117 protein-coding genes, 3 tRNA genes and 1 other RNA gene (1 of these 121 only partly in view) are annotated in these 111648 nt (G+C 76.7%); 57 read left to right on the plus strand and 64 right to left on the minus strand.

The features are described 5' to 3' along the window. Nucleotides 1–407, plus strand: a 407-nt coding sequence (locus ACI79X_RS09805; protein ID WP_457025213.1) for an HNH endonuclease signature motif containing protein, incomplete at its 5' end; no start/stop codon positions are given. Nucleotides 408–463: 56 nt separating this feature from the next. Here the strand turns inward: ACI79X_RS09805 and ACI79X_RS09810 are convergent. The 6 genes from ACI79X_RS09810 to ACI79X_RS09835 are packed head-to-tail and all read right to left on the minus strand — an operon-like array spanning nt 464 to nt 6061. Further along, a complete protein-coding gene (locus ACI79X_RS09810; protein WP_457025214.1) occupies nt 464–706 on the minus strand; it encodes a hypothetical protein in 243 nt (80 codons plus the stop codon). Further along, nucleotides 700–1068: a flavodoxin family protein gene (locus ACI79X_RS09815; protein WP_457025215.1), complete on the minus strand. Its 369-nt coding sequence runs from the start codon at nt 1066–1068 to the stop codon at nt 700–702. The genes ACI79X_RS09810 and ACI79X_RS09815 overlap by 7 nt, the downstream gene beginning before the upstream one ends. 1 nt (nt 1069) lies before the next feature. Then, nucleotides 1070–2653, minus strand: coding sequence for a GTPase (locus tag ACI79X_RS09820; RefSeq protein WP_457025216.1), 1584 nt, complete (start codon nt 2651–2653; stop codon nt 1070–1072). Then, nucleotides 2650–4359 (minus strand): ABC transporter, encoded by a 1710-nt coding sequence (locus tag ACI79X_RS09825; protein ID WP_457025217.1) that lies wholly within the window; start codon nt 4357–4359, stop codon nt 2650–2652. Before ACI79X_RS09825 ends, ACI79X_RS09820 begins: the two co-directional genes overlap by 4 nt. Before the next feature lie 29 nt (nt 4360–4388). Continuing rightward, nucleotides 4389–5051, minus strand: a complete 663-nt coding sequence (locus ACI79X_RS09830; RefSeq protein WP_457025218.1) for an HAD hydrolase-like protein — start codon at nt 5049–5051, stop codon at nt 4389–4391. A gap of 29 nt (nt 5052–5080) precedes the next feature. Further along, nucleotides 5081–6061 carry a helix-turn-helix transcriptional regulator gene (locus ACI79X_RS09835; RefSeq protein ID WP_457025219.1) on the minus strand — a complete coding sequence of 327 codons (981 nt, stop codon included), beginning with the start codon at nt 6059–6061 and terminating at the stop codon, nt 5081–5083. Nucleotides 6062–6164: 103 nt separating this feature from the next. Here ACI79X_RS09835 and ACI79X_RS09840 point away from each other — a divergent pair, with 103 nt between their 5' ends. Continuing rightward, nucleotides 6165–6632, plus strand: a complete 468-nt coding sequence (locus ACI79X_RS09840; RefSeq protein WP_457025220.1) for a VOC family protein — start codon at nt 6165–6167, stop codon at nt 6630–6632. A 45-nt stretch (nt 6633–6677) separates the two neighbouring features. On the opposite strand, the gene ACI79X_RS09845 is transcribed toward ACI79X_RS09840, so the two are convergent. From ACI79X_RS09845 to ACI79X_RS09860, 4 genes are read right to left on the minus strand one after another with little or no spacing between them, the layout of a single operon-like run. Continuing rightward, entirely contained in the window at nt 6678–7037 is a 360-nt protein-coding gene (locus ACI79X_RS09845; protein WP_457025221.1) for a VOC family protein, read from the minus strand. A gap of 35 nt (nt 7038–7072) precedes the next feature. After that, nucleotides 7073–7711, minus strand: a complete 639-nt coding sequence (locus ACI79X_RS09850) for a LysE family translocator (RefSeq protein WP_457025222.1) — start codon at nt 7709–7711, stop codon at nt 7073–7075. A 42-nt stretch (nt 7712–7753) separates the two neighbouring features. After that, the gene (locus tag ACI79X_RS09855) at nt 7754–8236 is read right to left on the minus strand and encodes an FBP domain-containing protein (protein WP_457025349.1); all 483 of its coding nucleotides are present in this window, start codon (nt 8234–8236) and stop codon (nt 7754–7756) included. Next, the gene (locus ACI79X_RS09860) at nt 8233–9009 is read right to left on the minus strand and encodes a cobalt-precorrin-6A reductase (protein ID WP_457025223.1); all 777 of its coding nucleotides are present in this window, start codon (nt 9007–9009) and stop codon (nt 8233–8235) included. The genes ACI79X_RS09855 and ACI79X_RS09860 overlap by 4 nt, the downstream gene beginning before the upstream one ends. A 26-nt stretch (nt 9010–9035) precedes the next feature. Here ACI79X_RS09860 and ACI79X_RS09865 point away from each other — a divergent pair, with 26 nt between their 5' ends. Next, nucleotides 9036–10124: a cobalt-precorrin-5B (C(1))-methyltransferase gene (locus ACI79X_RS09865; protein ID WP_457025224.1), complete on the plus strand. Its 1089-nt coding sequence runs from the start codon at nt 9036–9038 to the stop codon at nt 10122–10124. 47 nt (nt 10125–10171) lie between these two features. Here ACI79X_RS09865 and cobM read toward each other — a convergent pair whose 3' ends face one another. Genes cobM through def form a run of 3 tightly spaced genes read right to left on the minus strand, consistent with a single transcriptional unit; the run spans nt 10172 to nt 12718 of the window. Then, nucleotides 10172–10912: a precorrin-4 C(11)-methyltransferase gene (cobM, locus tag ACI79X_RS09870; RefSeq protein ID WP_457025225.1), complete on the minus strand. Its 741-nt coding sequence runs from the start codon at nt 10910–10912 to the stop codon at nt 10172–10174. Between the two features lie 28 nt (nt 10913–10940). Continuing rightward, nucleotides 10941–12164 carry a precorrin-6y C5,15-methyltransferase (decarboxylating) subunit CbiE gene (gene cbiE, locus ACI79X_RS09875; RefSeq protein WP_457025226.1) on the minus strand — a complete coding sequence of 408 codons (1224 nt, stop codon included), beginning with the start codon at nt 12162–12164 and terminating at the stop codon, nt 10941–10943. Continuing rightward, on the minus strand, nt 12161–12718 hold the full coding sequence (def, locus tag ACI79X_RS09880) for a peptide deformylase (protein ID WP_457025227.1): 558 nt from the start codon (nt 12716–12718) through the stop codon (nt 12161–12163). Before def ends, cbiE begins: the two co-directional genes overlap by 4 nt. Before the next feature lie 40 nt (nt 12719–12758). Here def and ACI79X_RS09885 point away from each other — a divergent pair, with 40 nt between their 5' ends. The 7 genes from ACI79X_RS09885 to ACI79X_RS09915 all read left to right on the plus strand — a co-directional run bounded on the left by ACI79X_RS09885 (nt 12759) and on the right by ACI79X_RS09915 (nt 19787). Beyond that, nucleotides 12759–13706 carry a cobalamin biosynthesis protein gene (locus ACI79X_RS09885; RefSeq protein WP_457025228.1) on the plus strand — a complete coding sequence of 316 codons (948 nt, stop codon included), beginning with the start codon at nt 12759–12761 and terminating at the stop codon, nt 13704–13706. A 262-nt stretch (nt 13707–13968) separates the two neighbouring features. Next, complete coding sequence (gene yczR, locus ACI79X_RS09890) at nt 13969–15420, plus strand: MocR-like transcription factor YczR (RefSeq protein ID WP_457025229.1); 1452 nt, start codon at nt 13969–13971, stop codon at nt 15418–15420. A gap of 170 nt (nt 15421–15590) precedes the next feature. Next, on the plus strand, nt 15591–16349 hold the full coding sequence (locus ACI79X_RS09895) for a PAS and ANTAR domain-containing protein (RefSeq protein ID WP_457025230.1): 759 nt from the start codon (nt 15591–15593) through the stop codon (nt 16347–16349). Between the two features lie 125 nt (nt 16350–16474). Then, nucleotides 16475–17134 carry a lysophospholipid acyltransferase family protein gene (locus ACI79X_RS09900; protein ID WP_457025231.1) on the plus strand — a complete coding sequence of 220 codons (660 nt, stop codon included), beginning with the start codon at nt 16475–16477 and terminating at the stop codon, nt 17132–17134. Then, nucleotides 17131–18639: a cobyric acid synthase gene (locus ACI79X_RS09905; RefSeq protein WP_457025232.1), complete on the plus strand. Its 1509-nt coding sequence runs from the start codon at nt 17131–17133 to the stop codon at nt 18637–18639. The genes ACI79X_RS09900 and ACI79X_RS09905 overlap by 4 nt, the downstream gene beginning before the upstream one ends. A 32-nt stretch (nt 18640–18671) precedes the next feature. Then, on the plus strand, nt 18672–19268 hold the full coding sequence (locus ACI79X_RS09910) for an MSMEG_1061 family FMN-dependent PPOX-type flavoprotein (RefSeq protein WP_457025233.1): 597 nt from the start codon (nt 18672–18674) through the stop codon (nt 19266–19268). Nucleotides 19269–19361: 93 nt separating this feature from the next. Further along, nucleotides 19362–19787, plus strand: a complete 426-nt coding sequence (locus ACI79X_RS09915; RefSeq protein WP_457025234.1) for a VOC family protein — start codon at nt 19362–19364, stop codon at nt 19785–19787. A gap of 2 nt (nt 19788–19789) precedes the next feature. On the opposite strand, the gene ACI79X_RS09920 is transcribed toward ACI79X_RS09915, so the two are convergent. Beyond that, nucleotides 19790–19984, minus strand: a complete 195-nt coding sequence (locus ACI79X_RS09920; protein ID WP_457025235.1) for a hypothetical protein — start codon at nt 19982–19984, stop codon at nt 19790–19792. Nucleotides 19985–20142: 158 nt separating this feature from the next. On the opposite strand from ACI79X_RS09920, the gene ACI79X_RS09925 reads away from it, so the two are divergent. Beyond that, entirely contained in the window at nt 20143–20691 is a 549-nt protein-coding gene (locus tag ACI79X_RS09925) for a type II toxin-antitoxin system PemK/MazF family toxin (protein ID WP_457025236.1), read from the plus strand. Nucleotides 20692–20695: 4 nt separating this feature from the next. On the opposite strand, the gene ACI79X_RS09930 is transcribed toward ACI79X_RS09925, so the two are convergent. From ACI79X_RS09930 to ACI79X_RS09950, 5 genes are all read right to left on the minus strand, one after another. Then, complete coding sequence (locus ACI79X_RS09930; RefSeq protein WP_457025237.1) at nt 20696–21484, minus strand: maleylpyruvate isomerase family mycothiol-dependent enzyme; 789 nt, start codon at nt 21482–21484, stop codon at nt 20696–20698. A 157-nt stretch (nt 21485–21641) separates the two neighbouring features. Continuing rightward, nucleotides 21642–21926: a hypothetical protein gene (locus tag ACI79X_RS09935; protein ID WP_457025238.1), complete on the minus strand. Its 285-nt coding sequence runs from the start codon at nt 21924–21926 to the stop codon at nt 21642–21644. A 59-nt stretch (nt 21927–21985) separates the two neighbouring features. Beyond that, nucleotides 21986–23047 carry an AbrB family transcriptional regulator gene (locus ACI79X_RS09940; protein WP_457025239.1) on the minus strand — a complete coding sequence of 354 codons (1062 nt, stop codon included), beginning with the start codon at nt 23045–23047 and terminating at the stop codon, nt 21986–21988. Continuing rightward, nucleotides 23044–23337, minus strand: coding sequence for a transcriptional regulator (locus ACI79X_RS09945; protein ID WP_073418230.1), 294 nt, complete (start codon nt 23335–23337; stop codon nt 23044–23046). Before ACI79X_RS09945 ends, ACI79X_RS09940 begins: the two co-directional genes overlap by 4 nt. After that, nucleotides 23334–23786 (minus strand): hypothetical protein, encoded by a 453-nt coding sequence (locus ACI79X_RS09950; RefSeq protein WP_457025240.1) that lies wholly within the window; start codon nt 23784–23786, stop codon nt 23334–23336. Before ACI79X_RS09950 ends, ACI79X_RS09945 begins: the two co-directional genes overlap by 4 nt. 250 nt (nt 23787–24036) lie before the next feature. On the opposite strand from ACI79X_RS09950, the gene ACI79X_RS09955 reads away from it, so the two are divergent. The 13 genes from ACI79X_RS09955 to ACI79X_RS10015 are packed head-to-tail and all read left to right on the plus strand — an operon-like array spanning nt 24037 to nt 36177. Further along, nucleotides 24037–26070, plus strand: coding sequence for a putative cobaltochelatase (locus ACI79X_RS09955; RefSeq protein WP_457025241.1), 2034 nt, complete (start codon nt 24037–24039; stop codon nt 26068–26070). Further along, nucleotides 26070–26684, plus strand: a complete 615-nt coding sequence (gene cobO, locus ACI79X_RS09960; RefSeq protein ID WP_457025242.1) for a cob(I)yrinic acid a,c-diamide adenosyltransferase — start codon at nt 26070–26072, stop codon at nt 26682–26684. The genes ACI79X_RS09955 and cobO overlap by 1 nt, the downstream gene beginning before the upstream one ends. Then, complete coding sequence (locus tag ACI79X_RS09965) at nt 26681–28081, plus strand: cobyrinate a,c-diamide synthase (RefSeq protein ID WP_457025243.1); 1401 nt, start codon at nt 26681–26683, stop codon at nt 28079–28081. The genes cobO and ACI79X_RS09965 overlap by 4 nt, the downstream gene beginning before the upstream one ends. Next, nucleotides 28068–28757 (plus strand): energy-coupling factor ABC transporter permease, encoded by a 690-nt coding sequence (locus ACI79X_RS09970; protein WP_457025244.1) that lies wholly within the window; start codon nt 28068–28070, stop codon nt 28755–28757. Before ACI79X_RS09965 ends, ACI79X_RS09970 begins: the two co-directional genes overlap by 14 nt. Further along, nucleotides 28754–29065, plus strand: a complete 312-nt coding sequence (locus ACI79X_RS09975) for an energy-coupling factor ABC transporter substrate-binding protein (protein WP_457025245.1) — start codon at nt 28754–28756, stop codon at nt 29063–29065. The genes ACI79X_RS09970 and ACI79X_RS09975 overlap by 4 nt, the downstream gene beginning before the upstream one ends. Then, nucleotides 29062–29799, plus strand: coding sequence for a cobalt ECF transporter T component CbiQ (gene cbiQ / locus ACI79X_RS09980; protein WP_457025246.1), 738 nt, complete (start codon nt 29062–29064; stop codon nt 29797–29799). The genes ACI79X_RS09975 and cbiQ overlap by 4 nt, the downstream gene beginning before the upstream one ends. Next, a complete protein-coding gene (locus ACI79X_RS09985) occupies nt 29796–30650 on the plus strand; it encodes an energy-coupling factor ABC transporter ATP-binding protein (protein ID WP_457025247.1) in 855 nt (284 codons plus the stop codon). Before cbiQ ends, ACI79X_RS09985 begins: the two co-directional genes overlap by 4 nt. Continuing rightward, nucleotides 30641–32083, plus strand: a complete 1443-nt coding sequence (gene cobC / locus ACI79X_RS09990) for an Rv2231c family pyridoxal phosphate-dependent protein CobC (RefSeq protein WP_457025248.1) — start codon at nt 30641–30643, stop codon at nt 32081–32083. Before ACI79X_RS09985 ends, cobC begins: the two co-directional genes overlap by 10 nt. 47 nt (nt 32084–32130) lie before the next feature. Beyond that, nucleotides 32131–33342: a uroporphyrinogen-III C-methyltransferase gene (gene cobA, locus ACI79X_RS09995; RefSeq protein ID WP_457025350.1), complete on the plus strand. Its 1212-nt coding sequence runs from the start codon at nt 32131–32133 to the stop codon at nt 33340–33342. Next, the gene (locus ACI79X_RS10000) at nt 33339–34046 is read left to right on the plus strand and encodes an SGNH/GDSL hydrolase family protein (RefSeq protein WP_457025249.1); all 708 of its coding nucleotides are present in this window, start codon (nt 33339–33341) and stop codon (nt 34044–34046) included. Before cobA ends, ACI79X_RS10000 begins: the two co-directional genes overlap by 4 nt. 60 nt (nt 34047–34106) lie before the next feature. After that, nucleotides 34107–35039, plus strand: a complete 933-nt coding sequence (locus ACI79X_RS10005) for an ABC transporter ATP-binding protein (RefSeq protein ID WP_457025250.1) — start codon at nt 34107–34109, stop codon at nt 35037–35039. Beyond that, nucleotides 35036–35890, plus strand: a complete 855-nt coding sequence (locus tag ACI79X_RS10010) for an ABC transporter permease (protein ID WP_457025251.1) — start codon at nt 35036–35038, stop codon at nt 35888–35890. Before ACI79X_RS10005 ends, ACI79X_RS10010 begins: the two co-directional genes overlap by 4 nt. Continuing rightward, a complete protein-coding gene (locus ACI79X_RS10015; protein ID WP_457025252.1) occupies nt 35887–36177 on the plus strand; it encodes a helix-turn-helix transcriptional regulator in 291 nt (96 codons plus the stop codon). The genes ACI79X_RS10010 and ACI79X_RS10015 overlap by 4 nt, the downstream gene beginning before the upstream one ends. A gap of 3 nt (nt 36178–36180) precedes the next feature. Here the strand turns inward: ACI79X_RS10015 and ACI79X_RS10020 are convergent, their stop codons facing one another. The 4 genes from ACI79X_RS10020 to soxR all read right to left on the minus strand — a co-directional run bounded on the left by ACI79X_RS10020 (nt 36181) and on the right by soxR (nt 39323). After that, on the minus strand, nt 36181–36858 hold the full coding sequence (locus tag ACI79X_RS10020; protein ID WP_457025253.1) for a class F sortase: 678 nt from the start codon (nt 36856–36858) through the stop codon (nt 36181–36183). Further along, complete coding sequence (locus tag ACI79X_RS10025; RefSeq protein ID WP_457025254.1) at nt 36839–37792, minus strand: hypothetical protein; 954 nt, start codon at nt 37790–37792, stop codon at nt 36839–36841. Before ACI79X_RS10025 ends, ACI79X_RS10020 begins: the two co-directional genes overlap by 20 nt. A 132-nt stretch (nt 37793–37924) precedes the next feature. After that, on the minus strand, nt 37925–38767 hold the full coding sequence (ygiD, locus tag ACI79X_RS10030; protein WP_457025255.1) for a 4,5-DOPA-extradiol-dioxygenase: 843 nt from the start codon (nt 38765–38767) through the stop codon (nt 37925–37927). 49 nt (nt 38768–38816) lie between these two features. Continuing rightward, nucleotides 38817–39323 carry a redox-sensitive transcriptional activator SoxR gene (gene soxR / locus ACI79X_RS10035; RefSeq protein ID WP_457025256.1) on the minus strand — a complete coding sequence of 169 codons (507 nt, stop codon included), beginning with the start codon at nt 39321–39323 and terminating at the stop codon, nt 38817–38819. Between the two features lie 46 nt (nt 39324–39369). Between soxR and ACI79X_RS10040 the strand changes: the two genes are divergently transcribed. The 3 genes from ACI79X_RS10040 (at nt 39370) to hflX (ending at nt 42394) form a co-directional block, all read left to right on the plus strand. Then, nucleotides 39370–40065 carry an SDR family NAD(P)-dependent oxidoreductase gene (locus ACI79X_RS10040; protein ID WP_457025257.1) on the plus strand — a complete coding sequence of 232 codons (696 nt, stop codon included), beginning with the start codon at nt 39370–39372 and terminating at the stop codon, nt 40063–40065. A gap of 68 nt (nt 40066–40133) precedes the next feature. Continuing rightward, a complete protein-coding gene (locus tag ACI79X_RS10045) occupies nt 40134–41138 on the plus strand; it encodes an S-adenosylmethionine:tRNA ribosyltransferase-isomerase (protein ID WP_457025258.1) in 1005 nt (334 codons plus the stop codon). 95 nt (nt 41139–41233) lie between these two features. Then, the gene (gene hflX / locus ACI79X_RS10050; protein WP_457025259.1) at nt 41234–42394 is read left to right on the plus strand and encodes a GTPase HflX; all 1161 of its coding nucleotides are present in this window, start codon (nt 41234–41236) and stop codon (nt 42392–42394) included. A gap of 1 nt (nt 42395) precedes the next feature. On the opposite strand, the gene ACI79X_RS10055 is transcribed toward hflX, so the two are convergent. Further along, entirely contained in the window at nt 42396–43100 is a 705-nt protein-coding gene (locus tag ACI79X_RS10055; protein WP_457025260.1) for a (2Fe-2S)-binding protein, read from the minus strand. 134 nt (nt 43101–43234) lie between these two features. Here ACI79X_RS10055 and acs point away from each other — a divergent pair, with 134 nt between their 5' ends. From acs to ACI79X_RS10070, 3 genes are all read left to right on the plus strand, one after another. Next, nucleotides 43235–45187 carry an acetate--CoA ligase gene (gene acs, locus ACI79X_RS10060; protein WP_457025261.1) on the plus strand — a complete coding sequence of 651 codons (1953 nt, stop codon included), beginning with the start codon at nt 43235–43237 and terminating at the stop codon, nt 45185–45187. Nucleotides 45188–45320: 133 nt separating this feature from the next. Then, nucleotides 45321–45830, plus strand: a complete 510-nt coding sequence (locus ACI79X_RS10065; RefSeq protein WP_457025262.1) for a phage holin family protein — start codon at nt 45321–45323, stop codon at nt 45828–45830. A 152-nt stretch (nt 45831–45982) separates the two neighbouring features. Then, on the plus strand, nt 45983–46777 hold the full coding sequence (locus tag ACI79X_RS10070) for an alpha/beta fold hydrolase (protein WP_457025351.1): 795 nt from the start codon (nt 45983–45985) through the stop codon (nt 46775–46777). On the opposite strand, the gene ACI79X_RS10075 is transcribed toward ACI79X_RS10070, so the two are convergent. Genes ACI79X_RS10075 through nth form a run of 5 tightly spaced genes read right to left on the minus strand, consistent with a single transcriptional unit; the run spans nt 46778 to nt 50566 of the window. Further along, a complete protein-coding gene (locus ACI79X_RS10075; RefSeq protein ID WP_457025263.1) occupies nt 46778–47959 on the minus strand; it encodes a MarP family serine protease in 1182 nt (393 codons plus the stop codon). Between the two features lie 3 nt (nt 47960–47962). Next, nucleotides 47963–48427, minus strand: coding sequence for a cupredoxin domain-containing protein (locus ACI79X_RS10080; RefSeq protein ID WP_457025264.1), 465 nt, complete (start codon nt 48425–48427; stop codon nt 47963–47965). Beyond that, entirely contained in the window at nt 48424–49194 is a 771-nt protein-coding gene (locus ACI79X_RS10085) for an NUDIX hydrolase (protein ID WP_457025265.1), read from the minus strand. Before ACI79X_RS10085 ends, ACI79X_RS10080 begins: the two co-directional genes overlap by 4 nt. Then, complete coding sequence (locus ACI79X_RS10090) at nt 49191–49775, minus strand: TlpA family protein disulfide reductase (protein WP_457025266.1); 585 nt, start codon at nt 49773–49775, stop codon at nt 49191–49193. Before ACI79X_RS10090 ends, ACI79X_RS10085 begins: the two co-directional genes overlap by 4 nt. Continuing rightward, a complete protein-coding gene (gene nth, locus ACI79X_RS10095) occupies nt 49772–50566 on the minus strand; it encodes an endonuclease III (RefSeq protein ID WP_457025267.1) in 795 nt (264 codons plus the stop codon). Before nth ends, ACI79X_RS10090 begins: the two co-directional genes overlap by 4 nt. Before the next feature lie 93 nt (nt 50567–50659). Here nth and ACI79X_RS10100 point away from each other — a divergent pair, with 93 nt between their 5' ends. Together ACI79X_RS10100 and ACI79X_RS10105 are read left to right on the plus strand one after the other, a co-directional pair. Further along, nucleotides 50660–50899, plus strand: a complete 240-nt coding sequence (locus ACI79X_RS10100) for a hypothetical protein (protein WP_457025268.1) — start codon at nt 50660–50662, stop codon at nt 50897–50899. A 173-nt stretch (nt 50900–51072) separates the two neighbouring features. Beyond that, nucleotides 51073–51747 carry a Crp/Fnr family transcriptional regulator gene (locus ACI79X_RS10105; RefSeq protein WP_073418184.1) on the plus strand — a complete coding sequence of 225 codons (675 nt, stop codon included), beginning with the start codon at nt 51073–51075 and terminating at the stop codon, nt 51745–51747. A gap of 112 nt (nt 51748–51859) precedes the next feature. On the opposite strand, the gene ACI79X_RS10110 is transcribed toward ACI79X_RS10105, so the two are convergent. The 3 genes from ACI79X_RS10110 to ACI79X_RS10120 are packed head-to-tail and all read right to left on the minus strand — an operon-like array spanning nt 51860 to nt 53308. Further along, nucleotides 51860–52651 carry an NUDIX hydrolase gene (locus ACI79X_RS10110; protein ID WP_457025269.1) on the minus strand — a complete coding sequence of 264 codons (792 nt, stop codon included), beginning with the start codon at nt 52649–52651 and terminating at the stop codon, nt 51860–51862. Next, nucleotides 52648–53124 carry a RidA family protein gene (locus ACI79X_RS10115; RefSeq protein WP_457025270.1) on the minus strand — a complete coding sequence of 159 codons (477 nt, stop codon included), beginning with the start codon at nt 53122–53124 and terminating at the stop codon, nt 52648–52650. Before ACI79X_RS10115 ends, ACI79X_RS10110 begins: the two co-directional genes overlap by 4 nt. Nucleotides 53125–53134: 10 nt before the next feature. Next, nucleotides 53135–53308: a hypothetical protein gene (locus tag ACI79X_RS10120; protein WP_139252784.1), complete on the minus strand. Its 174-nt coding sequence runs from the start codon at nt 53306–53308 to the stop codon at nt 53135–53137. A 104-nt stretch (nt 53309–53412) separates the two neighbouring features. On the opposite strand from ACI79X_RS10120, the gene ACI79X_RS10125 reads away from it, so the two are divergent. The 3 genes from ACI79X_RS10125 to ACI79X_RS10135 are packed head-to-tail and all read left to right on the plus strand — an operon-like array spanning nt 53413 to nt 57982. Beyond that, a complete protein-coding gene (locus ACI79X_RS10125) occupies nt 53413–54402 on the plus strand; it encodes an ArsA-related P-loop ATPase (RefSeq protein WP_457025271.1) in 990 nt (329 codons plus the stop codon). Next, the gene (locus tag ACI79X_RS10130) at nt 54399–55625 is read left to right on the plus strand and encodes an ArsA family ATPase (RefSeq protein ID WP_457025272.1); all 1227 of its coding nucleotides are present in this window, start codon (nt 54399–54401) and stop codon (nt 55623–55625) included. Before ACI79X_RS10125 ends, ACI79X_RS10130 begins: the two co-directional genes overlap by 4 nt. Nucleotides 55626–55666: 41 nt before the next feature. Further along, nucleotides 55667–57982 carry a transglycosylase domain-containing protein gene (locus ACI79X_RS10135; RefSeq protein WP_457025273.1) on the plus strand — a complete coding sequence of 772 codons (2316 nt, stop codon included), beginning with the start codon at nt 55667–55669 and terminating at the stop codon, nt 57980–57982. A 22-nt stretch (nt 57983–58004) separates the two neighbouring features. Here ACI79X_RS10135 and ACI79X_RS10140 read toward each other — a convergent pair whose 3' ends face one another. Further along, nucleotides 58005–58457 carry a GatB/YqeY domain-containing protein gene (locus tag ACI79X_RS10140; protein WP_457025274.1) on the minus strand — a complete coding sequence of 151 codons (453 nt, stop codon included), beginning with the start codon at nt 58455–58457 and terminating at the stop codon, nt 58005–58007. Nucleotides 58458–58527: 70 nt separating this feature from the next. On the opposite strand from ACI79X_RS10140, the gene ACI79X_RS10145 reads away from it, so the two are divergent. The 5 genes from ACI79X_RS10145 (at nt 58528) to ACI79X_RS10165 (ending at nt 63991) form a co-directional block, all read left to right on the plus strand. Beyond that, nucleotides 58528–59439 (plus strand): metallophosphoesterase, encoded by a 912-nt coding sequence (locus ACI79X_RS10145; RefSeq protein WP_457025275.1) that lies wholly within the window; start codon nt 58528–58530, stop codon nt 59437–59439. Nucleotides 59440–59531: 92 nt separating this feature from the next. Further along, nucleotides 59532–59605 (plus strand) — tRNA-Pro (locus ACI79X_RS10150). A 105-nt stretch (nt 59606–59710) separates the two neighbouring features. Then, nucleotides 59711–61060 carry a hemolysin family protein gene (locus ACI79X_RS10155; protein ID WP_457025276.1) on the plus strand — a complete coding sequence of 450 codons (1350 nt, stop codon included), beginning with the start codon at nt 59711–59713 and terminating at the stop codon, nt 61058–61060. Then, nucleotides 61057–62190, plus strand: a complete 1134-nt coding sequence (locus tag ACI79X_RS10160; protein ID WP_457025277.1) for a hemolysin family protein — start codon at nt 61057–61059, stop codon at nt 62188–62190. The genes ACI79X_RS10155 and ACI79X_RS10160 overlap by 4 nt, the downstream gene beginning before the upstream one ends. A gap of 4 nt (nt 62191–62194) precedes the next feature. Next, on the plus strand, nt 62195–63991 hold the full coding sequence (locus tag ACI79X_RS10165; protein ID WP_457025278.1) for a prolyl oligopeptidase family serine peptidase: 1797 nt from the start codon (nt 62195–62197) through the stop codon (nt 63989–63991). Here ACI79X_RS10165 and ACI79X_RS10170 read toward each other — a convergent pair. From ACI79X_RS10170 to ACI79X_RS10180, 3 genes are read right to left on the minus strand one after another with little or no spacing between them, the layout of a single operon-like run. Further along, nucleotides 63924–65210: a glycosyltransferase 87 family protein gene (locus ACI79X_RS10170; protein WP_457025279.1), complete on the minus strand. Its 1287-nt coding sequence runs from the start codon at nt 65208–65210 to the stop codon at nt 63924–63926. The genes ACI79X_RS10165 and ACI79X_RS10170 overlap by 68 nt on opposite strands. 7 nt (nt 65211–65217) lie before the next feature. Further along, nucleotides 65218–66291 (minus strand): aspartate-semialdehyde dehydrogenase, encoded by a 1074-nt coding sequence (locus ACI79X_RS10175; RefSeq protein WP_457025280.1) that lies wholly within the window; start codon nt 66289–66291, stop codon nt 65218–65220. Further along, on the minus strand, nt 66288–67556 hold the full coding sequence (locus ACI79X_RS10180; RefSeq protein WP_336030345.1) for an aspartate kinase: 1269 nt from the start codon (nt 67554–67556) through the stop codon (nt 66288–66290). The genes ACI79X_RS10175 and ACI79X_RS10180 overlap by 4 nt, the downstream gene beginning before the upstream one ends. 93 nt (nt 67557–67649) lie before the next feature. On the opposite strand from ACI79X_RS10180, the gene ACI79X_RS10185 reads away from it, so the two are divergent. The 3 genes from ACI79X_RS10185 to leuA all read left to right on the plus strand — a co-directional run bounded on the left by ACI79X_RS10185 (nt 67650) and on the right by leuA (nt 72083). Next, complete coding sequence (locus ACI79X_RS10185; RefSeq protein ID WP_457025281.1) at nt 67650–69242, plus strand: phospholipase D family protein; 1593 nt, start codon at nt 67650–67652, stop codon at nt 69240–69242. A 297-nt stretch (nt 69243–69539) separates the two neighbouring features. Next, nucleotides 69540–70181: a helix-turn-helix domain-containing protein gene (locus ACI79X_RS10190; RefSeq protein WP_457025282.1), complete on the plus strand. Its 642-nt coding sequence runs from the start codon at nt 69540–69542 to the stop codon at nt 70179–70181. Nucleotides 70182–70346: 165 nt separating this feature from the next. Beyond that, nucleotides 70347–72083, plus strand: coding sequence for a 2-isopropylmalate synthase (gene leuA / locus ACI79X_RS10195; RefSeq protein WP_457025283.1), 1737 nt, complete (start codon nt 70347–70349; stop codon nt 72081–72083). Between the two features lie 28 nt (nt 72084–72111). Here leuA and mnhG read toward each other — a convergent pair whose 3' ends face one another. The 8 genes from mnhG to ACI79X_RS10235 all read right to left on the minus strand — a co-directional run bounded on the left by mnhG (nt 72112) and on the right by ACI79X_RS10235 (nt 80454). Then, a complete protein-coding gene (mnhG, locus tag ACI79X_RS10200) occupies nt 72112–72519 on the minus strand; it encodes a monovalent cation/H(+) antiporter subunit G (RefSeq protein WP_457025284.1) in 408 nt (135 codons plus the stop codon). After that, a complete protein-coding gene (locus tag ACI79X_RS10205; protein ID WP_457025285.1) occupies nt 72516–72845 on the minus strand; it encodes a monovalent cation/H+ antiporter complex subunit F in 330 nt (109 codons plus the stop codon). The genes mnhG and ACI79X_RS10205 overlap by 4 nt, the downstream gene beginning before the upstream one ends. Further along, entirely contained in the window at nt 72842–73417 is a 576-nt protein-coding gene (locus tag ACI79X_RS10210) for a Na+/H+ antiporter subunit E (RefSeq protein ID WP_457025286.1), read from the minus strand. Before ACI79X_RS10210 ends, ACI79X_RS10205 begins: the two co-directional genes overlap by 4 nt. Continuing rightward, nucleotides 73414–75114: a Na+/H+ antiporter subunit D gene (locus ACI79X_RS10215; RefSeq protein ID WP_457025287.1), complete on the minus strand. Its 1701-nt coding sequence runs from the start codon at nt 75112–75114 to the stop codon at nt 73414–73416. The genes ACI79X_RS10210 and ACI79X_RS10215 overlap by 4 nt, the downstream gene beginning before the upstream one ends. Continuing rightward, a complete protein-coding gene (locus ACI79X_RS10220) occupies nt 75111–75632 on the minus strand; it encodes a Na(+)/H(+) antiporter subunit C (RefSeq protein ID WP_457025288.1) in 522 nt (173 codons plus the stop codon). The genes ACI79X_RS10215 and ACI79X_RS10220 overlap by 4 nt, the downstream gene beginning before the upstream one ends. Next, nucleotides 75629–78505 carry a Na+/H+ antiporter subunit A gene (locus ACI79X_RS10225; RefSeq protein WP_457025289.1) on the minus strand — a complete coding sequence of 959 codons (2877 nt, stop codon included), beginning with the start codon at nt 78503–78505 and terminating at the stop codon, nt 75629–75631. The genes ACI79X_RS10220 and ACI79X_RS10225 overlap by 4 nt, the downstream gene beginning before the upstream one ends. 117 nt (nt 78506–78622) lie before the next feature. After that, entirely contained in the window at nt 78623–79279 is a 657-nt protein-coding gene (locus ACI79X_RS10230; protein WP_457025352.1) for a response regulator, read from the minus strand. Next, nucleotides 79279–80454 carry a sensor histidine kinase gene (locus tag ACI79X_RS10235; protein WP_457025290.1) on the minus strand — a complete coding sequence of 392 codons (1176 nt, stop codon included), beginning with the start codon at nt 80452–80454 and terminating at the stop codon, nt 79279–79281. The genes ACI79X_RS10230 and ACI79X_RS10235 overlap by 1 nt, the downstream gene beginning before the upstream one ends. Nucleotides 80455–80640: 186 nt before the next feature. On the opposite strand from ACI79X_RS10235, the gene ACI79X_RS10240 reads away from it, so the two are divergent. Continuing rightward, entirely contained in the window at nt 80641–81342 is a 702-nt protein-coding gene (locus ACI79X_RS10240; protein ID WP_457025291.1) for a hypothetical protein, read from the plus strand. An 83-nt stretch (nt 81343–81425) separates the two neighbouring features. Here the strand turns inward: ACI79X_RS10240 and ACI79X_RS10245 are convergent, their stop codons facing one another. Further along, nucleotides 81426–83246: an ABC-F family ATP-binding cassette domain-containing protein gene (locus ACI79X_RS10245; protein WP_457025292.1), complete on the minus strand. Its 1821-nt coding sequence runs from the start codon at nt 83244–83246 to the stop codon at nt 81426–81428. A 162-nt stretch (nt 83247–83408) separates the two neighbouring features. On the opposite strand from ACI79X_RS10245, the gene ACI79X_RS10250 reads away from it, so the two are divergent. The 5 genes from ACI79X_RS10250 to ACI79X_RS10270 all read left to right on the plus strand — a co-directional run bounded on the left by ACI79X_RS10250 (nt 83409) and on the right by ACI79X_RS10270 (nt 88251). Next, nucleotides 83409–84164, plus strand: coding sequence for a hypothetical protein (locus ACI79X_RS10250; RefSeq protein WP_457025293.1), 756 nt, complete (start codon nt 83409–83411; stop codon nt 84162–84164). Nucleotides 84165–84221: 57 nt separating this feature from the next. Beyond that, nucleotides 84222–85757, plus strand: a complete 1536-nt coding sequence (locus ACI79X_RS10255; RefSeq protein WP_457025294.1) for a Mur ligase family protein — start codon at nt 84222–84224, stop codon at nt 85755–85757. Between the two features lie 83 nt (nt 85758–85840). Further along, a complete protein-coding gene (locus ACI79X_RS10260) occupies nt 85841–86848 on the plus strand; it encodes a pirin family protein (RefSeq protein ID WP_457025295.1) in 1008 nt (335 codons plus the stop codon). A 9-nt stretch (nt 86849–86857) separates the two neighbouring features. Next, a complete protein-coding gene (locus ACI79X_RS10265) occupies nt 86858–87829 on the plus strand; it encodes a pirin family protein (RefSeq protein ID WP_457025296.1) in 972 nt (323 codons plus the stop codon). After that, the gene (locus ACI79X_RS10270; protein ID WP_073418128.1) at nt 87826–88251 is read left to right on the plus strand and encodes a PPOX class F420-dependent oxidoreductase; all 426 of its coding nucleotides are present in this window, start codon (nt 87826–87828) and stop codon (nt 88249–88251) included. Before ACI79X_RS10265 ends, ACI79X_RS10270 begins: the two co-directional genes overlap by 4 nt. Before the next feature lie 45 nt (nt 88252–88296). Here ACI79X_RS10270 and ACI79X_RS10275 read toward each other — a convergent pair whose 3' ends face one another. Beyond that, nucleotides 88297–89058 (minus strand): VOC family protein, encoded by a 762-nt coding sequence (locus ACI79X_RS10275; protein WP_457025297.1) that lies wholly within the window; start codon nt 89056–89058, stop codon nt 88297–88299. Between the two features lie 68 nt (nt 89059–89126). After that, on the minus strand, nt 89127–91235 hold the full coding sequence (locus ACI79X_RS10280) for a TPM domain-containing protein (RefSeq protein WP_457025298.1): 2109 nt from the start codon (nt 91233–91235) through the stop codon (nt 89127–89129). A gap of 98 nt (nt 91236–91333) precedes the next feature. On the opposite strand from ACI79X_RS10280, the gene ACI79X_RS10285 reads away from it, so the two are divergent. Further along, complete coding sequence (locus ACI79X_RS10285) at nt 91334–91690, plus strand: Rieske (2Fe-2S) protein (protein WP_457025299.1); 357 nt, start codon at nt 91334–91336, stop codon at nt 91688–91690. 63 nt (nt 91691–91753) lie between these two features. Here the strand turns inward: ACI79X_RS10285 and ACI79X_RS10290 are convergent, their stop codons facing one another. The 10 genes from ACI79X_RS10290 to ffs form a co-directional block, all read right to left on the minus strand. Beyond that, complete coding sequence (locus ACI79X_RS10290; protein ID WP_457025300.1) at nt 91754–92893, minus strand: ABC transporter ATP-binding protein; 1140 nt, start codon at nt 92891–92893, stop codon at nt 91754–91756. After that, entirely contained in the window at nt 92890–93969 is a 1080-nt protein-coding gene (locus ACI79X_RS10295; protein WP_457025301.1) for an ABC transporter ATP-binding protein, read from the minus strand. The genes ACI79X_RS10290 and ACI79X_RS10295 overlap by 4 nt, the downstream gene beginning before the upstream one ends. Beyond that, entirely contained in the window at nt 93966–94907 is a 942-nt protein-coding gene (locus ACI79X_RS10300; protein WP_457025302.1) for an ABC transporter permease, read from the minus strand. Before ACI79X_RS10300 ends, ACI79X_RS10295 begins: the two co-directional genes overlap by 4 nt. Then, a complete protein-coding gene (locus tag ACI79X_RS10305) occupies nt 94904–95908 on the minus strand; it encodes an ABC transporter permease (RefSeq protein ID WP_457025303.1) in 1005 nt (334 codons plus the stop codon). Before ACI79X_RS10305 ends, ACI79X_RS10300 begins: the two co-directional genes overlap by 4 nt. A gap of 129 nt (nt 95909–96037) precedes the next feature. Next, nucleotides 96038–97741, minus strand: a complete 1704-nt coding sequence (locus ACI79X_RS10310; RefSeq protein ID WP_457025304.1) for an ABC transporter substrate-binding protein — start codon at nt 97739–97741, stop codon at nt 96038–96040. A gap of 194 nt (nt 97742–97935) precedes the next feature. Next, nucleotides 97936–98535, minus strand: a complete 600-nt coding sequence (gene recR, locus ACI79X_RS10315) for a recombination mediator RecR (RefSeq protein ID WP_073418111.1) — start codon at nt 98533–98535, stop codon at nt 97936–97938. 65 nt (nt 98536–98600) lie between these two features. Next, on the minus strand, nt 98601–98942 hold the full coding sequence (locus tag ACI79X_RS10320; RefSeq protein WP_336030383.1) for a YbaB/EbfC family nucleoid-associated protein: 342 nt from the start codon (nt 98940–98942) through the stop codon (nt 98601–98603). Between the two features lie 56 nt (nt 98943–98998). Continuing rightward, nucleotides 98999–101386: a DNA polymerase III subunit gamma and tau gene (locus tag ACI79X_RS10325; protein WP_457025305.1), complete on the minus strand. Its 2388-nt coding sequence runs from the start codon at nt 101384–101386 to the stop codon at nt 98999–99001. 57 nt (nt 101387–101443) lie between these two features. Next, entirely contained in the window at nt 101444–102115 is a 672-nt protein-coding gene (locus tag ACI79X_RS10330; RefSeq protein ID WP_457025306.1) for a YceI family protein, read from the minus strand. A 93-nt stretch (nt 102116–102208) separates the two neighbouring features. Beyond that, nucleotides 102209–102304, minus strand: an RNA gene (gene ffs, locus ACI79X_RS10335) — signal recognition particle sRNA small type. A 190-nt stretch (nt 102305–102494) separates the two neighbouring features. Between ffs and ACI79X_RS10340 the strand changes: the two genes are divergently transcribed. Beyond that, the gene (locus tag ACI79X_RS10340) at nt 102495–103427 is read left to right on the plus strand and encodes a DMT family transporter (protein ID WP_457025307.1); all 933 of its coding nucleotides are present in this window, start codon (nt 102495–102497) and stop codon (nt 103425–103427) included. 57 nt (nt 103428–103484) lie between these two features. On the opposite strand, the gene ACI79X_RS10345 is transcribed toward ACI79X_RS10340, so the two are convergent. Beyond that, nucleotides 103485–103569, minus strand: a tRNA-Ser gene (locus tag ACI79X_RS10345). A 140-nt stretch (nt 103570–103709) separates the two neighbouring features. Between ACI79X_RS10345 and ACI79X_RS10350 the strand changes: the two genes are divergently transcribed. Together ACI79X_RS10350 and ACI79X_RS10355 are read left to right on the plus strand one after the other, a co-directional pair. Then, nucleotides 103710–104057, plus strand: a complete 348-nt coding sequence (locus ACI79X_RS10350; RefSeq protein WP_457025308.1) for a hypothetical protein — start codon at nt 103710–103712, stop codon at nt 104055–104057. A 43-nt stretch (nt 104058–104100) separates the two neighbouring features. Beyond that, nucleotides 104101–105825, plus strand: a complete 1725-nt coding sequence (locus ACI79X_RS10355; RefSeq protein WP_457025309.1) for a protein kinase domain-containing protein — start codon at nt 104101–104103, stop codon at nt 105823–105825. Between the two features lie 58 nt (nt 105826–105883). Here ACI79X_RS10355 and ACI79X_RS10360 read toward each other — a convergent pair. The 5 genes from ACI79X_RS10360 to ACI79X_RS10380 form a co-directional block, all read right to left on the minus strand. After that, nucleotides 105884–105971, minus strand: a tRNA-Ser gene (locus tag ACI79X_RS10360). Between the two features lie 10 nt (nt 105972–105981). Then, nucleotides 105982–106476, minus strand: coding sequence for a nucleoside deaminase (locus tag ACI79X_RS10365; protein WP_457025310.1), 495 nt, complete (start codon nt 106474–106476; stop codon nt 105982–105984). Beyond that, entirely contained in the window at nt 106473–107111 is a 639-nt protein-coding gene (locus ACI79X_RS10370) for an HAD-IA family hydrolase (protein WP_457025311.1), read from the minus strand. The genes ACI79X_RS10365 and ACI79X_RS10370 overlap by 4 nt, the downstream gene beginning before the upstream one ends. Further along, complete coding sequence (locus ACI79X_RS10375; RefSeq protein WP_457025312.1) at nt 107108–107638, minus strand: tRNA adenosine deaminase-associated protein; 531 nt, start codon at nt 107636–107638, stop codon at nt 107108–107110. Before ACI79X_RS10375 ends, ACI79X_RS10370 begins: the two co-directional genes overlap by 4 nt. Further along, nucleotides 107635–108297: an O-methyltransferase gene (locus ACI79X_RS10380; protein WP_457025313.1), complete on the minus strand. Its 663-nt coding sequence runs from the start codon at nt 108295–108297 to the stop codon at nt 107635–107637. The genes ACI79X_RS10375 and ACI79X_RS10380 overlap by 4 nt, the downstream gene beginning before the upstream one ends. A 40-nt stretch (nt 108298–108337) precedes the next feature. On the opposite strand from ACI79X_RS10380, the gene ACI79X_RS10385 reads away from it, so the two are divergent. From ACI79X_RS10385 to ACI79X_RS10395, 3 genes are read left to right on the plus strand one after another with little or no spacing between them, the layout of a single operon-like run. Further along, a complete protein-coding gene (locus ACI79X_RS10385; RefSeq protein ID WP_457025314.1) occupies nt 108338–108796 on the plus strand; it encodes a PaaI family thioesterase in 459 nt (152 codons plus the stop codon). Continuing rightward, nucleotides 108793–109716, plus strand: coding sequence for a prephenate dehydrogenase (locus ACI79X_RS10390; RefSeq protein WP_457025315.1), 924 nt, complete (start codon nt 108793–108795; stop codon nt 109714–109716). The genes ACI79X_RS10385 and ACI79X_RS10390 overlap by 4 nt, the downstream gene beginning before the upstream one ends. Before the next feature lie 39 nt (nt 109717–109755). Next, the gene (locus ACI79X_RS10395) at nt 109756–109989 is read left to right on the plus strand and encodes a DUF2630 family protein (RefSeq protein WP_457025316.1); all 234 of its coding nucleotides are present in this window, start codon (nt 109756–109758) and stop codon (nt 109987–109989) included. Nucleotides 109990–110018: 29 nt separating this feature from the next. Here the strand turns inward: ACI79X_RS10395 and ACI79X_RS10400 are convergent, their stop codons facing one another. Beyond that, nucleotides 110019–111257: a PucR family transcriptional regulator gene (locus tag ACI79X_RS10400; RefSeq protein ID WP_457025317.1), complete on the minus strand. Its 1239-nt coding sequence runs from the start codon at nt 111255–111257 to the stop codon at nt 110019–110021. 176 nt (nt 111258–111433) lie between these two features. On the opposite strand from ACI79X_RS10400, the gene ACI79X_RS10405 reads away from it, so the two are divergent. Continuing rightward, nucleotides 111434–111648, plus strand: the beginning of a protein-coding gene (locus ACI79X_RS10405; RefSeq protein WP_457025318.1) for an ABC transporter ATP-binding protein. Its footprint extends 667 nt past the window's final position; only the first 215 of its 882 coding nucleotides appear in the window; the start codon lies at nt 111434–111436; the stop codon falls past the right edge of the window.

Genomic DNA, 111648 nt, shown 5'->3' on the forward strand with positions numbered 1-111648 from the left:
GCGGCTGCGGCTGCCCGGTCCTCGACCGCCCCGAGGCCACCGACGGCTACGCACCCAGCCGACCGCAGCAGCGGTTCGTGCGCACCCGCGACCGCACCTGCCGCTTCCCCACCTGCGGCCAACGCGTGGGCTGGGCCGACGCCGACCACGTCATCCCCCACGCCTCCGGCGGCGCCACCGACTGCGCCAACCTGTGCTGCCTGTGCCGCAGCCACCACCGCCTCAAGACCTTCGCCCCCGGCTGGCGGTTCTCCATGACCCGCGAGGGAGTGCTCACCGTGACCACCCCGTCGGGCATCACCCGCACCACCCGCCCACCGGGCATGCGACCACCACCGCCAACTGACCCGGAATCGCCACCGCCACCGCCGGCCACTCAGCCAGCGGACGATCCACCGCCGTTCTGACTCGCCGGGTGGGCAGGCGCCGACCCGCCGACTCTGGCGGGCCGACGCCGGCCCGATCAGCGCCCGGGGTAGGGCTGCGTCCTCAGCGCCCGCGCCAGGTGGGCGGCCTTCTCCGCCAGCGTCCTCGTCGTCGACGCGACCGCCTCGGGGGTCTCCTGGAGGTCGTTGTGGTCGCGGCTGCCCATCGCCTCGTCGTTCCCGTAGACGGCGCCCGGGGCCGGGATCGTGAAGCCGATGTCGTCGAGGCCCTGGAACAGGTCCGCGGTGATCTTGTGGGCGCCGTCCTCGTCGCCTACCACGCACACCACCGCGACCTGCCGGTGACCAGCGGCCGGCCCGAGTCGTCGGTCTCCGACAGCTCGCCGTCCAGGCGCTCGAGCACCCGCTGCGCGACGCTGCTCATGTGGCCGACCCAGGTCGGCGTCGGGACCACCAGGACGTCGGCGGCCATCATCCGCTCGCGGATCGCGGGCCACGCGTCGCCCTCCCCCATGTCCACCTCCACGCCGGGCTCGACGTCGTGGTCGACGACGCGGACGACCTGGGAGGTGAAGCCGTGCTCCCCCAGCGCGTCGAGGACCTGGCGGGCCATGAGCTCGCTGGACGACGGCGCGGGGGACGGCTCGAGGCTGCGGATCAGGGATCCCGGCAGGTGCCACACATCAGGATCGTGCGCGACCGACCGCGGCGCAGAAGCGCTCGTGCTCCGCGCGCGTCTCCGCCAGCGGCGCCAGCACCTCCTCGTCGGCCACCTCGGCCACCCGGGCGGTCAGCCGGCGCCGCGCCGTCCGCGCCCGGCGTCTGGCTCCCGCGGCCACCAGCGGCCGGGCGACGAGGGCCAGCAGGAGCCCGGCCAGCAGGCCGAGCACCAGCAGCAGCGTGGGCAGTGGGATGCCCTGCACCCGCGGCAGCGGGACGACGTCGTCGAGCTGCAGCAGCCCCAGTGCGACGAGGCCGACGAGCCACAGCGCGCCGGCCAGCGCGACGAGCGCGAGCAGCCACTGCAGCCCGCCCACCGCGCGCTGCCACAGCGGCACCCGGTCGGAGCCGAGGTCGGCGCCGGCGACGGCGCGGTCGAGCCGGTCGGGCAGCCGCTCGCCGGTGTCGTCGGCGGTGCGGCGCAGCTCGTCGCGCCAGGCCGCGGGCAGCCCGCGCCCGGCGTCGTCGCGGGCCTGCCGGAGCGCGGCGTCCATGCCGGCCCGCTGCACCGCGCCGGCCTGCGGCAGCGACGTCCGGGTCCGCTCGTCGCCGAGGTGCAGCCGGTCGAGGGGGTCGGCGCGCAGCTTGCGCGTCCACCGCAGCAGCGGCCAGCCGGTGTGCGCGGTCCCGCTGCGCCGGGCCGAGCGCTCGACGGCGGCCACCACGGCAGGCACCCCCGCGGCGTCGGCGAGCGCGCCGGTCAGCTCCTCGCGCGCCGCCCGCCCGGGCCCGCGGTCGCGCCCCGCGTCGGGGGTGCAGTGCGCCGCCAGGGCGCCGGCCGCCGCCCGCGCGTCGGCGGTGAGCCGGTCGGTGGCCGCCCTCCGCGCCGACACCCGGCGGGCGAGCTCCGTGCGCAGCTGCGGCAGGCCCAGGCCGCTCCGCGCCGCGGTGGGCAGCACCGGCACGCCCGTCAGGCCCTCCTCGTCCAGCAGCCGGCGCAGGTCGGCGAGGCACGCGGCCGCGGCGGCCTCGTCGAGCCGGTCCACCTGGTTGAGCACCACGAGCAGCACGCCGGAGTGCCCGGCCAGCGGGGCGAGGTAGCGGGTGTGCACGGCGTCGTCGGCGTACTTCTGCGGGTCGAGCACCCACACCAGGACGTCGACGAGCTGCACCAGCCGGTCGACCTCGAGCCGGTTCTCCAGCCGCACGCTGTCGTGGTCGGGCAGGTCGAGCAGCACCAGGCCGTCCAGCGCCGGGTCCGGGTCGGCGACGCGGTGCCGCCGCGGCACCTCCAGCCAGTCGAGCAGCCGGTCGGCGCCGTGGTCACCCCACACGGTCGCGTGCGCCACCCCGGTGGTCGGCCGCCGCACGCCGGGCGTGCTCACCTCCGCCCCGGACAGCGCGTTGAACAGCGTGGACTTGCCGCTGCCGGTGGCCCCGGCCAGCGCGACGACGGTGGCGTCGCCGAGCGCCTCGCGGGCCCCGGCCTTGGCCAGCAGGGACCGCGCGGTCGCGACCTCGGGGACCTCCAGCCGCCCCTCGGCGACCTCGACCGCCTCCCGCAGCGCGGCCAGCCGGTCGGGCAGCGCCAGCTCCCGGGCCCTCACGCCGTCCTCCGCGCGGCGGCCAGCGCGGCGACGGCGGCGCGCAGCCGCTCGGCCGCGTCCGGCGCGTCCGACACCGGCGCCAGCAGCTCGTCGAAGCGGTCCTGCTCGCCGCGCAGCAGCCGGTCGGCGCGGGCGTCGAGGTCGGCGCGGGCGCGGGCGGCCAGCTCCCGCACCGCGGCGTCGCCGAACACCGCCTCGAGCACCCGCTGCCCCACCGCGGTCGTCCCGCCGGCGATGGCCAGCTCGGCGCCCGACAGCCCCGCCGTCGAGGCGAAGACGGCGACCATCACCACCGCGCCGGCGCCGTTGATCCCCCACGACAGCAGCCGCGCCTGCGAGCGCTTGCCCGCGCCCTGCTCGCGGACCAGCTCCAGCACGTACCCCTGCCAGTCGCGCACCTCGTCGGCGGCCGCGGGCGCGAGGTCGGGCGAGGCCGACCCGAGCGTCTCCTCCCGGCCGGCCACCAGCGCGCCACCGCCGGGCAGCGAGCGCCACGCGGTGACCGTGCGCTCCGCGGCCCGGTCGGCCTCCGAGCGCAGCAGCGTCTCCACCCCGGACTCCAGCGCGCCCGACAGCGAGTCCGCCGTCGACGGCCGCCCGGTGAGCGCGGCGCCGAGCCGGTCGCGCAGCCGGCCCACCCGGTTCTGCAGCGAGCGCATCCACTCGCCGGTGCCCACGAAGTCCTGCCAGCGGGCGAGCACCTCACCGCGCAGCAGGCTGCCGTTGCCCACGCCCTCCCCCACGGCGTCGCGGGCCCCGTCGTAGGCGGCGTCGGCGGCGTCGGCCAGCGCCGCGGCGGCCCCGGCCTGCTCGTCGACGCCGGCCGCGACCGCGGCCACCCGCCCGTCGAGGCTCTCCAGCGCGCCGGCCAGCGTCTGCCGGACGACGGCGGCGCGCTGCTCCTGGTCGGCGGCCAGCCCGCGCAGCCAGTCGCGCAGCGGCGCCACCTGGTCCTCGGGCAGGAACCCGTCGCGCAGCGGCCGCTCCTCCACCACGAACAGCCGCGCCGTCCCCAGCCCGCCGCGCTGCAGCATCCCGGCGAGGTCGGCGGCCACCTCGGTCACCGCCTCCGGCGGCGTGCGGTCCAGGACGACGGCCAGCGCGGTGCCCCGCTCCTGCGCCGTGCGCAGCAGGTCCCAGGGGACGGCGTCGGCGTAGCGGGCCGCCGTCGTCACGAACACCCACAGGTCGGCCGCCGACAGCAGCTGGCCGGCGAGGTCGCGGTTGGCCTCGACCACGGAGTCGACGTCGGGGGCGTCGATGAGCGCGAGCCCCGCCGGCAGCGCGTCGCTCGGGACCAGCCGGATCCCGCCGGCGACGTCCCGGGTGCTGTCGCCGTCCCCGGTGGTGCGCGGCAGCCCGGGGAGCACGCGGTCACCGGAGAACGCCGCGACGTCGGCCGGCGCGCAGACCAGCACGGGGGCACGGGTGGTCGGGCGGAGCACGCCGGGGGTGGTCACCCGGGCGCCGAGCACGCTGTTGACCAGCGTGGACTTGCCCGCGCCCGTGGACCCGCCGACGACGGCGAGCAGCGGCGCGTCGAGGTCGCGCAGCCGCGGCAGCAGGTAGTCGTCGACCTGGTCGACCACCGCCCGCGCCGTCCGCGCCGTCGGCTCCCGGCCCGGCGTGGCCAGCTCCAGGGGCGCGGCGGCGACGGCGTCGCGCACCTCCTGCAGCGCGTCGGTCAGCAGTCCGGGTCCGGTCACCCCCGCTAGGTAGCCCGGCGGGCCGCGCGCTACCCGTCGAGGGCGGCCAGCGCGGCCGGGACGTCCCCCGGCACGGCGACGACGGCGGCCGCGCCCGCGGCGGTCAGCTCGGCCGGGCCGCCCGGTCCCCAGCCGGCGCCGACGCACGGCAGCCCGTGCGCGGCCGCGCCGAGGACGTCGTGCTCGCGGTCGCCGACCAGCGCCACGGGGCGCGCGTCGGGGTGGGCGGCCAGTGCGGCGGCGACCACCTGGTCCTTGTGCCGGACCGCGCCGTCGAGGGTCGCCCCGTGCACGCTGCCGAACGCGCGCAGCAGCCCGACGTGGGAGAGCACCCGGACGGCGAAGGGCTGCGGCTTGCTGGTGGCCACGGCGAGCACCGCGCCCCCCGCCCGCAGGTCGCGCAGCAGGCCCGGGACCCCGTCGTACACGGCGACGTCGAGCAGCGCGCCGGCCGCGTAGTGCGCCCGGTAGGCCGACACGGCGCGGTCGACATCGGCGCCGCGCAGGCCGAACACCGTGGCGAAGCCGTCCTGCAGCGGCGGGCCGACCATCGCGCGCAGCTGCCCCGGCGTCGGCTCCGGCAGCCCGAGCTCGCGGGCGGCGACCCGGACCGACGCCCAGATGCCGGGCGTGGAGTCGACGAGCGTGCCGTCGAGGTCGAACAGGACGAGCGGCGTCGCGATCGGGTGCACGGCGGGATGGTCCCCCGGGCCGGCGCGCCTCACCCCTCCGGGAGGCCGGCGGCGCGGGCCGCGCGGGTGGCCAGCGCGGCGAAGGCGTCGCGCAGCTCCGGCGGGCCGACCACCTCGACGTCGGCGTCGAACCGCGCGAGCGACGCCGCGAGGCCCGCCCACGACCACGAGCCCAGCCGCACCCGGCAGCGGTCCTCCCCCGCCGGCTCGACGGTGCCGTCGCCCACGAACGGGACGACGTCGGCGGCCGGGAGACCGAGCAGCACCTCGCCGCGGCACGGCCACGCGTCGGGCCCCGCGGAGCCCCGGAACCGGGCCGACAGCCACGCGCCGGCGTCACCGCCCGGGATGTCCCGGGGCACGAAGCGCGGCCCGTTCGGGGTGCGGAGGCGGATGCGGTCGGCGCGGAACGCCCGCCAGTCGCCGCGGCCCGGGTCCCAGGCGACGAGGTACCAGCGGCCGGCCCGCGCGACCAGGGCGTGCGGCTGCACCCGCCGGGGCGGGCGCAGCTCGTCGTCGGGGGTCCCGTGGTCGAAGCGCAGCTCCTCCCGGGCACGGACGGCGGCGCTGATCGCCAGCAGCACCCGCGGGTCGGCCGGCGCGTCGGGACGGGCGACCGCCGTGACGTCGAAGCCCTCGACCCGGCTGCGCAGCCGCGCGGGCAGCACCTGACCGAGCGTGGCCAGCGCCCGGACCGCCGCCTCCCCGACGCCGGCCCCGCTGACGACGGCGGCCCGCAGCGCCACGGCCAGCGCGACCGCCTGCTCGTCGTCGAACAACAGCGGCGGCAGCCGCGCCCCGGCGTCGAGCCGGTAACCCCCGTCGGGCCCGCGGACCGCCCGCACCGGGTAGCCGAGCTCCCGCAGCCGGTCGACGTCGCGGCGCAGGGTCCGCTCGCTGACCCGCAGCCGCTCGCGCAGCACCGGTCCCGGCCAGTCGCGGCGCGCCTGCAGCAGGGACAGCAGGGCGAGCAGGCGCCCGGAGGCGGCGGGCGCGGAGGTCGTCGGCACGCCGTCCATCCTGCCGGGAGAACCGGCCGTTCCCTGACCTGTACCGCCGACAGGGTGGTCCTCGTCGCCGGAGAGGCCGGCGACACCGAGACCAGGAGCACCCGTGACCGTGCAGACCGTCGCCCACCTCAACTTCTCCGGCCAGGCCCGCGCGGCGCTGGACCTCTACGCCTCCGTGTTCGGCGGCCGGGTCGTCGCCGTCACCTACGGCGACGCCGGCATGCCGCGGGACCTCCCCGGCGCCGACCGCGTCGTCTTCGGCCAGGTCGTGGGCGCGGACGGCTTCTCCGTCATGGCCTACGACGTCCCCGGCCGGCAGGCGCCCGCGACGGAGCAGGCGGCTCCCCGCGCGACGCGGGAGAACGGCACGACGCTGACCGACCAGCCCTTCTTCCTCTCCGTGCGCGGCGAGACGGTCGAGGAGGTGCAGGCGCTGTGGGACCGGCTGGTCGTGGGCGCCGCGGTGGTCGAGCCCTACGGCCCGTCGGCGTGGGCGCCGGCGTCGGGCATGCTGACCGACCGGTTCGGCGTCACGTGGATCCTCGACGTGGCCGCTCCCCACGCGGGCTGACCGTCCCGGGCGGCCGGCCCGCCGGCCGGCCGCCCAGGACGCCGCTCAGGACCCGGCCCACACGCCGAGCACGTTGCCCGAGGGGTCGGCGAAGGTGAACCGCCGACCGCCGGGGAAGGCGTAGGGGCCCTCCACCACCCGGCCGCCGGCGCGGGTGACCGCCTCGGCCGAGGCGTCGAGGTCGGCGGAGAACAGGAGCACCAGCGGGCCGCCGGGGGCAGTCCCGTCGGCGAGCCGCAGGCCGCCGACCTCGGTGTCGCCCTCACCGCGGATTCCGGAGTAGGACGGGCCGTAGGAGGTGAACCGCCAGCCGAACGCCTCGCCGTAGAAGCGCTCGGCGGCGGCCAGGTCGGTCACGGGCAGCTCGACGTAGTCGATGGCGTGGTGCCGCTGGGTGCCGGTCATGGCGGCAGGGTGCCCGCCGGTGCCGACAGGACCGGTCAGCGGCTCGTGACGGCGACGCGCAGCCCCAGCCCGACCAGGACGGTGCCGCTCACGCCCTCGAGCCAGGTGCGCACCCGCGGCCGCCGGAACCACGCCCCGGCCCGCGCCACCCCCGCCGCCAGCGACAGGTACAGGACCGTCTCCAGCGCCACCTGCACCAGCGCGAGCAGCGCCGTCGTGGCGAACAGCGGCCGGTCCGCGGGCACGAACTGCGGGTAGAAGGCGACCATGAAGACGGCGGCCTTCGGGTTGGCCAGCTGCACGACCACGCCCTCGCCGAACGCCGCCCGGCCGCCGCGGCGCGGCCCGGACACGGCGGCGGCCCCGGTCCGGCCCGCCCGGTGCTCCCGCCAGGCCGCGCGCAGCGCCTGCACCCCCAGCCAGACCAGGACGACGGCGCCGACCCCCTTGAGCAGCCAGAACGCGGCCTCGGAGGCGGCCACGAGGCCCGCGACCCCGGCCGCGGCCAGCAGCGCCCAGGCGTAGAGGCCCACCTCGAGGCCGAGGACGGTCGGGACGGCGGAGCGGAACCCGCCGACCGCGGCCCGGCGCAGGATCAGCGCCACCGCCGGCCCCGGGGACGCGGCGACCAGCAGGACGGCCAGCAGGAACGCCGGCTCCGCGACCACCTCCACGCCCCGGATGGTGGCACCGTCCGCGGGCTCCGCTCGACCCGTTTACCGGAGCACGGCGGCGAGGAACTCCTCCACCCGCTGGCGCAGCTCGGCGGCGAGCTCCTCGCCCACCTCGACCGGGTCGCGCTCGCGCAGCCACGGCGGGATGTCGGTGCGGACGCGGGAGGCGCAGCCGAGGTCGGCGCAGACGTAGGTGCCCACCGTGTTGCCGTTGCGGCCGGCCTCCCCCGCGCGGCGGGCGGTGAACAGCGAGACGGCGTCGCCGGGCTGCGTCGAGCGGCACAGCAGGCACATGACCGTGCGGCGGGCCGACATCCGCGACTCCGCGGCGCGCAGCGCGATGCCCACCGGCCGGCCCTCCCGCTGGACGACGAGGTAGCCGCGCAGCGGCGCCTTCGGGTCGCGCCAGCCCAGCACGTCGAGGGTGTCCCACGGCAGGTCGCCGAGGTCGCGCGGCAGCGTGGCGGAGTTCGCCTCGCCCTTCGAGCAGTTGACGAAGGAGCGCCGCACCTGCTGCTCGGTCATCGGTTCCACGAGGAGCCAGTGTCCGTTCCGGCACCGTGCGGTCTCAACGCATTTACCCACGCGACCGCCTCCTCGACGGTCGTCACGACCTCGACGCCCGGGGGCAGCGGCGGGCGGCGGACCAGCACCACGGGCAGCCCCAGCCGCCGTGCCGCGGCCAGCTTGGCCTCGGTCATCGACCCGCCGGAGTCCTTGGTCACGACGACGTCGACGCCGTGCTCCCGCATCAGTGCCAGCTCCTCGTCCTCGGTGAACGGGCCGCGCGCGAGCAGCAGCACCGCGCCGGCCGGCAGCGGCTCGTCGGGCGGGTCGACGGCGCGCACCAGCACCCCGCCGGGCAGCGCCGCGAACGCGCCCACGCCCTGCCGCCCGGTGGTGAGGAACACGGTGCCGGCGTCGCGGACCGCCGCGGCGGCGTCGGCCAGGGAGTCGACGTACGTCCACCGGTCCCCCGGCCCCGGCGTCCAGCCCGGGCGCTGCAGCCGCAGCAGCGGGGTTCCGGAGCGGGCCGCGGCCGCCGCGGCGGAGGCGGTGATCCGGGCGGCGAAGGGGTGGGTGGCGTCGACGACGGCGCGCGGCCGGTGCGCGGCCAGCCAGTCGGCCAGCCCGTCGGCGCCGCCGAACCCGCCCACCCGCACGTCGCCCTCGGGCAGCACGGGGTCGGCCACCCGCCCGGCGAGGCTGGACAGGACGTCGGCACCGCCCGCCACCAGGGCCGCGGCGAGCCGCCGGGCCTCCCCGGTGCCGCCGAGGACGAGCACCTGCCCGCTCATGCCGGAGCGCCGGGGATCATGGGCCGGTGAGCAGGGACGGCGCCTCCGGGCTGCGGCACGGCTGGACCACCGGCGCGTGCGCGACGGCAGCCACCACCGCGGCCTACACCGCGCTGCTCACCGGCGAGTTCCCCGACCCGGTGACCATCGACCTGCCGGGCGACCGGCACCCGTCCTTCGCTCTGGCCACGGAGCGGCTGGCCGACGGCGCCGCGGAGGCCGCGGTCGTCAAGGACGCCGGCGACGACCCCGACGTCACCCACGGCGCGCTGGTGGGCGCGCGGGTGACGCACGGCGAGCCCGGCAGCGGCGTGGTCTTCCGCGCCGGCGAGGGCGTGGGCACGGTGACCAAGCCCGGCCTGCCGCTCGCGGTCGGGGAGCCCGCGATCAACCCGATGCCGCGGCAGTTCATGCGCGATCACGTCGCGGCGGTGGCGGCACGGCACGGCGGCAGCGGCGACGTCGTCGTCGAGGTGTCCATCGAGGACGGCGCGGAGCTCGCGCGGAGGACGTGGAACCCGCGGCTGGGCATCCTCGGCGGGCTGTCGGTGCTCGGCACGACCGGCGTCGTCGTCCCGTACTCCTGCTCGTCGTGGATCGACTCGATCCGCCGCGGCATCGACGTCGCCCGGGCCGCCGGGCACGAGCACGTGGCCGGGTGCACCGGCTCCACCAGCGAGCGGACGGTCCAGGAGCTCCACGGCCTGCCCGAGGACGCCCTGCTCGACATGGGCGACTTCGCCGGCGCCGTGCTCAAGTACCTGCGCCGCCACCCGGTGCCGCGGCTCACCGTGGCCGGTGGCATCGGCAAGCTGGCCAAGCTCGCCGACGGCCACCTCGACCTGCACTCCGGCCGCTCGCAGGTCTCCTTCGACTCCCTGGCCGCGCGGGTGGCCTCCGCGGGCGGCTCGGAGGAACTGGTCGCGGGCGTGCGCGGGGCGAACACGGCGCTCGACGCGCTGCGGCAGTGCCAGGCCGCCGGGCTGCCGCTGGGCGACCTGGTGGCCGCCGGCGCCCGGGAGACGGCGCTGGGGGTGCTGCGCGGCGCACCCGTCGCGGTCGACGTCGTGGTGATCGACCGCGCGGGTGCGGTGGTCGGATCGGCCCCGCTGTAGGGGCCCGCCGCGAGCCTGCGAGTGGTGGGGGCAGGGGGGTCCTCCATCTAGCGGCATCGCGTCGTCGAGTAGAGGTGGCTGTCGGGGAACTGCTCCGCGGTGAGCACCGGGCCGACGACGACGATCGCCGTCCGCCGGACGCCCGCGGCCTCGACCTGCGCGGCGATGTCGGCGAGCGTGCCCCGCAGCACCAGCTCGTCGTCGCGGCTGGCCCGGGCGACGACGGCGACCGGGCCGTCGTCGCCGTAGTGCTCGGCCAGCTGCGGCGCGAGCTCGGCCATCCGCTGCACGGCCAGGTGCAGCACGAGCGTGGCGCCGGTGGCGGCGTAGGCGGCGAGCTCCTCCCCCGGCGGCATCGGCGTGGAGCGCGCCGACGTCCGGGTGAGCACGACGGTCTGCCCGACGCCGGGCACGGTCAGCTCCCGCTTGAGGGCGGCGGCCGCGGCGGCGAAGGCGGGCACGCCGGGGACGACGTCGTAGGGGACGCCGGCGGCGTCCAGCCGGCGCATCTGCTCGGCCATGGCGCTGTAGACGCTGGGGTCGCCGGAGTGCAGCCGGGCGACGTCGTGGCCGGCCTCGTGCGCGGCCACCAGCGCGGCGGTGATCCGGTCCAGGTCGAGGTCGGCGGTGTCGACCAGCCTCGCGCCGGGCGGGGCGGTGTCGAGCAGCTCGCGGGGCACCAGCGCGCCGGCGTAGAGGCAGACCGGGGCGGCGGCGATGATCCGCGCCGCCCGGAGCGTGACCAGGTCCGCCGCTCCGGGCCCCGCCCCGATGAAGTACACGGTCATGGAAGGGCCTCTGTAGCGCTATCGGCGCTCACCAGCGGGTCACCGACCAGATCGTCACGGGCATCGCGGGCTTCCAGCCGGTGAACGAGCCCACCGGCTCGGCGCGCGAGACCTCCACCCGCACCAGGTCGCCGCCCACCTTCGCGTGCCACTGCGCGAGCACCGCCTCGCTCTCCACCGTGACGGCGTTGGCCACCATGCGGCCCCCCGGCGGCAGCGCGTCCCAGCAGGTCTCCACGAGCAGCGGCGTGGTGAGCCCGCCGCCGATGAACACCGCGTCGGGCGCGCCGAGCCGGGTGAGCACCTCCGGCGCGTGCCCGTGCACGACCCGCAGGTAGGGGACGCCGAGGCGGGCGGCGTTGCGCGCGATCCGCTCGGCGCGCTCCTGGGAGGCCTCGACGGCGACCGCGCGGCACGTGGGGTGCGCGCGCATCCACTCGATGCCGATCGACCCGGACCCGGCGCCGACGTCCCAGAGCAGCTGGCCGGGCACCGCGGCCAGCCGCGACAGCGTCACCGCGCGCACCTCGGCCCGGGTGAGCTGCCCGTCGGACTCGTAGGCGCCGTCGGGCAGCCCGGGCGTGGTGGGCAGCGGCATGGTGCCGCGGTCGGCCCGGCACTCGACGGCGGTGACGACGAGTGCCGGCGCCGGCTGCGACCAGGTGGCCGCGGTGCCGGTGCGCACCTCCTCGTCGGGGCCGCCGAGCCCACCGAGCACGGTGACCAGGCTCTGCCCGTAGCCGCGGCCGGCGAGCAGCGCGGCCACCTGGGCGGGCGTCTCGCCGTCGGAGCCGAGGACCAGCAGCCGCCGGCCGGGCTGCACGTGCGGGTGCAGCAGCTCCAGCGGCCGCCCGACCAGGCTGACCACCTCGGTGTCCTCCACCGCCCAGCCCAGCCGGGCGCAGGCCAGCGACACCGACGACGGCGCCGGCAGCACCCGCACCCGGTCGGCGCCCAGCAGCCGGGTGAGCGTGGTGCCGATGCCCGACAGCATCGGGTCGCCGCTGGCCAGCACGACGACGGCCCGGCCGGCGTGCTCCTCGACCAGGCCCGGCAGCGCCTCGGTGAGCGGCGAGGGCCACGGCACCCGCTCGGCGGCCACCTCCTCCGGGACCAGGTCCAGCTGCCGGGCGCTGCCGAGCAGCACCTCGGCGCGCTCCACCTCGGCGCGGGAGGTGGGGGCCAGCCCGTCCCAGCCGTCGGCGCCGATGCCGACGACGACGACCGGCGCGGTGGGCACGGTCTCGCTCACGCCGGCAGCTCCCCCTCGGGCCCGGCCGCCTCGGCCAGCAGCCGCTCGCGCAGGTCCTCGGGCAGCCGGTCGACGTAGACGACGCCGTCGAGGTGGTCGACCTCGTGCTGCAGGCACCGCGCGGCCATGCCGGTGGCCTCGATGGTGACCGGCTTGCCCTTCACGTCGACGCCGTCGACCCGGGCGCGGAAGGCGCGGGCGAGCTCGGCGTAGGGGCCGGGCACCGACAGGCAGCCCTCCTCGGTGACCTCCTCGGCCGGCTCGCCGTCGGCCGGGGGCAGGACCGTGAGCTCCGGGTTGACCACGTACCCGACGACGTCCTCGCCGGCGGCGTCCGGGCAGTCGATGACGAAGACCCGCGCGTCGACGCCGATCTGGTTGGCGGCGAGCCCCACGCCGTCGGCCTCGCGCATCGAGGCGAACATGTCGAGCACGAGCCGGCGCAGCCTCTCGTCGAACTCGGTGACGGGCGCGGTCGGGCGGTGCAGCACCTCGTTGCTGCCGTAGGTGACGATCGGCCGGGCGACGCCGTCGTAACGGCCGGGCAGGCGCATGGCCGCGATCCTAGGAAGCGGCCTGGGCAGGATGGTCGCCGTGCCGCTCCGGAGAGACGTCCCCACCGCCACCGGCCTGGCACTCGGCGCGGCCGCCGACCTGCTGCTGGCCGACCCCGCGCGGCGGCACCCGGTGGCCGGGTTCGGCTCGCTCGCCGCGGCGCTGGAGCGGCGGGTGTGGCGCGACGCGCGGCCGGCGGGTACCGGGTACGCGCTGGTGCTGGTGGCCGGCGCGGCGGGGCTCGGCGCGGCGGCGGACCGGGCCACGGCCGGGCGGCCGGTGCTGCGCACCGCGGCGGTCGCCGCCGCCACCTGGACGGTGCTGGGCGGCACCTCGCTCGGCCGCGCGGCGGCGGCGATGGCCGGCGCCCTGGAGGCCGGCGACCTGCCCGCGGCCCGGGCGCTGCTGCCCACGCTGGCCGGCCGTGACCCGTCGGCCCTCGGCGCGGGGGAACTCGCGCGGGCGACCGTGGAGTCGGTCGCGGAGAACACCTCCGACGCCGCCGTCGCCCCGCTGGTGTGGGGCGCGCTCGCGGGCCTGCCCGGGCTGCTCGGCTACCGGGCGGTCAACACCCTCGACGCGATGGTCGGCCACCGCTCGCCCCGGTACGCCCGGTTCGGCTGGGCGGCCGCCCGGGCCGACGACGTCGCCAACTGGCTGCCGGCCCGGCTCACCGCCGCGCTCACCGTGGCCGTGGCCCCGCTCGCCGGGGGATCGCCGCGGGAGGCGCTGCGGACGTGGCGCCGCGACGGCGCCGCCCACCCCAGCCCGAACGCCGGCCGCTGCGAGGCCGCGGCAGCCGGCGCCCTGGGACTGCGGCTGGGCGGGCGCAACGTCTACGGCAGCCGGGTCGAGGACCGGCCGGTGCTCGGCGACGGCCGCGCGCCGGAGAGCAGCGACGTCGGCCGCGCGGTGCGCCTGTCGCGGGCGGTCTGGCTCGCCGCCGCCGCCCTCGCGGTGGCCAGCAGGGCCGCCCGGCGCGGCTGAGGCCGGGTCAGCGGCCCGCGCCCGTGCAGGGCGCCGCGCGCCGCGGACGGCACCGGGAAGCCGGCCGGGTCGAGGCGCGGGTGGCTGCGCGGCGGGTCGGCCGGGCCGCGGCCGCCGCGCACGGCGACGACGAGCGTGGTCACCGACAGCGCGCCGATCGCCAGCAGGAACGACAGCAGGAGGACTGCACTCGAGGTCATGGCGTAGACGGTGGCACCATCCGGCCTGGACGGGAGCGGTCCAATCCGGCATGGTGGCCTGCATGCCACCGGGTGCTGAGCAGTCCACTCCCGCCGAGCTGGCCGGCCTGGTCGGGCCGCTCACCGACCTGCCGGGCCCGCGCTACGCCGGCCTGGCCCGCCGGGTGCGCGAGCTGGTGGCCCTCGGGCAGCTCCCGCCGGGCACCCGGCTGCCGGCCGAGCGCGACCTCGCCGCCGCGCTGGGCGTCAGCCGGGTGACCGTCGCCTCGGCCTACCGGCTGCTGCGCGAGGAGGGCGCGGTGAGCACGCGGCACGGCGCGGGCACCGTCGTCGAGACCCCGCCGGTCGACGCCGTGTGGTCCGCGCCCACGACCGACCCGGAGGTCCTCGACCTGGCCCACGCCGCCCCCGAGGCGGCCCCGCAACTGCTGCCCGCCTACGAGCGGGCGCTCGCCCGGATGCCCGAGACGATGGCCGGGCACGGCTACGCGCCGAGCGGCCTGCCCGAGCTGCGCGCCGCGATCGCCGACCGCTACACCGCCCGGGGCCTGCCCACCGATCCCGACCAGGTGGTGGTCACCGCCGGGACCGGCGACGCGACCGCGCTCGTCGTCGAGGTGCTGCTGCAGCCCGGCGACCGCGTGCTCGTCGAGCACCCCACCTACCCCGGCGCGGTGCAGCTGGTCACCGCCGCCGGGGGCCGGTGCGTGCCGGTGACGGTGGACGCCGCCGACCCCGACGCCGTCGTCGGCGCGGCGCACCTGGTCACCCGGCAGAGCAGCCCGCGGCTGGCGTTCCTCATGCCCGACTTCTCCAACCCCAGCGGCGCGCGGCTGTCGGCCGCCGGGCGCCGGCGGCTGGCCGCCACCCTGTGGCAGCAGGGCGTGCTCGCCATCGTCGACGAGGTCACCGCCGAGCTGTGGCTCGACGACGACGCCGGTCCGCTGCCGCCCTACGCCGCCGGGCTGCCCGACGCGGCGACGGTGACCGTCGGCGGCCTGTCGAAGTCGGTGTGGGGCGGCCTGCGCATCGGCTGGCTGCGCACCGACGCCGCGCTGGCGGCGTCCCTGGGCGCCGCGCTGGGCCGCCGGCAGCTGTCGGTCGGCCTGCTCGACCAGCTCACCGCCGCCGCCCTGGTGCGCGACCTCGACACGGTGCTGGCCGCCCGCCGGCGGCTGCTGCGGGAACGCCGCGAGGTGCTGCTCGCCGAGGCCGCCGCGCGGCTGCCGCACTGGGCCGTCCCGCGCCCGGCCGGCGGCCTGTCGGCGTGGTGCACGCTCCCGCCGGGCCGCAGCTCCGCCGCCCTCGTCGCCGCCGCTGCGCCGCTGGGCCTGCACCTGGCGGAGGGGCGCGCGTTCGGCACCGGCACCGCCTTCGACGACCACCTGCGGCTGCCGTTCACCCTCCCCCCGGCCCGGCTGCGCACCGCCGTCGCCACCCTCGCCGCCGTCGACTCCGCCCTGGCCGGAGGGCCGGTCGCGCGCCATCCGGCGCGGCCCGTCACGGTGGTGTGAGGCGCACCGGACGCACCCGTCCGGTGGGCGTGCGCGGCCCGCGCACCAGGGCTACGGTCGGGGTGTCCCGAGCGGCCGGGACCTCGTCCCGGCACCTTCCGCAGGTGGTCGAACAGGCGGCTGCGCGGCGCTCTCCCCGGCTGGTGCCGGGGTGCCCGACGGAGTCCTCCATGACCTCGACACAGCCCCGCCCTGCCCACACCCGCCCCCGTCCCCCGCGGACGGCGACGCCACCGCTGCCCCGTCCGCCGGCACCCACCCCGCTCACCTCCCGCCGCACGCGGGTGGCGGCGCGCTGGCGGTACGACCGCAGCACCGGCGAGTGGCTGTGGTCGGAGGAGATGTGCCTCCTGCACGGCCTGCCGCCCGAGGGCGCCACGCCCAGCACCGAGGTGCTCGTGGCCGCCCAGCACCCCGACGACCGGCCGCGCACGATCGACGCGCTGTCCGCGGCGCTCACCGACGGCCAGGCGTTCTGCCTGTCCGTGCGGCTGCGCGTGCCCGAGACCGCGGAGCGCACCGTGGTGCTGCTCGGCGAGCCGCGCCTCGACGGCGAGGGCCGGGTGGCCGCCGTCGAGGGCCTCGTCGTCGACAACCCCGCCGTCGGCGACGGCGCCGGGGCCCCCGCGCCGTCGGCCGTCGGCCGGGTGCTCGAGCTGGAGACCGAGCTGGCCCAGCTGCGCACCGCGATGGCCAGCCGGGCGCCGATCGAGCAGGCCAAGGGCGTGCTCATGCTGCTCACCGGCTGCGGGGAGCAGGCCGCCTTCGACCTGCTGGCACACATCTCCAGCCACGTGCACCGCAAGGTCCGCGACGTCGCCCTGGACCTGGTCGCCTCGGCCTCGGGGGGACGTCCGCTGTCGCCCCAGGTCCGCGAGATCCTGCGCGACGCCTGCCCGCCGGGCGGTCCGGGCCACCAGGCCGGGTAGGGCCGCCCGGCCCTGCCGCCCCCGCCCTGCCGCCCCTCCCCTGCCGCGGTCGCCTCCTCCGCGGCAGGGGAGGATGCCCCGGGTCCCGGTGGCCGGTGCCGGGACGCCACGAGGGAGGGGGCGGCGTGTTCTACCTCGTCGCGAGGTTCGTGCTCAAGCCGCTGTTCTGGCTGCTGTTCCGGCCACGGGTCAGCGGCCGCGCCCACGTCCCGGCCGACGGGCCGTTCATCATCGCCAGCAACCACCTGTCCTTCATCGACAGCATCGCCATCCCGCTGGCCTCCCCGCGGCGGGTGCACTACCTCGCCAAGGCCGAGTACTTCACCCGCTCCGGGCCCGGCGGCTGGCTCACCCGCACCCTGTTCACGGCGCTGGGCGCCATGCCGGTCGAGCGGGAGACCTCCCGCGCGGCGCAGGAGGCCCTCGACACCGCGCTGGGCGTGCTGCGCCGCGGCGAGGGCTTCGGCATCTACCCCGAGGGCACCCGCTCGCGCGACGGCCGCCTGGCCCGCGGCAAGACCGGCGTCGCCTGGCTGGCGCTCACCGCCGACTGCCCGGTCGTGCCGGTCGCCGTCGCCGGGACCGACCGCGTCCAGCCGGTGGACTCCCGCTGGCCGCGCCCGCACCGCGTGACGATCACCTTCGGCGCGCCGCTGGAGTTCCCCGAGCACCGCGGGCAGGCCGCCAAGGGCCGCCCGCGCCGCGAGGTCACCGACCGGATCATGGAGGCGATCGCCGAGCTGTCCGGGCAGGAGAAGGCCGGCTGGGGCCAGCCCGCCGCATGAGCGGGGCCCTGCTCGTCGCCGGGACGACGTCGGACGCCGGCAAGTCGGTGGTCACGGCGGGCATCTGCCGCTGGCTGGCCCGCCAGGGCGTGCGCGTGGCGCCGTTCAAGGCGCAGAACATGAGCAACAACTCGATGGTCACCGCCGACGGCGCGGAGATCGGCCGGGCGCAGGTCATGCAGGCCCAGGCCGCCGGCGTGGAGCCCGAGGCCGTCATGAACCCGGTGCTGCTCAAGCCCGGCGGGGAGGACGCCAGCCAGGTCGTCGTCCTCGGCCGGCCCGTGGCCGAGGTGACCGCGCTGTCCTACCGGCCGATGAAGGCGGCACTGCTCGAGCAGGTGCTGGCCAGCCTCGCCGACCTGCGCGCGCGCTTCGACGTCGTCGTGTGCGAGGGCGCCGGCTCCCCCACCGAGATCAACCTGCGCGCCGACGACATCGCCAACATGGGCCTGGCCACCGCGGCGGGCCTGCCCGTCGTCGTGGTCGGCGACATCGACCGCGGCGGGGTGTTCCCCGCCCTCTACGGCACGGTCGCGCTCATGCCGCCGGCCGACCAGCGGCTGGTGGCCGGGTTCCTCGTGAACAAGTTCCGCGGCGACGTGCGCCTCCTGCGCCCGGGCCTGGAGCAGCTCACCGCGCTCACCGGCCGGCCCACGCTCGGCGTGCTGCCCTGGCTGCCGGGCGCCGCGCTCGACGTCGAGGACTCCCTCGGCGTGCCCACCGGCGTCTCCTCGGCCGGGCCGCCGCACGGCGAGGAGGTGCTGCGGGTCTCGGTGGCGCGGCTGCCGCGGCTGTCGAACTTCACCGACCTCGACGCGCTGGCCACCGAGCCCGGTGTCCTGGTCCGCTACGCCACCCGGCCCGAGGAGCTCGCCGACGCCGACCTGGTGGTGCTGCCCGGCACGCGCGCGACCGTGTCCGACCTCGCGTGGCTGCGCGCCACCGGGCTGGCCGACGCCGTCGGCCGGCGCGCCGCGGAGGGCCGGCCGGTGCTCGGCATCTGCGGCGGGCACCAGATGCTCGCCCGCACGATCACCGACGACGTCGAGTCGCGCGCGGGCACCGTGGCCGGGCTCGGGCTGCTGCCGGCCGACGTCACCTTCGCGCGGGAGAAGACGCTGGGCCGCCCGTCCGGCGAAGCGCTGGGCCACCCGGTGCGCGGCTACGAGATCCACCACGGCGTGGTCACCTACGGGGACGGGGCCGAGCCGTTCCTCGACGGCGGCCGCGCGGGCGCCGTGTGGGGCACCACCTGGCACGGCGCCCTGGAGAACGACGGGTTCCGGCGGGCGTTCCTCGCCGAGGTGGCCCGCGCGGCGGGCCGGCGGTTCGTCCCGGCCCCGGACACCTCGTTCGGCGCGGTCCGCGAGCAGCGGCTCGACGCCCTCGGCGACCTGGTGGCCGAGCACGCCGACACCGCCGCCCTGTGGCGGCTCGTGGAGGAGGGCCCGCAGGCCGGCCTGCCGCTGCTCCCGCCCGGCGGGTCGGCCGGGGCGGCGAGGTAGGAGGGGCCGGCCTGCGGGGCTACCGTCGGACCGTGCAGCCCGACCCGGTCCTGGCCTCCTACCGCCCGCCCTCGCAGCTGGTGCTGGACAAGGAGATCGACCACCTCGACGTCCACTGCCGGGCCCTCGTGGGCCTGTCGCCGTTCCTCACCCTGGCGACGGCGGACGCCGACGGGTTCCCCGAGGTCTCCCCGCGCGGCGGCGACCCGGGCTTCGTCAAGGTGCTCGACGAGCACCGCCTCGTGCTGCCCGACCGGCAGGGCAACAACCGGCTCGACAGCCTGCGCAAGGTCGCTGCGAACCCGCGGGTGGCGCTGCTGTTCTTCGTGCCCGGCCTCGAGGAGACGCTCAAGGTGTTCGGCACCGCCGAGCTGTTGCCGGCCGACGCGCTCGACCTCGACCTCACCGAGTTCGGCCGGGCCCCGCGCTCGGTCATGGTGGTCACCGTGCAGCGGGCCTACCTGCACTGCGCGAAGGCCGTCATGCGCTCGGGGCTGTGGGACCCGGCGAGCCGGATCGACCGCGCCGCGCTCCCGCCGTTCGGCGTGATGATCCGCGACCACTGCGGGCTGGAGAGCCCGCTGCCCGACGACGCCGTCATCCGGGCCGACCTCGCGCTGGAGCTCTAGGAGGACCTCCCTGCCCCCACCGCTCGTCCCTCGCGGCCGGCCCCTGCAGGGAGGCCGTTCCCTCTCGTCACCACCGTGGGCCAGGCTGCGGCCATGGCGACCGACTTCCAGGTGACGATCGACGCGACGCGGCCGCACGCGCTGGCCGACTGGTGGGCCGAGGCGCTGGGCTGGCAGGTGGAGCCCCAGGACGAGGCGTTCATCCGCGGCATGGTGGAGGCCGGCCGCGCCTCGGAGGCCGACACCACCACGCACCGCGGCGCGCTGGTCTGGGCGGCGGGCGCGGCGATCACCTCGCCCGACCCCGGCCGGCCGCGGGTGCTGTTCCAGCACGTGCCGGAGGCCAAGACGGTCAAGAACCGCGTGCACCTCGACGTCCGGGTGGGTGACGAGCGCCGCGAGGCCGAGGTGGCGCGCCTGCTCGGCCTGGGCGCCACCGAGCTGTGGCGGTCGTCCCAGGGCCCGTTCACCTGGGCAACGCTCGCCGACCCGGAGGGCAACGAGTTCTGCGTGGCCTGAGCTCAGGCGGGGAGGTCGCGGGCCAGCCGGCGGGAGACCACGGTGCGCTCGGCGATCCGGCGCACCCGGCTGCGGCGGCGTGTGCGCCCGCCGGCGAGGTAGCGCGCGTCCTCGACCAGCTGGAAGGCGGCGAGGACGCTGGCGCGCGGCTCGCGGACCAGTGAGACGGTCGCGACGACGGGCTGGGCCGAGGTCATGGGGAGCCCCCTCTCCCGGGCGCGATGGCTCCGCGCCCCGTGACGCAATGGTGCCCAGGAACGACGCTCCGGAACCAGAACTGGCCCGAATTGGTACCGGTGTGACGGACGGGACAGCTGTGACGGCGTGTCGCGCGGCGCATCCGTACGGTGCGTCCATGGCCCGTCCGAGCCGGCTCCTCGACGCCGTCCTCTCGATCGTCCGCGCGGCCACCGCCACGCCGGCCCGCGCGCCCCGGGCCGCCCGCCCGAGCCGGCGCCGCGCGCCGTCGGCGCCGGCAGCCGCCCCGCCGGCTCCCCCGCCGGCCGCCCGCGCGCCGGGCACCGTCGACACGGAGTACCGGCCCCGCGCCGACGGGCACCCCGACCCCGGCGAGGTCGTGTGGGCGTGGGTGCCCTACGACGAGGGCGACGGCCGCGGCAAGGACCGGCCGGTGCTGGTGGTCGGCCGACGCGGCGGGGAGCTGGTCGGGCTGGTGCTCACCAGCAAGGACCACGACCGCGACGCCGCCGACGAGGCCCGGCACGGCCGCAGCTGGATGGACGTGGGCAGCGGCGGCTGGGACCGGCAGGGCCGCCCGAGCGAGGTGCGGCTGGACCGGCTGCTCGTCCTCGACCCCGCCACGGTGCGCCGGGAGGGCGCCGCGCTGGACCGGGCGGTGTTCGACCGGGTCGTGGCCGAGGCCCGCCGGACCCAGGGCTGGTGACCGGCTAGAAGGGCACCTGCTGGGCGAGCAGGCCGGCACCGGTACCGCGCCCCGACAGCACCCGGCAGAACTCGACGGCGTCGCACTCGATGTCCTCGCACTCGACGTCCTCGCACTCGATGTCCTCGCACTCGACGTCCTCGCCGCCCGTCCCCGCGGACCACGTGCCGCCGGCCGGGCCGGTGAGGCGCAGCCGGTACGGGCGGCCGTGCCGCTGCGCCCACTCCCGGACGACGTCGTCGACCAGGACGCCGTCGTGGTCCGGCGAGAGGACGGGGTCCCGGCCGGTGGCCCGGGCGACGTCGAGGCGGTGCATCCAGGTGTCGCGGGTGAGGACGACGTCGAGCAGGTAGCCCAGCGACCACCACTCCCGCCGGCCGCCGACCGCCTGCGCCTCGGGCAGCGGCAGCCGGCCGACGACCCGGGCGAGCCGGCGCCGGCCGCGGGCGGCGCGCGGGCCGACGTCGGCCAGTCCGGCCACGACCTCGGGGGCGGTGAGGTGCGCCTGCTCGCGCACCTGCAGCGCGGTGAGCGCGTCGACCCCGCCGCCCGCGCGGGCCGCGGCGGCGTTCTGGCGCACGAACTGGCCCGGCGAGGCGACCATCCGGGCCATCCCGAGGACGTGCCCGGCCATCGCCCGCACGTCCCAGCCGGGGCAGTCGGTCGGCCGCGACCACTCGTCGGGCCCGAGGTCGCGGACCAGGCCGGCGAAGCGGCCGTACTCCGTGGCGGCCAGGCGCATCGCCGCGTCCCGGTCCAGGACGGCGGCGCGGCCCACGGCGAGCGGGGTCATGACGGCTCCCTCCGCCGGCGCGGGCGGACGGGCAGCGCGCCCCCGCGCCGTGCCGGGGATGGTCGTCCCGGCGGCCGCCGGGGACAAGGAGTCCCGGCCCGGCCCGGCCCGGTCGGCCGGCGCCCGGTCGGCCGGCGCCCGGTCAGTCGGCGCGCGGTCAGTCGGCGCGCGCCTGGTCCCGCCGGTCCTGGGACGCGCGCTGGCGCAGGTGGTAGACGCCGGCCTGGCCCGGCAGCGGCTGCAGGTCGTAGCGCGAGACGACCTTCGGCCCGTCGTGCAGGTGCACGTGGGTGACCGTCGGCAGCGGGTCGCCGTGCCGCGCGGCGCGGATCTCCACCCGCCCGTCGAGCGGGCCGCCCACGAACAGCAGGACGGCGTCCTCGGGCGCGGCTGCGGTGGGATCGACGTCGGTCAGCTCGGGCTCCTCCCTCGGCGCGGTCACCCGGACCAGGGTAGGCGGCCCGCGCCACCGGTCAGGGCCACGCGCCCGGGACCACGCGCTCAGGGCCGCCGCAGCCGGCGGGCCACCAGCGGGGCGGCGAGCAGCATGACGAACAGCCGCAGCACCTGGACGGCGAGCACGAAGGTGGCGTCGGCGCCGGTCCCGGTGGCCGTGGCGAGGACGGCGTAGAGCCCGCCGGGGGTCGTCGCGAGGTAGCCGTCGAGCCGACTGACGCCGGTGGCCGCCGCCAGCACCTCGCCCAGGCCCGCGCAGGCGAGCACCAGCCCGACGATGATCGCCAGCGCGAGCGGCAGCGCCCGCCCGACCGTGCGCAGGCTCGCCACGGTGAAGCGCAGCCCCACCTGCAGGCCGATGAGCAGGAACGCCGCCGCCTCGACCGGCGCCGGCACGTCGGCGCCACCGGAGAGCCCGGACAGGTCGGCCGCCGCGGCCAGCAGCAGCGGACCGAGCAGCGCCGGCACGGGCAGCCGCACGAGCCGGGCGAGCGGGTACCCGGCCAGCGCGCAGACGGCGGTGAACAGCAGCCCGGCTGGCCAGCCCGGGCCGTCCGGCGTCGCGGCGGCGGTGCCGGCGCCCGGGTCGGCGCCGTAGACCGCCGTCGCCACCACGGGCATGAGCACGACGATCAGGAGCACCCGCAGGTACTGCAGGACCGCCACCATGCGGTCGTCGGCGCCGAGGTCGCGGGCCATCGCGGTGATGCCCGAGGCCCCGCCGGCGATCATCGCGAACGCGCCGGTCACCGGGCTGATCCCCCGCTGGAGCCGCAGCAGCAGGCCGGCGCCGACGGTGAGCAGCAGGGTGGCGAGCGTGACCAGCAGGACCGGCACCGCGTCCTCGCCGATCGCGGCGAGGGTGTCGAGGTCGACCAGCGCGCCGATGGACACCCCGACGACGGCCTGGGCCGCCATCGTCCCCGCGCGGGGGACGTCGAGCGCGCGCCGCCCGGCGAGCCCACGCACCAGGCCGGCCAGCAGCCCGCCGAACAGCGCGGGCGACGGGACGCCGGCGAGGTCGAGGAGGACCGCGGCGCCGGCCGCCCCCGCGACGACGAGCGCGCCGTCGGCGAGCCGCCGGGGGTCGGGGCGGGCGGCCCTCACAGGCCGGCGATGCGGCGCAGCTCGGCGACGTGCGCGTCGAAGGCCCGGCGGCCCTCGCGGGTGAGCGACAGGCTGGTGCGCTGGCGGGAGGCGACGGTCGTCTTGCTCACCGCCACGTAGCCGGCCTCCTCGAGCTGCTTGACGTGCTTGGACAGCACCGAGTCGCTCACGCCGACCCGATCGCGCACGGTGGCGAACTCCATCGTGTCGACGACGGCGAGCAGGCCGCAGATCTGCAGGCGCGGCGGCGGGTGGATGACCGCGTCGAAGTGCGGCGCCACCGCCGTCACAGCCCGCTCCCGTCGCGCAGCTCGGCGGCCCACCGGCGGCCCCAGTACCGGCTGAGCAGGCCGGCGGCCAGGCCCAGCACCGCGCCCGCCGGGACCATCACCCAGTGCTGGTCGAAGCCGACGGCCAGCACGAACGCCGGCACCAGGACGACGAGGACGAAGGCGCCCCAGGCGGCCATGACGCGCGGCGGGGTGTCCAGCCAGAGCCCGGTCCGGCGGCGGTAGGTGGAGACCAGCGCGCCGAGCCCCGCCCCGAACAGCACCAGCGCCGGGAAGGTCACCCAGAGGGAGTCGAGGGCGTAGGAGGCGAGGAAGCCGAACAGCAGCAGCCCGAGGGCGACGTCGTACCACCACGGCTGCACGACCCGGTCGGCGAGCGCCGCCCGGTCGGAACGCAGGGCGGCGAGCTGGGCGGCGGCGGTCTCGCGGTCGATCGCGTCGTTTTCCATGCCGGAAAGTGTGGACCGTCTCTTTCCGTTCCGTCAAGTCACTGCCCGGCCTGCCGCCCCGGGGTGTCGCGTGGTTCCATGACCGGGCCACAGCGACGGCAGTGGAGGAAGCCCGGTGCGACTCCGGCGCGGTCCCGCCACTGTGACCCGGGGCGCCTCGGCCGAGGCGCCCCGGGGAGTCAGGAACTCCCGCCGCCGCCTCCTGCCACCTCCGGGCGTGGACACCCGGGGAGAGGACCCGTGCACCCGCATGACGTATCCCTTCGGCGCCGTCGTCGGCATGGACGACATGCGGCTGGCCCTGCTGCTCAACGCCGTCTCCCCCGCCATCGGCGGCGTGCTGGTGCGCGGGGAGAAGGGGACGGCCAAGTCGACGACGGTGCGCGCGCTGGCCGCCGTCCTCCCGCCGGTCGTCGTCGTGCCCGGCTGCCGCTTCGCCTGCGACCCGGCCGCGCCCGACCCCGCCTGCCCCGACGGGCCCCACGAGCCCGGCGCGCCCGCGCAGACCCGGCCCGCGCGGCTGGTCGAGCTGCCGGTCGGCGCGTCGGAGGACCGCGTGGTCGGCTCGCTGGACCTCGAGCGGGCGCTCACCGAGGGCGTGAAGGCCTTCGAGCCGGGGCTGCTCGCCGCCGCGCACCGCGGCGTCCTCTACGTCGACGAGGTCAACCTGCTGCACGACCACCTCGTCGACCTGCTGCTCGACGCCGCCGCGCTGGGCACCGCCTACGTGGAGCGCGAGGGCGTGTCGGTGCGCCACGCGGCCCGGTTCCTGCTGGTCGGGACGATGAACCCCGAGGAGGGCGAGCTGCGCCCGCAGCTGCTCGACCGGTTCGGCCTGACCGTCGAGGTGGCCGCGCCCCGCGACCCGTCGGTGCGCGCCGAGGTGGTGCGCCGGCGGTTCGCGTACGACGCCGACCCGGCCGGCTTCGCCGCGGCGTGGGCCGGCGAGGAGGCCGACCTGGCCGGGCGGATCGCGGCCGCGCGGGCCCGGCTGCCGCACGTCGTCCTCTCCGACGCCGCGCTGCAGCAGGTCACCGCCGTCTGCGCCGCCTTCGACGTCGACGGGCTGCGCGCGGACCTCGTCACCGCCCGCACCGCCGTCGCGCACGCCGCCTGGGCCGGCCGCGACGAGGTCACCGAGGACGACGTCCGGGTGGCCGCCCGCCTGGCCCTGCCCCACCGCCGGCGGCGCAACCCCTTCGACGCGCCCGGCCTCGACGACGACACCCTCGAGCAGGCGCTCGAGGACTCCCGCCCCGACGACGACCCGCCGCCGCAGGGCCCGGACGACGGCGGCGGCGCTCCCCCGCCTCCCCCGGGCGACGGCCCCGACGGCCCCGACGGCCCCGACGACCCTCCGCGCGCGGAAGGCGGGTCCGCTCCGCCGGAGGAGGGCCACTTGCACGACAACGGCCCCTCCGGCGAGGGGGCGGGACCGGCGCCGGCGTCCGAGCGGGCCGCGGTCGCGCCGTCGGACCCGTTCCGCGCGCGCCGGCTCGAGGTGCCCGGCGTGGGCGCCGGCGCGGCCGGGCGGCGGTCGAAGGCGCGCGCCGAGCGCGGCCGCGTCGTGGGCTCCGTGCGCCCGAGCGGCCCGGTGACCCGGCTGCACCTGGTCGACACCGTGCTCGCCGCCGCGCCGCACCAGACCGCCCGCGGCCGCACCGGCCCCGGCCTGCGCGTCGCCCGCGAGGACCTGCGCCAGGCCACGCTCGAGGGCCGCGAGGGCAACCTCGTGCTGTTCGTCGTCGACGCCAGTGGCTCCATGGGATCGCGGGCGCGGATGGGCGCGGTCAAGGGCGCGGTGCTCTCGCTGCTGCTCGACGCCTACCAGCGCCGCGACAAGGTCGGCCTGGTCACCTTCCGCGGCGCCGACGCCGGCCTCGCGCTGCCGCCCACCTGGTCGGTCGAGGCCGCCGCGGCCCGGCTGCGCGAGCTGCCCACCGGCGGGCGCACCCCGCTGGCCGCGGGCCTGCTGCGCGCCGCGGAGACGCTGCGGGTGGAGCGGGTGCGCGACCCGCAGCGCCGGCCGCTGCTCGTCGTCGTCACCGACGGCCGGGCCACCGGCCCGCGCGGCACCGACGCGCTGGGCGCCGCGCACGCCGCAGCGCAGCGGCTGGCCGCCGACGGCACCGCCGCGGTGGTCGTCGACTGCGAGTCCGGGCCGGTCCGCCTGGGCCTCGCCGGCGTCCTCGGCGCGCACCTGGGCGCGCGGACGCTCCGGCTGGAGGAGCTGGCCGCCGAGTCGCTCGCGGCCACCGTCCGCTCGGCGCGGGAGGCGGCCTGATGCCGCAGGGACAGGTCGCCGTCGTCCCGCAGGACGGGCTGACGACGCGGCAGCGCCGGAACCGGCCGCTGCTCGCCGTGCACACCGGCGAGATGAAGGGCAAGTCCACCGCCGCGTTCGGCATGGCCATGCGCGCCTGGAACCAGGGCTGGTCGATCGCGGTCTACCAGTTCGTCAAGAGCGCCAAGTGGAAGGTGGGCGAGGAGAACGCGCTCACCGCGCTCGGCCGCCTGCATGAGCAGACCGGCGAGGGCGGCCCGGTGGTCTGGCACAAGATGGGCTCGGGCTGGAGCTGGTCGCGCCGGCAGGGCACCGAGGTCGACCACGCCGCCGACGCCGCCGAGGGCTGGGCCCAGATCAAGCGCGACCTGGCCGCCGAGGCGCACCGCTTCTACGTGCTCGACGAGTTCACCTACCCGCTGAAGTGGGGCTGGGTGGACGTCGACGACGTCGTGGCGACGCTGACGGGCCGGCCGGGCACCCAGCACGTCGTCGTGACCGGGCGGGACGCGCCACCCGCGCTGGTGGCGGCGGCCGACCTCGTCGTGGAGATGACGAAGGTCAAGCACCCGATGGACGCCGGCCAGAAGGGCCAGCGGGGGATCGAGTGGTGACCGGGGCGGGCCGGGTGCCGAGGGTCGTGGTCGCCGCTCCGTCGAGCAACGCGGGCAAGACGTCGGTCACCACGGGCCTGGTCGCGGCGCTCACCGCGCGCGGGCTCGCGGTCTCCCCGCACAAGGTCGGCCCCGACTACATCGACCCCGGCTACGCGGGCCTGGCCGCCGGGCGCCCGGGCCGCAACCTCGACCCGTGGCTGGTCGGCGAGGAGCGGATCGCGCCGCTGTTCCTGCACGGCGCCCGCGGGGCCGACGTCGCCGTCGTCGAGGGGGTCATGGGCCTGTTCGACGGCGCCACGCACCCGCAGGTGGAGCCGGGCTTCGCCTCGACGGCGCACGTCGCGGGCCTGCTGCGCGCGCCGGTCGTGCTCGTCGTGGACGCCTCCTCGCAGGCGCGCAGCGTCGCCGCGCTGGTGCACGGGTTCGCCACCTTCGACCCGTCGGTGCGCATCGGCGGCGTGGTGCTCAACCGGGTCGGCAGCGACCGGCACGAGGCCATCCTGCGCGAGGCGCTCGGGGCCGCGGGCGTGCCGGTGCTCGGCGCGCTGCGGCGCATGGAGGCGCTGGCCACGCCGTCGCGGCACCTGGGCCTGGTGCCGGCGGCCGAGCGCTCGGCCGAGGCGCTGGCCACCGTGCGGCGGCTCGGCGAGGTGGTGGCCGACGGCGTCGACCTCGAGGCCGTGCTGCGGCTGGCCCGCACCGCGCCCCCGCTGGCCGCGACGCCGTGGGACCCCGCCGCCGAGGTCACGCCGGTGGCCGGGCGGCCGCGGATCGCCGTCGCCGGCGGGCCGGCGTTCACCTTCGGCTACGCCGAGGACACCGAGCTGCTCACCGCGGCCGGCGCCGAGGTGGTGACGGTCGACCCGCTGCGCGACGAGGCGCTGCCCGAGCGCACCGCCGGGCTGGTCGTCGGCGGCGGGTTCCCCGAGGTGTACGCCGACGCGCTGTCGGCCAACGAGACGCTGCGCGCCGACGTCGCCGCGCTCGCCGCCCGCGGCGGCCCGATCGCCGCCGAGTGCGCCGGGCTGCTCTACCTGTCCCGCGAGCTCGACGGCGCGCCGATGTGCGGCGTCCTCGACGTCGCCACGTCCATGACGCCGCGGCTGACGCTGGGCTACCGGGCCGCCGTCGCGGTGACCGACAGCGTGCTGGCCCCGGCCGGCACCCGGGTGCGCGGCCACGAGTTCCACCGCACCGCGGCCACCCCGCCCGCCGGCGCGACGCCGGCCTGGCAGTGGTCGGCGGCCGGTCCCGAGGGGTTCGTCGCGGGCTCGGTGCACGCCTCCTACCTGCACCTCAACCGCGCCGGCAGCCCGCAGCTGGCCGAGCGCCTCGTCACCGCCTGCGCGGCCGCCGCCCGCACCGACCGATCGGAGTCGCATGCACATCGCTGAGGGGTTCCTGCCGGCTCCGCACGCGATCGGCTGGACGGTCGCGGCCGCCCCGTTCGTCGTGCACGGCGCCCGCGCGGTCGTCAAGGAGGTGCGCGAGCACCCCGAGTCCACCCTGCTGCTCGGCGCGGCCGGCGCGTTCACCTTCGTGCTGAGCGCGATCAAGCTGCCGTCGGTCACCGGCAGCTCCAGCCACCCGACCGGCACCGGGGCGGGCGCGGTGCTGTTCCGGCCGCCGGTGATGGCGCTGCTCGGCACGGTGGTGCTGCTGTTCCAGGCGCTGCTGCTGGCGCACGGCGGGCTGACGACGCTGGGCGCGAACGCGTTCGCCTTCGCCGTCGTCGGGCCGTGGGCCGGGTACGGCGCCTACCGGCTGGCCCGGGCGCTGGGCGCGGGCCTCCTGCCCGGCGTCTTCGTCGCCCTGGCGCTCGCGGACCTCGCCACCTACGTCACGACGTCGCTGCAGCTGGCGCTGGCCTTCCCCGACGCCGCCAGCGGCTTCGCCGGCGCGGCGGTGAAGTTCCTCGGGGTCTTCGCCGTCACCCAGGTGCCGCTGGCGGTCGCCGAGGGCCTGCTCGGCGTGCTGCTCTTCCGGGTGCTCACGGTCAACGCCCGCCCCGAGCTCGAGCGGCTCGGCCTGCTCCGCCCCGCTCCCCTCGCCACGGAGGAGGTCCGATGACCCGCCGCCACCTGGTCACCGCGCTGCTCGTGCTCGCGGTGGTGGCGCTGGTCGCGCTGCCGCTGGTGCTCGACGGCGGCGCCTCCGAGTACGCCGGCACCGACAGCCTGGCCACCGAGACGATCGAGGAGTCCGGCTACACGCCGTGGTTCGAGTCGGTGTTCAGCCCGTCGTCGGGCGAGGTCGAGTCGGGCCTGTTCGCGCTGCAGGCCGCGCTCGGCGGCGGCGTGCTCGGCTACGTGCTGGGCCGGCTGCGCGGCCGCCGGCAGGTGCGCGAGGCTCCCGCGCCGCCGTCCGGGACGCCGTGACGGGGCTGGCGGTCGACGACGCCGCCTGGGCCAGCGCCTGGCGCACCCGCTCCCCGCTGGACAAGCTCGCCCTGTCCGCCGGCCTCGTCGTCTGCGCGCTGGTGCTGCCGGTCTGGCCCGGCGGCGTGCTGGTGGCGCTGGCCGCCGTCGTGCTGGCCCTGGGCCCCGCGCGGGTGCCGGCCCGCACGTTCGGCCGGGCCGTGCGCTGGCCGCTGGCGTTCGTCGCCGTCGGCGCGGTCACCACCGTCGTGGCCGTCGACGGCGGCGGCCTGCGGTGGGCGCCCGACGCCGCCGCCCGCGCGGCCGACCTGGTCGGGCACTCGGTCGCCGGCGGCGCCGCGGTGCTGCTGCTGGCCACCACCACGCCGATGAGCGATCTGCTGCCGGCGCTGCGGCGACTGCGGGTGCCCGCGGCCGTCGTGGAGGTCGCGTCGGTGACCTACCGGCTGCTGTTCGTGCTGCTGGAGAGCCTGCGCACCATCCGCGAGGCGCAGACCGCGCGGATGGGGCACGCCACCTGGCGGCGCTCGCTGCGCTCGTCGGGGGCGCTGGCCGCCGCGGTGCTCACCCGCTCCTGGGACCGCGCCCGCCGGCTGCAGGACGGCCTGGCCGGCCGCGGCATGGAGACCGGGCTGCGGGTGCTGCCCGAGGCGCGCCCGTCCTCGCCGGCCTTCCTCGCCGCGACCGGCGCCGGTCTCGCGATCCTCGTCGCCGCCGGGGTGCTCGGCGCATGAGCCACCGGACCCTGACCGCCGACGGGCTCGTCGTCGGCTACGAGCGCGGCCGGCGGGTGCTCGACGGCGCCTCCGTGACGATCCCCGCCGGGCGGCGGCTGGCGGTGCTCGGCGCGAACGGCTCGGGCAAGACGACGCTGCTGCGCTGCCTGTCCGGCGCGCTGCGCCCCGACGCGGGCGCCGTGGCGGTCGACGGGCAGCTGCTGCGGCACACCCGTGGCGGGCTGCGCGCCCACCGGCAGGAGGTGCAGCTGGTCCTGCAGGACCCCGACGACCAGCTGTTCAGCGCCTCGGTCGCCCAGGACGTGTCCTTCGGCCCGCTCAACCTCGGCCTGACCGACGACGAGGTGCGCACCCGGGTGGCCGAGGCGCTGGCGCTGCTCGCCGTCGACGGGCTCGCCGCCCGGCCCACGCACCAGCTGTCCTACGGCGAGCGCAAGCGGGTGGCCATCGCCGGCGCGGTCGCCATGCGCCCGTGCGTGCTGCTGCTCGACGAGCCCACCGCCGGCCTCGACCCCTCCGCCGTCGCCGAGGCGCTGGCCGCGCTGACCCGGCTGCAGGCGTCGGGGTCGACGGTCGTCATGAGCACCCACGACGTCGACCTGGCGCTCGCCTGGGCCGACGAGGTCGCCGTCGTCGTCGACCGGAGGGTGGTGCAGGGCGACCCCGCCGCCCTCCTCGCCGACGTCGACCTGCTCGCCCGCGCGCGGCTGGGCCGGCCGTGGGCGCTGACCGTCGGGACCCGGCTGCGCGCCCTCGGGCTGCTCCCCGACGACGCCCCGCTCCCCCGCGACGCCGCCGCGCTGCTCGCCGCCCTCCCCGACCGCCCGGGCGTCGCCCCGTGGACGTGACCGTCGGCGTCGGCGCGGTCGCGGGGGTCACGGCCGCCGAGGTGCTGGCCGCCGTCGACGCGGCGCTGCCGCCCGGCGCCCGGGTGGCCGGGCTGGCCACCCTCGACACCCGCGCCGCCGAGCCGGGCCTGGCCGCCGCCGCAGCCGCCCGCGGCTGGCCGCTGACCGGGCACCCGGCCGCGCGGCTCGCCGCCGTGCCCGTGCCGACGCCGTCGTCGCGGGTGGCCGCCGCGGTCGGGACGCCGTCGGTGGCCGAGGCCGCGGCGCTGCTCGGCGGCGACCGGCTGCTGGTGCCCAAGACCGCGCACGGGCGGGTCACCGTGGCCGTGTCGGCCTCCCCCGACCTCGACCACCACGGCGACCTCGACCACCACGGCGACCTCGACCTCGCGCCCGGCCTCACCGACCTCGCCGTCAACGTGCGCGCCGGCACCCCGCCGCCGTGGCTGCGGGAGGTGCTGCACGCGGCGGTCAACGACGTCGCCGCCTACCCCGACCTGCGCCCCGCCCGCGCCGCGGTGGCCGCCGCGCACGGCCGCGACCCCGCCGGCGTGCTGCCCACCGCCGGCGCCGCCGAGGCGTTCGTGCTGCTCGCGCGGGCGTTGCGGCCCCGCCGCGCGGTCGTGGTGCACCCGTCGTTCACCGAACCCGAGGCGGCGCTGCGCGCGGCCGGGCACCCCGTCGAGCGGCTGCTGCTCGAGCCGCCGGCCTACCGCCTCGACCCGGCGGCGGTCCCCCCCGACGCCGACCTCGTCGTCCTCGGCAACCCGACCAACCCCACGTCGGTGCTGCACCCGGGCGACGACGTCGCCGCGCTGGCCCGCCCCGGCCGCGTCCTGCTGGTCGACGAGGCGTTCGCCGACACCGTGCCCGGCGAGCCGGAGTCGCTCGCGGCCCGCACCGACCTGCCCGGGCTGGTCGTCGTCCGCAGCCTGACCAAGACGTGGGGCCTCGCCGGGCTGCGCGTGGGCTACGCCCTCGGCCCGCCCGGCCTGGTCGCCGCCATGGCCGCGGTGCAGCCGCACTGGCCGCTGTCGACGCCGGCGATCGCCGCGCTGGCCGCCTGCACCACCCCGGCCGCGCGGGCCGAGGCCGACGGCGCCGCCCGCGAGCTCGCCGGGCACCGCGCCGCGCTGCTGGCCGCCCTCCCGCCCGGGCTGGCGGTCGCCGAGCCGCGCTCGTCGTTCGTGCTGCTGCGCGTGCCCGGCGGCGAGCGGGTGCGCGCGGCGCTGCGCGACCGCGGCTGGGCGGTGCGCCGCGGCGACACCTTCCCCGGCCTGTCCCCCGACCACCTGCGGGTGGCCGTGCGCGACCCCGCGACCTCGCGTGCGTTCGCCGCGGACCTCGCTGCGATCCTTGAGGCCGAGCAGTCCCTGGTCCCGATGCCGACGACGACGTCGCAGCAGGCCGCCGTCCCGGAGGAGCACCGCTGAGCGCCACGCCCGTCGACCCCGCGAGCGGCGTCGTCTACCCCGTCGGCCTGCGCCTGCTCGACCGCCGCGTCGTCGTGGTCGGCGGCGGCTCGGTCGCCCACCGCCGGGTGGCCGGGCTGCTGGAGGCCCGCGCCCGGGTCACCGTGGTCAGCCCCGAGGTCACCCCGGCGCTGGAGGCGCTGGTGGAGCCGGGCTCGCTGACCTGGGTGCGCCGCCGCTACGAGCCCGGCGACCTCGACGGCGCCTGGTACGCGGTGGCCGCCACCGACGACCCCGCCGTCAACGCCGCGGTGGCCGAGGAGGCCGAGCGGCTGCGGGTGTTCTGCGCCCGCGCCGACGACCGGTCCGCCTCCAGCGTGTGGACCCCCGCCGTCGGCCGGCAGGGCGACCTCGTCGTCGGCGTGCACGGCGGCGGCGACCCGCAGCGCGCGGTCGGCGTGCGCGACGCCGTCGTCGCCGGGCTCACCGACGGCAGCATCCGCGACCGCGCCGCCCGCGAGCCCGAGGGCGGGCGCACCGGCAGCGTCGTCCTCGTCGGCGGTGGGCCCGGCGACCCCGGACTGGTCACCGTGCGCGGCCAGCAGGCCGTCGCCCAGGCCGACGTCGTCCTCGCCGACCACCTCGCGCCGCAAGGGCTGCTGGCCTCCCTCCCGCCCGAGGTCGAGGTCATCGACGCCTCGAAGCTGCCCCGCGGCCGGTCCATGGCGCAGGAGCAGATCAACGCGCTGCTGGTCGAGCACGCGCTGGCCGGGAAGCGGGTGGTGCGGCTCAAGGGCGGCGACCCGTTCGTCTTCGGCCGCGGCATGGAGGAGCTCGAGGCGTGCGTGGCCGCGGGCGTGCCGGTGGAGGTCGTGCCCGGCGTGACCAGCGCGATCGGCGTCCCGGGCCTCGCCGGCATCCCCGTCACCCACCGGGGGCTGACCCACGAGTTCGTCGTCGTCTCCGGGCACGTGCCGCCGGGGCACCCGCAGTCGCTGGTCGACTGGCCCGCCCTCGGCCGGCTGCGCGGCACGGTCGTGGTGCTCATGGGCGTCGACACCGCGCCGGCGATCGCCGCGGCCCTGGTCGAGCACGGCCGCGCGCCGGGCACGCCCGTCGCCGTCGTCGCCGACGGCTCCACCCCCACCCAGCGCGTCGTGCGCACCACGCTCGCCGGCCTCGCGCGGACCCTCGCCGACGAGGGCATCCGCCCGCCGGCGGTGTGGGTGGTCGGCGACGTGGTCGGCCTCGCGCCCCGGCTCGAGCCGCCTCCGGCGTGAGGGGCACGGCGCTCGCGCTCGCCCCGCTCCTGCTCGCGCAGGGCGCCGGGGTGCGGCGGCGGACGCCGGTGCTGCCCGAGGCGGCGGGCCCCCGCGCCGGCAGCGTGCCGGGGGACGGGCCGCCGCTCACCGCGGCCGTGCTCGGCGAGTCCACCGCGGCGGGCGTCGGGGTGGCCCGGCAGGAGGACGCGCTGGCCGGCCGGTTCGCCGCGGCGCTGGCCGCCGCCAGCGGGCGGGGGGTGCGCTGGCGGCTGTCGGCCCGCACCGGCACGACGGCCGCGCAGGCGACGCCGCGCCTGGTCCCCGGGCTGGCCGGGCCGCCCGCCGATGTCGTCCTGGTGGCCCTCGGCGTCAACGACACGCTGCGGATGCGCTCCCCCGCCGCCTGGCTGCGCGACGTCACCGCGCTGCTCGACGCGCTCGCCCCGCTCACCGCGCCCGGCGGGGTCACGGTGCTCGCCGGGCTACCCGACCTCGGCCGCTTCCCCACCCTGCCCCGGCCCCTGCGCGGCGTCCTCGCCCGCCAGGCCAGCGACCTCGACGCCGCGCTGGCCGGGCTGTCGCGGCCGGGGGTGCGGCACGCGCCGGCGCCGCCGCTGGACGGTCCGGGGCTGTTCGCCGACGACGGCTTCCACCCGGGAGCGGCCGCCTGCCGGCTGTGGGCCGACGCGCTCGCCCGGGTCGCGGTCGCCACGCCGACGTAGTGTTGCCACTGCGGATGTAGCAGTCCTACTATCTCGCCACCGACGCACCCGGAGGCGACGATGCCCCGTCCCGACAGTCCCGACGACCCCGTGGTCGACGTCCGCGGCCTGCGGATGGCCTACGGCACCAACGAGGTGCTGACCGGCGTCGACCTCACCGTGTCCGCCGGCGAGGTGGTGTGCCTCCTCGGCCCCAACGGCGCGGGCAAGACCACGACCATCGAGATCCTGGAGGGCTTCCGCGCCCCCTCGGCCGGCGCCGTCCGCGTGCTCGGCGAGGACCCGATCCGGGCCGGCGACGCCTGGCGGGCCCGGGTGGGGGTGGTCCTGCAGTCCTGGCGCGACCACGCCCGCTGGACGCCGCGCCGCCTGCTCACCCAGCTCGGCGCCTACTACACGCCCTACTCCACGCCCGAGCGCCCGCGCCCCTACGAGGTCGGCTGGCTGCTGGACACCGTCGGGCTCACCGAACACGCCGACCGCAAGATCGTCGGCCTCTCCGGCGGCCAGCGGCGGCGGCTCGACGTCGCGGTGGGCATCATCGGCCGCCCCGAGCTGCTGTTCCTCGACGAGCCGACGGCGGGCTTCGACCCGCAGGCCCGCCGCGACTTCCACGACCTGGTGCACCGGCTGTCCGACCTCGAGGGCACCACCATCCTGCTGACCACGCACGACCTCGCCGAGGCGGAGAAGCTGGCCGACCGCATCCTCATCCTGGCCGGCGGCCGGATCGTCGCCGACGGCAGCGCCGACGAGCTGGGCCGCCAGGTCGCCGGCAGGTCCGAGGTGCGCTGGGCCTGCGGGCCCGAGCGCTTCGTGCACCCGACCGACGACGTCGTCGCCTTCGTCCGGCGCCTGGTCGAGCAGCACGGCGACGAGCTCACCGACCTCGAGGTGCGGCGGGCGAGCCTCGAGGACACCTACCTGGCCATGGTGCAGCGGTTCGAGTCCGGCGCCCGGACCCAGCCGGTGCTCGAGGAGGTCGTGCGATGAACCCGACCCGGCACGCGATCGGCCTCGGCCTGCGCCGCGGCTGGACGGAGTTCCTGCAGAGCGTGCGCAGCCCGCAGGACCAGGGCTTCTACCTGTTCACGGCGGTGGGCACCCTGCTGCTGCTGTGGTTCAACCGGGACAACGAGATCGGCGACTCCGGTCTCTTCTACCCGACCTACGCGCTGCCGAGCATCCTCGGCGCCCTGCTGGCCTTCGGCGTGGTGATCGGCCCGGCGTTCGCGCTGGCCATGGAGCGCGAGGACGGCACGCTGCTGCGGCACAAGGCGCTGCCGCACGGCATGCAGGGCTACGTGACCGGGCAGCTCACCTACCACTCGCTGAGCCTGCTGCCCTCACTGCTGACCATCCTCGTGCCGAGCCTGCTGCTGTTCGACGGGCTCATGTCCGGCGGGGCGGCCGGCTGGCTGACCGTGGCGTGGGTCGTCGTCCTCGGCCTGCTCGCCACCCTCCCGCTCGGGATGGTGCTCGGCTCGGTGGTGCCCGGGACGCAGAAGGTGGGCACCTGGGGGATGCTGCCCGTCCTCACGCTGACCGCGATCTCGGGGATCTTCTTCCCGCTGCAGGCGCTGTGGGGCTGGGTGCAGGGCCTCGCCCAGGTCTTCCCCGTCTACTGGATCGGGCTGGGCCTGCGGTCGGCCTTCCTCCCCGACGAGGCGGTCACCCTCGAGGTGGGCGACTCCTGGCGCACCGGGCTGACCGTGCTGGTGCTCGCGGCCTGGGCCGTGGCCGGCGCGCTGGTCACCCCGCGGGTGCTGCGCCGGATGGCCCGCCGGCAGTCCGGCTCCACGGTCGAGGCGGCCCGCGAGGCCTCCCTGCAGTGGGTGCGGTGAGCGGCGACCGCGACGCGGTCTTCAACCGGATCGCCCTGCTGCGCGCCGAGCAGGGGGTGACCCGCCGCGACCTGGCCGACGCGCTCGGCGTGCACTACCAGACGATCGGCTACCTGGAGCGCGGCGAGTACAACCCGAGCCTGCACCTGGCGCTGCGCATCGCCGAGTTCTTCGGGCTGCCGGTGGAGGTCGTGTTCTCCACCCGGCCGTTCCCGCGGATCAGCGACGCCGCCCGCCCGGCCGACGGCGGACCGGGCGGGCGGGCGGGCGGCCTCGCGGCCGGCTGAGGCTCAGACGACGCCGGCGAAGACGACGGTGTTGTCCTCGCTCGCGCCGGCCTCCTCGTCGTACTCGCCGCCGCAGGTGACCAGCGCGAGGTCGGCGCCCTCCGGGTGGCCGTTCAGCGCCTCGGCCAGCGCCGGCGTGGCCTTGTCCAGGCCGGTCACCGGCTCGCCGAGCACCCGCAGCCACAGCACCGCGCCGCCGGCGTCGACGAGCACCACCTCGTCGCCGGCGGTGAGCTCCGGCAGCGGGTCGAACACGGCGCCGCCGTCCGCGCCGGCGTGGCCGAGCAGCACGGCCATCCGCCCGGAGCCGGGCGCGGGCCCGTCGGACCACCACGACGTCGTCCGCATCGACGCCGGCACCCCGTAGCCGTCGACCGCCTCGCCGGTGAAGGGGTTCTCGTACCGCACGGTGCCCCGGCTCTCGACGGCGGTGTCGACGCCGATCGCGGGGATGGCGATGCGCGCCGGGACGACCGGCCCGTCGGCCGGCGCCCCGGCGGCGGGGAGGGCCGGCACCTCGCCGGTCGCCGGGACGGCCGCGAGCGACGTCCCCGGGGGCGCCGCGGCGTCGGCCGCCGGGCGGCCCGTCCACACGAACACCCCGGCCCCGGCGAGCAGGAGGACGAGGAAGGCCAGCAGCGGCAGCCGCTGACCGGAGAGCTCACCGGCGACGGACCGCACGGGACCGCGCCCGGGAGACGGCGGCACCGGTGGCGCCGGCGACCAGCACGCCGCCGCCGAGCAGTGCGAGCGGCACGCCGCCGGCGTCGTCGGTGCCGGCCGCCTCGACGGTGCCGGCCGCCTCGACGGTGCCGGCGTCCTCGCCGCCGCCGGTCGGCGCGTAGCCGAGGTACTGCACGGGGTGCCCGGCTCCGGGCGCCGCGGCGGGCGCGGCCGGCGGCGGGGCCCCGTGCGGAGGCTCCGGCGCCGGTGCGGGCGCCCCGTGGCCGGCCGGCAGGCAGGCCTGGAACGCGGCGAGCAGCTCCTCGACGTCCCCGGCCACCTGCTCGGCGGCGGGGCCGAGGGCCGCCGGGTCGAGCGCCGGCGGCTGCCCGGACGCGAGCCCGGTCAGCGCGCCCTGCAGCCCGCCGACCAGGTCCTGCACCGCGGCGGCGGGGTCCTGCGACAGCACCCCGTCGAGCAGGCCCCGCACGCCGTCGGCCACGCCCTGGACGCAGTGCTCCGGCACGCCGAGCGGGGCGAGGGCGGACTGCAGGACGGCGACCAGCTCCTGCGGCACCGGCGGGACCGGCCCCTCCTCCGCGGGGGCCGGGTCGGCGGGCGGCTGCGCCCCGGAGCCGGCACCGCCACCGGGCAGGGGCAGCGGCAGCGCGTCGGCGCCGGGCGCCGGCGGCGGCGCGGCGGCGCCCCCGGCCTGCCCGTCCCCGCCCTGCCCGTCCCCGCCCTGCCCGCCCCCGCCCTGGCCGGTCCCCGCCTGCTCGAGGGTGGTGACGACCTCCTCGAGCGGGTTCGCCGGCGCGTCGCCCGGCGCGGCCGCGGCCACCCCGGGCAGCGCGACCGCGGCGGCTGCCAGACCGGTGACGAGGCCAATGACCAGCAGGGCCCGGCGGCCGCACGGTCCGCGGGTCGGGGAGCGGTGCGAGGACGGCGACAACGGGACCCCCAGGGGACGTCAGGACAGGAGCGGCGTTCCTGTCCCGGCCCAACGACCGTGACATCGATCGGTGACGGACGCCTCCGTCCCGCCGGCTCGCCGTCACGTTCCGGAGCGAACCGATGACCGTTCTCAGATGTTGGCGCCGTCCGGCGGCGGTCCGTCCGGCAGCGGCGCGGCGAAGCCGTTGCCCTGGGCGGGGGGCGCGGGCATCCCGACCGTGTAGGAGGTCATCGACAGCGAGCCGTACGCGTAGCCGTCGACGAGGACGTCCGCCGTCGTGCCCGTGGCCGCGGCGATGCCGGCCAGGTACAGCAGCGGCAGGAAGTGGTCAGGCGTGGGGACGGCGAGGTCGAAGTCGCGGTGCCCGTCGAGCCGGGTCACCGACGCGGGGTCGGTGAGCAGGCACTCGCGGGCGGCCTCGTCGAAGCGCCGGGCCCAGTCGAAGCCCGCGTCGGGCATGGCCCGGCTGACCCCGCCGAGGTTGTGCACCACGTTGCCGCTGCCGACGACCAGGACGCCGTCCTCGCGCAGCGGCGCCAGCGCGGCCCCCATCTGGAGGTGGTAGTCGGCGCCCTTGAGCGCGTTGATCGACAGCTGCGCGACCGGGACGTCGGCGTCGGGGAAGACGTGCCGCAGGACCGACCACGCGCCGTGGTCGATGCCCCAGCTGTCCACGTCGGCGCCCACCCAGGTGGGGGCGACGACGTCGGCTACCTGCTCCTGCAGCTCGGGCAGGCCGGGCGCCGGGTACTCGACGTCGAAGAGCTCCGGCGGGAAGCCGAAGAAGTCGTGGATGGTGCGCGGCCGCGGCATCGCGGTCACCGCCGTGGCGTGCACGTACCAGTGCGCCGACACGACCAGGACCGCCCGCGGGCGCGGGACGGTGCGCCCGAGCGCCGCCCACGCCTCGGTGTAGCGGTTCCGCTCGAGCGCGTTCATGGGGTTGCCGTGGCCGATAAAGGCAGCGGGCATGACGGTCACTCGGCTCTCCCCCTCCGTCGTCGGCACGCTCCCGTCCGGATCATCGCGCCCCGGGCCCGGGAGCGCGAGGCGCCGCCGGCACGGCGGCCCGCCCGGCCGGGGGCAGCCGGCGCAGCAGCGGGGACAGCCGGCGGGCACCCGGGCCCTCGCGGCCGGCGGCGTCGCCGGGGTTGGACAGCGCGCAGGAGGCCAGCGACAGGCAGCCGCAGCCGATGCAGGACGTCAGCCCGTCGCGCAGCTGCTCCAGGGCGGCGATCTGCGCGTCGAGCCGGTCGCGCCAGTCGCGCGAGAGCCGCTCCCAGTCGCGGGCCGACGGCGTGCGCCCGTCGGGCAGCGAGGCCAGCGCCGCGCGGATTTCCGGCAGCGACAGCCCGACGTTCTGGGCCGCGCGGACGAACGCCAGCCGGCGGAGCACCGAGCGCGGGTACCGGCGCGCCCCGCCCGGCGCCCGCTCGGCGCTGATCAGCCCCTCGGCCTCGTAGTGGCGCAGGGCCGAGTGGGCCAGGCCCGAGCGGGCGGCCACCTCCCCGATCGCGAGCAGCTCCACGGCGCCCCCTTGACCTGAAGTCGACTTCAGGTCCGAGCGTAGCCCCATGTCGAACACCGCCCTGGTCACCGGCGCCTCCCGCGGCCTCGGTCTGGCCCTCACCGCCGCCCTGACCCGCCGCGGCACGCGGGTCGTCGTCGACGCCCGTGCCGCCGCCCGGCTCGCCGCCGCCGTCCGCGCCCTCCCCCGTCCCGAGCTGGTGACCGCACTGCCCGGCGACGTCACCGACCCCGCCCACCGCGCCGCCCTCGCCCGCGCCGCCGGCGACCGGCTCGACCTGCTGGTGCTCAACGCCTCCGTCCTCGGCCCGGTGCCGCTGCCGCGCCTGGCCGGCCTCCCGCCCGCCGCCCTCGAAGAGGTGCTGCGGGTGAACACCGTCGCCCCGCTGGCGCTGGTGCAGGCCGCGCTGCCGGCCCTCGAGCGCGCCGGCGGCACCGTCGTGTCGGTGAGCAGCGACGCCGCCGTCGAGGCCTACGAGGGCTGGGGCGGCTACGGCGCGAGCAAGGCCGCGCTGGACCTGCTCACCGCCGTCCTCGCCGTCGAGCACCCCGGCCTGCGGGTGCTCGCCGTCGACCCCGGTGACATGGCCACCGACATGCACACCGCGGCCGACCCCGGCGCCGACCCCGCCGGCCTCGCCGACCCGGCCGACGTCGCCGCCGCGCTGCTGGACCTGCTCCACGGCGACGTCCCCGGCCCGCGGGTGCGGCTCGCCGGCCTGGCGCCGGCGGTCCGGTCGTGACCGCCGCGCCCGCGGCGGCGCCCATGGGCGCGGTCCCCAGGGGCGCGGTCCCCAGGGGCACGGTCCCCATGGGCACGGTGGCCACCGAGCCGCCGGAGCACCGGGGCCTGGCCCGCGACGGTGTCCGGCTCCTGGCCGTGCGCCCGGGCAGCCTCACCTCCGCCCGCTTCCGCGACCTGCCCGACCTGCTCGAGCCCGGCGACCTGCTGGTCGTGAACACCTCCGCGACGCTGCCCGCCCGGCTGACCGCCCGCCGCGCCGACGGCTCGCCGACGCCCCTGCACGTGTCCACGACGCTCGACGACGGCTCGTGGGTGGTCGAGGTGCGCCGCCCCACCGACGACGGCCCCGAGACGCGGCTGGACCCCGGCACCGCGCTCGGCCTCCCCGGCGGCGTGCGCCTGGTGCTGCGCGCGGGCTTCCCCGACCCGGCGGCGCCCGGGCGGCTGTGGCGCGCGCACGCGACGCCCGCGGTGGCGGTGCCCGCCTACCTGGCACGGCACGGCGAGCCGGTGCGCTACGGGTACCTGACGGCGCCGGTGGCCCTCGCCGACGTCCGGAACGTCTACGCCACCGAGCCCGGCAGCGCGGAGAACGCCAGCGCCGGGCGCCCCTTCACCGACCGGCTGCTGGTCCGGCTGATGGCCCGGGGCGTCCCGGTGGTGCCGCTGGTGCTGCACGCCGGCGTCTCCAGCCCCGAGGTGCACGAGCCGCCGGCGCCCGAGCGGTACCGCGTCCCGGAGGTCACCGCCCGGCTGGTGACGGCGACGCGGGCGGCCGGGCGGCGGGTGGTCGCCGTCGGCACCACGGTCACCCGCGCGCTGGAGACCGTCACCGGCGGGGACGGCGTCACGCGCCCGGGCGAGGGCTGGACCGACCTGGTCCTCGGACCGGAGCGGCCGGCGCGCGCGGTGAGCGGCCTGCTCACCGGGCTGCACGCGCCGGAGGCGAGCCACCTGCGGCTGCTGCGGTCGGTGGCCGGCGGGGACCTGGTGGCCCGCGCCTACCGCGCCGCGGCCGACGGCGGGTACCTGTGGCACGAGTTCGGCGACTCGATGCTGTTCCTGCCCTGAGCGGTGGCGCCCGGCAGCCGGGGAGGCGAGGCTGGGGACGCCGGGGCACCGGGCCAGGACGGCCCTCCTCCCCGGCCTGACGGCCGGGGGCCGACATGGCGGGGACGTGGCTGCTCGGGGCGCCGCAGGACGGGCGGGCGGCGGAGGACGACGGCGGCCCGCCGCGGGCCGTGCTGCTGGGGCTGCGACCCGAGGACGCCGACCCGGGCAGCGGGGACGTCGACCCGCTCGACGAGCTCGAGCGGCTCGCCGACACCGACGGCGTGGCCGTGGTGGGCCGGATGGTGCAGGCGCGCCGGCACCCCGACCCGGCCACCTACCTCGGTTCGGGCAAGGTCGCCGAGCTCGCCGGCCTCGTCGAGCGGGAGGGCGCCCGGCTCGTCATCGCCGACGGCGACCTCTCCCCGGCGCAGGCGCGCAACCTCGGGGACCGCGTGGGCGCCCGGGTGGTCGACCGCACCGCGCTGATCCTCGACGTCTTCGCCCAGCACGCCCGCAGCAGCGAGGGCCGCGCCCAGGTCGAGCTGGCACAGCTGGCCTACCAGCTGCCGCGGCTGCGCGGGCAGGGCACGGAGCTGTCGCGCATCGGCGGCGGTCGCACGGCCGGCGGTGCGGGCACCGGCGTCCGCGGACCCGGTGAGCAGCGGCTGGAGACCGAGCGCCGGCACCTGCGCCGCCGGATGTCCGCCCTGCGGGCGCAGGTGCGCGAGACCGCCGCCCGCCGGCAGCGCACCCGCAGCCGGCGCCGGGGCAACCGGGTCCCCTCCGTCGCGCTCACCGGGTACACCAACGCCGGCAAGTCGGCGCTGCTCAACCGGCTCACCGGCGCCGACGTGCTCGTCCAGGACGCGCTGTTCGCCACCCTCGACCCGACCGTGCGCCGGGCCCGCACCCCCGACGGCCGCGAGTACACGCTCACCGACACCGTCGGCTTCGTCCGCCACCTCCCGCACCAGCTGGTCGACGCCTTCCGGGCCACGCTGGAGGAGGTCGCCGAGGCCGACCTGGTGCTGCACGTCGTGGACGCCTCCGCCCCCGACGCCCTGGGCCAGGTGACGGCGGTGCGCGGCGTCCTCTACGAGATCGGCGCGCGCGACCACCCCGAGCTGCTGGCGCTCAACAAGTCCGACGTCGCCCCGCCCGGGTGGATGGCCGCCCTGCGCACCGCCCACCCCGGCGCCGTCCCGGTGTCGGCGGTGACCGGGGAGGGCGTCGAGGACCTGCGCGCCGCGATCGCCCACGCGCTGGCCCGCTGACTCACCAGAGCCCGGCGGCGTCCTCCAGGAGCAGCCGGCGGTGCCCGGGGGCGCGGGCCGGGCAGGCGGTGCACATCGGCTGCCCGGGCAGCCGGACCAGCAGGCAGCAGGAGGCGCGCCGCACGAACCGGGTGCCGCCGACGTCGGTGTAGCGCGGGGCGGGCATCGGGTGCCCGACCGCCGCGGCGACGGGGGCGGCCAGCGCGGTCACGGCCTCCACCGCGCCCAGGGCCCGGCCGACGGCGAGCAGCCGGCCGGCCAGCGAGTCGGTCGCCACCGCCCACAGCGGCCGCGGCCGCATCCCGCCGGCCTCGGCCACCGCCGCGACCGCCGACCCGAGCGCGGCGCGCAGCTCCCCGGCGGGGTCGTCCCCGGCCGGCGCGGAGGACACCCCGGCCAGCAGCACGCCGCCGACCTCGTAGAGCGCCGTGTCGGCCAGCCGCGCCGACAGCGGGCGCCCGGTGGCCAGGCCCGCGGCCACCGGCGTCAGCAGCACCGCCGACGCCGAGTACCACCACACGGTGGCCAGGGCCCGCCGGTCGGCGCTGCGGTGCCGGGCGCCCAGCGCGGCCACCCGCTCCGCCGTCCACCCGGGGTCGGCGAGCAGGGCCGCCGGGAGGCGCCGCGCCGAGGGCGGCGCGAGCAGGCCGAGGCCGGCGGCCCCGGGCACCCGGGCCGCCACCGCCGCCTGCGGTCCGCCGTCCACCGGGCCAGTCTCCGCGAGACCGCTGCAGTCCGGTTGCAGAGGGCCGCGCCGCGCGGTCCCGGGGGCCCTACGGTGTGTGCTGGCACACGCCGCCGGACCGGCGGTGGACCTGACCGAGACGGAGGGAGCCCCACGTGAGCGAGTCGACCGGGCCGGAGGGCCGCCGCTTCCCGGCGCCGCAGCAGCTGGCCGCCGCCGCGAACGTCGGCCCGGACGTGTACGCCGAGGCCGACCGCGACCGCCTGGCCTTCTGGGAGGCCCAGGCGCGCCGGCTGAGCTGGGCGCAGGAGTGGGACGAGGTGCTCGACTGGAGCAACCCGCCGTTCGCGAAGTGGTTCGTCGGCGGGAAGCTCAACGTCGCCTACAATTGCCTCGACCGGCACGTGGAGGCCGGGCACGGCGACCAGGTCGCCTACCACTGGGAGGGCGAGCCCGGCGACACCCGGACGATCACCTACGCCCAGCTGACCGAGGACGTCTGCCGGGCGGCGAACGCGCTGGTCGAGCTGGGCGTGCAGGCCGGCGACCGGGTCGCCATCTACATGCCGATGATCCCCGAGACGGTCGTCGCGATGCTGGCCTGCGCCCGCATCGGCGCCGTCCACATGGTCGTGTTCGGCGGGTTCTCCGCCGACGCGCTGGCCAGCCGGCTCGACGACGCCGGCGCCGTCCTGGTGATCACCGCCGACGGCGGCTACCGCCGCGGGGCACCGAGCGCGCTCAAGCCCGCCGTCGACGACGCCGTCGGCCGCAGCCCCGGCGTCCGCAACGTGCTGGTGGTGCGGCGGACCGAGCAGGACGTCGAGTGGACCGAGGGCCGCGACCTGTGGTGGCACGACGTCGTCGACCGGCAGTCGCCGCAGCACACGCCCGAGGCGTTCGACGCCGAGCACCCGCTGTACATCATGTACACGTCGGGCACGACGGCGAAGCCGAAGGGCATCCTGCACACCTCCGGCGGCTACCTCACCCAGGTCGCGTTCACCCACTGGGCGACCTTCGACCTCAAGCCCGACACCGACGTCTACTGGACCGCCGCCGACGTCGGCTGGGTCACCGGCCACAGCTACATCGTCTACGGGCCGCTGGCCAACCGGGCGACGTCGGTGATGTACGAGGGGACGCCGGAGACACCGCACCGCGGCCGCTGGTTCGAGCTGATCGAGAAGTACCGCGTCTCGATCCTCTACACCGCCCCCACGGTGATCCGGACGTTCATGAAGTGGGGCGAGGACATCCCCGCCGGCTTCGACCTGACCTCGCTGCGCCTGCTCGGCTCGGTGGGCGAGCCGATCAACCCCGAGGCGTGGCTCTGGTACCACGAGCACATCGGCGGCGGCCGCTGCCCGATCATGGACACCTGGTGGCAGACCGAGACCGGCGCGCACATGATCACCCCGCTGCCCGGCGTCACCGACCTCGTCCCGGGCTCGGCGCAGCACCCGTTCCCCGGCATCTCGGCCAAGGTCGTCGACGACGAGGGCAACGAGCTCGGCGACGACTCCACCGGCCTGCTGGTGCTCACCGAGCCGTGGCCGTCGATGCTGCGCACCATCTGGGGCGACGACGACCGCTACGTCGACACCTACTGGTCCCGGTTCGGGAAGAACGTCTACTTCGCCGGCGACGGCGCCAAGAAGGACGCCGACGGCAACATCTGGCTGCTGGGCCGGGTCGACGACGTCATGAACGTGTCCGGGCACCGCATCTCGACCACCGAGGTCGAGTCGTCGCTGGTGGGCCACCCGACCGTCGCCGAGGCCGCCGTCGTGGGGGCGTCGGACCCGACCACCGGCCAGGGCATCGTCGCGTTCGTCATCCTGCGCGGCAGCGCGCAGGACTCCGGCGAGGACCTGGTGCAGACGCTGCGCGACCACGTCGCCCGCGACATCGGGCCGATCGCCAAGCCGCGGCAGATCATGGTCGTGCAGGAGCTGCCCAAGACCCGCTCCGGCAAGATCATGCGGCGGCTGCTGCGCGACGTCGCGGAGAACCGCGAGCTCGGTGACGTCACCACGCTCACCGACTCCTCGGTCATGAACCTGATCAAGGAGAAGCTCCCCGCGAGCAGCGGCTCCGACGACTGACGGAGGACCTCGCCGCCCCGGTCTCCCCGCACGATCAGGGGAGGCCGGGGCGCGCGTGCGGCGATCATGGGGGACGATCACCGGCAGGCCGCCGCGTGCGGCCGCCCGCCAGCCCCACCAGGGAGGAGCCCCCGTGGCCCACAGCGCGTCGTCCACCCAGCCCGCCGGGCGGCATGCCGGCTCCGCCGCCGACGACCCCTCGGTGGGCGCGCTCGTGCAGAGCGCCATGGCCGACGTCTCCACGTTGATCCGCGCGGAGATCGAGCTGGCGAAGGCCGAGATCGGCCGCTCGGCCAAGAAGGCCGGCGTCAGCGTGGGGCTGTTCGCCGTCGCCGGCGTGCTCGTCGCCTTCGCCGGCATCTACCTGTTCGTCACGCTCGCCGAGCTGTTCACCTGGCTGGGTCTGCCGCGCTGGGTGTCCTACCTGATCGTCACCGTCGGGTTGCTGCTGATCGCCGGGGTGGCCGCGCTGATCGGGCTGCGGATGCTCAAGAAGATCGACAAGCCCGAGCGGACGATGGAGTCGCTGCGCGAGCTGCCCGACGTCATGCACCGCGAGGCCCCCGGCGCCCGCCGCCGCGCGCTGCCGACGGTCAGCAACGGGCGCGTCGAGCGGCGCTCCCCCGACAGCTACCTGGTCTGAGCGCGGCCGGCGGGCGGCCCGGCGGCGTCCCGGCCGACGAGCGGCCCGACGCCACCAGCGTCCTGCTGCCCGGCCCCTGGCTGCACCGCGACGCCTCGGCCAACGGCGTCCGGCTGCACCTCGCCGAGGCGGGGTCCGGACCGCTGGTCCTGCTGCTGCACGGTTTCCCGCAGTTCTGGTGGACCTGGCGGGCGCAGCTGCCCGCCCTCGCCGACGCCGGCTTCCGCGCCGTGGCACCCGACCTGCGCGGCTACGGCGCCAGCGACAAGCCGCCGCGCGGCTACGACCTGCCCACCGCGGCCGGCGACGTCGCCGCGCTGGTGCGGGCGCTCGGCGAGAAGGACGCCGTCGTCGTCGGGCACGACTGGGGCGGGCTGGTGGCCTGGACGATGGCCGCGCTGCACCCGCGGGTGGTCCGGCGGCTCGTCGTCGTCTCGATGGCCCACCCGCGGCTGCTGCGGGCGGGCCTGCGCGACCGCGCCCAGCGGCGGGCGCTGCGGCACGTGCTCGGCTTCCAGCTGCCGCGGCTGCCCGAGCGGCGGCTCACCCGCGCCGACGACGACCCGGTGGCGGAGTTCCTGCGCCGCTGGGCCGGGCCGGAGTGGACGCACACCGCCGACTTCGCCGAGGCCGTCGAGCGCTACCGCTCCGCGGCGCGCATCCCGCAGGCCGCCTACGGGTCGATGGAGTACTTCCGCTGGGCCGGCCGCTCCCAGGTGCGCCCCGACGGGTTGCGCTACGCCCGCCGGATGGCCGCCCCGGTGACCGCGCCGACGCTGCAGCTGCACGGCTCGGCCGACCCGCTGGTGCTGCCGCGCACCGCACACGGCTCGGGGCGCTACGTCGCCGGCGCCTACGAGTGGCGCGAGCTCCCGGGGATCGGCCACTTCCCGCCCGAGGAGGCGGCGGCCGAGGTCACCCGCGCCGTCCGCGACTGGGCGCGCTAGTCACTCGCAGGGGCCGGTGTCGGCGGCCGCGGTGGCCGCCGCGCCCGCCGTCGCGGCCGGGGCGACCTGCTGGGCGGTGAGCGCGTAGCCGGTGGACGGGTCGTCGATCGCCGAGGCGAACACGACGCCGATCACCTGGCCGGCCGGGTCGAACAGCGGGCCCCCGGAGTTGCCCGAGCGCACCTCGCCGAAGAGCGCGTAGACGTCGCGCTGCACGGTCCGGGTGTTGCGGAAGTCGGGGCCGCTGATCGGGCCCTGGTCGCGCACCCGCGCGGCGCCCACGAACAGCGGCCCGCCGCCGGGGTAACCCATGATGATCGCGTCGTCGCCGGTGTCGGAGACGCCCGCGGCGAAGGCCAGCGGCACCTGCGGCAGGTCGGGGACGGCGAGCACGGCGATGTCGACCTCCTCGTCGACGTACACCGGCGTCGCCTCGTACTCCTCGCCCTCCGCCTCGACCACCGGGTCGCTCACGCCGGCGAGCACGTGCGCGTTGGTCATCACCCGCCCCGGCGCGTAGACGAAGCCGGACCCGTCGATCTGCCGCGAGCACGACGGCGCGATGCCGCTGATCTTGACCACCGAGCCGCTCACCTGCGCGACCACCGGGCTGCCGGCGAGCGCCGGGTCGGGGGCCTCGACCTCGCGGGCCTGCGTCGGGGTGAGCGGATCGAGCACGTCGGGCAGCCCGCGCCGGTCGATGGCCTCGCGCAGCGAGTCGTAGACCGACCGCACGCTGTCGGGCACCGCGCGGTCCACGGCCTGCACCAGCGCCGACTGGCGCACCTGCCCGGCCACCTCGGGGAACGGCGCGGTGGCCAGCGGACTGGCCACCATCCACGCGACCAGGAGCACCGCCACCGCGGAGACGACCGCGCCGGCCACCGAGTCGAGCACCTCGGCCGGCTCCCAGGTGACCCGCCGGCGCACCGCCCGGCCGACCGCCCCGGCGAGCACCTGCCCGAGCAGCGCCCCGGCCAGCACCACGACCAGCGCGGCGAACACCCGGGTCACCGGCGTGCTGTCGAGCCGGTCGGCCACCGGGCCGGAGAGCTGGGCGCCGAGCACCGCCCCGCCGAGGAACCCGAGGAACGACGTCGCCGAGACCACGAGCCCCTGGCGGAAGCCGGAGAAGGCGAAGACCAGGGCGAGGGCGATGAGGAGCAGGTCGACCAGCGACATGGCTCAGCCGCGCACGGTCATGACGCCGACCTGACCGAGCTGCACGTGGAAGCTGCACTCGAAGGGGTGCTCTCCGGGCGCGGTGACCTCGAACTCGATCGTCTCGGTGGCCCCGGCCGCGAGCAGCGGGATCTCCTCCGGGATCTCCTCCACGCCGGCGCCGGGCGTGAAGCGGAAGTTGTGCGTGGCCTGCGTGGCGGTGCTCTCGACGGTCAGCCGCACCCGCCCGGGCGCCACGGTGAAGGAGTCGGGCACGAAGACGTAGTCGTCCGGCGTCTGGATGGTGACCTCCTGGACGCCGTCCTCGGCGACGGTCACCCGGCCGAGCGAGGCGTCCGGGGTCGACGACGGCGCGGCGGCGCCACCGTCGTCGCCACCGCAGCCGGCCAGCACCCCCGCCGCCAGCACCGCACCGGCCAGCGCCGCAGGGGCGCGGCGCGTCCAGATCGCGCTCCTCGGCGTCCTCATCGCCGCGGAACCGTACGCGCCGGAGGGCCGTCCGCCGCGACGTCGGCGACCCTCGGCGCGGCGGCGTCCTCCGCGCCGCCCTCGCCCAGCGAGCCGGGCGCGGCCTCCGGGCGGGGCGCCACGGCCTCCAGCGGCCGCACGTCGCGGACGTCCCACGGCCGGGCCAGGCCCGTGGCCTCGAGGATCGCCTCCATCAGGCCGCCGGTGAAGCCCCACACCACCATGCCGGCGACGTCGAACGCCGGGCCGACGTACCCCGCCGGGTGGCGGACGCGGAACCGGTTGGCCGGGTCGGTGAGGTCGGCCAGCGGCACCCGGGCCACCCGCGCCACCTCCCGCGGGTCGCCGACCACGACGTCGGCGGGCTCGTCCCACCACGCCACGACCGGGACGACGAGGTTGTCGGAGTAGGGCAGGAACAGCTCGGGCAGCGTGGCCAGCACCCGCACCCCGGCCGGGTCGACGCCGGCCTCCTCCTGGGCCTCGCGCAGCGCGGTGGCGACCGGGTAGTCCTCCCCCGGGTCGGCGCCGCCGCCCGGGAAGGCGGGCTGGCCGGCGTGCGTGCGCAGCCGTGCGGACTTCTCGATGAGCAGCACGTCGGCGCCGCGCGGGCCCTCGCCGAAGAGCACCAGCACCGCCGAGCGGCGGGCGGTGCCGGTGACCGACGGCATGCGGTGGCGCAGCGGCAGGTCGGCGGAGGCGGCCACCAGCCGCTGCAGCCAGCCGGGGAGGTCGGAGGTGTCGGCGCCGGGCAGCACGCCGGTCACAGCTGCACCCCGAGGTGCTCGGCGACCAGCGCCCGCAGCTCGTCGACGGACGCGACCGGGCCGAGCTCGACGAAGGCCACCGACCCGTCGGCCGCGAGGAACACCGTGTGCGGCAGCCCCTGCAGGCCGAGCGCCGCCGCGACCTCGCCGTCGCGGTCGAAGGCGCCGGGCAGCGTCACGCCCGAGTCGTCGGCGAAGGACGCAGCCTGCGGCACACCGTCCTGGCTGATCACCCCGACCACGCGGACGCGGTCGCCGCCGAGGTCGGCGAGCTCCTGCACCAGCGGGAGCTCCTCGCGGCAGGGCCCGCACCAGCTCGCCCAGAGGTTGAGCACGGTGGGTACGCCCGGGGCCCGGCCGAGGTCGAGGGTGCCGCCGCTGAAGCACTCGATGGGTGCCACCCCGGCCAGCTCCCCGGTCGCGGGCTCGTCGGGCTGCTCCGGGCAGGGCACCAGGTCGGTGTCGGTCGAAGCGACCGTCGCCCGCTCCTGGGGGGCCGGCTCGTCGGCCGAGGCGGTGCAGGCCGACAGGAGGGCGACCGCCCCGAGCAGCAGTGCGGCCGCGCGCCGCCCGGCGCTCACTCGGTGTCCGACGCCGCCGGCGTCTTGACCAGCTTCAGGGCCAGCTCCGGGTCGGTGGGGCCGATGCCGTAGGAGGGGCACCAGCGGGCCAGGCCGCACGCCCCGCAGGCCGCCTTCTTGGCGTGGCAGACCCGCCGGCCGTGGAAGATCACGCGGTGGCTGAACATCGTCCAGTCGCGCTTGGGGACGAGCTCGGCGATCTCGGCCTCGACCTTGACCGGGTCCTCCTCGGCGGTCCAGCCGAAGCGGCGCACGAGCCGGCCGAAGTGGGTGTCGACCGTGAGCCCGGGGACACCGAAGGCGTTGCCCAGGACGACGTTCGCCGTCTTGCGGCCCACGCCCGGCAGCGTCACGAGGTCGGCCATGCGGCCGGGCACCTCGCCGTCGAAGCGCTCGACCAGCGCCTGCGCGAGCCCGAGCACCGAGTTCGCCTTGGCGCGGAAGAAGCCGGTGGGCTTGAGGATCTCCTCGAGCTCCGTCCGGTCGGCCGCGGCCAGGGCCACCGGGTCGGGGTAGCGCGCGAACAGCGCCGGCGTGACCTTGTTCACCGTCTTGTCGGTGGTCTGCGCCGACAGGACGGTGGCCACCAGCAGCTCGAAGGCGTTGGTGAAGTCGAGCTCGCAGTGCGCGTCGGGGTGGATCACGGCGAGCTCGCGGGCCATGCGGCGGGCACGGCGGGTGCGCGCCAGCGGCGTCTCGTCGGGGTCGAAGGGCACGGCGGCCGGACGGCGGGCGGGAGCGCGGCGCGCCGCGGGGCGCGCGTAGGGCTGCTCGGGGACCGGCGAGGACACGCGGTCGAGGGTAGGCGTCACCGGCGACGGTCCCGGGCCCGTGCCACCATGGCGGTGCAGGCCACAAGCCGGCGACCCGATCGGGAGGTGACCGTGGTCGCACTGATCGTCATCCTGTTCCCGCCGATGGTCATCGCGTTCCTGCTGGTGATGGAGCGCGTGGAGGAACCGCTGCGCCGGCCGACGTCGCCGCGCGAGGTGGCCGAGTTCCTGTCCTCGGCGACGCCGGGTGAGGTCGACACGCTGGCCGCCTCCGGCATCCGCCGGGCCATGGCGCGCTGGCGCCGTCGCCGCCGCTCGCGGGTGCAGAAGAGCACCGAACCGCTGGTCTGAGGCCCGGTCCGGCCGGTCCCGGCGGTCACGACCGGCCGCCGCCCTCCCCCCGACGGGTCACGTCGCGTCACACCGAACGGGTGACGAGTCGCACAGCCGCCTAGACTCCTCCTGGATGCGGGTGCTGCTGCCCCGCAGGTGGAGCGCGAGACGGTGGGGTGGGACGACACGTGGTGGACGAGGTACTGGCTCAGTCGGGGCTCTTCCAGGGGCTCTCGGAGGAGGCCGTCGACCCGGTCGCCAGCCGTCTGGAGACGATCACGCTGCCCCGCGGCCGGGTGGTGTTCAACGAGGGCGAGCCGGGCGACAGCCTCTACATCGTGCTGAGCGGCAAGATCAAGCTCTCCCGCCGCTCCCCCGACGGCCGCGAGAACGTGCTCGCCGTCATGGGCCCGTCCGACCAGTTCGGTGAGCTCTCGGTCTTCGACCCCGGCCCGCGCACGGCCACGGCCACCGCGGTCACCGACGTGAAGCTGGCCAAGATGCCGCAGTCGGTGCTGCGCCCGTGGATCGAGGCGCACCCGGAGGTCGGCGAGCGGCTGCTGCACGTGCTGGCCCGCCGGCTGCGCCGCACCAACGACTCGGTGGCCGACCTGATCTTCACCGACGTGCCCGGCCGCGTGGCCAAGGCGCTGCTGCAGATGGCCGACCGCTTCGGCAGCCGTGAGGCCGACGGCCTGCGCGTCAAGCACGACCTGACGCAGGAGGAGCTGGCCCAGCTGGTCGGTGCCTCCCGCGAGACGGTCAACAAGGCGCTGGCCGACTTCGTGCACCGCGGCTGGATCCAGCTGCAGGGCAAGTCCGTCGTCGTCCTCGACGAGGACCGCCTCCGCCGCCGCGCGCGATGACACTGCGGTCCCACCGGACCGCACCGCGGCCAGGTGCCGTCCCGGCCTGAGCCGAGCCGTTCCCCGGGAGCCCCCGGTCCGACAGGACCGGGGGCTCTCGTGTTCAGTGGGCCTAGGACGGGAGCGGCACCACGAGGCCGATCCTCGTGCCGTCGGGGAGCTCGGCGAAGCGGCCCTCGGGGGTGCGCACCAGCTCCGGCATGATCGGATGCAGCGGCTCCGGCGGGCTACCGGCCAGCGCCGCGGCCACGTCCGCGAACGGGGTGAGCTGGCCGAGCGTGTGGATCGTCGGCGGCAGCATCGGCCGCGTCCCGGCCCGCATCTCCGCGAGCGCCGCCTCGGGCGTCAGCCAGCTGGCCTCGTCGGCCTCGCCGGAGACGTCGCGCGCCTCCTGCCCGACGGGCAGCGCCGCCGCGAAGAAGCGGGTGTCGTAGCGCCGCGGCTCCACCGGCGGGGTGATCCAGTGCGCGAAGGGCCGCAGCAGGTCCGCGCGCAGCGCCAGGCCCCGGGCGGCCAGCAACTCGGCCAGCGACAGCTCCCGGGTGAGCAGCGCCTGCCGCTGCGCCTCCCAGTCGTCGCCCGACACGTCCGGGACGACACCGCCGCCGGGCTCGCCGGCCAGCAGCACGCCGGCCTCCTCGAACGTCTCGCGGACCGCGGCGCAGACCAGCTCGCGGGCGACCCGCTCGTCGCAGCCGAGCGCCACCGCCCAGTCGGCCGGCGAGGGCCCGGTCCAGGCGACGTCGGTGTCGCCGTCGCGCGGGTCGACGCCGCCGCCCGGGTAGGCGGTCATCCCGCCGGCGAACGGCATCCCGCGGGTGCGGCGCAGCAGGTGGACCTCCAGGCCCGTCGCCCCGTCGCGCAGCAGCAGGACCGTCGCCGCCGGGCGGACCGCCGCGGTCATCCCCTCAGCTCGACGGTCAGCTCGACCTCGACCGGGGCGCCCAGCGGCAGCTCCGCGACGCCGACGGCACTGCGGGCGTGCCGGCCGGCCTCGCCGAAGACCTTGCCGAGCAGCTCGCTGGCGCCGTTCACCACGCGCGGCTGGCCGCTGAAGCCCTCGGCGCTGGCCACGTAGCCGACGACGCGGATCACCCGGGCCACCTGGTCGAGGCCGACGAGCTCGTCGACGGCGGCCAGCGCGTTGAGCGCGCACAGCTTCGCGTCGGCGGCGGCGTCCTCGGGGTCGACCGACCCGCCGACCTTGCCGGTGCGGCGCAGGCCGCCGTCGACGAAGGGCAGCTGGCCGGAGGTGAACACCAGCTGGCCGCAGCGCACGGCCGGGACGTAGGAGGCGACGGGCGCGGCGACCGGGGGCAGCCGGATGCCGAGCTCGGCGAGCCGGGCGTGCCAGCTCTGGGGCTGCGCGGAGGTCATCGCGGCGGCCTCAGGAGAGCGGGCGCTTGAGGTAGGCGACCGGCTGCTCGGACCCGGACGGGCCGGGCAGCACGGTGACCAGCTCCCACCCGTCGGTCCCCCACGAGTCGAGGATCGCCTTGGTGTTGTGGATCAGCAGCGGGATGGTGGCGTACTCCCACCTGCGGCGGGCCGGTTCGCTCATGGGGCCCGACGCTAGCGCAGCGTCCGGGGCGCGGCGGGGGTGCGTCGGCCCACGGGCGGCCCGCGGGCGGGCCGGGGTCGCGGGAGGCTCCTAGTCTGGATCGGGTGAGCCCCGACCTGCCCGTCCGCTGTCACGTCGTGACCGGGAAGGGCGGGACCGGCAAGACGACGGTCGCCGCCGCCCTGGCCCTCGCCCTCGCCGCCGAGGGGCGGACCGTCCTGCTGGTCGAGTGCGAGGGCCGCCAGGGCATCGCCCAGCTCTTCGACACCCCGCCGCTGCCCTACGAGGAGCGCCGCGTCGCCGTCACCCGCGGCGGCGGGGAGGTGCGGGCGCTGGCGATCGACGTCGAGGAGGCCCTCCTCGAGTACCTCGAGATGTTCTACAACCTGCGCCGCGCCGGCCGGGCGCTGCGCAAGATGGGCGCGGTCGACTTCGCCACGACCATCGCCCCGGGCCTGCGCGACGTGCTGATCACCGGGAAGATCAAGGAGGCGGTCACCCGCCGCGTCGACGGGCAGCGGGTCTACGACGCCGTCGTCGTCGACGCCCCGCCCACGGGCCGGATCACCCGGTTCCTCAACGTGACCAGCGAGATGGCGGGCCTCGCCCGCTCCGGCCCGATCAAGACGCAGAGCGACGGCGTCATGGCCGTGCTGCGCTCCCCGCAGACGGCGGTGCACCTGGTCACCCTGCTCGAGGACATGCCGGTGCAGGAGACCGCCGACGCCATCGCCGAGCTGACCGAGGCGAAGCTCCCCGTCGGCTCGGTGATCGTGAACATGGCCACCGAGCCGGTGCTGCCCGGGCCCGAGCTGGTGCGGGCCGCCGAGGGCCGGCTCTCCGGCGCCGACCTCGTGCCCGGCCTGACGGCCGCGGGCCTGCCCGGCGACGCCGACCTCGCCGACGCGCTGGCCGCCGAGGCCGTGGAGCACGCCCGCCGCTGGGCCGCGCAGGACGCGCTGCGCGCCCGGGTCGAGTCCCTCGGCCCCCCGACGGTCGAGCTGCCGCTGCTGCCCGGCCCGGTGGACCTCGGCTGCCTGTTCGAGCTGGCCGGCCGCCTCGAGGACTCCCTCGGCGCGGAGGTGGCCGCGTGAGCGCCGCCCCCGCCGACGGCGCCCGTGCCGCCCGCCCGGCCGGCACGCCCCGGCAGGCCCCGGCGATGGACCTCGCGGCCCTGGTCGACGACCCGGAGACCCGGATCGTCGTCTGCTGCGGCTCGGGCGGCGTCGGCAAGACGACGACGTCGGCCGCGCTCGCCCTGGCCGCCGCGCACGCCGGCCGCCGGGTGGTCGTGCTGACCATCGACCCGGCCCGCCGGCTCGCCCAGTCGCTGGGCCTGGTCGAGCTCGACAACGAGCCGCGGCGGGTCGACGTCCCGGGGGCCCCGGGCGAGCTGCACGCGATGATGCTGGACATGAAGCGGACGTTCGACGACATCGTGTCCGCGCACTCGACGCCCGAGCGGGCCGAGCAGATCCTGGCCAACCCCTTCTACCAGACCCTGTCCTCGTCGTTCTCCGGGACGCAGGAGTACATGGCGATGGAGAAGCTCGGCCAGCTGCGGGCGGCCGACACCTGGGACCTGATCATCGTCGACACACCCCCGTCGCGGTCGGCGCTGGACTTCCTCGACGCCCCGAACCGGATGAGCCGCTTCCTCGACGGCACGATGATCCGGGTGCTCACCGCCCCGGCGCGGGCCGGCGGGCGGGCCGGGTTCAAGTTCGCCAGTGCCGGCTTCCTGATCTTCACCCGGATCATCAGCAGGGTGCTCGGCGGCCAGCTGCTGCGGGACATCTCCGCGTTCGTCAGCGCCCTGGACACCATGTTCGGCGGCTTCCGCGAGCGGGCCACGGCCACCTACGAGCTGCTGCGCCGCCCGGGCACGTACTTCGTCGTCGTCGCCACGCCGGAACCCGACGCGCTGCGCGAGGCGTCCTACTTCGTCGACCGGCTCTCCTCCGAGGGCATGCCGCTGGCCGGCCTGGTGCTCAACCGCACCCACCCGCCGGCCGACACGCGGCTGTCGGCCACCCGCGCCGAGGCGGCGGCGGAGGCGGCCGAGGACGACGGGCTGGTGTCCGGCGTGCTGCGGGTGCACGCCGAGCGCATGGCCCTGGCCGCGCGCGAGCAGCGGCTGGCCGACCGGTTCACCAGCGCCCACCCCGAGGTGGCCCTGCGGACCGTCCCGGCGGCCGCCGGCGACGTGCACGACCTCGACGGCCTGCGGGTCATGGGCGAGGCGCTGACCGGCGCCGACGGCGACACGCCGACGGGCGTGCCGCGCACCCGGGTGCTGCCCGCGCGCCGCGGCTGATCGCCCGTCCGGGGGACGGACGCCACGTACCCTTCCGGGTGATGTCCGAGGTGTCCCGTGGCCGGGTGCTGGCCAAGCTCGTCGCGATGATCGTGGTGGCCGGCGCGCTGGTCGCCGGCCTGATGCTGCCCTTCGTCGGCGGCACCGGGGTGGTGGCCCGCAACTCCGCCTCGCTGCTCGACGCCCTGCCGGTCGAGCTCACCGACGCGACGCCGGCGGGCAACTCGCGGGTGCTGGCGTCCGACGGGTCGCTGATCACGAACTTCTACGCGAACAACCGCACGGTGGTCACCTCCGACCAGATCGCCGACGTGATGAAGCAGGCCCTCGTCGACATCGAGGACTCCCGCTTCTACGAGCACAACGGCCTCGACGTGCAGGGCACGCTGCGCGCCGCGGTGACCAACCTGTCGGCCGGGTCGGTGCAGGAGGGTGGCTCGACGATCACCCAGCAGCTGGTCAAGCAGACCCTGCTGGAGACCGCCGACACCGCCGAGGAGCGCACCGCGGCCACCGAGCAGGACGGCGTCGAGGGCCTGTCGCGCAAGCTGCGCGAGGCCCGGCTCGCCCTCGCCCTGGAGGAGACCTATCCCAAGGACGAGATCCTCACCCGCTACCTGAACATCGTGTACTTCGGGCAGGGCGCCTACGGCATCCAGGCGGCCGCCCAGCAGTACTTCAGCGTCAACGCCGCCGACCTCACCCTCCCCCAGGCCGCCATGCTGGCGGGGCTGGTGCAGAGCCCGGCCAACGACGACCCGATCACCAACCCGGAGAACGCCCAGACGCGGCGCAACCAGGTGCTGCAGCGGATGTTCGACCTCGGCCACATCTCCGAGGCCGAGCTGACCGAGATCTCCGCCCAGCCGGTCGCCGTCGCCCCCGGGGTCCGCCCGGCCAACGGCTGCATCGACGCCGCCGTCGGCGGGTTCTTCTGCTCCTACATGCAGGGCTACCTCACCGGCGTCCTCGGCATCACGCAGGAGCAGCTGGAGAACGGCGGCCTGACCATCCAGACGACGTTGGACCCGCAGCTGCAGGTGCTCGGCGACCAGGCCGTCCTCAACACGCTGCCGATGGGCGCCGAGCTCGCCGGCATGTTCACCGCCGTGCAGCCGGGCACCGGCGCGGTGCTGGCGATGAGCGTCAACCGCCGGTTCGGCTGCTCCGACCCCGACTGCGAGTCCGTCGTCCTGCACACGGCCGCCAGCAAGGGCGCCGGGTCCACCTACAAGGTGTTCACCGCCGCCGCCGCGCTGGAGGCCGGCATCCCGGCCAACACCGTGATCACCACGCCGGGCAACCAGTACACGTCGCGGGTCTTCCGCGGCCCGGGCTGCAACGACGACGACCGCAACACCACCACCGCCCGCGGCATGTACTGCGTGCAGAACGCCGGCAACTACCCCGACACCCTCGACATGGTCGGCGCGCTGGTCCGCTCGTCCAACACCTACTTCCTCGCGCTGGAGGACCGCCTCGGCAGCGTCGAGGGCCCGGTGCGGATGGCCGAGCGGATGGGCATGACCTTCGACCAGCCCACGCAGAACTCCGCCGACACGATCATCGACGGCAACTTCGGGTCCTTCACCCTCGGCGCCGAGGCCACCAGCCCGCTGGACCTCGCCAACGCCTACGCCACGCTGGGCGCCCAGGGCACCCGCTGCACCCCGGTGCCGGTGGTGCAGGTGCTCGACCGCGCCGGCCAGCCGCTCACCGGCGACGACGGCCAGCCGCTGGTCCGCAACGACAACTGCACCGCGAACGCGATCCCGGCGAACATCGCCAACACGCTGAGCCAGATCCTCGTCGGCGACGTCGCCACCCCCGCCGGCACCGGCACCCGGGCGGCCGTCCCGGGCCACCAGATCGCCGGCAAGACCGGTACCGCCCAGGGCCGCGACTCCGTCGCCTTCGTCGGGTTCATGCCCGAGTACTCCGCGAGCGTGATGGTCTTCAACCCCAAGGCCCAACAGGACGTCGGCGGCTACGGCGGCAACTTCCCGGCGACCATCTGGCGCAACGCGATGGCGCCGTACCTGGAGACCCGGCCGACCTCGTCGTTCCCGCCGGCCGACCCGGCGCTGATGAACGGCGGCGGCGGGTCCGCCACCCCGGCCCCGGACGCGGGCCAGGTGCCGACGGGCCCGGGCGTGGTCGCACCCGGCGCGGTCACCGACGGCGCCCCCGCGGACGGCGGCCCCCAGGGCGACGCCGGCACCGGTGGCGCTCCGGCCGGCGGTCCCCAGGGCGACGCCGGCACGGGGGGCGCGCCCGCCGGCGGTCCCGGTGGCGGCGCGGCCGGCGGTCCCGGCGGTGGTCCCGCGGGTGGCGGCCCCGGCGGCGCCGGGGGCTGACCCCGCCGGCGCGGGCGGCCCGTCAGCCGAGCTGGCGGCGGACCTCCGCGGCCACCCGGCCACCCTCGGCCCGCCCCGCGACCGCCGCGTTGGCCGCACCCATCACGCGGCCCATGTCCTTCATCCCGGTGGCGCCGGTGCGCGTGATGACGTCGGCGACGAGCGCGGCGAGGTCGGCGTCGTCGAGCTGGGCGGGCAGGTAACCGGCCACCACCTCGCCCTCGGCCCGCTCGCGGCCGGCCTGCTCGGCCCGCCCGGCGGCGGCGAACGCCTCGGCGGCCTCCCGGCGGCGCTTGGCCTCGCGCCGCAGCACGCCGAGGACCTCGTCGTCGGACAGCTCCCGGGCCTGCTTGCCGGCGACCTCCTCCGCGCTCACCGCGGCGAGGACCATGCGCAGCGTCGCGGTGCGCAACTCGTCACGGGACTTCATGGCGGAGGTCAGGTCGGCGCGCAGCCGATCCTTGAGGGCGGACACGGCTCCAGCCTGGCACGACGGCCCCGTGCGCTCGGCGCCGGTCGGGGATCCCGGCCCGTACGCTCGGCCCGTGCGCTGGTACACCGCCCTCCCCACGGCCGCCGTCGCGGCGGGCGCCTCGACCGTCGCCTACGCCTCGCTCTACGAGCGCACCCGGTGGACGCTGCGCCGCTTCGACGTGCCGGTGCTCGCCCCGGGCTCGGCGCCGCTGACCGTGCTGCACCTGTCGGACCTGCACATGACCGCCGGGCAGCGTTCCAAGCAGGACTGGGTGGCCGCGCTCGACGGGCTGGAGCCCGACCTGGTCGTCGACACCGGCGACAACCTCGCGGGCCACGACGCCGTCCCGGCCGTGCTCCGCTCGCTGGACCCGCTGCTCGACCGGCCGGGTGTGTTCGTGACCTCGTCCAACGACTACTTCGCGCCGCGGCCGAAGAACCCGTTCAGCTACTTCACGCGCACCACCAAGCGGGTGCACGGCGACGAGCTGCCCTGGCGGGACATGCGCGACGCGTTCACCGGCCGCGGCTGGCTCGACGTCACCAACGCCCGCGGCGAGCTGACCGTCGCCGGGCGGCGGATCTCCTTCGCCGGCCTGGACGACCCGCACCTGCGGCGCGACCGGTACGACGACGTCGCCGGCCCGGCCGACCGCACCGCCGACCTGCGCATCGGCGTCGTCCACTCCCCCGAGCCGCGGGTGCTCGACCGGTTCGTCGCCGACGGCTACGACCTGCTGCTGTGCGGGCACACCCACGGCGGCCAGCTGCGGGTGCCCTTCTACGGGGCCCTGGTCACCAACTGCGGCATCGATCGCGACCGTGCCCGGTGGCTGCACCGCTGGGCCGGCCCGTCGCCGGAGCGGCCGGTGGGCACCTGGCTGCACGTCTCGGCGGGCCTGGGCACCAGCCCGTACGCGCCGGCGCGCTTCGCCTGCCCGCCGGAGGCGACGCTGCTCACGCTGACCGCCCGGGAGGCCTGACGAAGGACCCCGCTGCCCCCACCCCTCACAGGCTCGGCGCGGGACCCTGCAGCGGGGCCGCCTGAGCTGACAGGTACAGTTCTCCCCACAGCCGGGGTGTGGCGCAGCTTGGTAGCGCGCGTCGTTCGGGACGACGAGGCCGCAGGTTCAAATCCTGTCACCCCGACCCACCGCTGAGGGGCCGCCGGGAGGCGGCCCCTCAGTGCGTTCCGGGCCTGTGTTCCGGATCCGTTCCGGTTGAGTCCGCATCGCAGCGGGCACCGGTGCCCCGATGACCGAGTGGTTGCTCCTCCTCGCCGCCGTCGCGCTCACCGCGCTGACCGGCTTCTTCGTCGCCGCCGAGTTCTCCCTGACGACCGTGGACCGCGGCCGCGCCGAGGAGGCCGCCCGGGCCGGGGACACCGGCGCAGGCGGCGTGGTGACCGCGCTGCGCTCGCTGTCCACGCAGCTGTCGGCCGCCCAGCTGGGCATCACGCTCACCACGCTGGTCGTCGGCTACCTGGCCGAGCCGGCCATCGGCCAGCTGCTGCACGGCCCGCTCGAGGCGCTGGGGCTGTCGCAGGCCGCGGCCACCGGCGTCTCCTACGGCCTCGCGCTGGCGCTGGCGACGACCCTGCAGATGCTGCTCGGCGAGCTCGGGCCGAAGAACCTGGCGATCGCCAACCCGCTCGGCGTCGCCCGCGTCGTCGCTCCGGGCATGCGCCTGTTCACCGCCGCCACCGGCGTCCTCCTGAACGCCCTGCAGCGGCTGGCCAACGCGATCGTGCGCCGGCTGGGCTTCGAGCCCCGGGAGGAGCTCGACTCCGCGCGCGGTGCCGACGAGCTGGCCGCCGTCGCCCGCCGCTCGGCCGAGGAGGGCGACCTCTCCCCCGTCGCCGCGCGGCTGCTCCAGCGCTCCCTGGGCCTGCGCGCCAAGTACGCCACCGACGTCATGACCCCGCGCACCCGGCTGTGGACGCTGCGGGCCAGCGCCAGCGCCGCCGACGTCATCGCCGCGGCCACCGAGTCGGGCAACTCGCGGTTCCCCGTCTACGGCTCCGACCTCGACGAGGTGACCGGCGTGGTGCACGTCAAGCGGGCGGTCGCCGTCCCCGAGGCCGAGCGCACCCGCCGGACCGCCGGCGAGCTGGCCGACCCGGTGCTGGCCGTCCCCTCGTCGCTGCGCCTGGAGCGGCTGATGGACCTGCTGCGCGAGCAGGGCCTGCAGATCGCCCTGGTCGTCGACGAGTGGGGCGCCACGCACGGCGTCGTGACGCTGGAGGACATCGTGGAGGAACTGGTCGGGGAGATCACCGACGAGACCGACCGGCCGCTGCGCACCCTCCGTCAGGTCGATGACGGTCACTGGGTGCTGTCGGGGCTGCTGCGGCCCGACGAGGTGCTCGAGCGGACCGGCATCGCGGTGCCCGAGGGGCGCTACGAGACGCTGGCCGGGTTCCTGGCCGAGCGGCTGCAGCGGCTGCCCGAGGAGGGCGACACCGTGGAGCTCGAGGAGGCGCGGTTGACGGTGGAGTCCCTCGACGGCCGCCGGGTCGGCCGGGTGCGCGCCGAGCGGACCGTCTTCCTGCCGCACGGCGCGACGGCGTCGGCCCGGCAGCGCGCGGAGAGGACGGCGGCATGAGCGACGTCGTCAGCCTGCTGATCCTGGTGGCGCTGCTGCTGGGCAACGCCTTCTTCGTGGCCGCGGAGTTCGCGCTGGTCTCGGCGCGGGTGGACCAGATCGAGCCCCGCGTCGACGCCGGCTCCGCCCGGGCGGCGAAGACCCTGGCCGCGATGCGCAACGTCTCGCAGAACATGGCCGGCGCGCAGCTGGGGATCACGCTGTGCTCGCTGGGCCTCGGCGCCGTCGGCGAGCCGGCCGTCGCCCACCTCATCGAGGCGCCCCTGCACGCCGCCGGCGTCCCCGACGCGCTGCTGCACCCGATCGCCCTGGTGATCGCCCTGTCGATCGTCACGGTGCTGCACATGGTGCTCGGCGAGATGGTGCCCAAGAACATCACCATCGCCGGCCCCGACCGCGCTGCGATCGCGCTGGGCCCGCCGCTGGCCGCCTTCACGCGGCTGCTCAAGCCGGTCATCTGGTTCTTCAACACCACGGCGAACGCGTTCGTCCGGCTGTTCGGCGCCACCCCGACCGACGAGGTGGCCGCCAGCTTCGACGAGGCGGAGATCCGCTCGATGATCACCCAGTCGCGGCGGGAGGGCCTGCTCGGCACCGAGGTGAGCGAACTGGCCGCCGGCGCGCTGACCTTCGAGCAGCACGCGGTGGAGGACGTGCTGCTGCCGATGGACACCGTCGTCACGGTGCCGCGCTCGACCACGCCCCGGCAGCTGGAGGCCGTCGTCGCCGAGCACGGCTTCAGCCGCTACCCGGTCCAGGGCGAGGACGGCAGCCTGCTCGGGTTCGTGCACGTCAAGGACGCCCTCGGTGTCACGGGCGCCGACCGCGACCGGCCGATGCCCGACGAACACGTGACGCCGCTGGTGCCCATCGCGCCGGCGACGAAGCTGCCGGAGGTGCTGGCGGAGATGCGCGCCCAGGGTGCCCACCTCGGCGGCGTGGTGGCGCAGGAGGAGGGCCGGCGGCGCACCGTGGGCCTGGTGGCCCTGGAGGACGTGCTGGAGCTGCTCATCGGCGACGTCCGCGACGCCGCCGCCGAGCACACCCGCCAGCTCGCCGACCGCGCCGCCCGCGGGCGGGCGGGGCGCCGGACCGGTGACGAGGCGGGAGCGGGCGCCGGGGGAAGATGACGGGGTGAGTGCACCCGCCCTCCCCCCGGAGGTCACCGCCCGCTGGCAGGCCCGCTTCCGCGCACCGCGGGTGAGCCTGCCCGACTGGGCGCTGCGGGCGCCGCACCGCTCGCTGTACGCCTCCGACGTCAGCGGCGTCGTCGAGCAGTACGCCTGGGACCGCACCACCGACGCCCACCGGCAGGCCACCGACCGGCCCAACGGCACGCTCATCGGCACGCTGTCCCCCGACGGCGAGCAGATCTGGTGGTTCGCCGACACCGACGGCGACGAGTTCGGCGTCTGGATGGTCCAGCCGTTCGCGGGCGGCGAGGACCGGGTCGCCGTCCCGGAGGTGGGCCCCGCCTACCCCGCCGGGCTGGAGATCGGCTCCTCGCTCGTGGCGATCGGCCGCTCCACCGACGACGGCAGCGAGCTGTGGCTGGCGCCCGTCGGCGGGACGCCGCGGGTGGTCTACCGGCACGAGGACCCGGCGTCGGTCGACGCGCTCACCCTCGACGACGAGCTGCTGGTCGTCTCGCACTCCGAGCACGGCGACCCGCGCTACCCGGCACTGCGCGTGCTGCGGACGGCCGACACCACCGAGGACGCGCCCGCCGTCGTCGCCGAGAAGTGGGACGGCGAGGGCCGCGGCCTGCACGCGCTGGAGTTCGCGCCGCTGCCCGGCGACCGGCGGCTGCTGGTCGGCCACGAGCGCCGCGGCCGCGAGGAGCTGCTGGTCTGGGACGTCGCCGCCGACACCGAGACCGAGATCGTCCTCGACCTGCCCGGCGACGTGACCGCCGGCTGGTACCCCGACGGCTCGGCGCTGCTGGTGGGCCACGACCACGCCGCCCGCAGCGAGCTGTACCGCTACGACCTCGCGAGCGGGGCCCTGGAGCGGCTGGACACCCCGCCCGGCGTCGTCCGCGGGGCCACCGCCCGGCCCGACGGCAGCGTGGAGCTCGCCTGGTCGTCGTCGGAGCGCCCGCCGGTGATCCGCCGGGCCGACGGCCCCGTGGTGCTCGCCGCGCCCGGCGAGGAGCCGCCCGCGGCGTACCCGGTGGAGGACCGCTGGGTGCCCGGCCCGGGCGGCGACGTGCACGCGCTGCTGGTCCGCCCGGCGGGCGAGCCGCCGTACGCGACGGCGTTCCTCGTGCACGGCGGGCCGGAGTCCGCCGACGACGACAGCTACCGCGCGCGGCGGGCGGCCTACGTCGACGCCGGGTACGCCGTCGTGCACGTCAACTACCGGGGCTCCACGGGCTACGGCAGCGCCTGGCGCGACGCGCTCACCGGCCGCCCGGGCCCCACCGAGCTCGAGGACGTCGCCGCCGTCTACGACGCGCTGGTGGCCGAGGGCCTGCTCGACCCGGCGCGCGCGCTGGTCACGGGCGGCTCCTGGGGCGGCTTCCTGACCCTGCTGGCGCTGGGCACCCAGCCCGATCGCTGGGCGGCCGGGATCGCCGAGGTGCCGGTGGCCGACTACCTGGCCGCCTACGAGGACGAGATGGAGGGCCTGCGGGCCTACGACCGGGCGCTGTTCGGCGGGTCACCCGACGAGGTCCGCGAGCGGTACGAGCGCTCCTCGCCGATCACCTACGTCGAGCAGGTGCGCGCGCCGGTGCTCGTGGTGGCCGGCGCCAACGACCCGCGCTGCCCGATCCGGCAGATCGAGAACTACCTGGGCCGGCTCGAGGAGCTCGGCAGGCCGCACGAGGTGTACCGGTTCGACGCCGGGCACGGCTCGCTGGTCATCGAGGAGACGATCCGCCAGGTGGAGACGGCGCTGTCGTTCGCGCTGCGGCACGTGCGGCCCTGACCCCCCGGGCCGGAAGCACGGCCACCACCGCCAGCGTCACCAGCAGGTAGAGGTCCTCGACCACGATGCCCACGACGCCGCGCTCGTGGTGGTGGCCGGTGGTGGCGAAGGCGAACCAGATCGCCGACGACGCCAGCACGGCCGCGGGAACCGCCGCCAGCGCCCCGGCGAGCACCCGCGGCCGGTCGCGCCACCACCGCGGCGCGCCCGGGGCGGGCGGCGTGCCGGCGGCGACGTCGACGAGCACGACCAGCGCCGGCACCAGCCAGACGAAGTGGTGCGACCAGCTGATGGGGCTGACCAGGCAGGCGGCCAGGCCGGTGAGTGCGACGCCGGCCAGGTCGTCGCCTCTGAGCGCGACACGGACCGCCCGGGTGAGGACGAACGCCAGCGCCGCGGCGGCCAGCAGCGCCCACACCAGCCGCGGCGGCTCGGCGGGGTCGGTGAGCCGCGCCAGCGCGCCGAGCAGCGACTGGTTGGACGTCTTGTCCAGCTTGCCCACGCGCTCGGTCTGCCACAGCGTCTCGGTCCAGAACCGCCACGACGTCCCCGGCACCACCGCGAACGCCAGCAGCGTGGCCGCGGCGGCCGTGCCGGTCGCGACGGCGGCGGCGCGGAACCGGCGGGTGAGCAGCAGCCAGACGACGAACAGGCCGGGCGTCAGCTTCACCGCGGCGGCCAGGCCGATGCCCACGCCGGCCCACCGCGACCCGCGCCGCAGCGCGGCGACGTCGGCGAGCACCAGCGCCACCAGGAACAGGTTGACCTGGCCGAAGCCCATCGTCTCGCGCACCGGCTCGAGGACGAACAGCAGCGGCAGCGCGAGCACCCAGGCCCACGGCAGCGGCCAGCCGTGCCGGCGCGCGAGCGGGGTGAGCAGCCACCACGCCAGCCCGGCCAGCACGACGACGTTGAGCAGCACGTGGCCGGCCGCGACCACCGGGTAGGGCAGCAGCGCCATCGGCAGCACCAGCAGCGCCGCGAACGGCGGGTAGGTGAAGCCGTAGGGGCTGCGGCCGTAGGTGAAGTCGTAGAGCGGCTGCCCGTCGAGCCACCAGCCCACCGCGCCGCGGTAGACGCGCAGGTCGAAGAAGTCGTGCCAGGGGTCGTTGGGGACGACGACCGACACCCAGGCGACGACGCCGACCAGCACGGCGAACAGCGCGACGCCGGCGGCGGTGCGCCGCAGGCCCGTCGCGCCGGCCCGGGTGCCGGCCACGGGACCGCTAGGCCTGGCCCCGGCGGGCGAGCAGCAGCTCGGCGATCTGCACGGTGTTGAGCGCCGCGCCCTTGCGCAGGTTGTCGTTGCTGATGAACAGCACGAGGCCGCGGTCGTCGTCGACGCTCTGGTCCTGCCGGATGCGCCCGACGTAGCTCGGGTCCTGGCCGGCGGCCTGCAGCGGCGTCGGGACGTCGGTGAGCTGCACGCCGGGGGCGTCGCCGAGCAGCTCGGTGGCGCGCGCGACGGTCAGCGGCCGGGCGAACTCGACGTTGAGCGACAGCGAGTGGCCGGTGAAGACCGGCACGCGCACGCAGGTGCCGGCCACCCGCAGGTCGGGGACGCCGAGGATCTTGCGGCTCTCGTTGCGGAGCTTCTGCTCCTCGTCGGTCTCGAACGAGCCGTCGTCGACGACGCTGCCGGCCATGGGCAGCACGTTGTAGGCGATCGGCCGCACGTACTTCTGCGGCTCGGGGAAGCTCACCGCAGACCCGTCGTGGGTGAGCGCGGCGGCCTTGTCGACGACGGCCTTGACCTGCCCGTCGAGCTCCTCGACGCCGGCGACCCCGCTGCCGGAGACCGCCTGGTAGGTGCTGGCGACCATGCGGACCAGCCCTGCCTCGTCGTGCAGCGGCTTGAGCACGGGCATCGCGGCCATGGTGGTGCAGTTCGGGTTGGCGATGATCCCGCGCGGGACCTCGTCGAGCGCCTGCGGGTTGACCTCGGCGACGACGAGCGGCACGTCGGCGTCGCGCCGGAAGGCCGAGCTGTTGTCGATGACGGTGACGCCGGCCGCGGCGAACCGCGGCGCCTGGGCCCGGGAGGTGCTCGCCCCGGCGGAGAAGATCGCGACGTCGAGCCCGGCGGGGTCGGCCGTGGCGGCGTCCTCGACGGTGATCTCGCCGTCGCCCCACGGCAGGCTGCGGCCGGCGCTGCGGGCGCTGGCGAAGAACCGCAGCTCGGCGAGCGGGAAGCGGCGCTCGGCGAGGATCTGGCGCACGACCGCGCCGACCTGCCCGGTGGCGCCGACGATCCCGACGCGGAGCCCGTCGTCGCTGGAGGTGGTCCCCTGCGTCGTCATCGTCCGGTCCCTCCGTAGACCACGGCCTGCTCCTCGTCGGTGCCGAGGTCGAAGGCGTCGTGCACCGCGCGGACGGCGAGGTCGACGTCGGTGTCGCGGCAGACCACGGAGATGCGGATCTCCGAGGTGCTGATGAGCTCGAGGTTCACGCCGGCGTCGGCGAGCGCGCCGAAGAAGCGGGCGGAGACGCCGGGGTGGCTGCGCATGCCCGCGCCGACCAGGCTGACCTTGCCGATGTGCTGGTCGAAGCGGACGTCGCTGTAGCCGACGGTGTGCTTGACCTTCTCCAGCGCGGCGATCGCGGTGGGCCCGTCGCTCTTGGGCAGCGTGAAGGAGATGTCGGCGAGCTTGCTGGTCTCGGCCGACACGTTCTGCACGATCATGTCGATGTTGATCTCGGCGTCGGCCAGCACGCGGAAGATCTGCGCTGCCTCGCCCGGCCGGTCCGGTACGCCGTAGACGGTGATCTTGCCCTCGCTGCGGTCGTGCGCGACGCCGGTGATGATCGCCTGTTCCACGCTGAGGTCCTCCATCGAGCCGGTCACCACGGTGCCGGGGAGCTGTGAGTAGGAGCTGCGGACGTGCACCGGGATGCCGTAGCGGCGGGCGTACTCGACGCAGCGGAGCATGAGCACCTTCGCGCCGGACGCGGCCAGCTCGAGCATCTCCTCGTAGGTGACGGTCTCGAGCCGGCGGGCGTTGGGGACGATCCGCGGGTCGGCGGTGAACACGCCGTCGACGTCGGTGTAGATCTCGCAGACGTCGGCGCGCAGGGCCGCCGCGACGGCGACGGCGGTGGTGTCGGAGCCGCCGCGGCCGAGCGTGGTGATGTCCTTGGTGTCCTGGCTGACGCCCTGGAACCCGGCGACGATGACGATCGAGCCCTCGTCCAGCGCCGAGCGGAGCCGGCCGGGCGTGACGTCGATGATCCGGGCCTTGCCGTGGCTGGACGTGGTGATCACGCCGGCCTGGGAGCCGGTGAACGACCGCGCCTCGTAGCCGTGGGTGTTGATGGCGATGGCCAGCAGCGCCATGGAGATGCGCTCGCCCGCGGTGAGCAGCATGTCGAGCTCGCGGCCGGGCGGCTCGTCGGTGATCTGCGCCGCCTGGTCGAGCAGCTCGTCGGTGGTGTCGCCCATGGCGGAGACGACCACGACGACGTCGTTCCCGGCCTTCTTCTCGGCCACGATCCGCTCGGCGACACGCTTGATGTGGGCGGCGGAGGCGACGGAGGAGCCACCGTACTTCTGCACGACGAGGGCCACGGGTCCACAGGCTACCGATCCCCGGCCGGTCCCCCGTGATCCAGGCCGGTCCGTCCCGTTGCGCCGCGCGGGAGCGGGCGTTGTGATCATGGGGTGACCGACCCCGCGGAGTGGCTGCTCAGCCCCGAGGAACGGGGCAACCCGGCCACCGACCTGCCGCCCTGGACCGAGGGCAACCTCGCCGTCCCGCTGGTGCACGGGGCCGCGTACTTCGACGCGCTGGTCCGGGCGGTGGAGGTGCTCGACGAGGGCGACCACCTCTTCTTCACCGACTGGCGCGGCGATCCGGACGAGGAGCTCCGCCCCGGCGGCCCCACGGTGGCGCAACTGTTCACCGAGGCCGTGCAGCGCGGGGTGACCGTGCGCGGGCTGGTGTGGCGCTCGCACGTGGACTGGCTGTCGTTCAGCGCGCGGGAGAACCGGGCGCTGGACCGCGAGGTCGAGGACGGCGGCGGTCTCGTCGTGCTCGACCAGCGGGTGCGCCGCGGCGGCAGCCACCACCAGAAGCTCGTCGTCTGCCGGCACGACCAGGACCCGACGAAGGACGTCGCCTTCGTCGGCGGCATCGACCTGTGCCACAGCCGCCGCGACGACGGCGACCACCGCGGTGACCCGCAGACGCTGCCCATGGCGAAGGCGTACGGGCCGACACCCCCGTGGCACGACGTCCAGCTGATGCTCCGCGGGCCGGCCGTCGGCGCGCTCGACACCGTGTTCCGCGAGCGGTGGGACGACCCGATGGACCCCGACGAGGGCAACCCGATCGCCCACCTGATCGACCGGTTCAGCCGCAGCCGGATGTACGGCGACCCGCTGCCGCCGCAGCTGCCGCCGCCTCCCCCGGCCGGGCCGCACCTCGTGCAGAACCTGCGGACCTACCCGGCGATCCGCCCGCCCTACAGCTTCGCGCCGGACGGCGAGCGGTCGGTGGCGCGCGGGTACTCGAAGGCGATCCGGCGGGCGCGGCGGCTGATCTACCTCGAGGACCAGTACATGTGGTCCGGCGAGGTGGCCGAGCTGTTCGCCGACGCGCTGCGCGAGCACCCCGACCTGCACCTGGTCGTCGTCGTGCCCCGGGTGCCCGACCAGGACGGCGCGATCGCCCAGCGCCCGCAGTACGTGGGCCGGTGGCAGGCGCTGGAGATGTGCCGCCGGGCCGGCCGCGACCGGGTGCACGTCTACGACGTGGAGAACCACGAGGGCACGCCGGTGTACGTGCACGCGAAGGTGTGCGTGGTCGACGACGTGTGGGCCAGCGTCGGCAGCGACAACTTCAACCGGCGGTCGTGGACGCACGACAGCGAGCTGTCCTCCGCCGTCCTCGACACCACGCTCGACCCCCGCGAGCCGCGCGACCCGGCCGGCACCGGCGACGGCGCCCGCACCTTCGCCCGCGACCTGCGGCTGGTGCTGGCCCGGGAGCACACCGACCGGGCCGACGACGGCAGCGAGGACGCCGATCTGCTCGACCCGGAGGCGTTCGTCGCCACCCTCGACGCGGCCGCCGACGCCCTCGACGCCTGGCACGCGGGTGGCCGCCGGGGGCCGCGCCCGCGCGGCCGGCTGCGCCGCCACCAGCCCGAGCAGCTCTCGCTGCCCACCCGCCTCTGGGCGACGCCGCTGTACCGCCTGGTCGACGACCCCGACGGCCGCCCGCTGCGCCTCCGCCGCCGCCGCGAGTTCTGAGCCCGATGGGAGCCGGGCCGGCCCAGCTCCCCGTCGGCGCTGCTCCCCAGGGCACGTGTCCTCCCGAGCCGAGTCGTGCTCTGCCCCGCCCCAGTGGGCAGAGCACGAAGGAGGCCGCGGTACCTACCACGGGGACAGTCGAGCTCTGCCCCGCCCCTGCGGGCAGAGCACGAAGGAGGCCGCGGTGCCTACCACGGGGACAGTCGTGCTCTGCCCCGCCCCTGTGGGCAGAGCACGACTGTCCCCAGGAGGACACATGCCCTCCCGGAGGACCGGTGAGCGACCGAACCTGCGTCCGTGTCCTTCGACCTCGCCGGCCTGCTGCGGCGCATCCGCCGGGCGGCCGACGTGTCACAGCGCGAGTTGGCCGAGGCGTGTGGCCTGTCGAAGAGCTCGGTGGCCGCGGTCGAGAGCGGAGACCGCGGCCTGGACGCACGGGTCCTCGCCCGGCTCGCCGCGGTGGCCGGGCTGCGGCTGGCACTGCTCGACGGCGAGGGGCGGGAGGTCTCGCCGATGGACGCGGAGGCCGTGCGGGACGGGGGCGGCCGGCGCTACCCGGCGCACCTCGACATCCGGCACGGCGACGACGGGTGGTGGCACGGCCCGCACCGCTACGACCGCGACCCGGTCACCTACACCTTCGACCGCGACCGCCGGTGGCGCGACCTCCGGCGCGTCCGCGGCGACGTCCCCGACGACCACCGGCGGGAACAGCCGGGGGACGACCTGCGCGACCGCGCCGAGGCCCGGCGACGCGCCGCGGCACGCGCCCGGCGGGAGCGGATCGAGCAGGCCCGGGCGGCCGCCGCGGACCGGCCGGACCCGGTGTGCACCTGCCCGCCGGCCTGCGACGACGTCTTCCTCGACGACCGGCCGCCCACCCCGGGCCGCCCCCGCCCCCACGCGCCGGGCTGTGCGTGTGGCTGCGACCTCGAGTGACCCGCTGCTACCGTGGGCCCGTGCGCGGCAGCCTCCTGCTTACCCGCCGCGGCGAGGCCCTCTCCTAGGTCGGCCCCCTCGCCGCGGAGTCCCGCGCGTCCCCGGCGCCTGCTGACCGCCCCACCGGAGCGACAGTCCAGCCCGCGCCAGAGGAGACAGACCACCGTGAGCAGCCCGCAGCACCCGCACGCCCGCAACCCCCAGCGCCCCTCGGGGATGCCGGTCTCGCGCTACACCCCCTTCCAGCCGGTCGACCTGCCCGACCGCACCTGGCCCGACACCGTCACCACGGCCGCGCCCCGCTGGTGCGCCGTCGACCTGCGTGACGGCAACCAGGCTCTCATCGACCCCATGTCGCCCGACCGCAAGCGGCGCATGTTCGACCTGCTGGTCCGCATGGGCTACAAGGAGATCGAGGTCGGCTTCCCGGCCGCCAGCCAGACCGACTACGACTTCGTCCGGCAGCTGGTCGAGGAGGACCTGGTACCCGACGACGTCACCATCCAGGTCCTCACCCAGGCCCGCGACGAGCTGATCGAGCGCACCTTCGAGTCCCTGCGCGGCGCGCGGCAGGCGATCGTGCACCTGTACAACTCCACGAGCACCCTGCAGCGCCGCGTCGTCTTCGGCTCCGACCGCGCCGGGATCGTCGACATCGCCGTCCACGGCGCCCAGCTGGTCCGCAAGCTGACCGAGCAGATGGGCGACACCGAGATCCGCTACCAGTACAGCCCGGAGTCCTTCACCGGCACCGAGCTGGACTTCGCCGTCGAGATCTGCAACGCCGTCACCGACGTCTGGGAGCCCACCCCCGACCGGCCGACGATCCTCAACCTGCCCGCCACCGTCGAGATGGCGGAGCCCACGGTCTACGCCGACCAGATCGAGTGGATGCACCGCAACCTGGGCCGGCGCGACGCCGTCGTGCTGAGCCTGCACCCGCACAACGACCGGGGCACCGCCGTCGCCGCCGCCGAGCTCGGCTACCGCGCCGGCGCCGACCGCATCGAGGGCTGCCTGTTCGGCAACGGCGAGCGCACCGGCAACGTCGACCTGGTCACCCTCGGCCTGAACCTGTTCAGCCAGGGCATCGACCCGCAGATCGACTTCTCCGACATCGACGACATCCGCCGCACCGTCGAGTACTGCAACCAGCTGGGCGTGCACGAGCGGCACCCCTACGGCGGCGACCTCGTCTACACGGCCTTCTCCGGCTCCCACCAGGACGCCATCAACAAGGGCTTCAAGGCCCTCGAGGCCGACGCGCGGGCCGCCGGTGTCCCGGTCGAGCAGCAGACGTGGGCGGTCCCCTACCTGCCGATCGACCCCAAGGACGTCGGCCGCAGCTACGAGGCGGTCATCCGGGTCAACAGCCAGTCCGGCAAGGGCGGCGTCGCCTACATCATGAAGACCGAGAACCACCTCGACCTGCCGCGCCGGCTGCAGATCGAGTTCAGCGCGGTCATCCAGCGGCACACCGACGACGAGGGCGGCGAGGTCACCGCCGCGCAGATGTGGGCCGCGTTCAGCAACGAGTACCTGCCCGACCCCGACGCCCCGTGGGGCCGGTTCGCTCTGGCCGGCCACCGGCACACCACCCACGGCGACTCGCTGGACGAGATGGTCGTGGAGCTGATCGACGGCGGCGTCCCGGTCACCGTGCAGGGCCGGGGCAACGGGCCCATCGCCGCGTTCGTCGACGCGCTGAAGACCCTCGACGTCGACGTCCGGGTCCTCGACTACGCCGAGCACGCGCTGTCCGCCGGTGGCGACGCCCGCGCCGCCGCCTACGTCGAGTGCGCCGTGGGCGACCGGGTGCTGTGGGGCGTGGGCATCGACCCGAACATCGTCAGCGCGTCGCTGCGCGCCGTCGTCTCCGCGGTCAACCGCGCGGAGCGCTAGGGAGCACGGCAGCGGCCGGGCGGGCGCCTCAGACGCCCGCCTGGCCCGCCGCGCGCTCGGGCGGGGCGTCGCCGGGCTCGTCGCCCCGGTAGGCGTCGTCCTGCGCCCCGGCGCCGCGCAGTTCGTCGATGAGCAGCAGGTCGCGGCGGACGTGCCGGCGGCGGTAGGCCACCCGGCTGATCAGGTGCGCGCTGACCGGCGCGGTGAGCATCTGGAACGCCGCTACGAGCAGCAGCATCCAGGCGTTGGCCCAGCCGTCCAGGCGGATGGCGGCGCCGACCATCACCAGCAGCACGCCGAGCACCTGCGGCTTGGTGCCGGCGTGCATCCGGGACAGCACGTCCGGGAAGCGCACCAGGCCGAGCCCCGCGGTCAGGCACAGCGAGGCACCGGCCACCAGGCAGGCGTAGGCGAGCACGTCGGCGAGCGCGGTCACGACCGGGCCTCCCGCTCCTCGGCGGCCACCGGCAGGCCGACGTCGCGCCCGTCGTCGGTGCTCGCGCGCAGCAGCATGCCGCCGACGTAGCGGGCCACCGACACCGAGCCGACGAAGGCCAGCAGCGACACCACGACCAGCACCGGCACCAGCGTCGGGTCGCGCACGAGCGCGGCGTGCACCGCGAGCCCGGCCGCGATGATCACCAGCAGCGTGTCGGTGGCGACCACCCGGTCCAGCAGCGACGGCCCGCGGACCAGCCGGACGAGCGCCAGCAGCGCTCCCCCGCCGATGAGCGCGTACAGGACCGCGTCGACGGCGATCACGGGGTCGCCACCTCCTGGTGGGCCTCCTCGGCCCGCTGCAGCGAGGCGAGGTCCTCCGGCGCCCCGAACGCCCGCACGAGCCGCTCCTCGACCACCAGCACGCGGGCGCGCTTGCGCTCGACGTCGGCGCGGTCGCGGACCGGCAGCATGTGCAGGGTCATGACCCGCCGCTCGCGGTCGAGGTCGAGCACCAGCGAGCCCGGCACCAGCGAGATCGCCTCGGCGACCATCGTGAGCAGCAGGTCGGAGTCGACGCGCAGCTGCACCCGCACGATCGCCGTCCGGCGGACCCCCTGCGGGCGCAGGGTCTGCCAGGCCACCTCGGCGCCCGACAGGAACAGGTCGACGACGAAGTGGCCGAGGAACACCAGCAGCGGCAGCGGCCGCACCCGCACCCCGCCGACGACGACGTGCGGCAGCGGCAGCAGGACCAGCACCGCCAGCGCGACGACCAGCCCGGACAGCAGGTTGGCCCACGACCAGCTGCCCCACAGCAGCATCCAGACCAGCACCAGCCACACGACGAGCGGGACCTGGTGGCGCAGCCGCGTGGCGGCCGGTTCCACGGTCACGGCACCTCATCCTCCCCGAACACCGACGTGACGTAGGGCGTGCGCTCGTAGAGGTCGGTCGAGGCGCGGTCGGCCAGGCCGTAGAGGGGCCCCGCCAGCCCGGTGAGGGCCACCGTGAGCGCCACCAGCGCCGCGGTGGCGCCGACCATCGTGCGCGGCAGCGGGCGCAGCGCGCGCACCGCGCCGGCGGCCGGCGGCAGGTCCGGCTCGGACGCCGTCGCCACCGCCGTGTGCCGCCGCCACGCGTCACTGAAGGCGGTGCGCGGGCGGTCCCCGGCCCCCGGGATGCCCGAGGACTCGGGCGCCTCGTCCACGGGCCGCCGCCGGGAGGTGGCGTCGGCGGCCGCGGCCGCGGCGGTGTCCTCGGCCGGGGCCTGGTTCGGCGAGCGCCAGAAGGCGCGGGTCCACACGCGGGCGACGGCGAGCAGCGTGAGCAGGCTGGTGACGACGCCGCCGGCGACCAGCGTGTACGCCGCGGCCCCGCCCGCGGCGACGCCCGCCTCGAGCAGCCCCAGCTTGCCGATGAACCCCGACAGCGGCGGGATGCCGGCCAGGTTCATCGCCGGCACGAAGAACAGCACCGCCAGCAGCGGCGAGCGCCGGGCGAGCCCGCCGAGCCGGTTGACCGACGTCGTCCCGCCCTGCCGCTCCACCAGGCCGGCGACCAGGAACAGCGTCGTCTGGATGGCGATGTGGTGGGCGACGTAGAAGACCGCGCCGGCCAGGCCCGCCGCCGTCCCCAGGGCGATGCCGAAGACCATGTAGCCGATGTGACTGACCAGCGTGAACGACAGCATCCGGCGCAGGTCGCTCTGCGCGACGGCGCCGAGGATGCCGACGACCATCGTGGCCAGCGCGGCCCAGATCAGCACGTCGTCGAGCGCGCCGCCGGGGAACAGCAGCGTCTGCGTGCGGATCAGCGCGTACACGCCGACCTTGGTGAGCAGCCCGGCGAACACCGCGGTGACCGGGGCGGGCGCCGTCGGGTAGCTGTCGGGCAGCCACGCCGAGAGCGGGAAGACCGCCGCCTTGATGCCGAACGCGACGAGCAGCATCGACTGGAGCAGCACCTGGGTGCCCTCGGGCAGCTCGCCGAGGCGGACCGCCAGCTGGGCCATGTTCACCGTGCCGGTGGCGGCGTAGACCAGGCCGATCGCGGCGAGGAACAGCAGCGAGCTGGTGAGGCTGACGACGATGTAGGTGATCCCGCCGCGGATGCGCGGCGCCGTCCCGCCGAGGGTCAGCAGCACGTAGGACGCCATCAGCAGGATCTCGAAGCCGACGTAGAGGTTGAACAGGTCGCCGGCGAGGAAGGCGTTGCTCACGCCCGCGACCAGCACCAGGAACGTCGGGTGGAAGATCGACAGCGGCGTCTCCTCCGACCCGTCGGCCGCGCCCTGCCCGACGGCGAAGACGAGGACGCCGAGCGCGACGGTCGAGGCGACCACCAGCATCAGCGCCGACAGCCGGTCGACCACCAGCACGATGCCCAGCGGCACCGGCCAGCCGCCCACCGACACCGCGTCGGCACCGTTCGCGTCCGCGACGAACAGCAGCACGACGGAGACGGCGAGCACCGCGGTGAGCACCAGCGTGCTGAGCGTGCGCTGGAAGGTCGGGTGCCGGGCGACCAGCAGCGCGCCGGCCGCGCCGAGCAGCGGCAGCAGCACCGGCAGCGGCGCGAGGACCCCGATCACGAGAAGCCCCGGCCCGCCGGCACGTCGACGTCGTCGGCCAACTCCTCGACGTCCGCGTTCACGGAGTCCGCGCGCGCGGAGTCCGCGCGCACGGAGTCGGCGTGCATGGCCGCGCGGTCCTCGGGGGCGAGGTCGTCGGGGTCGAGCTCGTCGGCGTCGGTGTCGCGGCGGGCGGCGACCCGGCGGTCCTCCTCGTCGGTGCCCACGACCTCGTTGCGGGCCAGCCGCCACGAGCGGTGGATGAGCGCCAGGAGGAACGCCGAGATGCCGAAGGTGATGACGATGGCGGTGAGCACCAGCGCCTGCGGCAGCGGGTCGTTGATCTCGTCGGCGTCGGAGTAGCCGAGGATCGGCGCGAGCCCCGACGGGCCGCCGGTCGACAGCAGCAGCAGGTTGGTGGCGTTGCCCAGCAGCAGGAAGCCCAGCAGGACGCGGGTGAGGCTGCGGTCGAGCAGCAGGTAGACGCCCGCCGCGTAGAGCCCGCCGATCATCACCGGCAGCACGATGGTGGGGGTCATCGCAGCACCACCTCCCCGGGGGCGAGTTCGATCGGGTCCTCCTGGTCCTCCTGGCGGTCGAGCTCCGCGCCCAGGCTGCGCAGCACGTCGAGCACCAGGCCGACGACGATCAGGTAGACGCCGCAGTCGAAGAACAGCGACGTCACGAGCTTGACGTCGCCGAGGACCGGCAGCGTCGCCTGCAGGATCGCCGTCTGCAGGACGTCCCCGCCGACGAGCAGGCCGGCGACGCCGGTGGCGCCGGCGAACAGCAGCCCGCTGCCCAGGAGCAGGCCGGGGGCCACCGGCGCGGCCTCGCCCAGCTCGTACCGGCCGCCGGCCAGGTAGCGCAGCACCAGCGCCAGCCCCGCGACCAGGCCGCCGGCGAAGCCGCCGCCGGGCTCGTTGTGGCCGCTGAAGAGCAGGTACAGCGAGAACACCGTGATGGTGTGGAACAGCAGCCGGGTGACCACCTCGAGCACGACGGAGCGCCGGGCCGGGTCGAGGGTGGCGGTGGCGGCCAGCCAGCGGTCGCGCGGCGCCCGGCGGCTGCGCTCGGAGGAGCGGGACAGCTCCGCGCGGGTCACCCGGTCCACCCCGCCGGTGCGGCCGCGGAGGAACACCAGGCTGGCCACGCCGGTCGCGGCGACGACGAGCAGCGAGACCTCGCCGATGGTGTCCCAGGCGCGGATGTCGACCAGCGTCACGTTGACGACGTTCTTGCCGCCGCCGAAGTCGTAGGCCGGCCCCGGCCAGCCCGCCGACACCGGCGTCGCGGTGCGCACCGCCATCGCGACGGCACCCACCGCGCCCATGAACGCGCCGACCGCCACGGCGATCACGCCGCGCACCGCCCGCTCGCGGGGCCGGTGCCGCTCGGAGATGTCCTTGGGCAGCTTGCGCAGCACCAGCACGAACACGACGAGCGTGAGCGTCTCGACGAGGAACTGGGTGAGCGCGAGGTCGGGCGCCCCCTGCAGGGCGAAGACGACGGCGATGCCGTAGCCGGTGACGCCGACGACGAGCACCGCCGACAGCCGCTGGCGGATGCGCAGGGTGAGCGCGGCGGCGGTCACCACGACGACGCCGACGACGGCCTGCACCGGGGTGTCCCAGGCCCGCCACTCCCCCGGCCACGGCGCCTGCGTGAGCAGCAGCGTGCCGGGCAGCGCCAGGACGACGACGAGGATCGTGCCGAGGTAGGCCGGCAGCGACCCGCGCTGCGTGGTGCCGGTGACCAGCACCGAGAGCCGGTCGACGCCCTGCAGGACGTTCCAGTAGCCCTCGTCGGCCGAGGCGCCCACGGCCACGCGGGCCTGCAGACGCTGGACCGGCCCGCGGAGCGCGAACAGCGCGGCACCGCCGAGGACGGTGACCGCCGACAGCGCCAGCGCCGGCTGCCAGCCGTGCCACAGCGCCAGGTGCTCGGCCTCGGGGGCGAGCAGCGGCAGCGTCTCGGCGTACGCGGCGACCAGCGGGTCCAGCAGCGGGCTGGCGGGGCCGAGCACCAGCCCGGCCAGCGCGAGGACAGCGGGCGCGGCGAGGAACAGCGCGCCCGGCGGGTGGTCGACGGCGGTGTCGGGGACGCCGGGCTTGCGGGCGAACGCGCCCCACACGAACCGGGCGGTGTAGGCGGCGGTGAGCACCGAGCCGAGGACCAGGCCGGCGAGCACGAGCAGGGCGACCGTGCGGTCGGGCAGGCCGCCGTCGAGGAGGGCGGTGAACGCCGCCTCCTTGCCGACGAACCCCAGCAGTGGCGGCAGCCCGGCCATCGACGCCGCGGCGGCCGTGCCGATCACGGCCAGGACCGGCAGCCGGCGGCCGAGGCCGGACAGCCTCCGCAGGTCGCGGGTGCCGGTGGCGTGGTCGACGACACCGACGGTGAGGAACAGCGTGGACTTGAACAGCCCGTGCGCCAGCGTCATCGCCAGGCCCGCGGCGGCCAGCTCGGCGCTGCCGGCACCGACCAGCACCACGAGGAAGCCGAGCTGGCTGACGGTGCCGAACGCCAGCAGCAGCTTGACGTCCTTCTGCCGCAGCGCGCGGTACCCGCCGAGCAGCATGGTGGCGACGCCGAGGCCGAGCACCACCGGCCGCCACCCGGGGACGTCGGCCAGGCCGGGCGCGAGCCGGGCGACCAGGTACACGCCGGCCTTCACCATGGCGGCGGCGTGCAGGTAGGCGCTGACCGGGGTCGGCGCCTCCATGGCCGCGGGGAGCCAGAAGTGGAACGGCACGAGCGCGGACTTGGTGACCGCGCCGGCCAGCACCAGGGCCACGCCGACGGTCATCGCGGTGCCGCTGCCGGGGGCGGCGACGACCTCCGAGAGCAGGTACGAGCCGCTCGCCTGGCCGATGACGATGAGCCCGATGAGCATCGCCAGGCCGCCGGCGGTGGTCAGGACCAGCGCCTGCGACGCCGCCCGCCGCGCGGCCAGCCGCCGGCCCGAGCCGCCGATCAGCAGGAACGAGAAGACGGTGGTGAGCTCCCAGAACACGTAGAGCAGGAGCATGTCGTCGGCGAGGACGAGGCCGAGCATCGAGCCCGCGAAGGCGGTGAGGCACCCGGCGAAGCGGCCGGTGCCCTCCTCGCCGGGCTCGAAGTAGCGGGCGCAGTAGACGAGCACCAGCGCCCCGACGCCGGTGACCAGCGCGGCGAAGGTGAGCGACAGCGCGTCCAGGCGCAGCGCGACGTCGAGGTCGAGCGCCGGGACCCACGGGACGGTCTCGCGCTGCTCGTCCCCGGCCAGGACCGGGGAGAGCCGGGTCAGCACCCAGCCGAAGCCGGCCGCGGGCACGAGCGCCAGGGCGAGGAAGGCCTGCCTCCCCCACCACCGCACGAGCACGGGCGCCAGCAGGCCGGCGGTCAGGTGGAGGACCAGCAGTACGAGCACGTGTCTCCGGGAGTCGTGGGCGGCTCGGGGACACCAGAGACGTCGGTCGACGCGGCCGGCGGTGGCCCCAGACTACCCGTCCGCGCCGAACGCCCTGCTCGCGACGGCGGGGACGCCTCACCGGCCGGGCGTCACCAGGCCGGACTCGTAGGCGAACGCGACCGCCTGCACGCGGTCGCGCAGCCCCAGTTTCAGCAGTACCCGGCTCACGTGGGTCTTGACCGTCGCCTCGCCGAGGTAGAGGCGGGCGGCGATCTCGGCGTTGGACAGCCCGGCGGCCACCAGCGCCAGGACGTCGGTCTCCCGCTCGGTGAGGTGCGCGAGCTCGGCGGCGCGGCCGGGGTCGGGTGCGGGCGCCGCGGCGAAGGAGCGGATCACCCGCAGGGTCACCGCCGGGTCGAGCAGGCCCTGCCCGGCCGCGACCGTGCGCACCGCGGCCACCAGGTCCTCCGGCGGCGCCACCTTGAGCAGGAAGCCGCTGACCCCGGCGCGCAGGGCGGCGGCCACGTACTCGTCCTCGTCGAAGGTGGTGAGGACGACGACCCGCGTGCGCGCGCCCGACCCGACGATGCGCCGCGCGGCCTCCAGCCCGTCCATGCCCGGCATCCGGACGTCGAGCAGGACGACGTCGGGCTCGAGCTCGGTGACCACCCGGACGCCGGACGCGCCGTCGCCGGCCTCCCCGACCACCTCGATGTCGGGCTCGGCGGCCAGCACCATCCGCAGCCCGGTGCGGATCATCGACTGGTCGTCGACCAGCACCACCCGGATCATCACGCACCCACCGCCGCGGGCGGGACGGCAGCGGGCGCGGGCACGGGGAAGCCGGCGCGCACGCGGTAGCCGCCGCCGCGCACCGGGCCGACGTCGAGGTCGCCCCCGGCGACGGCGACCCGCTCGCGCATGTGCAGCTGCCCGTGCCCGCCCGGCGCGTGCGGGGTGGGCTCCACCCGCGGCCGGCCGTCGTCGGTGACCGTCACGGTCACCCGGCCCGGCGTCCAGGCGACCTCGACGCGGGTGGCCGCGGCGCCCGCGTGCCGGACGACGTTGGACAGCGCCTCCTGCACCACCCGCACGGCGGCGACGTCGACCAGCTGCGGCAGCTCGGCCGGCTCCCCGGTGACCGAGAGCTCCACCGGCATCCCGCCCGCCCGCAGCTCGGCGAGGACGGCGTCCAGGCGCGACAGCGACGGCTGCGGCGCCGGGTCGCCGGCGCCGGACTCGCGCAGGATGCCGACCACCCGGCGCATCTCGTCGACCGACTCCCGGCCCAGGCGCTCCAGCCCCAGCAGCACGTCCTGGGCCTCGGGGTGGTCGGGCAGCAGCCGCCGCAGCCCGCCCATCTGCAGCACCATCACGCTGACCGCGTGCGCGACCGAGTCGTGCACCTCGCGGGCGATGCGGGCGCGCTCGGCCACCACCGCGGCCCCGGCCACGGCCTCCTGCTGCTCGGTCAGCCGGGCGGCCAGGACCTGCAGCTCGCGGGCCCGCTCGCGGGACTGGCGCACCAGCAGGCCGACGCCCCACGCGGTGCCGGTGACGACGAGGTAGAAGACGCTCTCCCAGGTCGAGGGGCCGAGCAGCAGGCCGGCCAGCACCACGACGGCCGTCGCCGACACCGCCGCCCGCAGCCCCCGGCGCACCGGCAGGACCGCGGCCGCGTGCCCGACGAGGACGGCCATCCCGATGAGCTGGGCGCCGCCGGGCCCGGGCGTCCCGAGCGCGTAGTTGCCGAGCACGCTGAGCGCCCCGGTGACCGCGGCCGCCGCCGGCCACCGGGGGCCGAGCGCCACGACCGCGCCGACGGCGACGCCGGGCAGCGCGGTGACCAGCGGGTAGCGGAACGTCTCGTCGATCGCCGTCTCGACGACCGACAGCACCGCGAGCAGCGCGCCGAGGGCCGGCCAGACGAGCCGGCGGGCGGAGGGGGACGACGTCCAGCGGGGCACGGCGAGCACGGTAGGGGCGGGCGGGCGCGGGCGGGATCCCCCGCGCGGCCGATCGACGGGTCCCTGTCCATCCGCCGTGCGGCGGAGCCCGGTCGGTCCGCGACGGCGGACGTGCCGGGGAAGCCCCCGGCCCGAGAGTCCTCGCCGACGCACCGACCGATGCGGTGCCCGACCCGACGAGGACCGATGACCACCTCCCTCTCCCCCGCTCCCGCCCCCACCGCCGCGCCGCGCCCGGCCCGCAGCGCCGGCTCGACCATGCTGACCCTCGCCGGCGGCGCGATGGTCGCGGGCTCGCTGCTCTACGTGGCGGGCCTGGCCACCTCGCCGCCGCAGGCCTCCCCGGCCGACGCCGACTACATCGCCTCGCTGGCCGCCGACCCGGGACAGACGGCGGTCTCGGCGCTGCTCCTGCACTACGGCAACATGGCGCTGGCCCTGGCCTGGCTGGCCGCCCCGGCGCTCGTCCGCGGCCGCCGCGGGCGGATCCCGACCATCGTCGGCGCCCTGCTGTCGGCGATCGGCCTGGTCACGGTGACCGGGATGGTGCTCTACGACTTCTGGACCGGCGGCATCGGCCAGGAGCTGCCCGCCGACACCGCGCTGGCCCTGTTCGAGTCGGTGCAGGGCGCGCCGGCCGTGGCGGTGGTCGGCACCGTGACGCTGCTCGGCCTGCTCGGCCCGCTGGTCGGCTTCTCGGGCCTGGCGCGCGCCGGCGTCATCAGCTGGTGGCTGCTGGTCCCGGCCGTGGCGTGCCTGGTCGCCTCGGCGGCGCTCACCTTCACCCCGCTGCTCCACGCCGGCTTCGCGCTGGTCGGCGCCGTCCCCGCGGTCGTCGTCGGAGCGCGGATGGTGCAGCGCCGCCGCGCCGAGGCCGCCGCCGCATGAGCCGGGATCAGGTGACCTGATCGTGGCGCCTCCTCCCTCACGTCCCACCGTGAGGGAGGAGGCGCTGCCGTGAGGGAGGACCCTCAGCCCTCGGCGAGCTCCGCGGCAGCCAGCCAGTCGGTCTCCACCTGGTCCTTCTCCGCCAGCAGCGTCCGCAGCCGGCCGTCGAGCTCCATCACCCGCGCGTGGTCGGTGGCCGCGGCGGCGAGGTCGGCGTGCAGCCGCTCCTCCTCCGCGGTGAGCTTCTCCAGCCGCCGCTCGAGGCGCGCGGCCTCCTTGCGGGCCGCCCGCACCTCCGCCGCCGACGGGCCCGCCGGAGCGGGCGCCGGGGCCCGACCGCCGGCCGGCGCCGGAGCGGAGCCGGCCGAGGGAAGCGCGGCCTCCCCGGCGGCCCGGCGGGCGAGGTACTCCTCCACCCCGCCGGGCAGCGCCGCGAGCGACCCGTCGCCCATCAGCGCCACCACCGAGTCGCAGACCCGGTCGACGAAGTAGCGGTCGTGGCTGACCACCAGCACCGTGCCGGGGAACCCGTCGAGCAGGTCCTCGAGCTGGGTGAGCGTGTCGATGTCGAGGTCGTTGGTCGGCTCGTCGAGCAGCAGCACGTTCGGCTCGGCCATGAGCAGCCGGAGCAGCTGCAGCCGGCGCCGCTCGCCGCCGGAGAGGTCGCCGACCGGCGTCCACTGCCGCGACGCCGGGAAGCCGAACCGCTCGGCCAGTGACGACGCCGACATCTCGACGTTCCCGATCCGGGCGATCCGGGCGATCTCCTGCACCGCCTCGAGCACCCGCAGCCGGCCGGGCAGCTCGGTGACGTGCTGCGACAGGTAGGCCGGCGCCACCGTCTGCCCGCGCACCACGGAGCCGCGGTCGGGCTCGACCTCGCCCACGAGCAGCCGCAGCAGCGACGTCTTGCCCGCGCCGTTGACCCCGACGACGCCGATCCGGTCGCCCGGGCCGACGTGCCAGGTCAGGTCGGAGAACAGCGGCCGCGGACCGGCGTCCGACGGCACCGCCAGGTCGACGTCCTCGACGTCGTAGACGGTCTTGCCGAGCCGCCGGGCGGCGAAGCCCTTGAGCTGCATGGTCTCGCGCGGCGGCGGCTCGTCGGCGATGAGCGCCTCGGCGGCCTCGATGCGGAACCGCGGCTTGCTGGTGCGCGCCGGCGGGCCGCGGCGCAGCCAGGCCAGCTCCTTGCGCACCAGGTTGAGCCGGCGCTCCTCGGTGGCCGCCGCCACGCGCGCCCGCTCCGCCCGGGCCAGCGTGTAGGCCGCGTACCCGCCCTCGTAGGCGTGCACCGCGCCGTCGGCGACCTCCCACGTCTGCGTGCACACCTCGTCGAGGAACCACCGGTCGTGGGTGACGACCACCAGGGCCCCGACCCGCCGCGTGACGAAGTCGGCGAGCCAGGCGACACCCTCGACGTCGAGGTGGTTGGTCGGCTCGTCGAGGACCAGCAGGTCCAGCGGGCGGATCAGCTGCGCGGCCAGCGCCACCCGGCGGCGCTCGCCGCCCGACATCGGCGCGACCGGCGAGTCGAGGCCCAGCCGGTCGAGCTCCAGGCCGGTGAGCACGCTGCGGACGGCCGGGTCGGCGGCCCACTCGTGCTCGGCGGCGAACAGCGTCGTGGGCAGGACGACGTCGCGGACCGTCGCGCCCGGGGGCAGCGTCCCGGACTGGTCGAGGACGCCGACGGCGAGGTCGCCGCGCTGCGTGACGCGGCCGCTGTCGGGCTCCTCGCGCCCGGTGAGGACGCCGAGCAGCGTGGACTTGCCACTGCCGTTTCGGCCGACGACGCCGATGCGCTCCCCGGCGGCGACGCCGAGGGAGACGTCGTCGAGGAGCACGGTCGTGCCGTGCGCCTTGGACACCCGCTCGAGGTTGAGCAGGTTCAGCGGGGCGCTCACGGGCGGGTCCGCGTCGTCGGGTGCGGCGTCGTCTGGGTCATCGGGAGACCAGTATCGCCGGGCCGCGCTAGTGGACCCCAAGGCGGCCACAAGTGGCGTCCGGAGAGTCGTCCCCGGAACACCCCGGGTCCACGGGGGCGAGGACTGGAGGACGAGATGAGCATGACGGCAGCGGCACACGACGCGGCGGTCCCGGCGCCGGCGGCGCCGCGCCTGCGGGCGGTCCCGCCTCTGGCGGAGCCGGCGCCCGCCTCGACGGCGCTGTGGTGGGCGCGGCTGCTGCGCCGCGGCCCCGGCCCGCTCGAGTACTCGCTGGTCGGCGTCAACTCCGACAGGTTCGCCGACGGCACCCCGGTGGACATGACCGCCCTCGACGCCCGCGGCCGCCGGCCCGCCGGCTGGCTGGTCGACGTCCGCTACCGGGCCGCCGACCGCCGCGTGGTCCGCGTCGACGTCGTCGAGGACGTCGCCGACCGCTGCCCGCCCATGTGGTTCGCCGAGGTCACCCACGCCACCAGCGCCGTCCCCGCCGCCTCGCTGCTCGCCTTCCGCGGGTCGGCCTTCCGGCCGGGCTCCGTGGTCGCGCCGCACCAGGTCGCCGCCGCCGGCGTCCGCGTCACCGACCGGATCGGCGAGGTCCGCTGGTGGATCCGCTCCGGCCTGGTCGACACCGTCTCCGTGGCGCCGGTCTACCGCGGCCGGGGCGTGGCCCGCACGCTGGTCACCGTCGCCGAGGGCCTGCGCTCGCTGCGCGGCTGGGCGCCGCTGCGGTCCGACGGCCGGCTCACCGACGCCGGCGCCGCCTGGCTGGAGACCGCGCCCGCGGTGTGGGCCCCGCGCCTCTCGGCCCGCACCGAGGTGCTGCCCGACGCCGACGCCGAGCAGGGCCCGACCGGGGTCGCGCGGCTGCTCCGGTGACCCGGGCGGGGCACGCCCGACCTGCGGATCGGTCGTGCCCCGCCTACCGTCGGTCGGGTGCCAGTGCCCGCGGTGACCTGGTCCGACGTCGAGGCGCGGGCACGGACCGTCCCGCTCGGTCCCGTGGTGCGCCGCGGCGGCGACGACGACCTGCCGCTGCGCGGCCTGGTCACCGACTCGCGCCGCGTCGTCCCCGGCTCGCTGTTCGCCTGCGTGCGCGGGGCGTCCAGCGACGGGCACCGGCACGCGGGATCGGCCGCCGCCGCGGGCGCCGCGGCGCTGCTGGCCGACCGGCCGGTCGACGTCGTGCTGCCGGTGCTGCAGGTCCCGTCGGTGCGCGCCTGCCTGGGCCCGCTCGGCGCGCTGCTGGCCGGCGACCCGGCCGCGGCGCTGCGCCTGGTCGGGGTGACCGGCAGCAACGGCAAGACGACGACGGGCACCCTGGTCCGGGCCGTCCTCGAGGCGGCCGGGACGCCCACCGGCGTCGTCGGCACGCTGGGCGCCGCGGTGGGCCGGCGCTCCCGCGGGACGGCGCTGACCACGCCGGAGGCGCCGGAGCTGCACGAGCTGTTGCGCTGGATGGTCGACGCCGGCGCGCGGCGGGCCGTCGTCGAGGCCTCCTCCATCGCGCTCGACATGGGCCGCATCGACGGCCTGTGCTTCGACGTCGCCGTCTTCACCGGTTTCGAGGAGGACCACCTCGACCACCACGGGACGATCGAGCACTACTGGGCGAGCAAGGCGCGGCTGTTCGGGCCGGACCGGGCGGCGGCCGGCGTGGTGGTCGTCGACGACCCGTGGGGGCGCCGGCTGGCCGACCAGGCCCTGGTGCCGGTGACGCGGGTGGGCTCGGCGGAGGACGCCGACGTCCGGGTGCTCGGCTGGCGCACCGGCGCGGGCGGCACCGAGGTGCTCCTGGCCGACGACACCGGCGGGCACCGGGTCACCAGCCGGCTGGTCGGGCGGGTGCACGTGTCGAACCTGGCCGCCGCCTGGGCCACCGGCCGGGTGCTCGGCGTGCCGGCCGAGGAGATCGCGGCCGGCCTCGCCGCCGTCGCCCCGCCGCGCGGGCGCAACACCGTGCTGGGCGGGGACGGGCGGCCGGTGGTCGTCGTCGACTACGCGCACACCCCGCGCGCCCTGGCCGCCGCGCTGGCCACCGCCCGCGACCTGTGCGGCCCCGGCGGCCGGGTGCACCTGGTGCTCGGCGCCCGTGGCCGGCGCGACCGGTACAAGCGGCAGGGCCTGGGTGAGTCCGCGCGGGCGGCCGACGTCGTGTGGCTGACCAACGAGGGCAGCCACGGCGAGGACCCGGCGGCGATCATCGGCGAGCTGCGGATCGGCCTGCTCGGCGGCCCCGCGGCCGTGCGCACGGTCCCCGACCGGCGGGCCGCCATCTCCGCCGCGGTCCGCGCCTCGGGGCCGGCCGACGTCGTCCTGGTCGTGGGCCGCGGGCACGAGACGCGGATGCTCGACACCACCGATCCGCGCGACGCGGTGCACCTCGACGACGCCGAGGTGGCGAACACGGCGCTGATCGCCGAGCACGGCCCGCCGGCCGCCGTCGTGGCCCGGGCCGAGCGCGCCTCCTGACCGGGGCCCGGCGGAGGGAAGACAGCGGGGCCCCGCGGCGCTACGGTCGCCACTAGTTGAGCGCTCAACCGAGGAGGCCGGCCATGCCCGCCGTCACCGTCGAGGACACCACCACGCTCCCCCGGGTCCCGCTGCCCGCCCCGCGCACGGTGCGCCGGCGCACACGGTCGGTGACCACGGCCCCCTCCGGCTTCGAGGGCGAGGGCTTCCCGGTCCGCCGGGCGTTCGCCGGGGTCGACCTGCGCGACCTCGACCCGTTCATCCACATGGACCAGATGGGCGAGGTCGAGTACGCGCCGGGCGAGCCCAAGGGCACCTCCTGGCACCCGCACCGCGGCTTCGAGACCGTGACCTACATCATCGACGGCACCTTCGAGCACGCCGACTCCCACGGCGGCGGCGGGACGATCAGCAACGGCGACACCCAGTGGATGACCGCCGGCGGCGGCGTCCTGCACATCGAGCGGCCGCCGGAGGCGCTCGTCGTCAGCGGCGGGCTCTTCCACGGCCTGCAGCTGTGGGTGAACCTGCCGCGCGCCCAGAAGTGGGTGGAGCCGCGCTACCAGGACCTGCGGGCCCGCGAGTCGGTACTGCTGGCCAGCCCCGACGCCGGCGCGCTGGTCCGGGTGATCGCCGGCGACGTCGGCGGGCACACCGGCCCGGGCGCCACCTACACGCCGATGGCGATGGTGCACGCCACCGTCGCGCCCGGCGCCTCGCTCGACCTGCCGTGGCGGCCGGACTTCAACGCCCTGGTCTACGTGCTCTCCGGCGCCGGCTCCGTCGGCATCGACGGCGCGCCGGTGCGCACGGGCCAGCTCGCCGTCCTCGGCCCCGGCGACACCGTGACCGTCCGCGGCGCGGTGCACCAGGAGTCGCGCACGCCGGCGCTCGACGTCGTCGTCCTCGGCGGGCTCCCGATCCGCGAGCCGATCGCCATGTACGGGCCGTTCGTGATGAACAGCCGGCAGGAGGTCGTGCAGGCCTTCGACGACTTCCGCGCCGGGCGCCTGGGCTCGATCCCGGCCGTGCACGTCCCGCACGGCGACGTCCGCGGTGAGGCCCTGCCCGGCACCGCCGGACAGGAGTAGGAAGCCGTCATGAGCGATCGCGACCCGCGCCCGGCCGCCCGGGAGGTGGGCGGCCTGGACGGGACCCCCGCCGGCCCGGCCCTCGACCTGCTCCCGGCCAAGGAGGTCGTGCTGGGGCCCGGCACCCCCGTCCGGCGGCTGCTGCCCACGCTCGGCCGCCGGATGGTGGGGGCCTGGGCGTTCGTCGACCACTACGGCCCCGACGACGTCGCCGCCACCGCCGGCATGCAGGTCACCCCGCACCCGCACACCGGCCTGCAGACGGTGTCCTGGCTGATCGAGGGCAGCGTGCACCACCGCGACTCCCTCGGCAGCGACGTCACCTTCGGCCCGCGGCAGCTCGCGCTGATGACCGCCGGGCACGGCATCGCGCACTCCGAGCAGTCGCCCGTGCCGCACCCGCGGTTCCTGCACGGCGCGCAGCTGTGGGTGGCGTTGCCCGACGGCGCCCGCGACACCGCGCCGGCGTTCGAGCACCACACGGCGCTGCCCGGGTTCACCTCCGACGGCCTGACCGCCACGGTGCTCATGGGCTCCTTCGGCGGGGCGGCCTCCCCCGGGACCGCGTACTCGCCGCTGCTCGGCGTCGACCTCGACCTCACCGCCGGGGCCGACGTCGAGGTGCCGCTGGAGCCGGACTTCGAGCACGCGCTGCTCGGCGCCGCGGGCGGGGCCGACGTCGAGGGCGCGCCGCTGGCCCACGGCGCGATGGTCTACCTCGGCACCGGCCGCCGCTCGGTGCGGATCCGGACCGACGCCCCCACCCGGCTGCTGCTGCTCGGGGGCGAGCCGTTCGAGGAGCGGCTGGTCATGTGGTGGAACTTCGTCGGCCGGTCCGGCGAGGAGGTCACCGAGTTCGCGGAGCGGTGGAACGACGGCGACGCCCGCTTCGGCGCCGTCCCGGGGTTCGGCGAGGACGAGCGCCAGCTCGCGCCGGCCCTGCCGCCCGTGCCGCTCAAGGCCCGCGGGCGGGTCCGGTGACCGTCGACGACCGCCTGCTGGGGTTCGTGGCCGGGCGCCGCTGGGGCGTGCTGGCCACCGTCAAGCGCGACGGGCGGCCGCAGCTGTCCAACGTGGGGTACGCCTACGACCCGGAGCAGCGGCTGTTCCGGGTGTCGGTGACCGCCGACCGCGCCAAGACCCGCAACCTGCAGGCCGACCCCCGGGTGACCCTGCACGTGTCCTCGGACGACTTCTGGTCCTGGGCCGCCGTGGAGGGCACCGCCGAGCTCACCCCGGTGGCCGCCGACCCGTCCGACGCGACGGTGGACGAGCTGGTGGCTTACTACCGCGCGATCTCCGGCGAGCACGAGGACTGGGACGACTACCGGCGGGCGATGGTCGCCGACCGGCGTCTCGTCGTCCGGTTCACCCCCGACCACACCTACGGCCAGGTCCGCTGACGGCCGGGCCGGCGCGCCCCGTCCGCACCGGCCCGGGCCGCCGGCTCAGCCCTCCACGGGCAGCTGCATGACCGAGAACGACGCGCCCCACGGGTCGGTGACCACGGCGAAGCGCCCGAACTCGGTGTCCTCGGCCGGGTGGACGACCTTGCCGCCGGCGGCCTCGACCGCGGCCACGGTCTCGTCGGCGGAGGCCACCGCGAAGCAGGTCGACCACCCCTTCGGCGCGCCCGGGCCGACCGGCCCGAGGCCGCCGAGCGGGCGCTCGTCCGTGGCGAAGGTGGCGTAGCCGCCCATGTCCGGGATCTCGTCGAAGCGGAAGCCGAACACCGCCGCGTAGAACGCCCGCGCCGCGGGGACGTCGTCGACGGCCGCCTCGTTCCACACCTGCGCGCCGGGCTCGTTGACCACCTCCGCGCCGGTGTGCGTGCCGGCCTGCCACAGCCCGAACTGGTTCCCCTGCGGGTCCAGGGCGATGGCCATCGTGCCCATCGGCCCCACCGCCATGGGCTCGACGACGACGGTGCCGCCGGCCTCGCGGATCCGGTCGCAGGTGGCCGCCGCGTCGCTCGCCGCGAAGTACGTCGTCCAGGCCGGCGAGTCGTCCGGGTTCGTCAGCGGGCCGAGGCCGGCGGCCTGCGCGCCGCCCTTCAGCGCGTTGACGTAGCCGCCGGACTCGGGGCTGTCGGCGGTCCAGTCCCAGCCGAACAGGCGGCCGTAGAAGTCCTTGGCCGCGGCGGGGTCGGCGGCGCCGTAGTCGACCCAGCAGGGCGTGCCGTCGGGCCAGGGGGTGTTCCGGGTGGGCATGGCTCCTCCTCGGGGCTCGGGGAGGGCACCGTCCCACCGGGGACCGACACTCCGCGAGCCCCGCTGCGTCAGAACCGGCCGCCGCCGGAGCGGCCCCGGCTGCGCGAGCCGCCGAAGCCCCCGCCCCGCGGCCGGCCGGCACCGCCGAACCCGCCACCGCCGAACCCGCCACCGACCCCGCCGCTGCCACCGAAGCCCCCGTAGCCGCCGCGCATCCCGCCGGCGAGGATCCCGCCGAGCACCAGGCTGCCGAGGTCCACGCCGCCGCGGCCCCCGCCGTGGCCGGGCCCGTACCCGCCGCCGTAGCCGCCACCTCCGTAGCCACCCCCGCCGTAACCACCGCCGTAGCCACCGCCGTAGCCGGACGACCAGGTGGCGACGTCGGACTGCGCGTACTGCAGCGCCTGCTGGGCGAGCTGGTCGGCCAGCTGGGCCTCGTGCAGCGCCCCCTCGGGGTCCCGCGGGCCCGTCCCGACCGCGGCGTCGAGGTGCCGTTGCGCCTCCGCCAGCCGGGTGCGCGCCTCGGGGCCGACCGCGCCGCGGCGGGTGGCGACGAAGTCGGCCGCGGCGGCGACCGACGAGCGGGCGCGCAGCAGCGTCTGGTCCAGGGCCGCGGCGGCGCGGCGGGCGCGGGTCTGCGCGTCGCGGGCCACGGCCAGCGCCTGCTCCAGCGCGAGGTCGGCCTCCTCCAGCCGGCGCAGCGCGGTGAGCGGGTCGGGCAGGCCGCCCTCGCCGCGCATCGCGTCGTCGGCGGCCGCCAGGCCCGCCTCGGCCCGGGCCACCTGCGGGCGCAGCCCGCCGGCGTCGGCGGTGGAGGCGACCAGCGTGCGGGCCTCGGCGAGGTCCTGCTCGGTCTCCGCGCGGACGGCGGGCAGCCGCGTGGCGGCGTCCTCGAGGTCGCGTTCGAGCCGGGCGACGGCGTCGAGCAGCGTGCCCACCTGCGCGACGGCGTCCTCGGCGGCGCGCAGGTCGCCGACCGCCTCCCCGGACCGGCCGGCCGCGAGCGCCGCGCGCGCCTCCCCGGCCTCGTGCTCGGCCGCGGCCAGCGCCGCCCGCGCCTGCTCGAGGTTGCCCGTCACCGGCGCGAGCGCCGAGGCGGCGTAGCGGCGCTGCAGCCGGGCCATCCGCTCCTCGTCCTGCGGCAGCCGGCCGTGCAGCGCGGTGATCCGCGGGCCGAGGCCGTCGAGCACCTGCGGGGCGGTGCGCTCGAGGTCGCGCAGCTGCCCGAAGGCCTCCGCCTGCTCGTCGAGGCGGGCGTCGGCGGCGCCGGTGAGCTGCAGCATCTCGGCCAGCATGCGGCGCCGCGTCGGCTCGTCCTCAGGGACCTCGTCGTCGAGCTGCTGGCGGAGCGTGAAGGCGCGGGTGAGCTCCTGCCGTGACTGCGCCAGCGCCTCGGTGAACCCCGCGACGGCGGCCTCGCCGTACTGCAGCCGGGCGAAGTCGAGGTCGAGCGACGAGGTCTTCACCGCCTCGTCGAGGTCGAGCAGCGCGGCGCTGGCCCGGCCCTGCAGCTCCTCGGTGGGCACGCCCGCGTACGGGTCGGGCCGCTCGATGCGGGTGGGGGACGGTGGTCCCCCGGCCGCGCGGCGCCGGCGGGACCGGGCGACGAGGTAGGCGCCGCCCCCGACGACGGCGATGCCGCCGACCACCGCCAGGGTCGCCGCTCCGCCCGACCCCCCGCCGTCGCCGGAGCCGGAGCCGGAGCCCGATCCGGCCGCCGCCCCCTCGCCGATCCCGTCCGCGAAGGCCACCGCGGCCCCGCCCCAGTCGCCCGCGGACAGCGCGGGCTCGACGTCGCGCGCGAGGAAGGTGTCGAGGTCGGCGGTCGACTGCGGGAAGGCGTCGTCCACCCAGTAGCCGTACTGCCGGTCGTCGACCGCGACGGCGAGCAGCACGTCGGTGCGGCCCAGCCCGGAGAACTGCGCGGTGCGGGCGGCCCACTCGCCGGAGTCGAGCCCGTCGAAGGAGGACACGTAGACGACGAAGGCCTGGGTGCCGTCCTCGGCCTGCCGGTCGTCGACGGCCTGCTGCACCCGGGACAGGGCGCCGGGGTCCAGCGCGCCGACGAGGTCGGTCACCTCGTCGGGCACCTCGAACGGCTGCTCGGCCAGCGCCGGCCCGCTCCCGGCCAGCAGCAGGACCGCCGCGACGGCGAGGATCCCCATCAGTCGGCGCACGGACCGACCCTAGGTCGGCGGCCCGGACCCGGCCGGGTAGGACGGGCACCACCGGGTAGGGGGCTCTCGACCCAGCACCGGCACCCAGGAGGACCCCCGTGAGCGATCCCGACCGCATCCCCGCCGCCCAGTTGCCCCCCGGCACCGTGGGCCGGGCGGGGAACTGGGCCGTGGGCAACCGCGACGGGGAGTACTTCGCCGTGTCGCGGCGCTGCCGCCACCAGCTCGCCGACCTGTCGAAGGGCAGCCTCGACGAGAACGGCTGCCTGGTCTGCCCCTGGCACCAGGCCAGGTACGACGTCCGCAGCGGCGACATGGTCGAGGGCCCCCGCGGCTTCCTCGGCTACCACGGGCCCACGCCGGGCTACACGCAGTTCGTCCGCGGCTACGCGAAGGTGCTCAGGCTCCGGGTGCGGAAGGCGCTGCGCCGCGGGGACGACGTCGTGGTGGAGTGAGGTCGGCCTCGCGCAGGGGCTCGCCGCGAGCCTGCGAGCGGCGGGGGGCGCGGCAGTCCTTCGTCAGGTGCGCTCGATCGGCGCGTCCAGCCCCTGCACGAGCGCGTCGCTCTCCGGGTTCTCGGCGCCGGTCGGGCGGACCGAGACGCCCTGGGTGGCGGCGACCTCCTCGGGCGAGCGCGGGGCCAGCAGCCCGTCGCGGATCTCCTCGGCCCAGTGGCAGCTGACCAGGTGCCCGGTCCCGAGCTCGCGCAGCACCGGCACCTCGTCGTCGCAGCGCGTCTCCTGACGCCACGGGCAGCGGGTGTGGAACCGGCAGCCGCTCGGCGGGTTCGCCGGCGACGGCAGGTCGCCGGCGAGCAGGATGCGCTCGCGGTCGGCCTCGACCACCGGGTCGGGCACCGGGACGGCGCTCATCAGCGCCCGGCTGTAGGGGTGCAGCGGCTGCTCGTAGAGGACGTCGGAGGGCGCCTGCTCCACCAGCGACCCGAGGTACATCACCCCGACGACGTCGCTGATGTGCCGGACCACCGCCAGGTCGTGCGCGATGACCAGGTAGGTCAGGCCGAGGCGCTCCTGAAGCTCCTCCAGCAGGTTGACCACCTGCGCCTGCACGCTGACGTCGAGCGCGGAGACCGGCTCGTCGGCGATGAGCAGGTCGGGCTCGAGCGAGATGGCGCGGGCGATGCCGATGCGCTGCCGCTGGCCGCCGGAGAACTCGTGCGGGTAGCGGCGCAGGGCCGCCGACGGGAGGCCGACGGCGTCGAGCAGCGTGCGGATGCGCGCGGCCACGCCCTGGCGGCCCCCGCCCATCCCGTGGGCGAGCAGCGGCTCGGACAGCAGCGACTCGACGTTCTGCCGCGGGTCGAGGCTGCCCAGCGGGTCCTGGAAGACCATCTGCATGCGGCGGCGCAGGGTCCGCAGCGGCTCCCCGGACAGCGTCGAGACGTCGGTGCCGTCGAAGACGACCCGCCCGCCGGTGGGCTCGACCAGCCGCAGCACCGCGCGGCCGAGGGTGGACTTGCCGCAGCCGGACTCCCCCACCAGCCCGTAGGTGGTGCCGCGGTCGATGGACAGGTCGACGCCGTCGACGGCGCGCACGTGGCCCACCGTCCGGTCGACGAACACGCCGCGCTTGATCGGGAAGTGCACCTGCAGGCCCTCGACCCGCAGCAGCGGCTCGGCGGACGGGACGGCGGTCATCGGGCGGCTCCGGACGCGGTCGCCCCGGCCGGGGTCCGCGGGTACTCGAGGGGGTGGCGGCAGCGCAGTTCGCGGCCCGGGCCGTCGTACTCCAGCGGCACGGTGCTGCCGGCCACCTCGGTGAGGCAGTCGTCCTGGGCGTTGTCGCAGCGGGGCGCGAAGGCGCAGCCCTCCGCCCACGGGATGACGTCGCGGGCCGAGCCGCGGATCGGGTGCAGCGGCGCCCCGCGGGCGCCGTCGAGCCGGGGCACGGAGGCCAGCAGCCCGCCGGTGTAGGGCTGGCGCGGCCGGGCGAACAGGTCGTGCCGGTCGGCGGACTCGATGATCCGGCCGCTGTACATGACGTGCACCCGGTCGCACAGCCCGGCGACGACGCCGAGGTCGTGGGTGATCATCACCAGCGCCGTCCCGGTGTCGACGACGAGCTCGCGCAGCAGCTCCAGGATCTGCGCCTGGATCGTCACGTCGAGGGCCGTCGTCGGCTCGTCGGCGATGAGCAGGCGCGGCGAGCAGGCCAGCGCCATCGCGATGAGCGCCCGCTGCCGCATCCCGCCGGAGAGCTGGTGCGGGTACTCCTTGAGCCGGCGCGAGGGGTCGGGGATGCCGACGCGGTCGAGCAGCCGGGTGGCCTCGGCGACGGCGTCCTTCTTCGACATCTCGCGGTGCTCGAGCAGGACCTCGGTGACCTGGACGCCGATCGGCACGGTCGGGTTCAGCGAGGACAGCGGGTCCTGGAAGACCATCGCCATGTCGGCGCCGCGCAGCGCCCGGAGTTCCTTGTCCGGGGCGCCGATGAGCTCCTGGCCGTGCAGGCGCACCGAGCCGCCGACGTCGACCCCGCGCCGGGGCAGCAGCCCCATGATGGCCAGCGACGTGACCGACTTGCCGCAGCCGGACTCGCCGACCAGGCCGACGGTCTCCCCCGGCGCGACGCTGAAGCTGACCCCGTCGACGGCGCGGGTGGGCTGCTCGCCCCTGCGCGTGAAGGTGACCGACAGGTCCTCGACCTCGAGGACGGGCCGCCCGTCCTGGCCGGCGTCCCTCGGGGGCAGTTCCTCGATGGTCAGCGGGCTCACCTCCGGAACTTCGGGTCGAGGGCCTCGCGCAGCGCCTCACCGAGAAGGGTGAAGCCGAGCGCGACGACGATGATGCAGACGGCCGGGTAGATCGCCAGCTCCGGCCGGACGGACAGGAAGTCCTGGGCGTTGGACAGCATCGCGCCCCACTCCGGGCGGGCGAGGTCGGGGTCGCCGAGGCCGAGGAACGACAGGGCCGCCGCCTCGATGATCGCCGTCGCGAGGGACAGCGTGGCCTGCACGATCACCGGCGACAGCGAGTTCGGCAGCACGTGGCCGAACACGATGCGCCGCCGCCGGATGCCGAGCGCCTGGGCGGCGAGGACGTAGTCGCTGCCGCGCTGGGCGAGCATCGAGCCGCGCAGCAGCCGGGCGAAGACCGGCACCTGGGTGACCGCGATGGCGATCATCAGCGACCACTGGTTCTGCCCCAGCAGCACGGAGATGCTGATCGCCATCAGCAGGCTGGGGATCGACAGGATGATGTCGACGAACCGCATGACCACGGTGTCGACCCAGCCGCCGAACGCGCCGGCGAGGACGCCGAGCGCCATGCCGACGGCCACGCCGAGCAGCGTGGAGACCACGCCGATGAGCAGCGACTGCCGGGACCCGACGATCAGCCGGGACAGCAGGTCGCGGCCGAGCTCGTCCACCCCGAGCGGGAAGCCCGGCTGCGAGCCCGGGATGAAGCCGGGCCGGATCTCCGACAGCAGCGTCTGCGCCAGCGGGTCCCGCGGCGCCAGCAGCGGCGCGAAGGCCGCCACCACCAGGAAGACGACGACGATGACCGCGCCGAGGATCGCCACCGGGTTGCGGCGCAGCCGGCGGAAGGCGCTGCGGGTCAGCGAGACGCCGCCCTCGCCCTCGGGGACCTGCCCGGCGCGGGCGGCCAGCTCGTCGATCCGGCGGCGCCGGACGTCACCGACCGCGCTCATCGGACCCTGACCCGCGGGTCGAGCAGGCCGTACGAGATGTCCACCAGCAGGTTCACCAGCACGTACACCACCGCCAGCATGAGGATGAAGCCCTGCAGGACGGCGAAGTCCCGGGCGAAGATCGCGTCGAATATCGCCGAGCCCACCCCGCCGAAGGCGAAGACGGTCTCGGTCAGGACCGCACCCGACAGCAGGAGCCCGGTCTGCAGGCCGATCGTCGTCGACACCGGCAGCAGGGCGTTGCGGATGACGTGCCGCCGCCGGACGGTCGCCGTCGCGAGCCCCTTGGCGTTCGCCGTCCGGACGTAGTCCTCGTTGACGACGTCGAGCACCGAGGCGCGGGTGATCCGGACGATGATCGCCAGCGGGATGGTGCCGAGCGCGATGCCGGGCAGCACGAGGTGCAGGAAGGCGTCCCAGGCCGCGTCCCACTCGCGGGTCAGCAGGCCGTCGAGGACGTAGAAGTTCGTGACGCGGGTGGCGTCGATGCGCACCTCCTGCCGGCCGGAGCCGGGCAGCCAGCCCAGCTCGACGGCGAACAGCAGGCGCAGCAGGTAGGCGAGGAAGAAGACCGGGGTGGCGACGCCGAGCAGCGACCCGACCACCGACGTCGAGTCCAGCCAGCTGCCGTGCCGGCGCGCGGCGAGGTAGCCCAGCGGGATGCCGACGCCGATGGCGAAGACCATCGCGAACAGGGTCAGCTCGATCGTGCCGGGCATCCGCTCGAGGAACTCCTCGGTGACCGGCCGGCCGGTCCGGGCGGAGTTGCCGAAGTCCAGCTGCACGGCCCGGCCGAGGAAGCGCAGGTACTGGACGTAGAGGGGCTGGTCGAGCCCGAAGAGCTCGTTGTACCGGGCGATGGCCTCGGGGGTGGCGCGCTCACCGAGCGCGGCCTGGGCCGGGCCGCCGGGCAGGGCGCGCAGCCAGGCGAAGAGCAGGACCGACAGCCCCAGCAGGATCGGGATCAGCTGGAGGAGCCGCCGGACGACGAAGCGGAGCACGCGGTCGGGTCACCTCTCCGGGTTCCGGGTCGACGTTCCGGGTCGACGTTCCGGGTCGACAGGGCACGGACACGGGTCCGGCCGCGCCGGGACAGGTCTTCCCTGCCCCGGCGCGGCCGGAGGGGTGGGTCAGTCGGTGATCGACACCGTCGAGAAGACCTCGGCGGTCAGCGGGCTGGGCTCGAGGCCCTGCACGTTCTCCGCCACCACGAGCGCCGGCGGGGAGTGCGAGATCGGGACACCGGGGAGGTAGTCCATGATCAGCCGGTTGGCCTCCTGGTACTGCTCGGTGCGGGCACTCGCGTCGGGCTCGGCGTCGGCCTGGGCGAGGGCGGCGAAGATCTCCGGGTTGCTGAACGCCCCGAACTCGGCGGACGCCTGGCCGTTGGACGCCTCGGCGAAGAACGTGCCGATGAAGTTGTAGGCGTCGTTGTAGTCACCGGTCCACCCGAGCAGGTGGATGTCCGCCTGACCGGCCTGGACGGCGTTCAGGTAGTCCGGGTTCCACGGCAGGGCCACCGGCTCGATGGTGAAGCCGGCGTCGGTCAGGTTCTGGCTGATGACCTGGAACATGGCGGCCGGGTCCGGCAGGTAGGGCCGGCTGACCTCGGTCGGGTAGTAGAACCGCAGCGTCGTCCCCTCGGCGCCGGCCTCCTGCAGCAGCTGGCGGGCGCGGTCGGGGTCGTAGTCGTAGGTGGTGACGTCGTCGGCCCACCCGTCGACGGTCGGCGGCATGAACTGCGTGGCCGCCTCGGCGCCCTCGGGGAGCAGCGAGTTGACGATCGTCTCGCGGTCGATCGCGTGGGCGATCGCCTGCCGCACCTGCGGGTTCTGCAGCGCCGGGTTGGCGGAGGTGCCGGGCACGTTCCCGCCGTTGAAGCCCAGGTACAGGATGTTGAACGGGTCGCGGACCAGGACCTGGAAGCCCTCGTCCTCCAGCGACTGGTAGTCCGCCGGCGCGACGAAGTCGTAGCCGTCGATCGACCCGGCCTGGAGCTCCTGACGGCGGGTGTTCCCGTCGGGGATGGTGCGGAAGATGATCTCGTCGAGCAGCGGGGCGTCGCCCCAGTAGTCCTCGTTGCGGACGAGGGTGACCTCGCCGTTGCCGCGGTCCCAGCTCTCGAACTTGAAGGGCCCCGTGCCGGTGGGGTGCTCGAGGGCGTACTCGGAGTAGCTGAGCGCGTCCTCGCTGCCGGACAGGTTGTCGGCGTCGTACTGCTGCAGCGCCTCGGGGCTCTGGATGGAGAACGCCGGCAGGGCGAGCGCGGACGGGAACTTCGAGGTGACCTGGGTCAGCCGGATCACCGCGGTGTTCTCGTCGGTGGCCTCGCAGGACTCGTAGATGCTCGGGGTGTCCGGCGTGCTGGCGAAGCCGCCGAAGACCGCCTGGTAGTAGTACGAGGCGCTCGGGCTGGTGGCCAGGCCCTCGAAGTTGTACCAGCGGTCGAAGTTGAAGCAGACGGCCTCGGCGTTGAAGTCCGTGCCGTCGTGGAACGTCACGCCCTGGCGGAGGTTGAAGGTGTACTCGAGGCCGTCCTCGCTCACCTCGTAGTCCTCGGCCAGCTCGGGGACCGGCTCGGTGCCGCCGAGCTCGTTGCCCAGCAGGCCCTCGTGGATCTGGCGGGCGACCCGGAAGGTCTCGCCGTCGCTGCCGAAGGCCGGGTCGAGCATCGCCGGGTCGCCGGCCGCCCCGAAGACGAGCGTGCCGCCGGACTGGGCCTCCCCGCCCTCCCCGTCACCGGAGTCCCGGTCACTGGACGCGCAGGCGGCCAGGGTGACGGCGGTCAGCGCGGCCGCGGAGGCGGCCAGCACACGTTGGGGTCGACGCTGCATCGCAGGAGACCTGCCTTCTCGGCCCGCTCCGGGCCGGATGAGATCCGGGATGGACAGCCGGCGGACGCAGGACGTCCGGACGGCGTGCTCACGGACCCTAGGTCGCGAGGAGGTGGGCGCCCGAGCCGAGCGGCCCCATCGACACCATCCTGTGACCTTGCCGACGCCGGGCCCCCACCTCCGCCGCGGCCGTGCTAGGCGTCGATGCGGCGGCGGCCCTCGAAGGCCCGGCCGAGGGTGATCTCGTCGGCGTACTCGAGGTCGCCGCCGACGGGCAGGCCGCTGGCCAGCCGCGAGACCGCCAGCCCGAGCGGCCCCACCAGCCGGGCCAGGTAAGCCGCGGTGGCCTCGCCCTCGAGGTTGGGGTCGGTGGCGATGATCAGCTCGGTGACCGTGCCGTCCATCAGGCGGGTCATGAGCTCCTTGACCCGCAGGTCGTCGGGGCCGACGCCCTCGATCGGGCTGATCGCGCCGCCGAGCACGTGGTAGCGCCCGCGGAACTCGCGGGTGCGCTCGATGGCGACGACGTCCTTGGGCTCCTCGACGACGCAGATGACGTCGTCGGAGCGGCGCGGGTCCTTGCAGATCCGGCACTGCTCGCCCTCGGCGACGTTGTAGCAGGTCACGCAGAAGCGCACCTCGGCCTGCACGCGCTGCAGCGCGGCGACGAGCCGGCCGACGTCGGCGGACTCGGCGGCCAGCAGGTGGAACGCGATGCGCTGGGCGCTCTTCGGCCCGACGCCGGGCAGGCGGCCGAGCTCGTCGATGAGGTCCTGGACGGCCCCCTCGTACACGGTGCTCCTAGGGGAGAGTGGGTCGGGCCCGGAATCGGTCGGGCCCGCAGTCGGTCGAGCGCCGGTCAGGCGCCGGGCAGCCCCGGGAAGCCGCCGCCGAGGCCGCCGGCCAGCGGGCCCATCCGGTCGGCGGTGAGCTCGGAGGCCAGCCGGGAGGCGTCGCGGACCGCCGCGACGACGAGGTCCTGGAGGGTCTCGACGTCGTCGGGGTCGACCGCCGAGGGCGCGATGGTGACCGAGCGCAGCTCGCCGTCGCCGGTCATCGTGGCGGTGACGAGGCCGCCGCCGGCCGAGCCGGTGACCTCCTCCTTGGCCAGCTGGTCCTGCGCGGCGGCCAGCGCCTGCTGCATCTGCTGGGCCTGCTGCAGGATCGCCGACAGGTCTGGCTGGCCACCACCGGGGAACATGACCCGAGCGTAGGCCGCGGGGGCGACATCCGGCGGACGACGGCCCGACCGGCCGGTCAGCTCTCCAGCGGCTGGGCCCCCAGCTGCGCGCGCAGCAGCGCCAGCGCCGCCTGCTCGGGGTCGACGGCGGGCACGTGGGCGCGCTCGCCCGCGGTCTCGTCCTCCGCGGCGCGCTGCGCCATGAGTTCGCGGGCCTCGGCGGCCTCGGCCACGCGCGCGGCCTCCTGGGCCGCCTCGCGCGAGCCCTCGGCGGCGCCGCCACCGGCGGACGGTGACCGGCCCGCGGCGCCCTCGACGACCGCCTCGACCTTCCAGCGCACGCCCAGCAGCTCGTTGAGCGCCTCGCGCAGCACGTCCTTGTTGAGGTCGTCGCCGATCCGCCGGGCCAGCGCCGGGGACGTCGTGGACAGCGTGAGCACGCCCGCGCGCAGCTCGTGCACCTGCGCGTTCTTGAGCAGCGCCTCGGTGGTGCGCTTGTGCCGCTTGACGACGGCGAGCAGCTCGGGCCACACCCGCCGGACGTCGCCGGTGGTCAGGCCGCCGTCACCTCCGCCGGCGGGCGCACCCGGCGGGTTCGCCGTGACGACCGGGGTGGGCTCGCCGCCGCGCGGGGCGGGCGTGGACTCGGCGGCCGCGCGCGGGGGCGAGGCCGGCGGGCGCGGCTCGGCGACCCGGGCGGCGGCCGCGCGGGCCGCGGCGGGCTGCGGGGAGTGCGGCCAGTCCTCGTCGTCGGTGGGCTCGGGCGGCAGCGGGATGTCGGGCTCGCCCGCGGCCACCCGCACGCCGGGACGCGGCCCGGCCGGCGGGGTCGACGCCGGGGCCGCCGGTGCCCGCTCGGGCGCGGGGGCGGGCTCCGGCGCGGCGGCGGGGGCGCCGCTGCCGGGGCGCGCGGTCTCCGGCCAGTCGTCGTCGGCCGTGGCGGCCGCGGGTGCCGGGGTGGCCGCCGGGCGGGCGCCGGAGCCCGGCGGGGTGGTCTCCGGCCAGTCGTCGCCGGCGGGCGCGGCGGGGGACGACGCGGGGGTCGAGGCGGCGGGCGCCGGCTCGGACGCGGGAGCGGGGGTGGGCGCGGGGGCCGGCGGCGCGGCGGCGCGCTGGGAGGGGCGAACGTACTCCTTGCGCGGCGGGCCGGAGCGCTCCGCCGGGGCGGGCGCGGGCTCCTCCCGGGCCGGGGCGGGACGCGTCGCCTCGCGGACCGGCGCCTCGCGGACCGGCGCCTCGCGGACCGGCGCCTCGCGGACCGGGACGTCGCGGGGCGGGATGTCGCCGGCGACCTCGCCGCCGGAGATCGACAGCCGGCGCTCGAGCCGCTCGAGCCGCTGCAGGGTGGCGGCGGCCGAGCCGTCGGTGGCCGGCAGCAGCATCCGCGCGCACAGCAGCTCCAGCAGCAGCCGCGGCGCGGTGGTGCCGCGCATCTCGCCCAGCCCGGCGTGCACGGTGTCGGCCAGCCGCGACAGCGTGGCCGACCCCAGCGCCCGCGCCTGGGACACCATCAGGTCGAGTCGGTCGGGCGGGCAGTCGAGCAGGCCGTTCCCGCCGGCCTCGGGCACCGCGTCGAGGACGATGAGGTCGCGCAGCCGGTCGAGCAGGTCGGTGGCGAAGCGGCGCGGGTCGTGCCCGGCCTCGACCACCCGGTCGACGGCGCGGAAGACACCCGGCGCGTCCTGCGCGGCCAGCGCGTCGATGGCCTCGTCGAGCAGCGCGTCGTCGGTGACGCCGAGCAGGCCCACCGCGCTCGCGTAGGTGACGCCCTCGGGCCCGGCGCCGGCGAGCAGCTGGTCGAGGATCGACAGCGAGTCGCGCACCGAGCCGCCGCCGGCCCGCACCACGAGCGGGAACACGGTGGGCTCGACCTGCACGCCCTCGGCGGCACACGTCTTCTCCAGCAGCCCGCGCAGCGTCGTCGGCGGGACCAGCCGGAACGGGTAGTGGTGGGTGCGCGAGCGGATGGTGGGCAGCACCTTGTCCGGCTCGGTGGTGGCGAAGACGAAGACGAGGAACTCCGGCGGCTCCTCGACCACCTTGAGCAGGGCGTTGAAGCCCTGCGTGGTGACCATGTGCGCCTCGTCGACGATGTAGACCTTGTAGCGGCTGTTCACCGGCGCGAAGAACGCGCGCTCCCGCAGGTCACGGGCGTCGTCGACACCGCCGTGGCTGGCGGCGTCGATCTCGATGACGTCGAGGGAGCCGGGGCCGTCGGGCGCCAGCGCGACGCACGAGCCGCACACGCCGCACGGCGTCGACGTCGGGCCCTGCTCGCAGTTGAGCGAGCGGGCGAGGATGCGCGCCGACGACGTCTTGCCGCAGCCGCGCGGGCCGCTGAACAGGTAGGCGTGGTTGATCCGCCCGCCGTCGACGGCGTTCACCAGCGGGGTGGTGACGTGCTCCTGGCCGACCACCTCGGCGAAGGTCGCCGGGCGGTACTTCCGGTAGAGCGCCAGAGCCACGCGGCGAGGTTACGTGGCGGGGACGACGACCCGGGAGCACCGGACGCCGTCCGTGTCTCACATCGTGAGCTTGAGCAGGAACTCCACCTGGCCGCGGTCCTCCACCCGGACGAAGCCGAGGTTCGGCGGGGTGATGCCGAAGTCACCGAAGACGACGGGGACCGCCCCGGAGACCTCGACGCCCTCGGCGGTGCGGACGACGGAGAGCTCGGCCTGCACCTGGCGGGTGGTGCCGCGCAGCGTGAGGTCGCCGGTCACCGGCACGGTCACCGGGGTGCCCGAGAGCTCGGGCAGGTCGACCGGCCCGCGGACGGTGAAGGTCGCCGTCGGGTGGGTGCCGACGTCCATGACGTTGTCGCGGAAGTACCCGTCGCGCTGGTTGCTGTCGGTGCGCACGCTGGCCACGTCGACGACGACCTCGGCGCTGCTCAGGTCGCCGCCCTGGACGACGACGTCCCCGGTGACCCGGTCGGTGGTGCCGGCGACGGTGACGTCGGCGCCGTTGAGCACCTCGTCGACGCGGTAGCCGGCCGAGGAGCCCGCCGAGACGGTCCACGTGCCGTCGGTGTCGGGGGCGAGCTCGACGTCGGAGGGCTGCGCCTGCACGGTGGGCGCCGCGGCGGCGTCCTCCTGCGTGGCGGCGTAGAGCAGCGGGCCCACGCCGAGGCCGAGCGCCAGGAGGGCGACGACCCCTCCGACGATCCACCAGGTGCGACGGCGACGGGCCATGGCGAGCTCCTCTCCTCGGACGTCGAGGATGCTGGCCGACCGAGCTGGGAGCCAGCTGTGAGGCGCGCCGCAGCCCGCGGTGGTGCCCGGGAAGAAAGGGACCCCCCGCGCACCCGCCAGAGCCCGCTTATCCTTGCTGCCTTCCGGCCCTGGGGAGGTTCACAGGGTGACGCCACACGAGGGGTCTGCCCACCACTGTAGAGGACGCCGCTCGCTAGGCTCCCGCCCCATGACGTCCCGGCGCGCCCTCGTCCTGCCCCCGCCCCGCTCCTGACCCGGAGCACCGCGGGCCGACCCGCGCGGCCGCCACCTCGCCGGCCGCGTTCGCGCCGTGCTCCGGACCCGCCCGTCCCGTCCGGAACCAGCGCCCAGGAGCGTCATGTCCACCCCCTCCCCTCGCGGCTCCAGCCGCGGCTTCCTCCTCGTCGTGCTCGCCGCCCTCTGCTGGGGCACGTCGGGGATCAGCGGCCGCGTGGTCGCCGACCGCAGCGACCTCTCCGCCCTCGACATCGCCTGGTACCGCCTCGCCATCGGCGCGCTCGCGCTGCTGGCGGCGTGGGCGGCCACGTCCCGCCGCCGCGGCCCCGCGGTGCGCGTCACCCGTCCCGTCGCCGTGCGCCTCGCGCTCATCGGCGCGGGGCTCGCCGGCTACCAGCTCGCCTACTTCACCGCCGTCGAGCGGGCCGGGGTCAGCATCGCCACGCTGGTCGCCCTCGGCCTCGCGCCGCTGCTCGTCGCGGTCGGCGGCACGCTGCTCGGGCACGGCCGGCCGCAGCGGGCCACGCTCGTCGCGCTCGCCGTCGCCCTCGTGGGGCTCACCCTGCTCGTGGGCGTCTCGGCCGGCGCCGACACCGGGACAGCGGTCCTGCTCGGCGCCCTGGTCGCCACCGGCTCGGCGCTCGGCTACGCCGTCGTCACGCTGGCCGGCGGCGGCGTGCCCGCCGGGGTGCCGGTGACGCTCGTCGGGTTCGCCGGCGGCGCGTTGCTGCTCACCCCGGTCGTGCTGGTGCAGGGGGTGTCGGTCCCCGCCGACGGCACGGCGCTGGCGGTGCTGCTCTACCTCGGCCTGGTGCCCAGCGCGCTCGCCTACGGGCTGTTCTTCACCGGCGTGCGCACCGTCCCCGGCGCGGTGGCCTCGATCGTCACGCTGCTGGAGCCGCTGACGGCGACCGCGCTGGCCACCGCGTTCCTCAGGGAGCGGCTCGAGCCGGCCGCGGTGGCGGGCGGGGCGCTGCTGCTGGCCGCCGTGGCCGGGCTCTACCTGCGGGAACTCGGCCGGCGGGCGGACCGCGTGGCGGCCACCGGCGCCTGACCGGCGGGCCCGGGAACGGCGACGGGCCCCGGCGCACTGCCGGGGCCCGTCGTGGTGCGGAGGATGGGAGATTCGAACTCCCGAGGGGTTGCCCCCAACCCGCTTTCCAAGCGAGCGCCATAGGCCACTAGGCGAATCCTCCCCGTGCCCGTCGATCGTACCGGCACGCCGGGGGACGGTCAGCCGCCGCCCCGCGACGCGCCGCCCCGGGTGGTCCGGCGCGGGCGCACCAGGCAGGCTTGCGGGGTCGGGGGGACGCACGCGAGGGACGGGAGCACGACGATGAGCGAGCCGGGCCAGGTCCGACCGGAGGTCGTGGACGAGATCGTGGCCGTGCTCCGCGGCGCCGACCCCGCGGGCCTCCCGCCGTCGGCCACCGCGGAGGAGAAGGCCGCCGCGAAGGACCGCTACCTGTCGGAGTTCGCCGCCGAGCGCAGCAAGCGCGACCGGCAGACCCAGGCGTGGGAGCTGCTGCTCACCCGCAGCTACGACGAGCCGCCGACCTGGGAGCGGCTGTTCGACGACCTCTCCCCCGACGCCGTCGAGGAGCTCGGCGGGCTCTACGACGTGCTGCCCGAGGGGGCGCAGGAGGAGTACGCGCGCCGCTTCGGCGTCCCCAGCACCGTCTGACGCCCCCGGTGCCGCGCGCGGCCGCGCTGGGTAGGGACGGCCGGTGACCACGACCGTCCCCGGCCGCCTCGTGGCCGGCCGCTACCGCCTGGTGTCGCGGATCGCCGGCGGCGGCATGGGCGCGGTCTGGCTGGGCCGCGACGAGCTGCTCGGGCGCGAGGTCGCCGTCAAGCAGGTGCTCCTGGGGGCCGGCGTCGATCCCGAGCTGGCCGCCCAGCAGCGCGAGCGGGCGCTGCGCGAGGGCCGCATCGCCGCGCGGCTCGCCCACCCGCACGCGGTCTCGGTGTTCGACGTCGCCCTCGAGGACGGCGTCCCCTGGCTGGTGATGGAGTACCTGCCCTCCCGCAGCCTGGCCGTGGTGCTGCACGAGGACGGCGTGCTGCGCACCGACCAGGTGGCCCAGGTGGGCGCCCAGCTGGCCGACGCACTGGTGGCGGTGCACGAGGCGGGGATCGTGCACCGCGACGTCAAGCCGGGCAACGTGCTGGTGGGGCGCGGCCCGCGCGTCGAGGGGCTGGTGAAGATCACCGACTTCGGGATCGCGCACGCCAGCGGCGACGTCACCCTCACCCAGACCGGCCAGATCACCGGGACGCCGGCCTTCCTCGCACCGGAGGTCGCCCGGGGATCGGACATGACGCCGGCCAGCGACGTCTTCTCCCTCGGCGCCACCCTCTACACCTGCCTGGAGGGCGAGCCGCCGTTCGGGATGGACGACAACGCGCTGCGCCTGCTCCACCGCGTGGCCGCCGGCGAGTTCCGCCCGCCGCGGCGGGCCGGCTCGCTGGAGCGGCCGCTGATGCGGATGCTCGACCCCGACCCCGCGCGGCGGCAGTCGATGACCGAGGTGCGCGACGAGCTGACCCGGCTGGCCGCGGGCCGCGACGGCGACCCGACCACCGTGCTGCTCGCCCGCACCGCCCTCGGCGCCACGCCGGACCGCGCCCGGACGGCGACGACCCCCGTCCCCGAGGCCACCCCCGACGCGGGGCCGCCGACCCCGGTCGTCCCCTCCCCCGAGGCCGTCGACCCGCCGACCGCCACCTCGCCGCCGACCCTGTCGCAGACGCCGGACCCCGGACCGCCCCCGCGGACGCAGGCCCCGGACCGCGAGCCGCCGGCCCCGCCGCTGGTGGGCGCCCGCCCGCGGCGGCGGCGCCGTCGGCCGCTGGTCGTGGCGCTCGTGGCCGCGCTCCTGGTGGCCGCCGTCGCCCTCGGCACCTGGCTGGCCGTGCGCGGCGGCGACGACCCGCAGGCCGGTGCGGCCGACCCGTCGTCCTCGGAGGCGACGCAGCCGACCACCGGGGCACCGGAGACGGGCGGCGGGAGCGACGGCGAGGCGGCCCCCGGCACCGGCGCGGAGGAGCCCTCGTCGGAGGAACCCACGCCGGGGGGATCGCCGACGGAGGACGCCGGGCCTCCGACGTCGTCAGAGCCCCCGCCCGCGGCCGACCCGGCCACCGAGGCCCGCGAGACGCTGGAGCAGTACTACACGCTGCTGCCCGGCGACACCGCCGCCGCCTACGAGCTCACCGGGCCGACGCTGCAGTCGCGCGCGAGCTACGGCTACTACGAGGACTTCTTCAGCCGCTGGTCGGACATCAACCTGCTGGACGTGCGCGACGTCGTCGACCGGGGCGACGTCATCACGGCGACGACGGACGTCGAGTTCCTCGCGCCCGGTGACCGGCTGGTGGAGACCCACGCGGTGACGTTCGTGCGGGGCGAGGACGGCCGGCTGCTCATCGACCTCGACGTGCTCGCCTGACGGCGGCGGGAACGACGACGGCGGCGCCCCTGCGCGGGGCGCCGCCGTCGGTTCCTGCTGGCGGTGGCGGTGGGATTTGAACCCACGGAGGCTTGCACCTCACACGCTTTCGAGGCGTGCTCCTTCGGCCGCTCGGACACGCCACCGTCGGACAGACTACAGGCCCCGCTTCCGGCGGAAGAACGCGCGTAGGAGTGTCGCGCTCTCCTCGGCCCGGATCCCGCCGGTGACCTGCGGGCGGTGGTTGAGCCGGCGGTCGCGGACGACGTCCCACAGGGACCCGGCGGCGCCCGCCTTGGGGTCGTCGGCGCCGTAGACGACGTGCGCCACCCGGGCCAGCACGCTCGCGCCGGCGCACATCGTGCAGGGCTCGAGGGTGACCACCAGCGTGGCGCCGGTCAGCCGCCACCCGTCGCCGTGCACCCGCGCCGCCGCGCGCAGCGCCAGCACCTCCGCGTGCGCCGTCGGGTCACCGCGCCTCTCCCGCTCGTTGGCGGCCTCGGCGAGCACGGCGCCGTCGGGCCCCAGGACGAGCGCGCCGATCGGGGTGTCGCCCCACTCCTGCGCCGCGGCGGCCAACTCCAGCGCGCGGGCCATCGCGGCGTCGACGGCGTCCGGCCCCGGACCGGTCCCGGCGCCCGTGGTGGTCACGGCAGCGGGAAGCCGACCAGCGCCGACAGCTCGTCCAGCGCCGTCCGCGGGTCGGCGACCTTGACGGTGTGCATGCCCAGCGCCCGCGCCGGCTTGAGGTTGATGCCCAGGTCGTCGAGGTAGGCGCAGTCGGCGAACGCGAGGTCGCGGCCGACCGCCTCGTTCAGCCGGGCCAGCGCCCGCCGGTAGATCTCCGGCTCGGGCTTGCGCACGCCCTCCACCGAGGACTCGACGACGGCGTCGAACAGGTCCAGCAGCTCGGCCAGCGGCCCGGTGCGCTCCATCGGCGCCACGTTGTTCGACAGCATCGCCAGCGGCAGGCCCGCCGCCCGCAGGCGGCGCACCGCGGCGACCATCTCCGGGCGGATCTGCCCGTGCAGCGCGGCGAGCACGCGCCGGGCGTCGACCCGGTGCCCGGCGGCCAGCGCCTCGGCCTCGAAGGTGTCGACGAACCCCTCGACGTCGAGCTCGTTGCGCTCGTAGCGGGCCCAGGCGTTGCTGTCGGGGTCGGTGCTGTTGAGCCGCCGGATGAGGCCCTCGGGCAGCCCGGCCTCGGCCTCGTAGGCGGCGAAGGCGAGCATCGGGCTCTCGGTGATGACCCCGCCGAGGTCGAACACCACCGCCGAGACGGTCACCGGCCCACCGCCGCGGCCAGCTCGTCGGCGAAGCCGAGGCGGGCGGCGACCTTGGCGACCATCTCGTCGGCCCACAGGTCGTCGGCGGTCACGATCGGCCGCAGCTCGGCGGCGGGCAGGCCGTCGTCGGCGAACACGTCCAGGTCACCTCCGGGCCAGCCGGTCTCGTCGTCGTCGAAGGCGCCGTCCTCGTCGACGCCGATGCCGTACCGCTCGACCACCTCGGCGCCGAGCACCCACTCCTGCATCGTCGCGTCGGAGATCAGCGCCCGCACCATGCCGCCGGGGCCGTGCCGGAGGACGACGAAGTACAGCCGCGAGTCGACGACGACCACGAACGGCGGCGGCCACCCGCCCGCGCCCGGCTCGCCCAGCGCGCGCTCGAGCACCGGCAGCTCGTCGCCGGCGTCGTCGGCCAGGAGCTCCACCCGCCAGCGGCCGCCCGGGCGGTCGACCCGCACCGCCCAGCTGCCGCCCGGCTGCTCCCCCACCGGGCCGCCCACCGCGCCCCCCACCGGGCCGCTCACCGCTTGCGCAGCACGGTCAGGCCGTCGGCCAGCGGCAGCAGCACGGTCTCCCAGCGCGGGTCGGCGGCCAGCGCGGCGTTGAGCGCCACGACGGCGCGGTCGTCGTCGGTCTGCGGGTCGAGCACCCGGCCGCCGCGCAGCGTGTTGTCCAGCAGGACCAGCCCGTCGCGCCGCATCCGCGGGTACAGCTCCTCGACGTAGGCCGGGTAGCCGGTCTTGTCGGCGTCGACGAAGGCCAGGTCGAGCACCGGGTCGCCCGGCAGCGCGCGCAGGTTCTCCAGCGCCTCACCCAGCCGCAGCTCGATCCGGCCGGCGACGCCGGCCCGCTCCCAGTACCGCCGCGCGACCGCCGTCCACTCCTCGCTGCGGTCGAGGCAGACCAGCGTCCCGTCCTCGGGCAGCCCGCGGGCGATGCACAGCGCCGAGAAGCCGGTGAACGTGCCGATCTCGACCGCCCGCCGCACGCCGAGCGCGCGGGTGAGCAGCTGCATGAGCACGCCCTGCTCGACGGCGATCTGGAAGGTGGGCGGCACCTCGCCGCGGTCGGCCAGTGCCGCGGTCTCGGCGACCAGGTCGGCGGCCACGGCGTCGAGCGGCTCGGAGCTCGCCCGCACGTGGTCGGACAGCTCCGGGGTGAGCAGGAACGACCGCGGCGTCATGCGGCGCGGACCGGGAGCGCGGAGGCCATAGCCTCTGATCATGGCCGATCCCGCCCCGGACGACCCCGCCCAGGTCGCCGCAACCCAGGTGGCCCCCGCCCTGGCCGCCCGGCTCGCCGCCGACCCGCTCGCCGAGCTGCTGGGCATCGACCTGGAGGAGGTCCGGCCCGGGTACGCCCGCGCCGCGATGACCGTCGGCCCGCGGCTGCTCAACGCCGTCGGCACCGCGCACGGCGGCGCCACGATGGCGCTGCTCGACGTCGTCCACGCGGTGGTGAGCAACAGCCACGGCGTGGTCGCGGTGGCCCAGGACGTGCACACCGAGTTCCTCGCCCCCGGGCGGCCCGGGGAGCGGCTGGTCGCCGAGGGCAGCGAGCTCCACCGCAGCCGCCGCACCGCCGTGTACCGGATCGAGGCGCGCGGCGAGGACGGGCGGCCGGTGGCCACCGCCCTGGCGCGGGTGTTCCGCACCGACCGCAGCTGGGAGGACGCCGAGTGAGCCTGCCGGTGCCCACGATGGAGGCCCCGCCGGTGGGCGTCGTCGGGCTCGGGCAACTCGGCGGGTCGCTGGCCGCGGCGCTCGTGGCGGCCGGGCGGGAGGTGCGCGGGTGGGACGTCGACCCCACCGCCCGCGAGGCCGCCGCGGCCCGGGGCGTGCGGGTCACCCGGGAGCTCGGCGGCGTCGTCGTCCTGGCGGTCCCGCTGCCCGCGATGGCCGCCGCCCTCGACGGCCTCGACGTCGACCCCGCCGCCACGGTCACCGACCTCGGCTCGGTCAAGGTCCCGGTGATGGAGTCGGTGGGCGCGGCGCTGGGCGGGCGGTTCGTCGGCGGGCACCCCATGGCCGGCACCGAGCGCTCGGGCCACGCGGCCACCGACCCGGGCCTGTTCCGCGGCGCCCGCTGGGCGCTGTGCCTGGAGCCGGGCACCGAGCTGCCGCGCTGGCTGCGCGCCGCCGAGGTGGCCCTCGCCGCCGGCGCCGAGGTGGTGCCGGTGACCGCCGGCGAGCACGACGACGCCGTCGCCGCCGTCAGCCACGTGCCGCACCTGCTGGCCGCCGCGCTGGCCGCCGCGGCGGGCGCGGCCGGGCCGCTGGCGCTGTCGCTGGCCGCCGGCAGCTTCCGCGACGGCACCCGGGTGATCGGCAGCGACCCCGGGTTCGTCACCGCGATGGTCGAGGGCAACGCCGGTCCCACCGGAGCCGCGCTGGCCCAGGTGCTCGCCCAGCTGGAGCGGCCGTGGCCGGACCTGGTGGCCGCCGGGCACGCGGTGCGGACCGCGCAGGCCGGAGCGGGCGCCGGGCGGCGGACCGTGCGAGTGCCGCTGGACCGGGCGGCGCTGCTGTCGCTCGGCCGCGCCGGCGGCGCGGTCACCCGGCGGCTGGCCGCCTTCGTCGAGGGCTGGGTGCCGGGGACCTGAGCCGGTTTCCCGGGATCGGCGTGGGGCAGAGTGGCGGGCATGGACGACAGCGAGATCCGCAGCCGCATCGAGGCCCTGGTCGAGGAGGAGCACCGGCTCCGCGACAGCGCCGAGCACACCGAGGAGCAGCGGGCCCGGCTCCGGCAGATCGAGGAGGAGCGCGACCAGCTCTGGGACCTCGTCCGCCAGCGGGACGCCAAGCGCCAGTACGACGAGGACCCCGACACCGCCGAGGTGCGGCCGAGGTCGGAGGTCGAGGGCTACCTGCAGTAGCCGTCGGCGCTCCGCGGCCCGGCCCGGGCCTAGGCCGAGTCGCGGACCGGCCGCCGGCTGCCGGCGTCGTGGTGCCCGGTGGCCAGCAGCGCGAGCTGCCAGAGCAGCCGGGCCCGCGGGTCGGTGGGCTTGCGGCCGGTCACCGACTCGATCCGCCGCAGCCGGTGCATGACCGTGTTGCGGTGGCAGTACAGGAGGTCGGCGGCGCGGGTGGGTGAGCCGTCGGCGTCGAGGAACGCCGACAGCGTCTCCAGCAGCACCTCGCGCTCGTCCTCGGGCAGCTCCAGCAGCCGGCCCAGCGTCTGCCCGACCAGCCGCTCGGCGATCTCCGGCGAGTTCGACAGCAGTGCCTCGGGCAGCCGGTCGTCGGTGGTGACCACGCGCGCCGTCCCGGGCGGGAGCGTGCGGGCGGCGGTCTCGGCCAGCCGGTAGGCACCGGCGACGGCGGCCGCGCCCTCCACCACCGGCGACACCCCGACCGGGCCGGTGGCCAGCAGCCCCAGCCAGCCCAGCAGCTCGGGCAGCCGCCGGGTGCCGAGCGCCACCACGCCCACCTGCGCCTGCGCGCGGGTGCCCCAGGCCGAGCGGATGCCGCGCTTGAGCAGCGCCTGCGCCGGGTCGGCCGCCGGCTCGGGCCGGTCCTCCGCCGAGGGCGCGACGACCACGGCCAGCCGCCCGCCGAGCGGGACGGCGAGCAGCTCGGAGGCCTGCCGGACGAACGCCGGGTCGCCACCGCGGCCGTCGAGCAGGCCGTCGACCAGCCGGCGGCGCTCCGCGACGTCGAGGCCCGCGCGGCGGCGCTCCTCCGCCCGGTAGCCCTCGGCGGCGGCGCTGCACCCGCGGTCGTTGGTCCGCCACAGCGAGCCCGCGACCTCCAGCAGCAGGCCGTCGTCGTGCCGGCCGCTGTTCCGGGACAGCGCGACCAGCGCCTCCCAGGTGATCTGCCCGCCGAGGCGGTAGGCGCGAAGCACCGCCTCCAGCGGGATGCCCTGCGCCGCACGCAGCCGGCCGACGGCGCGCGCACCCTCGGCGTGGCTGGCGTAGTAGGCCGCCGGGACATCGGGCAGCAGGCCGCGGATGCCCACCTCGAGGTTGCGCCGCAGCGTGGTGCGCAGCAGGGGGTCGCCCGACTGCATGGCCTCCCGGTAGGGCGGCTCGGTCTCCACGAGGACCTCGACCATCCGGTCGGTCATCTCGTCGAGCTGCTCGAGCAGTGCGGGGACCATCTCGGCCAGCCGCTCGGTGACGCCTCCCTGGGCCGTGTGCACGCGATCACCTCCGGTTCCCATCGCACAGAGCACAACACGGCGGGGGCATCACTGTGCGCTGCGCCCATTGTGACGGCCCTCACCGGACCGCAGAGTCATCGGGAACCGAGCTGTGACCCAATCGACGCCGACCCGGCGTCGGCTGGAGCGCGGCTCCTCCCCGATGAAGAGGAGACGTGGGCACCTTGGCGCAGCCGCCGGACACCTCAGGCAGCAGCACCCGGCACCAGGACCGATCGCCCACCGCCCGGCTCGAGATGACCGGGATCAGCGTCGCCTTCGGCGGCGTGAAGGCCCTCACCGACGTGTCGCTGACCGTCGAGCCGGGTCAGGTGCACGGCCTCATCGGCCCCAACGGCGCCGGCAAGACGACGATGTTCAACGTGGCCTG

It is taken from the genome of Geodermatophilus sp. SYSU D01119 (genome assembly GCF_054049975.1).

Bases quoted from the DNA above. Each gene is read 5' to 3' on its own strand.
- ACI79X_RS09845 (WP_457025221.1), bottom strand. From the start codon at position 7,037: ATGACCGGCACCCAGCGGCACCACGCCATCGACTACGTCGAGCTGCCC.
- ACI79X_RS09855 (WP_457025349.1), bottom strand. From the start codon at position 8,236: ATGACCGAGCAGCAGGTGCGGCGCTCCTTCGTCAACTGCTCGAAGGGC.
- ACI79X_RS09860 (WP_457025223.1), bottom strand. From the start codon at position 9,009: ATGAGCGGGCAGGTGCTCGTCCTCGGCGGCACCGGGGAGGCCCGGCGG.
- cobM (WP_457025225.1), bottom strand. From the start codon at position 10,912: ATGACCGTGTACTTCATCGGGGCGGGGCCCGGAGCGGCGGACCTGGTC.
- def (WP_457025227.1), bottom strand. From the start codon at position 12,718: ATGCGCCTGCCCGGCCGTTACGACGGCGTCGCCCGGCCGATCGTCACC.
- yczR (WP_457025229.1), top strand. From the start codon at position 13,969: ATGCCACCGGGTGCTGAGCAGTCCACTCCCGCCGAGCTGGCCGGCCTG.
- ACI79X_RS09895 (WP_457025230.1), top strand. From the start codon at position 15,591: ATGACCTCGACACAGCCCCGCCCTGCCCACACCCGCCCCCGTCCCCCG.
- ACI79X_RS09905 (WP_457025232.1), top strand. From the start codon at position 17,131: ATGAGCGGGGCCCTGCTCGTCGCCGGGACGACGTCGGACGCCGGCAAG.
- ACI79X_RS09915 (WP_457025234.1), top strand. From the start codon at position 19,362: ATGGCGACCGACTTCCAGGTGACGATCGACGCGACGCGGCCGCACGCG.
- ACI79X_RS09920 (WP_457025235.1), bottom strand. From the start codon at position 19,984: ATGACCTCGGCCCAGCCCGTCGTCGCGACCGTCTCACTGGTCCGCGAG.
- ACI79X_RS09925 (WP_457025236.1), top strand. From the start codon at position 20,143: ATGGCCCGTCCGAGCCGGCTCCTCGACGCCGTCCTCTCGATCGTCCGC.
- ACI79X_RS09930 (WP_457025237.1), bottom strand. From the start codon at position 21,484: ATGACCCCGCTCGCCGTGGGCCGCGCCGCCGTCCTGGACCGGGACGCG.
- ACI79X_RS09950 (WP_457025240.1), bottom strand. From the start codon at position 23,786: ATGGAAAACGACGCGATCGACCGCGAGACCGCCGCCGCCCAGCTCGCC.
- ACI79X_RS09955 (WP_457025241.1), top strand. From the start codon at position 24,037: ATGACGTATCCCTTCGGCGCCGTCGTCGGCATGGACGACATGCGGCTG.
- cobO (WP_457025242.1), top strand. From the start codon at position 26,070: ATGCCGCAGGGACAGGTCGCCGTCGTCCCGCAGGACGGGCTGACGACG.
- ACI79X_RS09970 (WP_457025244.1), top strand. From the start codon at position 28,068: ATGCACATCGCTGAGGGGTTCCTGCCGGCTCCGCACGCGATCGGCTGG.
- ACI79X_RS09975 (WP_457025245.1), top strand. From the start codon at position 28,754: ATGACCCGCCGCCACCTGGTCACCGCGCTGCTCGTGCTCGCGGTGGTG.
- ACI79X_RS09985 (WP_457025247.1), top strand. From the start codon at position 29,796: ATGAGCCACCGGACCCTGACCGCCGACGGGCTCGTCGTCGGCTACGAG.
- ACI79X_RS10005 (WP_457025250.1), top strand. From the start codon at position 34,107: ATGCCCCGTCCCGACAGTCCCGACGACCCCGTGGTCGACGTCCGCGGC.
- ACI79X_RS10010 (WP_457025251.1), top strand. From the start codon at position 35,036: ATGAACCCGACCCGGCACGCGATCGGCCTCGGCCTGCGCCGCGGCTGG.
- ygiD (WP_457025255.1), bottom strand. From the start codon at position 38,767: ATGCCCGCTGCCTTTATCGGCCACGGCAACCCCATGAACGCGCTCGAG.
- ACI79X_RS10040 (WP_457025257.1), top strand. From the start codon at position 39,370: ATGTCGAACACCGCCCTGGTCACCGGCGCCTCCCGCGGCCTCGGTCTG.
- ACI79X_RS10045 (WP_457025258.1), top strand. From the start codon at position 40,134: ATGGGCACGGTGGCCACCGAGCCGCCGGAGCACCGGGGCCTGGCCCGC.
- hflX (WP_457025259.1), top strand. From the start codon at position 41,234: ATGGCGGGGACGTGGCTGCTCGGGGCGCCGCAGGACGGGCGGGCGGCG.
- ACI79X_RS10075 (WP_457025263.1), bottom strand. From the start codon at position 47,959: ATGTCGCTGGTCGACCTGCTCCTCATCGCCCTCGCCCTGGTCTTCGCC.
- ACI79X_RS10080 (WP_457025264.1), bottom strand. From the start codon at position 48,427: ATGAGGACGCCGAGGAGCGCGATCTGGACGCGCCGCGCCCCTGCGGCG.
- ACI79X_RS10110 (WP_457025269.1), bottom strand. From the start codon at position 52,651: ATGACCGCGGCGGTCCGCCCGGCGGCGACGGTCCTGCTGCTGCGCGAC.
- ACI79X_RS10115 (WP_457025270.1), bottom strand. From the start codon at position 53,124: ATGACCTCCGCGCAGCCCCAGAGCTGGCACGCCCGGCTCGCCGAGCTC.
- ACI79X_RS10120 (WP_139252784.1), bottom strand. From the start codon at position 53,308: ATGAGCGAACCGGCCCGCCGCAGGTGGGAGTACGCCACCATCCCGCTG.
- ACI79X_RS10135 (WP_457025273.1), top strand. From the start codon at position 55,667: ATGTCCGAGGTGTCCCGTGGCCGGGTGCTGGCCAAGCTCGTCGCGATG.
- ACI79X_RS10155 (WP_457025276.1), top strand. From the start codon at position 59,711: ATGACCGAGTGGTTGCTCCTCCTCGCCGCCGTCGCGCTCACCGCGCTG.
- ACI79X_RS10160 (WP_457025277.1), top strand. From the start codon at position 61,057: ATGAGCGACGTCGTCAGCCTGCTGATCCTGGTGGCGCTGCTGCTGGGC.
- ACI79X_RS10175 (WP_457025280.1), bottom strand. From the start codon at position 66,291: ATGACGACGCAGGGGACCACCTCCAGCGACGACGGGCTCCGCGTCGGG.
- ACI79X_RS10220 (WP_457025288.1), bottom strand. From the start codon at position 75,632: ATGACCCCCACCATCGTGCTGCCGGTGATGATCGGCGGGCTCTACGCG.
- ACI79X_RS10230 (WP_457025352.1), bottom strand. From the start codon at position 79,279: ATGATCCGGGTGGTGCTGGTCGACGACCAGTCGATGATCCGCACCGGG.
- ACI79X_RS10240 (WP_457025291.1), top strand. From the start codon at position 80,641: ATGACCACCTCCCTCTCCCCCGCTCCCGCCCCCACCGCCGCGCCGCGC.
- ACI79X_RS10250 (WP_457025293.1), top strand. From the start codon at position 83,409: ATGACGGCAGCGGCACACGACGCGGCGGTCCCGGCGCCGGCGGCGCCG.
- ACI79X_RS10260 (WP_457025295.1), top strand. From the start codon at position 85,841: ATGCCCGCCGTCACCGTCGAGGACACCACCACGCTCCCCCGGGTCCCG.
- ACI79X_RS10265 (WP_457025296.1), top strand. From the start codon at position 86,858: ATGAGCGATCGCGACCCGCGCCCGGCCGCCCGGGAGGTGGGCGGCCTG.
- ACI79X_RS10275 (WP_457025297.1), bottom strand. From the start codon at position 89,058: ATGCCCACCCGGAACACCCCCTGGCCCGACGGCACGCCCTGCTGGGTC.
- ACI79X_RS10290 (WP_457025300.1), bottom strand. From the start codon at position 92,893: ATGACCGCCGTCCCGTCCGCCGAGCCGCTGCTGCGGGTCGAGGGCCTG.
- ACI79X_RS10300 (WP_457025302.1), bottom strand. From the start codon at position 94,907: ATGAGCGCGGTCGGTGACGTCCGGCGCCGCCGGATCGACGAGCTGGCC.
- ACI79X_RS10310 (WP_457025304.1), bottom strand. From the start codon at position 97,741: ATGCAGCGTCGACCCCAACGTGTGCTGGCCGCCTCCGCGGCCGCGCTG.
- ACI79X_RS10320 (WP_336030383.1), bottom strand. From the start codon at position 98,942: ATGTTCCCCGGTGGTGGCCAGCCAGACCTGTCGGCGATCCTGCAGCAG.
- ACI79X_RS10330 (WP_457025306.1), bottom strand. From the start codon at position 102,115: ATGGCCCGTCGCCGTCGCACCTGGTGGATCGTCGGAGGGGTCGTCGCC.
- ACI79X_RS10340 (WP_457025307.1), top strand. From the start codon at position 102,495: ATGTCCACCCCCTCCCCTCGCGGCTCCAGCCGCGGCTTCCTCCTCGTC.
- ACI79X_RS10350 (WP_457025308.1), top strand. From the start codon at position 103,710: ATGAGCGAGCCGGGCCAGGTCCGACCGGAGGTCGTGGACGAGATCGTG.
- ACI79X_RS10380 (WP_457025313.1), bottom strand. From the start codon at position 108,297: ATGACGCCGCGGTCGTTCCTGCTCACCCCGGAGCTGTCCGACCACGTG.
- ACI79X_RS10385 (WP_457025314.1), top strand. From the start codon at position 108,338: ATGGCCGATCCCGCCCCGGACGACCCCGCCCAGGTCGCCGCAACCCAG.
- ACI79X_RS10395 (WP_457025316.1), top strand. From the start codon at position 109,756: ATGGACGACAGCGAGATCCGCAGCCGCATCGAGGCCCTGGTCGAGGAG.